Origin of the sequence: Brevibacterium sp. Mu109, assembly GCF_900169375.1 — a bacterium.
Taxonomy (GTDB): domain Bacteria; phylum Actinomycetota; class Actinomycetes; order Actinomycetales; family Brevibacteriaceae; genus Brevibacterium; species Brevibacterium yomogidense_A.
The window spans coordinates 57150-142761 of the sequence record NZ_FXZF01000007.1 but is presented as its reverse complement, the minus strand read 5'-3'; the positions used below and the strand labels follow the sequence as shown (position 1 = coordinate 142761).

General features: G+C 68.8%; 69 protein-coding genes, 2 tRNA genes and 1 pseudogene (1 of these 72 running past the window's edge). 46 read left to right on the top strand and 26 right to left on the bottom strand.

Going from position 1 to position 85612, the window contains the following annotated elements; all coding sequences use genetic code 11:
* From BSP109_RS06170 to BSP109_RS06160, 3 genes are all read right to left on the bottom strand, one after another.
* Positions 1-571: transposase family protein (locus tag BSP109_RS06170; protein ID WP_180959626.1), on the bottom strand; the 571-nt coding region annotated here is incomplete at its 3' end.
* Positions 572-663: 92 nt separating this feature from the next.
* Positions 664-1482, bottom strand: a complete 819-nt coding sequence (locus tag BSP109_RS06165) for a hypothetical protein (protein ID WP_146001090.1) — start codon at positions 1480-1482, stop codon at positions 664-666.
* Positions 1483-1770: 288 nt separating this feature from the next.
* Positions 1771-2022: a Smr/MutS family protein gene (locus BSP109_RS06160; protein ID WP_087008525.1), complete on the bottom strand. Its 252-nt coding sequence runs from the start codon at positions 2020-2022 to the stop codon at positions 1771-1773.
* 170 nt (positions 2023-2192) lie between these two features.
* Between BSP109_RS06160 and BSP109_RS17675 the strand changes: the two genes are divergently transcribed.
* The 8 genes and pseudogenes from BSP109_RS17675 to BSP109_RS06130 all read left to right on the top strand — a co-directional run bounded on the left by BSP109_RS17675 (position 2193) and on the right by BSP109_RS06130 (position 10940).
* Complete coding sequence (locus BSP109_RS17675; protein ID WP_257944582.1) at positions 2193-3431, top strand: bifunctional UDP-sugar hydrolase/5'-nucleotidase; 1239 nt, start codon at positions 2193-2195, stop codon at positions 3429-3431.
* Positions 3432-3464: 33 nt separating this feature from the next.
* Positions 3465-3827, top strand: a pseudogene (locus BSP109_RS17670) (5'-nucleotidase C-terminal domain-containing protein); the annotation flags it as partial.
* 9 nt (positions 3828-3836) lie between these two features.
* Positions 3837-4304, top strand: coding sequence for a PT domain-containing protein (locus BSP109_RS17665; protein ID WP_257944583.1), 468 nt, complete (start codon positions 3837-3839; stop codon positions 4302-4304).
* Positions 4305-4340: 36 nt separating this feature from the next.
* The gene (locus tag BSP109_RS06150; RefSeq protein WP_101599731.1) at positions 4341-5441 is read left to right on the top strand and encodes a diacylglycerol kinase family protein; all 1101 of its coding nucleotides are present in this window, start codon (positions 4341-4343) and stop codon (positions 5439-5441) included.
* A gap of 138 nt (positions 5442-5579) precedes the next feature.
* On the top strand, positions 5580-6785 hold the full coding sequence (locus BSP109_RS06145; RefSeq protein ID WP_257944581.1) for a Fic family protein: 1206 nt from the start codon (positions 5580-5582) through the stop codon (positions 6783-6785).
* 50 nt (positions 6786-6835) lie between these two features.
* Positions 6836-9046, top strand: a complete 2211-nt coding sequence (locus BSP109_RS06140) for an AAA family ATPase (RefSeq protein WP_101599730.1) — start codon at positions 6836-6838, stop codon at positions 9044-9046.
* Positions 9047-9054: 8 nt separating this feature from the next.
* A complete protein-coding gene (locus tag BSP109_RS06135; protein WP_101599729.1) occupies positions 9055-10203 on the top strand; it encodes an NAD(P)-binding domain-containing protein in 1149 nt (382 codons plus the stop codon).
* 248 nt (positions 10204-10451) lie between these two features.
* The gene (locus BSP109_RS06130; RefSeq protein ID WP_101599728.1) at positions 10452-10940 is read left to right on the top strand and encodes a hypothetical protein; all 489 of its coding nucleotides are present in this window, start codon (positions 10452-10454) and stop codon (positions 10938-10940) included.
* Between the two features lie 25 nt (positions 10941-10965).
* On the opposite strand, the gene BSP109_RS06125 is transcribed toward BSP109_RS06130, so the two are convergent.
* Positions 10966-11967 (bottom strand): hypothetical protein, encoded by a 1002-nt coding sequence (locus BSP109_RS06125; RefSeq protein ID WP_146001089.1) that lies wholly within the window; start codon positions 11965-11967, stop codon positions 10966-10968.
* 450 nt (positions 11968-12417) lie between these two features.
* On the opposite strand from BSP109_RS06125, the gene BSP109_RS06120 reads away from it, so the two are divergent.
* From BSP109_RS06120 to BSP109_RS06110, 3 genes are all read left to right on the top strand, one after another.
* Positions 12418-12921 carry a lipopolysaccharide assembly LapA domain-containing protein gene (locus tag BSP109_RS06120; RefSeq protein ID WP_101599726.1) on the top strand — a complete coding sequence of 168 codons (504 nt, stop codon included), beginning with the start codon at positions 12418-12420 and terminating at the stop codon, positions 12919-12921.
* Positions 12922-13064: 143 nt separating this feature from the next.
* On the top strand, positions 13065-13838 hold the full coding sequence (zupT, locus tag BSP109_RS06115; protein ID WP_087008542.1) for a zinc transporter ZupT: 774 nt from the start codon (positions 13065-13067) through the stop codon (positions 13836-13838).
* A 122-nt stretch (positions 13839-13960) separates the two neighbouring features.
* Positions 13961-15637, top strand: a complete 1677-nt coding sequence (locus tag BSP109_RS06110) for an FAD-binding dehydrogenase (RefSeq protein WP_101599725.1) — start codon at positions 13961-13963, stop codon at positions 15635-15637.
* A 146-nt stretch (positions 15638-15783) separates the two neighbouring features.
* Here the strand turns inward: BSP109_RS06110 and BSP109_RS06105 are convergent, their stop codons facing one another.
* Entirely contained in the window at positions 15784-18000 is a 2217-nt protein-coding gene (locus BSP109_RS06105) for an NADP-dependent isocitrate dehydrogenase (RefSeq protein ID WP_087008546.1), read from the bottom strand.
* A gap of 517 nt (positions 18001-18517) precedes the next feature.
* Between BSP109_RS06105 and BSP109_RS06095 the strand changes: the two genes are divergently transcribed.
* From BSP109_RS06095 to BSP109_RS06080, 4 genes are all read left to right on the top strand, one after another.
* A complete protein-coding gene (locus BSP109_RS06095; protein ID WP_087008548.1) occupies positions 18518-19147 on the top strand; it encodes a thymidine kinase in 630 nt (209 codons plus the stop codon).
* A 173-nt stretch (positions 19148-19320) separates the two neighbouring features.
* Positions 19321-20097 (top strand): alpha/beta fold hydrolase, encoded by a 777-nt coding sequence (locus tag BSP109_RS06090; RefSeq protein WP_087008550.1) that lies wholly within the window; start codon positions 19321-19323, stop codon positions 20095-20097.
* 334 nt (positions 20098-20431) lie between these two features.
* A complete protein-coding gene (locus BSP109_RS06085) occupies positions 20432-22198 on the top strand; it encodes a DASS family sodium-coupled anion symporter (protein ID WP_257944580.1) in 1767 nt (588 codons plus the stop codon).
* A gap of 147 nt (positions 22199-22345) precedes the next feature.
* Positions 22346-23491 carry an NADH:flavin oxidoreductase/NADH oxidase gene (locus tag BSP109_RS06080; protein ID WP_087008553.1) on the top strand — a complete coding sequence of 382 codons (1146 nt, stop codon included), beginning with the start codon at positions 22346-22348 and terminating at the stop codon, positions 23489-23491.
* Positions 23492-23611: 120 nt separating this feature from the next.
* Here the strand turns inward: BSP109_RS06080 and BSP109_RS17660 are convergent, their stop codons facing one another.
* A complete protein-coding gene (locus BSP109_RS17660; RefSeq protein WP_257944579.1) occupies positions 23612-24103 on the bottom strand; it encodes a multidrug efflux SMR transporter in 492 nt (163 codons plus the stop codon).
* 1 nt (position 24104) lies between these two features.
* Positions 24105-24440, bottom strand: a complete 336-nt coding sequence (locus BSP109_RS06070; RefSeq protein WP_101599723.1) for a multidrug efflux SMR transporter — start codon at positions 24438-24440, stop codon at positions 24105-24107.
* Between the two features lie 107 nt (positions 24441-24547).
* Here BSP109_RS06070 and BSP109_RS06065 point away from each other — a divergent pair, with 107 nt between their 5' ends.
* A complete protein-coding gene (locus BSP109_RS06065; protein WP_087008555.1) occupies positions 24548-25192 on the top strand; it encodes an MBL fold metallo-hydrolase in 645 nt (214 codons plus the stop codon).
* Between the two features lie 33 nt (positions 25193-25225).
* Here the strand turns inward: BSP109_RS06065 and BSP109_RS06060 are convergent, their stop codons facing one another.
* Positions 25226-25885, bottom strand: coding sequence for a hypothetical protein (locus BSP109_RS06060; protein ID WP_101599722.1), 660 nt, complete (start codon positions 25883-25885; stop codon positions 25226-25228).
* A 213-nt stretch (positions 25886-26098) separates the two neighbouring features.
* Here BSP109_RS06060 and BSP109_RS06055 point away from each other — a divergent pair, with 213 nt between their 5' ends.
* From BSP109_RS06055 to BSP109_RS06025, 7 genes are all read left to right on the top strand, one after another.
* The gene (locus BSP109_RS06055; RefSeq protein WP_101599721.1) at positions 26099-27943 is read left to right on the top strand and encodes an ABC transporter family substrate-binding protein; all 1845 of its coding nucleotides are present in this window, start codon (positions 26099-26101) and stop codon (positions 27941-27943) included.
* 128 nt (positions 27944-28071) lie between these two features.
* The gene (locus BSP109_RS06050; protein ID WP_101599720.1) at positions 28072-29613 is read left to right on the top strand and encodes an ABC transporter permease; all 1542 of its coding nucleotides are present in this window, start codon (positions 28072-28074) and stop codon (positions 29611-29613) included.
* A 98-nt stretch (positions 29614-29711) separates the two neighbouring features.
* Positions 29712-30857 (top strand): ABC transporter permease, encoded by a 1146-nt coding sequence (locus BSP109_RS06045; protein WP_101599719.1) that lies wholly within the window; start codon positions 29712-29714, stop codon positions 30855-30857.
* A complete protein-coding gene (locus BSP109_RS06040; RefSeq protein ID WP_101599718.1) occupies positions 30857-32650 on the top strand; it encodes an ABC transporter ATP-binding protein in 1794 nt (597 codons plus the stop codon). Before BSP109_RS06045 ends, BSP109_RS06040 begins: the two co-directional genes overlap by 1 nt.
* A 143-nt stretch (positions 32651-32793) precedes the next feature.
* Entirely contained in the window at positions 32794-34704 is a 1911-nt protein-coding gene (gene typA, locus BSP109_RS06035) for a translational GTPase TypA (RefSeq protein ID WP_101599717.1), read from the top strand.
* 19 nt (positions 34705-34723) lie between these two features.
* Positions 34724-36298: a PIG-L family deacetylase gene (locus BSP109_RS06030; protein WP_101599716.1), complete on the top strand. Its 1575-nt coding sequence runs from the start codon at positions 34724-34726 to the stop codon at positions 36296-36298.
* Positions 36299-36427: 129 nt separating this feature from the next.
* Entirely contained in the window at positions 36428-38143 is a 1716-nt protein-coding gene (locus BSP109_RS06025; RefSeq protein WP_101599715.1) for a VanW family protein, read from the top strand.
* A 2-nt stretch (positions 38144-38145) separates the two neighbouring features.
* Here BSP109_RS06025 and BSP109_RS06020 read toward each other — a convergent pair whose 3' ends face one another.
* Positions 38146-39195, bottom strand: a complete 1050-nt coding sequence (locus BSP109_RS06020; RefSeq protein ID WP_101599714.1) for a GNAT family N-acetyltransferase — start codon at positions 39193-39195, stop codon at positions 38146-38148.
* A 111-nt stretch (positions 39196-39306) separates the two neighbouring features.
* Between BSP109_RS06020 and fdxA the strand changes: the two genes are divergently transcribed.
* The 3 genes from fdxA to BSP109_RS06005 all read left to right on the top strand — a co-directional run bounded on the left by fdxA (position 39307) and on the right by BSP109_RS06005 (position 42201).
* Positions 39307-39630 carry a ferredoxin gene (gene fdxA, locus BSP109_RS06015; RefSeq protein WP_087008710.1) on the top strand — a complete coding sequence of 108 codons (324 nt, stop codon included), beginning with the start codon at positions 39307-39309 and terminating at the stop codon, positions 39628-39630.
* A gap of 10 nt (positions 39631-39640) precedes the next feature.
* Positions 39641-40774: a succinyldiaminopimelate transaminase gene (gene dapC, locus BSP109_RS06010; protein WP_101599713.1), complete on the top strand. Its 1134-nt coding sequence runs from the start codon at positions 39641-39643 to the stop codon at positions 40772-40774.
* 140 nt (positions 40775-40914) lie between these two features.
* Positions 40915-42201 (top strand): citrate synthase, encoded by a 1287-nt coding sequence (locus tag BSP109_RS06005; RefSeq protein WP_101599712.1) that lies wholly within the window; start codon positions 40915-40917, stop codon positions 42199-42201.
* 240 nt (positions 42202-42441) lie between these two features.
* On the opposite strand, the gene BSP109_RS06000 is transcribed toward BSP109_RS06005, so the two are convergent.
* On the bottom strand, positions 42442-43764 hold the full coding sequence (locus BSP109_RS06000; protein WP_257944578.1) for a DUF418 domain-containing protein: 1323 nt from the start codon (positions 43762-43764) through the stop codon (positions 42442-42444).
* 228 nt (positions 43765-43992) lie between these two features.
* Positions 43993-44937, bottom strand: a complete 945-nt coding sequence (gene dapD, locus BSP109_RS05995) for a 2,3,4,5-tetrahydropyridine-2,6-dicarboxylate N-succinyltransferase (RefSeq protein WP_087008577.1) — start codon at positions 44935-44937, stop codon at positions 43993-43995.
* Positions 44938-44981: 44 nt separating this feature from the next.
* On the opposite strand from dapD, the gene dapE reads away from it, so the two are divergent.
* The 6 genes from dapE (at position 44982) to BSP109_RS05965 (ending at position 49931) form a co-directional block, all read left to right on the top strand.
* Complete coding sequence (gene dapE / locus BSP109_RS05990) at positions 44982-46163, top strand: succinyl-diaminopimelate desuccinylase (protein WP_101599711.1); 1182 nt, start codon at positions 44982-44984, stop codon at positions 46161-46163.
* Positions 46160-46951, top strand: a complete 792-nt coding sequence (locus BSP109_RS05985) for a TIGR00730 family Rossman fold protein (RefSeq protein ID WP_101599710.1) — start codon at positions 46160-46162, stop codon at positions 46949-46951. The genes dapE and BSP109_RS05985 overlap by 4 nt, the downstream gene beginning before the upstream one ends.
* Positions 46948-47880, top strand: coding sequence for a dihydropteroate synthase (folP, locus tag BSP109_RS05980; RefSeq protein WP_101599709.1), 933 nt, complete (start codon positions 46948-46950; stop codon positions 47878-47880). The genes BSP109_RS05985 and folP overlap by 4 nt, the downstream gene beginning before the upstream one ends.
* Positions 47881-47921: 41 nt before the next feature.
* Complete coding sequence (locus BSP109_RS05975; protein ID WP_087008585.1) at positions 47922-48425, top strand: DivIVA domain-containing protein; 504 nt, start codon at positions 47922-47924, stop codon at positions 48423-48425.
* Complete coding sequence (locus BSP109_RS05970) at positions 48422-49672, top strand: hypothetical protein (protein ID WP_257944577.1); 1251 nt, start codon at positions 48422-48424, stop codon at positions 49670-49672. The genes BSP109_RS05975 and BSP109_RS05970 overlap by 4 nt, the downstream gene beginning before the upstream one ends.
* A gap of 88 nt (positions 49673-49760) precedes the next feature.
* On the top strand, positions 49761-49931 hold the full coding sequence (locus BSP109_RS05965; RefSeq protein ID WP_087008589.1) for a DUF3117 domain-containing protein: 171 nt from the start codon (positions 49761-49763) through the stop codon (positions 49929-49931).
* A 152-nt stretch (positions 49932-50083) separates the two neighbouring features.
* On the opposite strand, the gene BSP109_RS05960 is transcribed toward BSP109_RS05965, so the two are convergent.
* Both BSP109_RS05960 and BSP109_RS17250 read right to left on the bottom strand, forming a co-directional pair.
* The gene (locus BSP109_RS05960; protein WP_257944576.1) at positions 50084-50749 is read right to left on the bottom strand and encodes an O-methyltransferase; all 666 of its coding nucleotides are present in this window, start codon (positions 50747-50749) and stop codon (positions 50084-50086) included.
* 66 nt (positions 50750-50815) lie between these two features.
* Entirely contained in the window at positions 50816-51175 is a 360-nt protein-coding gene (locus BSP109_RS17250) for an MGMT family protein (protein ID WP_180959625.1), read from the bottom strand.
* 148 nt (positions 51176-51323) lie between these two features.
* On the opposite strand from BSP109_RS17250, the gene BSP109_RS05950 reads away from it, so the two are divergent.
* Positions 51324-51872, top strand: coding sequence for a twin-arginine translocase TatA/TatE family subunit (locus BSP109_RS05950; protein WP_101599707.1), 549 nt, complete (start codon positions 51324-51326; stop codon positions 51870-51872).
* 83 nt (positions 51873-51955) lie between these two features.
* Here BSP109_RS05950 and BSP109_RS05945 read toward each other — a convergent pair whose 3' ends face one another.
* The 5 genes from BSP109_RS05945 to BSP109_RS05925 are packed head-to-tail and all read right to left on the bottom strand — an operon-like array spanning position 51956 to position 57867.
* Positions 51956-53113, bottom strand: a complete 1158-nt coding sequence (locus BSP109_RS05945) for an Mrp/NBP35 family ATP-binding protein (RefSeq protein ID WP_101599706.1) — start codon at positions 53111-53113, stop codon at positions 51956-51958.
* On the bottom strand, positions 53110-53754 hold the full coding sequence (locus BSP109_RS05940) for a DUF1003 domain-containing protein (RefSeq protein ID WP_101599705.1): 645 nt from the start codon (positions 53752-53754) through the stop codon (positions 53110-53112). The genes BSP109_RS05945 and BSP109_RS05940 overlap by 4 nt, the downstream gene beginning before the upstream one ends.
* The gene (locus BSP109_RS05935) at positions 53741-55033 is read right to left on the bottom strand and encodes a magnesium transporter MgtE N-terminal domain-containing protein (RefSeq protein ID WP_101599704.1); all 1293 of its coding nucleotides are present in this window, start codon (positions 55031-55033) and stop codon (positions 53741-53743) included. Before BSP109_RS05935 ends, BSP109_RS05940 begins: the two co-directional genes overlap by 14 nt.
* A 24-nt stretch (positions 55034-55057) precedes the next feature.
* Positions 55058-56347: a P1 family peptidase gene (locus tag BSP109_RS05930; protein ID WP_101599703.1), complete on the bottom strand. Its 1290-nt coding sequence runs from the start codon at positions 56345-56347 to the stop codon at positions 55058-55060.
* Entirely contained in the window at positions 56344-57867 is a 1524-nt protein-coding gene (locus BSP109_RS05925) for an aminopeptidase P family protein (protein ID WP_101599702.1), read from the bottom strand. The genes BSP109_RS05930 and BSP109_RS05925 overlap by 4 nt, the downstream gene beginning before the upstream one ends.
* Before the next feature lie 144 nt (positions 57868-58011).
* On the opposite strand from BSP109_RS05925, the gene BSP109_RS05920 reads away from it, so the two are divergent.
* A complete protein-coding gene (locus BSP109_RS05920; protein ID WP_101599701.1) occupies positions 58012-58860 on the top strand; it encodes a PHP domain-containing protein in 849 nt (282 codons plus the stop codon).
* Positions 58861-58980: 120 nt separating this feature from the next.
* Here BSP109_RS05920 and BSP109_RS05915 read toward each other — a convergent pair whose 3' ends face one another.
* The 3 genes from BSP109_RS05915 to BSP109_RS05905 form a co-directional block, all read right to left on the bottom strand.
* Positions 58981-60540, bottom strand: a complete 1560-nt coding sequence (locus tag BSP109_RS05915; RefSeq protein ID WP_101599700.1) for a DEAD/DEAH box helicase — start codon at positions 60538-60540, stop codon at positions 58981-58983.
* 355 nt (positions 60541-60895) lie between these two features.
* Positions 60896-61120 (bottom strand): DUF3107 domain-containing protein, encoded by a 225-nt coding sequence (locus tag BSP109_RS05910; RefSeq protein ID WP_101599699.1) that lies wholly within the window; start codon positions 61118-61120, stop codon positions 60896-60898.
* Between the two features lie 41 nt (positions 61121-61161).
* Entirely contained in the window at positions 61162-61818 is a 657-nt protein-coding gene (locus BSP109_RS05905; protein WP_179207181.1) for a TetR/AcrR family transcriptional regulator, read from the bottom strand.
* A 73-nt stretch (positions 61819-61891) separates the two neighbouring features.
* Between BSP109_RS05905 and BSP109_RS05900 the strand changes: the two genes are divergently transcribed.
* Both BSP109_RS05900 and BSP109_RS05895 read left to right on the top strand, forming a co-directional pair.
* Positions 61892-65290, top strand: a complete 3399-nt coding sequence (locus BSP109_RS05900) for a UrvD/REP family ATP-dependent DNA helicase (RefSeq protein WP_179207182.1) — start codon at positions 61892-61894, stop codon at positions 65288-65290.
* Positions 65287-68949 carry an ATP-dependent DNA helicase gene (locus tag BSP109_RS05895; RefSeq protein ID WP_143275884.1) on the top strand — a complete coding sequence of 1221 codons (3663 nt, stop codon included), beginning with the start codon at positions 65287-65289 and terminating at the stop codon, positions 68947-68949. Before BSP109_RS05900 ends, BSP109_RS05895 begins: the two co-directional genes overlap by 4 nt.
* Here the strand turns inward: BSP109_RS05895 and BSP109_RS05890 are convergent.
* Entirely contained in the window at positions 68934-70199 is a 1266-nt protein-coding gene (locus BSP109_RS05890; protein ID WP_101599697.1) for a phosphotransferase, read from the bottom strand. The two genes, BSP109_RS05895 and BSP109_RS05890, sit on opposite strands and share 16 nt — an antisense overlap.
* Before the next feature lie 95 nt (positions 70200-70294).
* Between BSP109_RS05890 and nudC the strand changes: the two genes are divergently transcribed.
* On the top strand, positions 70295-71287 hold the full coding sequence (gene nudC, locus BSP109_RS05885; RefSeq protein ID WP_257944575.1) for an NAD(+) diphosphatase: 993 nt from the start codon (positions 70295-70297) through the stop codon (positions 71285-71287).
* Positions 71251-73338 carry an ATP-dependent helicase gene (locus tag BSP109_RS05880; RefSeq protein WP_257944574.1) on the top strand — a complete coding sequence of 696 codons (2088 nt, stop codon included), beginning with the start codon at positions 71251-71253 and terminating at the stop codon, positions 73336-73338. Before nudC ends, BSP109_RS05880 begins: the two co-directional genes overlap by 37 nt.
* Here BSP109_RS05880 and BSP109_RS05875 read toward each other — a convergent pair.
* Complete coding sequence (locus BSP109_RS05875) at positions 73277-74203, bottom strand: hypothetical protein (protein ID WP_101599696.1); 927 nt, start codon at positions 74201-74203, stop codon at positions 73277-73279. The two genes, BSP109_RS05880 and BSP109_RS05875, sit on opposite strands and share 62 nt — an antisense overlap.
* 522 nt (positions 74204-74725) lie before the next feature.
* On the opposite strand from BSP109_RS05875, the gene BSP109_RS05870 reads away from it, so the two are divergent.
* Positions 74726-75271 (top strand): M48 family metallopeptidase, encoded by a 546-nt coding sequence (locus BSP109_RS05870; protein ID WP_257944573.1) that lies wholly within the window; start codon positions 74726-74728, stop codon positions 75269-75271.
* Between the two features lies 1 nt (position 75272).
* Here the strand turns inward: BSP109_RS05870 and BSP109_RS05865 are convergent, their stop codons facing one another.
* Positions 75273-75869, bottom strand: coding sequence for an NUDIX domain-containing protein (locus BSP109_RS05865; protein WP_101599695.1), 597 nt, complete (start codon positions 75867-75869; stop codon positions 75273-75275).
* A gap of 61 nt (positions 75870-75930) precedes the next feature.
* Positions 75931-77289 (bottom strand): zinc-dependent metalloprotease, encoded by a 1359-nt coding sequence (locus BSP109_RS05860; RefSeq protein ID WP_087008626.1) that lies wholly within the window; start codon positions 77287-77289, stop codon positions 75931-75933.
* A gap of 199 nt (positions 77290-77488) precedes the next feature.
* On the opposite strand from BSP109_RS05860, the gene BSP109_RS05855 reads away from it, so the two are divergent.
* The 7 genes from BSP109_RS05855 to BSP109_RS05830 all read left to right on the top strand — a co-directional run bounded on the left by BSP109_RS05855 (position 77489) and on the right by BSP109_RS05830 (position 85560).
* Positions 77489-78655, top strand: a complete 1167-nt coding sequence (locus BSP109_RS05855) for a PDZ domain-containing protein (RefSeq protein WP_257944572.1) — start codon at positions 77489-77491, stop codon at positions 78653-78655.
* A gap of 91 nt (positions 78656-78746) precedes the next feature.
* Positions 78747-81800, top strand: coding sequence for a UPF0182 family protein (locus BSP109_RS05850; RefSeq protein ID WP_101599694.1), 3054 nt, complete (start codon positions 78747-78749; stop codon positions 81798-81800).
* Positions 81801-81958: 158 nt separating this feature from the next.
* Positions 81959-82032, top strand: a tRNA-Met gene (locus BSP109_RS05845).
* Between the two features lie 166 nt (positions 82033-82198).
* Positions 82199-82693, top strand: a complete 495-nt coding sequence (locus BSP109_RS17475; RefSeq protein WP_219618502.1) for a hypothetical protein — start codon at positions 82199-82201, stop codon at positions 82691-82693.
* Positions 82642-84627, top strand: coding sequence for an ABC transporter permease (locus BSP109_RS05840; RefSeq protein WP_219618501.1), 1986 nt, complete (start codon positions 82642-82644; stop codon positions 84625-84627). The genes BSP109_RS17475 and BSP109_RS05840 overlap by 52 nt, the downstream gene beginning before the upstream one ends.
* A 7-nt stretch (positions 84628-84634) precedes the next feature.
* Entirely contained in the window at positions 84635-85396 is a 762-nt protein-coding gene (locus tag BSP109_RS05835; protein ID WP_101599693.1) for an ABC transporter ATP-binding protein, read from the top strand.
* A 93-nt stretch (positions 85397-85489) separates the two neighbouring features.
* Positions 85490-85560 (top strand) — tRNA-Cys (locus tag BSP109_RS05830).
* Positions 85561-85566: 6 nt separating this feature from the next.
* Here BSP109_RS05830 and BSP109_RS05825 read toward each other — a convergent pair.
* Positions 85567-85612: the final stretch of a hypothetical protein gene (locus BSP109_RS05825; RefSeq protein WP_101599692.1), read on the bottom strand. It continues 383 nt past the right edge of the window; the window shows 46 of its 429 coding nt (coding positions 384-429); its start codon lies off the right edge, out of view; it ends in the stop codon at positions 85567-85569.

Here is an 85612-nt window from a genome sequence, read left to right as displayed (position 1 = left end):
TCGTCATCCACGGCTCGAACCGTCTCCAAGCGCCCTCGTCGGTGCGGAACCAGCGCACTGACCGGTAGCGGTGCTCATCGACCCCCAGACGCCTGACCCGCACGTCGTCGACGTCAGGCAGGACCACTGCGGCGGCGCTGAGGGCGGCCTGGACCAGCCACCACGAGACGCCGTGGGCCCGGGCCACCTCGGAGGCTGCACGGCCGGAACGGATCACGGCAGAGACGACCTGGTCCCGCAGTCGGGTCGTCGAGCGTGCGTATCGCGGGATCTGCTCGGTGGCCTCGGCGAACGTGCCCCGGGCACAGGCCGGCTCCAGACAGAACCAGCGCCGCTTGGCCCACACCACCACCGCTGCGCCAGCGACGGGAACGTCCCGGACCTGCTGTGACCGGCGGGAATGGACCTTCGTCGCCAGCACGCCGCAGGACGGACAGCCCGGCGGGACGGTCGAGGCGATCACCACCCGCCGGCCCCCGTCGGGCAGGTCGACGGCATCGATGACGCGGTAATTGGGCAAGTTGAAGATCGTGCTCGCAGCATCACGCTGCGAACCAGTACTCTCGTGCACAGGCTCGTGGTCCTCTGAGATTCGGATGTCTTGACAACACCCATCACAGCAGGACCACGAGCCGTTCTACGTCAACGACGCGACGCTCCCCATCACCACGAACCGGGAAGAGCCGCTATAGCGGACCCGATGCCGATCTTCAGATTCCATTGAAGCTGGAGGAGCGCTCGCCGAGCAACTGCTGCTGCCGACGACAAATCCGGAACCGGGGTGGCCCTCGCATGGATCGAGAGCTCGACATCGCTTGCAGTCTCGACGGCGCTGACGTGCGACGCGACGATCTCGGGCCATTCGGCTTCGATCTGCCTCACGAGAGACCATCCGACCCTTCTCGCAATGCTCGAATAGTCGACGACTGGATTTGCTGAGGGAAGATGGAAGACCGTTTTGAAACAGATACTGTGAGACGGCTGGTCGTCGCCGGAGGGCCCGGAGGCTTCGGGGGCATGAGACCGAACGCTCTTCATCGACACGGGGACTCGCAAGGCCCGCGAGTGATGAACGGTCTTCTCCCTGTGCTCGTTCATCTCGCCGAAGAACAGCATGTAGAGCTTATCCGCGATCATCGCAGTGAGCTGCTCTGAGAACAGCCCAGCACTGCTTCCCGATGACGTGGAGTTCACGAAGTGCACGAAGGCGAAAGCAGTGCCGTGATACACGAGTGGAACAACTGTGCGCTGGTACTTCACAGACCGATCGCCCGTGAGAGCGGCATAGGCGGAGGACTGCTTCCGCCAGTTCTCCAGTGCAGTGGAGAAGCCGGGTGCGGCGGGGGTGGAGAGCGGAGTGAAGTCCTGCCTCCAGTCGTCGTGAGTGGGGCGGCTCGGGGCGAAGAGCAGATGGCCGTGGATATCCTCGATATACACCGAGCAGGTCAGGGCGCACGCGAGATACTCGAGTGTCGCCGTCATCACTCGATGTCGTGGAGTCCGCAAGTCCGCCTGCAGCCGCTCGACATCGATCGCGGTGCGCCCGGGCGATTGATGCAGTGAGAACTCGGTTTCCTTCGGTTCCCGGCCCCAGTGCGCTGCAGGGTCCGACGGTGGCCGCGCGCGATTGGTGCTCATGACTTCGAGCGTAACTGCCGAGCGAACGCCGTTGATACGGCCTCACACTCGAACTGGCTGGTGCTTCGATTTCGCGCGAGATACGAGGACCCGGTCCCCGGGAAGCTGGCCGTCAGCGGAGGGTCGGGTGGCTCAGTGCTTGAAGTGGACGAAGAGCCGACCGTGGTTCTTGCTGTCCTTCTCGACCCGGTGATAGCGCGCCTTGACGTCCTTGCGATCGAGATACCGCAGCACCCGCTTCTTCAGCTGTCCGCTGCCCTTGCCGGGGATGATCTCGACAGTCTTCGTCTTAGTGCGTTCCGCTTCGTCGAGGATGTCGCTCAGGGCTCGATCGATGTCAGTGCCCTTGTTGAAGATGTCGTGCAGGTCGAGCTTGAGCTTCATCTCTCCAGCGTAGACGGAGCTCCATGGGTGGGCGGGATGAGCGCGATTCACCCGATCGTCGTCCTCTGGCCATGCCATATGTCCGTGGCTGGGAATAGAGTGGACGGCGGCAGTGAGAACACTCAGCATCGGTGCTGAGTCTGAGCATCGATGCACTCGAGGAGATCCGTATGATTCGTCCGACCGTCCCCGCCGCGCTGGCAGCCGCAGCACTCGTGGTGGGGCCCGCGGCCTCGGCCACGGCGATGCCTGCACCGCAGGCTCTGTCCATGTCAGTCCTCGCGACGAGCGATGTCCACGGCCACGCCCTCAACTGGGACTACTTCACCGACTCGCCCTACCCGGCGGGTGAGGAGCTGGGCCTGGACCGGGCGAAGACCGTCGTCGACGGCATCCGTGCGGAGAAGGGCGAGGAGTCGGTCCTGCTGGTCGACAACGGCGACTCCATCCAGGGCAACCCGCTCACGTCCTACTTCTCGTCGACCGAACCGGTCACGGAGTCCGGCCTGGACCACCCGATGGCCGTGGCGAGCAATCTCATGGGCTACGACGCGCAGGTCACGGGCAACCACGAGTACAACTACGGTCTCGACATGCTCGACTACTACGAGCAGCAGACGGACTTCCCGGTGCTCGCCGCGAACGCTCTGGAGACGGCCACCGGCGAACCGCACAACGACCCCACGACGATGATCGAGCGGACCATCGACGGCGAGACCGTGCAGGTGGGCATCGTCGGACTCACCAACCCGGGCTCGCGCATCTGGGACAAGAAGCACCTCGAGGGCACGATCGAGTTCGAGGACATGGTCACCTCCGCGCAGACCTATGCGCCGCAGCTCAAGGAGCAGGGTGCGGACGTCGTCATCGCGCTCGCCCACACCGGCAAGGATCCGGCCGGCCAGCAGTGGGACGCGTCCCAGCTGCAGGAGAACATCGCGACCTCGATCGCGACGGAGGTGCCGGACATCGACGTCGTCGTCGCGGGCCACTCCCACCAGGATCAGCCCGAGGAGGTCGTCACGCAGTCGGACGGCACGCAGGCGCTCATCACCCAGCCGAACTACTGGGCCCGCTCGGTGTCCGAGGTCGAGCTCAACCTCGTGCCGGACGAGGACGGCGACGGATTCACGATCGACTGGGACGACGCCGCGCCATCGGTGACGCCGCACTACCTGCAGGGTGATGTCGCGGAGAGCCAGGAGATGGCCGATGCGATGTCGAGCTACCACGAGGAGACGGTCGACTACGTCAACCAGACGATCGCGAAGGCGTCGGAGACGATGAGCGCGAAGACCTCGCGCTACGAGGACACTGCGATCCTCGACTTCATCGGTCACGTCATGACGGAGAAGACGGAGGAGGGCCTGGCCGGCACCGACTACGAGGACCTGCCCGTGCTCGCCTAGACCTCGCCCTTCAGCCGCGACGCCGTCTTCAGCGAAGGTGACGTGACGGTCCGCGATGTGGCCGCGCTCTACGTCTTCGACAACACACTGTCCGGGGTGACGGTGAACGGGGCGGAGCTCAAGGACTACCTCGAGTACGCCGCCAGGTTCTACGATCAGGTCGACGAGGGAGCGGACTTCGATCCCGAGGAGATCTCCAACCGCTACGACGAAGCCGACGGCCGGGACATCCCCGACTATGCCTACGACGCGCTGACCGGAGTCGACTACGACATCAACATCTCGAAGCCGCTGGGCGAGCGCATCGAGAACATCCGCATGGCCGACGGCACGGAGGTCGCCGAGGACGACGAGTTCGTCCTGGCGATCAACAACTACCGCCAGTCCGGCGGCAGCGGCTACCCGGTGGACGGCCTCGATGAGGTCTACAACGAGCAGGTCGCGATCCGCGAGGCGCTCATCGACTGGGCGGTCGAGAAGCAGGTCATCGATCCGGATGATTTCCACCAGGAGAACTGGCTGCTCACCAGCGAGTCGATCGACCGCTCCGAGCCGGAGCCCACGGACGACCCGACGGACGGGCCGTCGGACGACCCGTCGGATGACCCGTCCGGCGAACCCACGGACCAGCCCTCTGATCAGCCGAGCGACGACCCCTCTGATCGGCCGGAAGACGGTGACGACGGCGATGACGGTCGTGATGACGACGGTCGTGATGATGACGGTCGCGAGGATGAGGGACGCGAGGATGACCGCGACGACGACAGCCGCCTGCCGCGGACCGGTGCGGAGTTCGTCGGTGCGATCGGCGCGGCCATCGCGCTCGCGGGCCTCGGCACCGCTGCGGTGATCGCAAGCCGCAGGCGTCGCTGAGCGTCGTTCACGACGGGCTTCGCTAGGCTCCGGCGCATGAGCGTCGAGGTTATCGTCAATCCCGTGCACCCGGAGGGCCTGCAGGCGTGTGAGCGCGTGCAGGCCCTCTGCGCACGCGCGGATGTGCCAGTGCGTGTGCGTCCGACGTCGATCGCCCGCCCGCACGGAGATCCCGGTCCCGAGGCCGCACTCACCGTGGTCATCGGCGGCGACGGCACGCTGCGCGAGGTCGCAGGCGCGGTAGTGGCGGCCCCGGGCTGGCGCGGCGCGCTGCTGCCCGTGCCGACGGGAACAGCGGATCTCTTCGCATTGAACGTCGGCATCCGGCGGACTGCTGACGGACTGAGAGTCCTGGAGGATGTGCTGGGGGGCGAGGTCACCTCTCGCTCCGTCATCCACTGCGACCTCGGGTGGGCGACGCTCGAGCGTGCAGGGGGAGGGGCCTCGGCAGGTGGTACGGCCTCGGTAGGAGGCAGGACCTCGGCGGAGCAGCCGTTCCTCGTGACCGCGGGGATCGGCCACAGCGGAGGCGCGCTCCTGCGCACGCCCGGATGGGCGAAGGACGTGGGCGGAGCCGCAGGCTACGGTGTCGGCGCGCTGACCCGGCTGACGGCGAGTCCGCTCCCAGTGACCGTCAGCGCGGGGGAGGGAGCGGACCGAGTGGACCGGGACCTCGGCGTGTGGGCCGTGGAGTTCGGGAACATCTCGCACATCCCGTACGGGATCACGGTGTTCCCCCACGGGGGAGTGCGCACAGGAGAACTCGCGGGTCTTCTCGTCGTGCCGAGCTCCGGCCGTGAGGAGTCTTCGGCGGGCGCATGGTCCTCTGTGGGCGCAAGGCCCTCTACGGGCACGAAGCCTTGTGTCCGAACGGGGTCGGTTGCACGGACTGTCTTGGGTGCTCGGTCGGTCCCTGCTGCTCGGACCGTCCCGTCGTGGGGTCGGATCTTCCAGGCGGGGATCTGTGGCGGGCACGAACGAGTCGACGACCTCGACCTCATGAGTGTCACGAGTGCGCGGGTGCGAAGCATCCGCCCTCTGCCGGTGCACCTGGACGGAGAGGCAGCGGGGCTGGTCACGTCGCTGCAGGTGCGAGTCGCACCGGAGGCCCTACCGGTCGTCGTTCCCAACAGGTGACGACGACGGGGCCTCATGCACTGAGGTTCCGATTCCACTGCTGGCAGCAGATTGCGAGGGTTCCCGCACGGCGACGATGTGATGGCACCTGCGCTCGCTACCAACACTTTCAAGAGAAAGTGTTGGCATGATTGCCTCATGGCAACACTGAGTACCGATGGAGGGACCCCGATCCCGATCGACCCGGTGCGCAGGCAGACCGGCGACTACTCCTCGGCGGTCACCGCGCCGATCGCCGCACACGACATTGTGATGGCTGCGGCCGACCTCGCCGATGTTGAGGACGCTACGAGAGCCCTCGTCGAGTTCGATGCTCATGCACGGACCGCGCTGGTCGGTGACGGAGGAGATCGCGGCGTCGCGATCGGGCCGATGTCAGCGATCCTGCTGCGCACGGAGAGTGCGTCGAGCTCGCAGATCGAGCAGCTGACGACGAGTGCGACGCAACTCGCTCTGGCTGAGCTCGATGAGACGAACGGGGCCAATGCGGAGACCGTACTCGGCAATGTGCGGGCGATGGAGGCCGCGCTGCGCCTGGCGGACGAGCTCAGTATCGATTCGGTCCTGGCGATGCATCGGGAGCTGCTGCGCCACCAGTACCTGCTGGCGGATGAGGCTGGGACGTTCCGCACAGAGCAGGTCTGGATCGGCCCCGGTGAGGCCGGTCCGCGCACTGCCCAGTTCGTCCCTCCTCACCACAGCCGGGTGGCAGACGGACTCGCCGATGTCGTCGCTTTCGCTCAGCGCGATGATCTGCCGGTGCTCGTGCAAGTCGCGATCGCTCACGCGCAGTTCGAAATCATCCATCCGTTCGTCGACGGCAATGGCCGTACAGGTCGTGCGCTTGCGCAGTCGATGATCCGGAACAAGGCGCTCCTCGTCAGTGCGACGGTGCCGATCTCCGCTGGGCTCCTCGTCGACACCGAGCGTTATTTCACAGCGCTTGACGAGTTCCGCGCCGGCGATGCAGGGCCGATCGTTCGTCGGTTCGCCGGTGCCGCGCGGATCGCTGCGACGACGGGAACAAGACTCGTCGATGACCTCGTCGGCGTGTTCACTGACTCCTGGGAGCGGCTGCAGGGGATCAGAGCACACGCGACTGCGCGTCGGCTCATCCCACACTTCATCGCGCAACCCGTCGTCAATGCGAAGCACGTCCAGACCGCGCTGGGAGTCGGCGAGATGGCGACGCTGCGTGCTCTGGACACACTGAGTGACCGAGGAGTGCTCCGTGAGCGGACCGGACGGTCGCGCGGCCGCGTGTGGGAGCATCCTGGCGTCATCGGAGTGCTCGACGAATACGCAGAGACGATCCGCCGCATGGGTCGGGGAGCCGGTCGGTGAGCTGATCGAGCCGGCTGAGGGTTCGTGTCCGTGGAAGTACGCTTTGCAGTATGAGCGAGTCATCGAGCGCGCGTGGCATGGGCGAGTCTCTGCACGTGAGCGACAACGCTGCGGTCGGCCAGTCGGGATCCAGACTGAGCGAACCCTCCGCCTCCTGGGGGCAGCTCATCGTGAGCCATCTGGAGGGCTCCCGTTCCGGCCGGGAACCCGGTGAGCGCGTTGCGTCTGGAGAGAGCCTTGCCTCTGGCGAGAGCCTCGCTCCACGTGAGAGCTCCACAGCACGCGAGAGCCCAGCCCATCGCACGAGCCTCGCGTCTGGATCCAGCCTCGAACTCGTCGGTTCGACGTACCCGGCGTGGCACTGGGCTGATGTGGACGCGGCGCTGGATTGGCTCGACGAGGATCAGATTCTGTTCGGAGTGGGCCCCGCTGTCCGCGGCCTGGCCGAACTCCTCCGGAGTGCTCCCGACGATGATCGAGCGGGTCGCGACGGGTACTTGAACGATCGCCACGGCGACGGATCGGGCCGAGTCGACTTCCAACTGGGACCAGTGCACCGATCAGCGTTCCCCGTAGGGCCGGACGAGGTGCGCTTCGTCGCGACGAACGGACTGCGCCTGATCCGGGTCGACAGGGTGCCGGTCGTCGTCTTCGCACGTGACTTCCGCGGCGACTCCCATGGCGATTCCCGAGGTGACACGGGTGTGCGGGTCGAAGTGCTGGCCGCAGACCTGCCGGCCGCCCGTTCTGCGCTCGAGAAGATCGATGCGGCGGTCTGGGCGGTCTCATCACTGCGCGGTCGAGTCGTCAGCTTCCGCACGGCGACCTCCGGCCTCTACACGGTGCAGAGTCCCTCCACGCTGCAGAGTCCCTCCACGCAGCACAGCCCCTCCGCACTGCCCAGGCCACCCGCGCTTCCCCACCCCGTGATCGACTTCGTCGAACGCCCCGGCCTCACCGCCGATGACGTCGTCCTGCCTGCCGGCCGCCTGACACGAGTCGAATCGATCGTGCTCGGAATGACGCAGAACGCTGCCGGCCTGCGGGCGGCCGGCCAGCACCTGTCGCGGAGTGTCCTCCTCCACGGCCCCGCCGGCTCCGGCAAGACCCACACGGTTCGCTACCTCCTCTCGCAGTCACCGGAGACCACCGCGTTCATCCTGCCGGGCACGTTCCTGAGCAGCCTGCGCGCAGGAGACTCGCCCACGGACGCCACGTACGTGGACGCCACGCACGCGGACAGCATGCACGGGGCCGCCAGGCGTGAGGACGGTGCGGCGGGCTTCATCCGTCAGGTGCTGGCGACCGCTCGGCAGCTCACCCCCGCGATCGTCGTGCTCGAGGACGTGGACCTGATCGACGCCGGCCACGCCGCAGACGATGCCGACCGTTCCGGCCTCGCACACGTCCTGGATGCGCTCGACGAGCTGCGCGACGACGAGGATGCGGACATCGCCGTCATCCTCACGACCCGCGACGCCGCGGCGATCCAGCAGGCGCTCGCCCGCCGTCCCCGCGTCATCGACCTGGCACTCGAGGTGCCTCAGCCCGATGTCGGTGAGCGCGAGCGGCTGCTCGCACGATCGGCTCGGGCGCTGCCGGTCACCGCCGCAGGTCTGCGGACCGCCGCCGAGGCCGCTGTCGCCACCCCCGGATCCTTCCCTCGGCACGCGGTCCGGTCAGCCGTGCTCGGCGCACTGTCGCAGGGTGCGGAGGTCGATGACGCACGACTCCTCTCAGCTGTCCGTGCGCTCATGGCGGAGCGCTATGAGCTGCGCACTGCGTCACCCGAGGCGACTGGGGACGACCGCGGGCCGACCGCGACGGAACCCCACGAATCGAGTGAGCCCAGTGAGTGGCCGTGGCCTGATGGAACTGTCGCGGAAGTCAGAGGAGCGGGCGATGTCCTCGCCGTCCTCCGTGCGCGAGAGGGCCAGCGGGATTCCTTCGGTGCGGACGGCGCGTTCCGCAGCGGCCATCACGAAGCCAACCCGGGCGGCGACGGCGGTCTCGGAGGCGACCACGGCCTCGGCGGCGGTGTTGGTTCTGCCGACCACGGCCTCGGCGGGGGTGCTGGTTTCGATGACGGCGGCCTCGGCGGCGGCCGTGGGTTCGACGACGATGATCCTGGCGAGGGTGACGGCCTTGATGGTGGGGACGGCCTCGACCACGGGGGTCGTGACGTCGAGGTGATCGACGACCTGGATGATGGGCTGTCGGGGGAGGACCTTCTGGATCTCGACCTGGATGATGAGGACTGAGCGCGCACATGGCGAAGCTGGATGCGGGAGCAGACGTGGGTGTGGACGTCGTGGTCATCGGGATGGGGCAGGCGGGGCTGTCTGCGGCGTATCACCTGCAGCGGCGTGGATTCGAGCTGGGCGAACGGATGCTGCTGCTCGACGCGAACCCGGGAACGGGGGGTGCGTGGCAGCATCGCTGGCCCAGCCTCACGCTGAAGACCGCGAACCGGGTGAACGACCTGCCGGGATGGGGACTCGAGGACGCGATCGAGGTGGACGAGGAGGTCCCCGCCGCGCAGACGGTTCCGGAGTACTACCGCGCGTACGAGGAACGGTTCGGGCTGCAGGTGATCCGACCGGTCACCGTGGACCGGGTGGAACAGCCCGGGGGAGTCGGATCTGACTTCATGGTGACCGTCAGCGGTGCGGGCGTCGGCGCCACTGCTCGCACGATCCGGGCCCGCGCGATCGTCAACGCCACGGGCACATGGGACAGGCCGCGCATCCCGTACTACCCGGGGATCGGGACGTTCGCCGGCAGGCAGCTGCACACGCGCGACTACACGCGGTCGGAGGACTTCGCCGGAGAGCGGGTGCTGGTGGTCGGGGCGGGGATCTCCGCTGTGCAGCATCTGGCGGAACTCGCGCCGGTCGCGCAGACGTCGTGGGTCACGCGGACGCGGCCGGACATCAGGAACGCGGAGTTCACGCCGGAGGTCGGGGCGGACGTGGTGGCGCGCGTGGACGAGCGGGTGCGCCAGGGACTGCCCCCGGCGTCCGTCGTGTCGAACACGGGCCTGCCGATCACTGCGGTCGAGACCGGTTCGCTGCCGCAGTGCCATCCGATGTTCGACCGGCTCGATGAGGGCGGCGCCGTGTGGGATGCACTGTCGCTGCGCTCGTGGGGGAGCGCGCCGGAAGGCCGGCGGATCGACGTCGACGTGATCCTCTGGGCGACGGGGTTCCTGCACCGGCTCGATCACCTGGCTCCGCTGGGCCTGCGGACGGAGGGCGGGGGCCTGCTGGTCGACGGTCGCGCCACCACGCGTGCTGTCCGGAACCACGGAGTGCACCTGCCGGGCTATGGCCCCAGCGCGTCGACGATCGGTGCGAATCGGGCAGGACGGTGGGTGGCGCGCGAGCTGGAGGAGTATCTGGACGCGCAGGACAGGTGAGGGCGGGGGCGCTCGCCTGCCCGCAGCTCCTCCGAACCTGGTCTGTACCTGCCTCGTACCTAGCCCACCAACTCCGTACGTACCTCGTACCTAGCCCATACCAACTCCGTACCAACTCCGTTCCTACCAACTTTCATCAGGTCGCACAGGAAAGAAGTTGTGCGGTCTGATGAAAGTCTGTGTCTCGCGTTTCGTCCGGCGGAGGACGCACGGCACATCGTCGGTATGTTGCTGTTATGAGGGTCGCGATGAGCATGTGGGCTGCCGGGCTGGCGCATGTCCTTCTGTACCTGCTGCCGTCCGTCCTGGTGTGGAACGTCCGAGTCATGGACCTGCGGTACTGGGGGATGGACATCCTCGTGCCGACCGTCGTCGCGGGGCTCGTCATCGCCGCGCACAGGTCTCGTGTCTCTCATCCCATCGCGCAGGCCGCGGTCGCACTGTGCGTGCTGGCGATCATGCAGTCGGTCATGAGCTTCCTCAGCGTCACGGTGCAGGGCGGGCTCGAAGCCGCAGCCACGTTCTCGCTGTGGGACGCGACTGCCTATCTCATCCTGGCCGGCATTCCGAGTGCGGTGGCGTTCATCCTGGTGCTCGCGGTGGCTGAGATCGATCGTCTCCTCATGACGAGGCGTGTGCGACGGGTGTCGGCTCGACACGATGTGGTGTCTCGACGCGATGCAGTGTCTCCACACGATGCCGTGTTTCGACACGATGCAGTGTGCAGTCGGCCATGAGGGATCAGCAGTTCGCAGCCGATCCTCAACAGGCGATGTGCGCCTCGCGGAGGAGCATTCGCAGTCGTGAGACATCCCAGAGGTCTGCCCACACCAGTCTCACGACGCGATAGCCCATCCGGCGGAGGGCATCCTCACGCTTCTTCTCCCGGAACAGCGGATTGTCTGCGCCGGCTGTCCCAACTGAGTGGTAGCCGGAGTACTTGATCGCCCCGTCGACCTCGATGACGACAGGCGTGCTGTCGGCGGCCACAACGAGGAAATCGACCCGCCCGATGACGGAGTCCTCGCTGTCACGGATGACGATCTGCTGGCGAATGTCCTCGATGCCCAGCTCGTTCATCCTGTGGAGGGCGATGGATTCGCTGACGCTCTCAGACGATCCAGTGGCGCTGTCGAGCGCGGCACGAGCACGGTTCACCCCGCGCAGCCCACTGCAATCGTTGATCGCTTCTGCCATCCGTTCGCGCATCCTCTGTCTGCCGTCGTGACCGTGGCGTCCTGCTGCATCGGCCAGCAGCCAGTCGCATGCGACGAGTCCATCCAGCGTGGTGCCGATGCGTGCAAGGTCGATCGCGGTGCGTGGTGCCGTCGTCACGGGCACTCCCTGCCACCGTGGAGTGCGCTGCGTGTCACCGAGCTCCGCCTGGCGCCTGACAACCCATCGCGAGGTGTACGTCCGGCGCACGTTCCACACCTCAACCCGGACGGGCGAACCCGGTGCGCCGAGGGTCAGACGAGCGTCGTACTCCCTTCCTGCCGCGTCCGTGCGGGTGCGCCTCGTGCGCTGGGGAGGAAATCCGCGTGAGAGCGGGATCCCGTGGATGATCGCCGCCGACGTCCCACCGATGACATCGTCCGGCTTGTAGAACCGATAGGCGTCGAGCACGCTCAGGTGCTCCAGCCTGCGGAGCTGCTCCGAGTCCGCGATGGACTTCTTCTGCGCGAGTGAGGAGCGGAGGTCCAGGACTGTCGGGTCGTCGATTGCTGTCTGGAAGTCCTCGTGCCGACCGCATCGTCGCGTCACGGTGAAGATTCCGCGGCTCAGACGAGTGAGGCAGCACGATCGGGCCGCGTCGACGGTTGCGCGGGGTATGCCTGCGGACGCGCACTCGCGTGCTGTGATGACGTTGTACATGTGCGGCATCGTGCCTCGATCACGAGCGCAGGGCAGCCACCCGCGATGACCTGTGGACTGGCGGCGGCTGTTCACAGGCACGACGTGCGCGAGGCGGGGCGCAGTGTTCCGGCCACGACGCGCGCACTGTCACCGATGTCCTGATGCAGAACTGTCACCGATGTATTGAGACATAACACCCGGCCTCACCATCCCGGCCTCACCTCCCGGCCTCACCTCCCGGCCTCACCTCCCGGCCTCACTTCACCACCCACCAGCTTTCATCAGGTCGCATAGGAAACAAGTTGTGCGGCCTGATGAAAGGCTGTGGCTGGTGGTCCGCGGCGGTACGCTGGTCGTATGACGACGAACCCCGATCCGCGCGAAGCTCAGACGACTGGGACCGAAAGCACCGGGAACCTGAGCGACAGCCTCCCGGCTGAACTCCTCGAACCCGACGCAGGTCAGTCCGTGGGAGGTGCGCACCCCGACTCCGCGCCCGCTCCGGCCGATGCGACAGCCCCCGCTGCGGCACCAGCGCCCACTCAGCAGGCCCCCGCCCGCACCGGCGAGTCGAAGGCCGGCCGCGCACAGGCAGAAGAGTCGAAGGGAGGCATGTCCGGTGGTGTCTGGGTGTCGCTGATCCTCGGCGCCGTCATCACCGTGCTGCTGCTGGTCTTCATCATCCAGAACAACACGGCGGCGCAGTTCCAGTACTTCGGGTGGAACTTCTCGCTCCCGCTGGGCGTCGCGATGCTCCTCGCCGCGATCGCGGGCGTGCTGGTCGCAGGAATCGTCGGCAGCGTGCGCATCTTCGTCCTCAGCCGCAGGCTCAAGAAGGTGCAGAAGGCGATCGGCGGCTGACCGCTCGCTCGTCAGACTCCGGGCCGTCCGCACATGCGGGCGGCCCGTCGTCGTCCACGGAGGTCGCCCTTCAGCGCTGACATTCGCTCACCTGCGCAACGATTGACTTGTGAACGATCGCTGAGGAGCGATATCTCTGGGGAGTGGCTCCTCTCATCGCGCTCTCGCTCAGCATCATCGCTGGTCTGGCGACCGGTCTGGGCGGCCTCATCGCGGTGTTCGGCGGAGGCATGTCGAAGCGCTTCCTCGCCGCTGCGCTCGGCTTCGCCGCCGGGGTGATGGTCTGCATCTCGCTCGTCGAGCTCATCCCCGACGCCGCGATTGATCTCCGCGCCGCAGGGGTGACCCCGTGGATGGCCCTGGTCGCCGCCCTCATCGGCGCTGTCGTGGTCCTGCTCTTCTCCGCAGCCGCACGATTCCGCAATCGCGCCGAGCTTCCCGCCAGCACAGACGCTCTCCAGAAGCGGGCCCTGCTGCGGACCGGAGTGCTCACCGCGATCGTCATCACCGTGCACAACTTCCCCGAGGGATTCGCCACGTTCCTCACCGCACTGCACGACCCGTACCTCGCTCTGCCCGTCGTCGCGGCGATCGCACTGCACAACGTGCCGGAGGGCATCGCCGTCGCCGTGCCGATCCACCACGCCACCGGATCACGGAAGCGCGCTCTGTGGGCGAGCGTCGGGTCGGGACTCGCGGAGCCTGCGGGCGCGGTGATCGGCTGGTTGCTGCTGGCACCGCTGCTCACCCCTGTCGTCCTCGCCGCAGTGCTCGCAGGCGTCGCCGGTGTCATGATCACGATCAGCGTCGCGGAGCTCCTGCCCGCAGCGATCGCGCAGAAGGAGAAGCGCACGGTCATCGCGGGCATCGCCTCCGGGGTGGTCGTCATGTGGGTGAGCCTCCAGCTCCTCACCTGACCTCACCACCCCACCTCACCCCCGCGCGAACGACCGCCGCACCACCCACCTCCTTGTTACGCTCGTCACATCATCGGCCAGGCTCCGCAGCGGGCGGCCCTTCCCCCACCCGGAGGTGTGACATGTCATCGGACGTCCTCGTCATCGGTGCCGGCCTGTCCGGCCTGGTCGCAGCGACGGAGGCCTGCGACGCGGGCGCGACCGTCACGGTGGTCGACCAGGAATCGGAGGCGGACCTCGGCGGTCAGGCTTACTGGAGCTTCGGCGGCCTGTTCCTCATCGACTCTCCCGAGCAGCGGCGCATGGGCGTCCACGACTCACTCGACCTGGCTCGCCGCGACTGGTGGGGATCCGCCCAGTTCGAGGACCACGACCGCAACCCGCGTCTATGGGCAGACGCCTACCTCGAATTCGCAGCCGGACCGAAGCGCGAATGGCTCCACCGCATGGGCGTCCGCTTCTTCCCCATCGTGGGGTGGGCCGAACGCGGCGACGGGCGCGCGCACGGGCACGGCAATTCCGTGCCCCGCTTCCACATCACATGGGGGACCGGTCCCGGCGTGCTCGCGCCCTTCGTCGCCCGAGCGAAGGACCACATCCGCGCTGGCCGCATGCGCGTGCACTTCCGGCACCGGGTCACCGACCTGGTGGTGGAGGCCGGGCGGGTGACCAGGGCCTCGGGCGCGGTGCTGTCCGACGACGGCACCGCTCGCGGTGTCGCGAGTTCGCGGGAGGTGGTGGGCGATTTCTCGCTCCGAGCGGATGCCGTGATCGTCACGAGCGGTGGGATCGGAGCCAACCACGACATGGTGCGCGCGCAGTGGCCCGAGCGGCTGGGCCGCCCTCCCGCGCACATGCTCACGGGAGTGCCCGCGTTCGTCGACGGGTCGATGATGCCGGTCGCGCGGGCGGCTGGCGCGGAACTGCTGAATCCGGATCGGATGTGGCACTACGTCGAGGGGATCGGCAACTGGGATCCGGTCTGGCCGGGGCACGGCATCCGCATCCTGCCGGGGCCGTCGTCGCTGTGGATCGATGCGCTCGGCCGGCGGCTTCCCGATCCCGCGTTCCCCGGCTTCGACACGATGTCGACGCTGCGGCATCTGCGCTGCACGGGCCACGACCATTCGTGGTTCATCCTCAATCGACGGATCATCGAGAAGGAGTTCGCCCTGTCCGGATCCGAGCAGAATCCCGACCTCACCGGGAAGTCGGTGCGGCAGCTGGCCGGGCGGCTGGGATCCGGGGCACCGGAGCCGATCGAGGCCTTCCTGCGCCACGGCGAGGACTTCGTGCAGGCGGATTCCGTGGCGGAACTGGTGGCGCGCATGAACGCGGTGAGCGCGTCCGGTTCGGAGCTGGTCGATGGGGGATCCAGTACGGCGGTCTTGGACGCGGAGGACATCGCCGAACTCATCGCGGAGCGCGACGCCCAGGTCGACAACCCGTTCGCGAAGGACCGGCAGATCCAGGCCATCCATGCGGCGCGCGGGTACCTGGGTGACAGGATCATGCGCGCGGTGCCGCCGCACCGGCTGACCGATCCCGAGGCCGGCCCCCTCATCGCTGTGCGGCTGCGGGTGCTCACGCGGAAGACCCTGGGCGGGCTGCACACGGACCTGCAGGGGAGAGTGCTGGGAAGCGGCGCGGTGATCGAGGGGCTGTTCGCGGCGGGGGAGGCCGCTGGGTTCGGTGGCGGTGGGATGCACGGCCACAACGCGCTCGAGGGGACGTTCCTGGGCGGGTGCCTGTTCTCCGGGCGGGTGGCCGGACGCGCTGCTGCCGGGCTCGACGGGTGAGCGGCCAGGTGGGAACGACGAAGGCGGGGGTGCACGTGTCCGTTCACCCCCGCCTCGGCTATCGTCGGGTTCTGCCGCTCTCAGGTCGGCTGAACTCTCAGACCGGCTGACGCATCAGGCCGACTGACCATCAGGCCCTCAGGCCATCAGGCCAGCTGGTCGATGATCTCGTTGAGCGTCTTCGACGGGCGCATGACTGCGTCGGCCTTCTCGTTGGACGGGTTGTAGTACCCACCCAGGTCGACCTCGCTGCCCTGCACGGAGAGGAGTTCGCGCGCGATGGCGTCCTCGTTCTCGCGCAGCGCCTTGGCGATCGGTGCGATCGCGTCGGCCAGCGGCTGGTCGTCGGTCTGCTTCGCGAGCTCCTCGGCCCAGAAGAGCGTGAGGTAGAAGTGGCTGCCGCGGTTGTCGATCTCGTTCACCTTGCGCGACGGCGACTTGTTCTCCTCGAGGAAGGTCGCGGTCGCGTCATCCAGCGTCGAGGCGAGCACGCCCGCACGGTCGTTGCCCTCCTTGTTCTGGAAGTGGCGGAACGATTCCGCGATCGCGAAGAACTCGCCCATGGAATCCCAGCGGAGGTGGTTCTCCTCGACGAGCTGCTGGACGTGCTTCGGAGCGGAGCCGCCCGCGCCCGTCTCGAACAGTCCGCCGCCGGCGATCAGCGGCACGACGGACAGCATCTTCGCCGAGGTCCCCAGCTCGAGGATCGGGAAGAGGTCCGTGTTGTAGTCGCGCAGGACGTTGCCGGTCACGGAGATCGTGTCCTCGCCGCGGCGGATCCGCTCGACGGACAGCTTGGTGGCCTCGATCGGCGACATGATGCGGATGTCCAGGCCATCGGTGTCGTGGTCGGCCAGGTACTCCTTGACCTTCGCGATGAGCTGCGCGTCGTGTGCGCGGTTCTCGTCCAGCCAGAACACGGCAGGCGTTCCGGACAGGCGCGCACGCTCGACGGCGAGGCGGACCCAGTCGCGGATCGGGATGTCCTTCGTCTGGCAGGCGCGCCAGATGTCACCTGCGGAGACGGCGTGGCTCATGACGACCTCGCCCGCCCCGTTGACGACCTCGACGGTGCCGTCGGCGTCCAGGACGAACGTCTTGTCGTGCGAGCCGTACTCCTCCGCCTTCTGCGCCATGAGGCCGACGTTCGGGACGGAGCCCATCGTTGTCGGGTCGAAGGCGCCGTTGGCCCTGCAGTCCTCGATGACGGCCTGGAAGACGCCGGCGTAGGAGGAGTCCGGGATGACGGCGAGGGTGTCGTGGGTGGCGTCGTCCGCGCCCCACATCTTGCCACCCACGCGGATCATCGCGGGCATGGAGGCGTCGACGATCACGTCGCTGGGGACGTGGAGGTTCGTGATGCCCTTCGAGGAGTCGACCATCGCGAGCGCCGGGCCCTCGTCGATGCCCTTGTCGATCGCGGCCTTCACACCGGCGGCCGTGTCGCCGTCCAGTGCGTCGAGGCCGGACAGGATGGCGCCGAGGCCGTCGTCGGCGGACAGACCGGCGGCGGCGAGCTGCTCACCGTAGGTCGCGAAGACCTCGGGCAGGAAGGCGCGCACGACGTAGCCGAACAGGACCGGGTCGGACACCTTCATCATGGTGGCCTTGAGGTGCACGGAGAAGAGGACTCCGGTCTTCTTGGCCTCTGCGATCTGCTCCTTGAGGAACGCGTCCAGGGCGGCGGCGTTCATGAACGTGCCGTCGACGACCTCGCCGGCGAGCACGGGGAACGACTTGAGCTCGCGTGCCTCGCCGTCGGCAGGCGTGAAGCGGACGGTGAAGGTGTCCTCTGCGGGGGAGACGACCGACTTCTCGTTCGACGCGAAGTCGTCCGAGCTCATCGTCGCGACCGAGGTCTTCGAATCGTTCGCCCACTCGCCCATCGAGTGCGGGTACTTCTTCGCGAACTGCTTGATCGCCTTGGGCGCGCGGCGGTCCGAGTTGCCCTCGCGCAGCACCGGGTTGACGGCGGAGCCCTTCACCGCGTCAAAGCGGCTGCGGACGTCCTTCTCCTCATCGGTCTGCGGATCCTCCGGGTAGTCCGGGAGGTCGAAGCCCTGCGACTGGAGCTCTGCGACTGCCGCCTTGAGCTGCGGGACGGAGGCGGAGATGTTCGGCAGCTTGATGATGTTTGCGCCGGGGGTCTTCGCCAGATCGCCCAGCTCCTTCAGCGCATCATCCTTGCGCTGGGAGTCGGTGAGCCGCTCCGGGAACTGCGAGAGGATGCGGCCGGCCAGCGAGATATCGCGGGTCTCGACCTCGACTCCTGCTGTGCGGGCGAACGCTTCGACGATCGGCTTCAGCGAATACGTGGCCAGCAGCGGAGCCTCGTCCGTGCGCGTGTACATGATCTTTGCCATGAAAGAGCATCTCCGTTTTTCGGTCGGGGTTTTATCGTCCCGAGTCTATCGGTACCCCTGCGGACTGGCATCGGCTGTCCACGTGCACCCCGCCACACCGGGCGAGGAGGCCTTCGCGGTCATCGGGCGGGGAGGTCATCGCGGGCACCGTGCCGGGCGACCGTACTGCTGCCGCGAGCCTGCTGCCGTGAACCTGTAGCCGCGAGCCACCACCATTCATCAGGCCGCACAACTTCTTTCCTATGCGGTCTGATGAAAGTTGGTAGGTGTGGAAGGGCTGGTAGTTGTGGAGGGGCTGGTAGGTGTGGAGAGGCTGGTGGGTGTGGAGGGGCTGGTGGGTGTGGAGGGGCTGTGGCGAGGCGCTACTATTCCGGTGTCCCGGTCCGCGGTCGTCCACGAGGGCGGTCGCTGCGCCGGGAGGTACGCGCGGTCGGGCCACCGATGCCGCTGATGCCGTAGATGCCGTAGATGCCGAAGACGTATGTGATTCCGCGGGTGAAACGAGGGCCGGAGCCGGATGGCGAAGCTGTACTTCCGATACGGGGCGATGAACTCCGGCAAGTCGACCGCTCTGCTGCAGGCGGCGTTCAACTACGAGGAGCGCGGTCAGCGAGTGCTGCTGGCGAAGCCGCTGATCGACACGAAGGGCGATGACCTCATCGTGTCCCGCCTGGGCGTCTCGCGCAGAGTGGACTTCCTCATCGAGCCGGACGACGACGTCGAACAGCTCTTCAAGGACGCGGTGGAGCGCGTCGACCATGACGCGCTCATCGAGACGCTCGACGATCCGGGCCTGCCGGTGAGCTGCCTGCTCATCGATGAGGCGCAGTTCCTCGACCCGGCGCAGGTCGACGGCCTCATGCGCGTCGCCGTGGACTTCCGCGTCCCGGTCATGGCCTACGGGATCCGCACCGACTTCCGCACGCGGGCGTTCCCCGGCTCCGGTCGCCTGCTGGAGACCGCGCACACGCTCGAGGAGCTCAAGACGATCTGCCGCTGCGGCAGCAAGGCGATGTTCAACGGACGCAAGATCGACGGCCGCTTCGTCTTCGCAGGCGATCAGGTCGCCATCGACGGACAGGACGTGACATACGAGTCCCTGTGCCCCGCGTGCTATCTGCGGGAGTCCGGCGGACGCCTCCGCTGACGGGGCGGGCCTCGGCCTCGGCCCCGGTCACGGCGTCAGTCCCGGTCACGGTGTCTGCCCCGGCCACCATCCCCGTCGCACATGATCCGCAGAACGACCGCGCGCACCACTGCCGCAGTCCGTCGCGCCTGGATAGGGTGGGAGCGACCCGTATCCGTTGGAAGGGACCGCTCATGCCCACTCTCGCTCACACCCTCATCAACGACGCCGATCCCACCGCGCCCCTCCTGATCCTCGGACCCTCGCTCGGCACGCACGGCTCGCAGTGGGCGGGCGTGGCCTACCGCCTCGCGGACGACTACCGCGTCGTGACCGTCGACCTCCCCGGCCACGGCCAGAGCCAGCGCATGCCGAACGTGACCATCGACGACCTCGCCGATGAGATTGTCGCCATCGCGGATTCATACGGCGCGAAGACCTTCGGCTTCGCAGGGGTGTCGATCTCCGGCGCGATCGCCCTCACCCTGGCCCTGCGCGCCCCCGACCGTCTGCGCGGAGTCGCCGCGCTGTGCACCGGAGCCTTCTTCGGGGGAGCAGAGCGCTGGGATGAGAGGATCCGCGAGGTGCGCGAGGCCGGAAGTCTCCGCCCGCTCGTCCCGGACACGGCCGGTCGCTGGTTCGCCGCGGGCTTCCTCGATGAGGACGACTCGTCGGGCCCCATCGTCCTCGAACAGCTCGCGCAGACGGATCCGGAGGGGTACATCGACTGCTGCGGTGCGCTGGCCCGCTACGACATCCGCTCCCGAGTCGGCGAGATCACCACCCCGGTGCTCTTCCTCGCCGGTTCCCAGGACCCGGGGAACACGCCCGAGGCGATGCGCGAGCTCCACGAGCAGGTCGACGGCTCCCGCTTCGCGGTCGTGCCGGATTCTGCACACCTGCCGCTCGTGGAGCACCCGGATCTCGTCTCCGACCACCTGATGGAGTTCTTCGCGTCCTCCGACGACTGACGCCGGTCCTGCGGGCCGCTTTCGTTCTGACACTCGACCTGACACCCGCTGCGGCCCGCACTTGACCTGACACCCACTGCGGGCCGCCGCACCTGACCCTCGCAGCTGACCCCCGCAGCCGACCCCCGCAGCGAGCCCCCGCGGCTGACTCTCGCCGCTGACCGTCCATGCTGATCCGACCCTCGCAGTCTGCCCCCGGATTGCGTAGGCTGACCGCCGCACACCCCGCGCCCCGGGCCGGCGATCAGCCTTGGTCTGTCTCGCCGGCAACGGGGCCTCGTCCGACGGCACGACGGCGCGATGGCAAGACGCCAAGACGGCAAGGAGACCGACGATGGCTGGCACACAACGGCGGCCCGACCCCACAACCCGCACTGCGGCCAGTTCCGGCAGGCCCCGGTACACGGCAGGCAGCGCGGACGGTCGGATCATCTCGCCCGGCTTCAAAGAACCGGGGCTCCCGAAGAGGACGATGACGATCCGCTGGGCCGGGTTCGCCGCCGGCCTCGTCGCCGCTCTCCTCATGTTCACCGTGCTGCCGGGGTCCATGGCTCCCGAGGCGAAGGTCACCGCCGCCACCGCCGCACTCATGGGCATCTGGTGGATGACCGAGGCGATCCCCATTCCCGCCACCGCTCTCGTCCCGCTGGTGGTCTTCCCGATCTTCAACGGCGTCGACCTGTCCGAGGTGGGCGGCAGCTACGGCGCGGACACGATCTTCCTCTTCATGGGCGGGTTCCTCATCGCGCTGTCCATGCAGAAGTGGAACCTCCACCGCCGGATCGCGCTGTTCGTCCTGCGCGTGATGGGCGATCGCACGAACCTCATGATCGCCGGGTTCATGATCTCCACCGGCTTCCTCTCCATGTGGGTGTCGAACACGGCGACCGCTGTGCTCATGCTCCCGATCGGCCTGTCCGTGCTGCTGCTCGTCAACGAGACGATGGAGCGCTCCGGCGACGTGGGCTCTCTTGCGGCGGAGGGGGAGACGGCGGCAGACGGCTCGAAGGCGAAGTCCGGCGCAGACGCTGGGAGCACAGACGCTGGGACCGCAAGCACCGGGACCGCAGACACAGACACCGCAGCCTCTGACACCGCAGACACCGGAACCGCCGAACCCGACAACAGCTCGGGATCCTCGATCAAGAGCTCGGTCCTCCAGTCGAAGTTCGGCACGTCGCTCATGCTCGCGATCGCCTACTCCGCGTCGATCGGGTCGCTCGGCACGATCATCGGCACTCCGCCCAACACGTTCCTCGTCGGCTACCTCCAGGACAACCACGGCATCTCGATCGGCTTCGGCCAGTGGATGCTCGTGGGCGTGCCCATCGCCGTAGTCATGATGATCGTCGCGTGGTTCCTCCTCACACAGGTGTTCTTCCGCCCGGAGGTCAAGCGGATCCCCGGTGGCCGGAAACTCGTCGAGGACGAGCTCGCGAAGCTGGGTCCCATGTCCAGGCCCGAATGGATGGTCCTCACCGTCTTCGTGCTCGCCGCGCTGTCGTGGATCCTCATCCCCACGATCTTCGACCCGGCGCCCATCTCCGATGCGGGCATCGCGATGACGGTCGGGCTTCTCCTGTTCATCCTCCCGGCGGGAGCCGAGCGGGGCGTGCGCCTGCTCGACTGGGACACAGCCGTCGACATGCCGTGGGGCGTCCTCCTGCTGTTCGGCGGCGGACTCGCGCTGTCGGGCCAGTTCACCAGCTCGGGTCTCACCGAATCGATCGGCAACGCGGTGGAGGGCTTCTCCGGCATCCCGATCATCGTCCTCGTCGCTGTGCTGGCGTTCGCGATCCTCTTCCTCACGGAGATCACGTCCAACACCGCGACCGCGGCCACGTTCATCCCGGTCGTCGGCGGCGTGGCGCTGGGCATCGGCGCGGACCCGCTGATCCTGACGGTTCCGGTCGCGCTCGCAGCCACCTGCGCGTTCATGCTGCCGGTCGCCACCCCGCCCAACGCCGTGGCGTTCGGATCCGGCTACGTGACCATCGGACAGATGGTGAAGGGTGGGTTCTGGATCAACATGATCTCCCTCGTCGTCATCACTCTGGCCACAATGACGCTCGCAGTCGCGGTCTTCGGCATCGTGTACTGAGCCGTCCGCCTGACGGTCACCCCGTGCCTCGCGCCCCGGGCGGTGGGTACGGTGACGGGGGCGCTCGGACGCCCGCGGCTTCCGCACCGGCCACGGCACATCGAGCGCTCCCGTCACGTATCCGCCGACCCCTGGAGCTCCCGTCCCATGACACAGTCGACTGCCGTTCCGGCTCCGTCCGCGGGCTCCGTGCCCCGCCTGTTCGAGCCCATCACCCTGCGCAGCCTCACGGTGAAGAACCGAGTCTGGCTGCCGCCGATGTGCCAGTACTCGTGTTTCGCGGGCGACGGCGTCCCCACCGACTGGCACCTCGTGCACCTGGGCGCTCGCGCGCAGGGCGGGTTCGGCCTCGTCATCGCGGAGGCGTCCGCAGTGGATCCCGACGGCCGGATCTCCCCGAACGACGCGGGCATCTGGAACGACGAGCAGGCCGAGGCATGGCAGCGCGTCGTCGACTTCGTCCACTCGCAGGACGCTGCCATCGCGATCCAGCTGGCCCACGCCGGCCGCAAGGCCAGCACGCACCCCAACTTCTACGGCGGCCCCAAGGGCGTCATCGCCCAGGCCGACGGCGGCTGGCAGCCGATCGCACCCAGCGCTGAGCAGTACCCGGGCCTCGCGACCCCCACAGAGATGACGACTGACGACATCGCCGAGGTCGTCGACGCCTTCGCAGCCGGCGCCCGCCGAGCCGTGGCCGCCGGCTTCGACGCCGTGGAGCTCCACGGGGCGCACGGCTACCTCCTCCACTCGTTCCTGTCGCCGCTCTCGAACCACCGTACGGACGAGTACGGAGGCGACTTCGAGGGCCGCACCCGCCTGGTGCGCGAGGTTTACGCCGCCGTCCGCGAAGCGGTGGGGGAGGACATGCCCGTCTTCGTCCGGCTGTCCGCCTCGGAATGGCCGGAGGACGACTGGGAGGACCAGGGCTTCGACGTCGAGCAGGCCGCCGAGCTGTCCGCGTTGCTCACCGCCGAGGGCTGCGACCTCATCGACGTCTCATCGTCCGGCAACGTGCCGGCGAACATCCCGGTGGGGCCCGGATACCAGGTGCCGCTGGCCGGTGAGATCGCCGCGACGGGCGCCACCACGGGAGCAGTCGGACTTCTGACCGAGGCGACCCAGGCGGAGCAGGTGCTGGTGTCCGGTGACGCGGACGTCGTCTTCATCGGCCGAGCCGCACTGCGGGACCCCGCGTGGCCGCAGCGCGCCGCGTTCGATCTGGGCATGGACTGGCGCGAGGCTCCCTACCCCGCCCAGTACACACGAGGCGCCTTCCGCGCGAGCCACTGAGGCGCACTGGTGGTCGCCCTGGCGGCGTCGCGCCGGGGCGGGCTGCGCCAGCCGTCCATCCGCTCGCATCGAGTGAGTGCAACCTGGTCCACCCGAGCGCTGGAATGGACCAGGTTGTACTCACTCGCCGAGGCCTCGGCGGGATCCGGGGTCAGGGTCCCCTCGGGTCGGGCCGCGCTTGGTTGCGTCTTCCGACGAGAAGGCGGCTGGTGCGCCGGAACCGTCTGCCGCCGAGGCCCCGGCCGGTGAGCCGGAACTGTCCGTCGCCGAACCCTCCGCCGCCGAGGCCCCGGTTGGGTCGGTGCCCTTCCCCCGACTCAGCTCCAGGCCGATGACCCCAACAATGATGAGCGCGAGGAAGGCGATCTTGGCCGGGCCGAACGGTTCGCCCTCGATCCCCGACCAGATCGCGGTGACGGAGGCTCCGACCCCCACCCAGATGGCGTAGGCGGTCCCCATGGGGATGACCTTCATCGCCCGCTGCAGGCCCCAGACGGAACCGGTCAGTCCCAGCAGGAAGACGATCGCATTGACGGGGTCGAGAATGTCCGACAGGGCGTGCGCCCAGACGGCTTCCAGCGAGCCGGACAGGATGAGCAGGATCCAATGCATGTCAGCTCACCGCCTGGAGGCCGACGACCCCGGTCAGCAGGATCGCAGCGAAGACCGCGCGGATCCAGGTGAGCGACTCCTCGCGGCGGTGGATCGCGAAGGCGAGAGTCGTGATGGCGCCGATCCCCACCCACACGGCGTAGCCGGTGCCCACCGGGATGGTGCCCAGTGCGAGGGCGAGGCCGCCCATGGAGATGGTCGTCCCCACGAGGAACAGGACGATGCGTCTGCGCATCCGCAGGTGGCCGGCGGCGAGCGCGTAGGCCCACATGGTCTCGAACGCGCCGGAGCAGATCAGCACGGCCCACGCGAGGGCGGGCGGAAGGACAAGGGACACGAGTTTCCTCCTGCGGCCGTCTTGTCGCGAGTGCGGGTACGGCTCCCTCGTCCGCCGGCGGGGTCCTCCGCCTGCACAGGACGGTAGCAAACGCCTAGGGTGATGGCATGGACATCTCGACGCGCGAATTCTCAGGGTTCACCATCCGATCCATCTCCGTCTCGGAGATGCAGAATAACGTCTACCTGGTCACCGCTGAGGGAGCCGACTCCCATGTGCTGGTCGACGCCGCGGATGACCTCCCCGCGATCCAGGAGCTCATCAGCGCTGCCGGCGGGGGAGAGGTCGACGCGATCCTCACGACGCACCGGCACTGGGACCACGTCCGCGCGCTCAAGGACGCCGCCCAGACACTCACGGAGCGCACGATCGCGGGCGTCGACGACGCAGAGGCGATCACGGAGGAATCAGGCGCTCCCATCGCAGAGACGGTGGCGAACGAGGACGTCCTGGTCGTGGGCGGGCTGTCCTTCGCCTGCGTCGCGCTGCGCGGCCACACTCCCGGCTCCATCGCGTTCGTCCTCTCGGATGAGGACGGTCAGGACGTGATCCTCTCCGGCGACTCGCTCTTCCCCGGCGGTCCCGGCAAGACCTGGTCGGACGAGGACTTCGACTCCCTCATGGACGACCTCGAGGAGCGCGTCTTCGGCCGCTTCGCCGACGAGGCGCAGGTGCTGCCCGGCCACGGTGACGGGACCACCCTGGGTGCGGAGCGCCCCCACCTCGCGGAATGGCGCGCTCGCCGCTGGTGAGGCGAGCCGGCTGGACTCACGCCGCCCCGCCGCTCACAGCGCCGCGCTGAACCCCAGACCCCACAGCGCCCACACGGCGGTGAGCGCGCAGAGGGCGATCGGCAGGGCGCGGACCTCCGTGATGACCTCCCCGCTGCCACCGGTCCCCGCTGGGGAGTCGGCCTGGAGCCAGACCCGCTGGGCTGCTTCGAGACGTTCGATCTCCGAGGGCGTGTGCTCCTCGACGACGCCGCGCGACAGTCCTTCGCGACGTGCGCGTCGGCCGGAGTTCGGCAGCGCCCACACGCCGATCTTCTTGCCCGAGTCGGTCTCGAGGGTGACGCCCAGACGGCGGTCGATGTCCACGATGCGTGCGAAGGGCACGTCGTAGGTCCGCACGATGTTGATGACGAGCACCCCGTCGGGCCGCAGGGTCGCACGTGGCCTGAGGTAGCAGGTCCACGCCAGGACGGCGATGAACGCCGGCAGGCCCAGCATGCTCACAGCGGCCGTCGCGGGAACCTGCAGGACGATGAGTATCGCGACCACCGCCGCAGCCCCGATCGCGACCCAGCCGATGGTCGCGGCACTGCTCGTCCGCAGATCGAGACTGCCATCCCGACCGCTCTCGCGACCTGTCTGACCTGGGGTTCCACTGCCGCGTCCGGGTGGTGAGGACTCCTGTCCCGAAGTGTGATCGTCGTCATGCTCCATGCGCCCGAGTGTATGTCCATACACGTGTAGTTACGAATGAGTAACGATGGTCTGTGAGCCGCCTCTCAGTGTGTGCTGTGACACATCAGAGTCTTAGAGTTCTATCAATTCATGCCCTGTGCATGAATCGCTCAAGCGAGTGTGAGGAGGGGCCGCAAGGCCCCTTCGAGCCGCTCGGGCGATGACGAACCCACATGACGATCGGGAGACGAAGTGAACAAGCGCTACTTGGGCATCGGTGCCGGCCTCGCAGCTGCGGCCATGGTGCTGTCCGGCTGCACACCCCCTGGCGGCAGCGACGGCGGCGACGGCGGAGGAGAAGGCGGCGGCGAAGGCAGCTCGGTCCTCAACGTCGGCTGGAACGAATCGTTCCGGTCGATGAACACGGAGACCACGAACGGCAACGCCGTGTCCAACTCGATCGTCACCTACCTGATGAACGAGAACTTCAAGTACTACGACGACAACCTCGAGCTGCAGGACGGCAACCTCGGCACCGTGGAGAAGGTCTCCGACGATCCGCTCGAGGTGAAGTACACCTTCGCGGACGACGCGACATGGTCAGACGGCACACCCGTGGATGCGGCGGACATCGTGCTGCACTGGGCCGCGAAGTCGCAGAAGTACAACACGGAGTCCGAGGAGGACGTCGCCGAGGAGCGCGATGACGAGGGTGAGGTCACCGAACAGGACGAGGGCAACGTCTTCTTCGACTCCGCCAGCCCCGGCGCCGCACTGATCGAGGAGTTCCCGGAGATCTCCGAGGACGGCAAGTCGGTCACCTTCGCGTACTCCAGGCCCTTCGCGGACTGGGAGATCGAGCTCGGCCTCGGCGCGGACGGCATCGGCCTGCCGGCGCACATCGTCGCGAAGAAGGCTCTGGGCGAAGAGGATCCGGAGGCCGCGAAGCAGGCCGTGCTGGATGCCTTCGAGAACGAGGATGCCGACGCACTGTCGAAGATCGCGAACACATGGAACACGGGCTTCAACTTCACATCGATGCCCGAAGACACGGATCTCCTCGTCCACAACGGCCCGTACAAGATGACGGACTTCGCGGAGGGCCAGCACCTCACGCTCGAGGCGGATGAGAACTACACCGGTCCGACTGAGGTGGGCGTCGATCAGGTGACCTACCGCATCAACGGCGATCCGATGGCCGCCGTGCAGGCTGTGGAGAACGGTGAGATGGACCTCATCCAGCCCCAGTCGACCGCTGACGTGCTGTCCGCGGCGGAGGAGCTCGAGGGCGTCACGGTCGAGACGGAGGACGGCGCGACCTACGAGCACGTCGACCTGATGTTCGACAACGGCGGTCCCTTCGACCCCGAGTCGTACGGCGGGGATGAGGAGACGGCCAAGCTGGTCCGCCAGGCGTTCCTCAAGACGATCCCGCGCGAGCAGATCCTCGACACCCTCATCACCCCCCTCAACAGTGAGGCGCAGATCCGCAACTCGTACACGATGGTCGCGGGGTCGCCCATGTATGACGGCATCGTCGAGGCCAACGGAATGGCGGAGGCGTTCCCCGGAGCGGACGTCGAGGGCGCGGCTGAGCTGCTCGAGGAGGCAGGCGTCGATTCCCCGACCGTGCGATTCCTGTACGACGACACGAACTCGCGCCGTGAACAGCAGTTCACTCTCATCCAGGAGCAGGCTGAGGAAGCCGGCTTCGAGATCGTCAACGAGGGCGACGTGAACTGGGGATCCCGCATGGGCGACGGGACGTACGACGCCTCGCTGTTCGGCTGGCAGTCGACGTCCACGGGCGTCACCGAATCGGATGCGAACTTCCGGACCGGTCAGCAGAACAACTTCGGCGGCTTCTCGAACGAGGAGGTCGACGGGCTCTACGACGAGCTGCAGACCGAGACGGATCCGGCGAAGCAGGAGGAGATCCTCGCCGAGGTCGAGACGATCCTGGTCGACGAGGCCTTCGGTGTGACGCTGTTCCAGCACCCGGAGCTGACCATCTACAGCGACCGTGTGCAGAACGTCTCCAGCACGACTGTCTCGCCCACGATGTTCTGGAACTACTGGGACTGGCAGGTCAGCTGAGCGCCTGACGGGTCCGCCCGTCGGCTTCTCGGAATGACCGAAACCCCGTGGAATCCTCCGGTGGCGGGGGCGCTGCGATCCAGCGCTCCCGCCATCGGAGTGCCCACCGAAGAGAACCGTGAAGCGAAATGATCAGATTCCTCCTCAGGCGGACTCTTTCGACCGCGCTCGTCCTGCTGGTCGTCACCTTCGTCCTCTACCTGCTCCTCGACTACACCCTCGACTACTTCTTCGATCTGCGGCAGAGCACGGCGCCGAACATCGGCCAGCTGTACGAATCACGGGCGCAGCTGCTGAACCTCGACACACCGGCGGTGGTGAGGTACTTCCAGTGGCTGGCGGGAGCGTCCGGATGCCTCGTCGGCATGTGCGACCTCGGTACCGCGTGGTATTTGGGCCAGGACGTCACCAGCCAGCTGCCCGGCGCGATCGCCAACACCATCAAGCTGGTCACCGCGGCGACCGTCTTCGCCATCCTGATCGGCATCTTCATCGGACTGGTGTCCGCGATCCGGCAGTACTCCGGATTCGACTACTTCATCACCTTCCTCAGCTTCCTCATGTACTCGCTGCCCGTGTTCTGGGTGGCAGTGCTGCTGAAGCAGTACGGCGCCATCGAGTTCAACAACTTCCTGGGCGATCCGGTGGTGGGCTGGGGCACGATCATCACCTTGTCGGTGGTCTCCGGTCTCATCTGGATGGGTGCGCTGGGCGGTGACGGGAAGCGGCGGCTCTACGTGCTCATCGGCGCGACGGCGGTGACGTTCGCAGTCGTCTACTTCATCCTCGCCACCGGGTGGCTGAACAACCCGTCGCTCGGCATCGTCGGCGTCGGACTCACCGGCCTCGCGGCCGCCGTGGTCGTGACATATCTGTCCACCGGCCTCGCGAATCGACGGGCACTCTGGACGTCGCTCGGCGTCGCGGTGGTCGGCATCGGCCTGTACATGCCGCTCCAGAACCTGTTCTGGTACGTCGAGATGTCCTGGCTGTGGATGCTCCTCCTGCTGGCCGTCGCCATCGGCATCGGCCTTGCAGTGGGCCTCGCGTTCCGCGGGCGGGACCCGTGGGTGTCAGCACGCACCGGAGCATTCGTCGCCGTCGTCATGAGCTTCTTCGTCTTCGTCGACCGGATGTTCCAGGGGTGGGGCGACTACAACCGGGAGCCGGCGATCAACGGTCGCCCCATCGCGACGATCGGCGCGCAGACGCCGAACCTGTCCGGTGACTTCTGGATGACCAACCTCGACTCGTTCACCCACCTCCTGCTGCCGTCGATCGCACTCATCCTCATCTCCATCGCGTCCTACACGCGGTACACGCGCGGTTCGATGCTCGAGGTGCTGGGCCAGGACTACATCCGCACGGCCCGCGCCAAGGGACTGCCGGAGCGGACGGTCGTGATGCGGCACGCGCTGCGCAACGCCTTGCTCCCCCTGGCCTCCGTGGTCCCCGTCGACATCATCACGATGATCGGCGGCGCGGTCATCACGGAGACGATCTTCGGATGGGCCGGGATGGGCAAGCTCTTCATCGACTCGATGAATCGCAATGAGCTCGACCCGATCATGGCCTACATCGTCATCACCGGACTGCTGGCAGTCGTGGCGAACCTCGTCGCAGACTTCCTCTATGCAGTCCTCGACCCACGGATTCGGGTGAATGCCTGATGAGCACCACACCTCCCACATCAGTCCCGGATCGTCCGGGAGACCAGCCGTCGCCAGGACAGCCCTCAACAGGCCAGTCGTCGACGGACCAGGCGCCGATGTCGATCGAGAGCCGTGAGACCGAGGGGCTGAGTCAGGGCGCGATCGTCCGGCGCAAGTTCTTCGGCCACAAGGGTGCGATGGCGGGCATGATCGTGCTCGCCGCGATCGCCGTCTTCGCGTACTCCGCGCAGGGCTTCGGCCCGATCCCGGGCTGGTGGATCCACAACCACACCAGCTCCGGACCGATCGTGAACCCCGCCGGAGCTCCGACCTGGTCGCTCGCCGATCCGTTCGCGTTCGGCCAGCACCCGTTCGGCCAGGACACCATCGGCCGTGACAATTTCGCCCGCGTCATGAAGGGCGTCCAGATATCCCTCATGGTCATGGTGATCATCGGCGTCGTCGCCCTGGTGCTCGGCACCGTGATCGGTGCCCTCGCCGGCTACTACCGCGGCAGGGTCGACGCCTTCCTCATGCGGGTCACGGACGGATTCATCATCCTGCCGACCATCGTCGTCGGATCGATCCTCGGCAAGCTCGTGAGCGGTCCGAACTTCTCCCTGTTCGGCCTGTCGTCGGCCACCTACATGGCACCGGCGCTGGCCGTCGTCCTGGGCGCGATCCTCTGGACCAGCCTCGCGCGCCTGGTCCGCGGCGAGTTCCTCGCACTGCGCGAACGCGAGTTCGTCGATTCGGCCCGCGTCGCCGGCGCCGGCGACTTCCGGATCATCACCAAGCACATGCTGCCCAACACGATGGGCGTCATCATCGTGAACACCACGCTGCTCATGAGCCAGGCGATCGTGCTCGAGGCGGCACTGAGCTTCCTCGGATTCGGCATCCGCGCACCGCAGGTGTCCCTGGGCCAGCTCATCAACGAGTACCAGTCGGCCTTCGCCTCGCGTCCCTGGCTGTTCTGGTGGGCGGGCCTCTTCATCATCCTCATCGCGCTGTGCGTGAACTTCATCGGCGACGGACTGCGCGACGCGTTCGATCCGCGCATGAAGACCGTGCCGTCGCTGCGGAAGATGAATCGTGCCGAACGTCGCGCAGGTCGCGGCGGCACCCAGCAGAAGACCGCTGCGCAGTCGACCACCACTGCGACGGCGCCGAGGCCGGACACGGACGCGCGTGCGTCCGGACCGGACTCGGGAGACACAGGGGACGAACCGGGCAGCACAGGAAAGGGGGCGAGCCACTGATGGCGACACAGCGTGAGACGCAGCAGGAGGAACCGCTGCAGAAGGACGTGATCCTCTCCGTGCGCGATCTGGGGGTGCGCTTCTGGGTCAACGACGAATGGATGACCGCTGCGGAGGGCCTCACGTACGACGTGCGCAAGGGCGAGGTCCTGGCGATCGTGGGCGAGTCCGGTTCGGGCAAGTCGCAGTCGTCGATGTCGCTCATGGGACTGGTGCCGAAGAACGGCAGGGCGAGCGGTTCCGCGCAGCTCGACGGGCGCGAGCTCATCGGCATGCGCGAGGACCAGATGCAGAAGGTCCGGGGCAACGACATCTCCGTGATCTTCCAGGAGCCGATGACTGCCCTCAACCCCGTCTACACGGCCGGGTTCCAGATTTCCGAGACCCTGCGCGTGCACAACGTCATGGGCCCGCGCGAGGCGAAGGCGGAGGCCCTGCGACTCCTGCGCCTGGTCGAGATGCCGGACCCGGAGGAGCGCTACGACTCGTTCCCGCACCAGCTGTCCGGCGGCCAGCGGCAGCGCGTCATGATCGCACAGGCGCTCGCGTGCGAACCGCGCCTGCTCATCGCAGACGAGCCGACCACCGCGCTGGACGTCACGGTCCAGGCGGAGATCCTCAAGCTCATGCGGGACCTGCGGGAGAAGGTCGACGCCGGCATCATCCTCATCACGCACGATATGGGCGTGGTCGCGGACATGGCCGACCGCATCCTCGTCATGAAGCAGGGTCGGGTCGTCGAGGAGGGCACCGCCACCCAGATCTTCACCGACCCGCAGCACGACTACACGAAGCAGCTGCTGGCGGCCGTGCCGCACCTGGGGTCGCGCTCCGAGGAGCGGGCCTTCGGTTCCGGCGCGGACAACCTGGAGTACGTCGACGACCTCGCAGCGATCCCGCTCGATTCGAATGATACGTACGAGCATCCGGGCGGTCGGATACAGATCGACAATGCCGCGCTGAAGCTGGCGGGAGCGACGGTCGAGTACCCATCCGTCGGCCGGAAGAAGGCCTTCCAGGCGGCCAAGCGGATCGACCTGCAGATCGCTCCGGGCGAGGTGGTGGGCCTCGTGGGGGAGTCGGGCTCCGGCAAGACGACGATCGGCCGCGCGGCAGTGGGGCTCATCCCCGTCGTCGAGGGCTCGCTGACCGTCGGCGGTGTGGAGATCGCGGGCAAGACCAACAAGCAGCTGCGCGACGTCCGCAAGACCGTGGGGTTCGTGTTCCAGGACCCCGGCTCGTCGCTCAACCCGCGCCTGCCGGTGGGGGAGTCGATCGGCGAGCCGATGTTCCTCCACGAGGGTCTCAAGGGCCCTGCCCTCAGCAGCAGGGTCGAGGAGCTGCTGGACTCGGTGGAGCTGCCGAGCTCGATGCGCAACCGGTACCCGCACGAGTTCTCCGGCGGACAGCGACAGCGGATCGGCATCGCCCGCGCACTCGCGCTCAAGCCGCGCCTGCTCATCGCGGATGAGCCGACCTCGGCACTGGACGTATCCGTTCAGGACAAGGTACTCGCGCTCTTCAGGAACCTGCAGGAGGAGTACGGGTTCGCGTGCCTGTTCATCAGCCACGACCTCGCGGTCGTGGAGATGGTCGCGAGCCGCATCGCCGTCATGCGGCACGGCCACCTGCTCGAGGTCGGACCGTCGGCCGATGTCGTGGCGGCACCGCGCCATCCGTACACCCAGAGGCTGCTGGCCGCCGTCCCCGTGCCGGACCCGGCCGAGCAGCGCCGTCGGCGCGAGGCGCGTGACGCGCTGCTCGTCTCCGGTTCGGAGGACCTCGCCGGCTGAGGAGGAAAGCACCGACGAACGTGCTCGTGAGCGCCTCAGCGCCGCCTGTTCCACGCCCCGCGGGGCACCGCAGGCGGGGTTGGGGCGCTCTGGCGCATATAATCGTCTTCGGCGCCCCCGCCAACGAACTCGAAAGCGAGCTTATGACGCTACACTCCTCCCGCCGTTCCGACCGCCGCAACGTCGCCATCGTCGCGCACGTCGACCACGGCAAGACGACTCTGGTCAACGCGATGCTCACTCAGGCCGGCGTGTTCGGCGATCACGGTGACGTCGTCGACCGCGTCATGGACTCCGGCGATCTGGAGAAGGAGAAGGGGATCACGATCCTCGCGAAGAACACCTCCATCTCCTACGCCGGCCCGTCGACGGACGAACCGATCATCATCAACGTCATCGACACCCCCGGCCACGCCGACTTCGGCGGCGAGGTGGAGCGCGGACTGTCGATGGTCGACGGTGTCGTCCTGCTCGTCGATTCCTCCGAGGGCCCCCTCCCGCAGACCCGCTTCGTGCTCCGCAAGGCGCTGGCGGCCCAGAAGCCGGTGATCCTCGTCGTCAACAAGACGGATCGCCCCGACGCCCGCATCGAGTACGTGCTCGACGAGGCGCAGGACCTGCTGCTGGGACTGGCCTCCGACCTCGCGGAAGAGGTCGAGGACTTCGACGCGGACGTCGTCCTCGACGTGCCGGTCGTCTACGCCGCCGCGAAGGCGGGACGGGCCTCGCTCGAACGCCCCGCGGACGGCTCCGTCCCGGACAGCGAGGACCTCGAGCCCCTCTTCAAGACGATCCTCGAGCACATCCCCGCTCCGGCGTACAACGACGACGGCGTGCTCCAGGCACACGTCACGAACCTCGACGCGTCCCCGTTCCTGGGCCGCCTCGCCCTGCTGCGCATCTACGGCGGCACCCTGCACAAGGGCCAGCAGGTCGCCTGGGTGCACTCGGACGGGCAGACCACCACCGCCAAGGTCTCGGAGCTGCTGGAGACCAAGGGGCTGGAGCGCGTTCCGGCGACCCAGGCCTCGGCGGGCGACATCGTCGCGATCGCCGGCATCCCGGAGATCAGCATCGGCGACACGATCACGGACATCGACGATCCCCGCCCCATGCCGGGCATCACGATCGACGACCCGGCGATCTCGATGACGATCGGCATCAACACCTCCCCGCTCGCCGGCCGTGAGAAGGGCACGAAGGTCACCGCCCGTCAGGTGAAGGACCGCCTGGACCAGGAGCTGGTCGGCAACGTCTCGCTGCAGGTGCTGCCCACGGAGCGCCCCGACTCGTGGGAGGTCCAGGGCCGCGGCGAGCTCGCGCTGGCGATCCTCGTCGAGCAGATGCGCCGCGAGGGCTTCGAGCTCACCGTCGGCAAGCCGCAGGTCGTCACCCGCATGGTCGACGGCAAGGTGCATGAGCCGATGGAGCACATGACCATCGACGTGCCGGAAGAGCACCTGGGCGCCGTCACGCAGCTCATGGCCTCCCGCAAGGGCTCCATGGAGACGATGGCGAACCACGGCACCGGCTGGGTCCGGATGGAGTTCAAGGTGCCGGCGCGCGGCCTCATCGGCTTCCGCACGCGCTTCCTCACGGAGACGCGCGGCACCGGCATCGCGAACTCGCTGTCCGCGGGCACGGCGCCCTGGGCGGGCTCGATCGAGTTCCGCACCGCCGGATCGCTCGTGGCCGACCGCGCGGGCGTCGTCACGCCGTTCGCGATGATCAACCTGCAGGAGCGGGGCTCGTTCTTCGTCCAGCCCACCTCCGAGGTGTACGAGGGCCAGATCGTCGGGGAGAACTCCCGCTCCGACGACATGGACGTGAACATCACGAAGGAGAAGAAGCTCACGAACATGCGTGCCGCTTCGTCCGACACGTTCGAGAACCTCGTCCCGCCGCGCACCCTCACACTGGAGGAGAGCCTCGAGTTCGCCAACCAGGACGAGTGCGTCGAGGTCACCCCGGGCACGGTGCGCATCCGCAAGGTCATCCTGGACCAGAAGGAACGCCAGAAGTCCCAGTCGCGCATGCGCAAGAACGATTCCTGAGGAGACGTCCGACAACCCGATGGAAGCCACTGTCCTCTTCGTCCATGCCCATCCCGATGACGAATCGATCGCGACCGGGGGGACGCTAGCCCACCTGGTGCGCGCGGGCGCCCGGGTCGTCGTCCTCACGGCGACCCGGGGCGAGGGCGGCGAGGTGATCGGCGAGCAGCTCGCCCACCTCGCCGGCGACAGGCAGGGCCTGGCCGCTCATCGCGAAGGCGAGCTCGCCGCCGCGATGCGGGCCGTCGGGGTCACGGACCATCGCTTCCTCGGCAGCACCGATCCCGAGGCGCGGGCCGGCTTCCCGGCCCGCCGCTTCGAGGATTCCGGCATGGTCTGGGGCGAGGACGGGCACGCCCACGCCCCGGCCACCATGCCGGACGCGGCACTCTGCGCCGCGGACCCGGACGACGTGGCCCGCCGGATCGCCGCCGTCGTCGCGGAGCTGGATCCCCACCTCGTGATCACCTACGGCGCGGAGGGCGGCTACGGCCACCCCGACCATCGCCGCTGCCACGACGCGAGCGTGAAGGCCCTGCGGCTGGGCGGCGAGGAGCGATCCGTGCGGACCCGCCTGCTCACGCTCGCGAACCCGCCCGAGGCCGTCGCCCGCACCTTCGATGCGCAGGCGCCCGGCTTCGACCTGACCGGTTTCGCACCCGCCGAGGCCCCCTCCACCATCGCGGACGACGTCCCCGTCGCCGTGGCCCAGGACGTCGAGGACGACCTGGGCGCCAAAGCGATGGCGATGGCCGCGCACGCCACCCAGGTCACCGTCGCGGGCGAGTTCTTCGCACTGTCGAACGGGATCGGCCAGCGGATCGGGACGACCGAATACTTCGCGCTGTCCGACTTCGGCCGCAGCGCGGATGCACCCGCACGCGCCCTGCCGGACGGCACCGTCGAGGATGTGCTCCTCCTGGCTCCCGAACGGCCCGCCGGTCACTCCGGATCGGGCATGGCCGTCGGGGGACCTGCCGGTGAGGACGGCGGCTACGGCTGGGGGAGCGCGGCAGCGGCCTCGGGTGCGGCGGCCGCAGGAGTCGGGACGGCTGCAGGGGCCGGGACAGTCGCGGCAGCGGCCGATGCCGGATCTGCGGGAGTCGGGACGGCCTCGGCGGGGGCATCCGGTGTCCCTGTGCAGGGGGAGAGGCGACGGGATCGTCGGCGCAGCGCGGACGCGAGCTGGCCCGCGACGCTGGGCGGCTGCCTCCACGCGCTGATCGTGGGACTCGTCGTCGGCGTCCTGGGATCCTTCCAGCACCTCAACGCGTTCGTCGTCACGATCGCGGGCGCACCCGTCATCGTGCCGTGGGGGCTGGCGCTCGCGCTGCTGCTCACGATCCTCGCGCTGTGGCACGTGTCCGCGCTCTATCGCAGCACGATCGTCACGGTGGTGCTCGCCGCGGTCGTCTCCGCACTCGCGTTCGCCTTCGCCCAGCCGCAGCTGTGGCCCGGTGAGGACCTCATCGTGACCGGATCGCTGCGATCCCTCGTGTGGCTGTTCGCGCCGATGGTGCTGGCGGCCGTCATCGTGTTCCTGGTCCCGTCGCGGGCGGCGCAGAAGGCGGAGCAGAAGACGTCGCAGTCATAACCTTCGCGTTGCATTGTGGGTGCGGACTGTGGTCGGGAGCCGGTGGTGTCCGTAGCCTGTAGTACATTTCCTCGTGATCCTGGACGGACCTGATTCCGTCGTACCACCGGGAAGGGCAGGGTGCGTCGTATGGCAGAAGTGAGCACGAAGGACCGGAAGAAGCCGTGGACACTCATCATCGTGTCCGCGGTCGTCTTCGTGCTCGCAGCGGCCTACGTCGTGGTCGCCGCGATCCAGTCCACATCGACCCCGTCCGGGGCGACCTCGATGGGGGTCGACATCGGCGGGATGTCCCGTGAGGATGCCGCGGCGACACTGACCGATGGCGTCGGGGGTCGGCTCGCGGAGCCCGTCGGCGTGGTCGCCGGGGAATCGACCGCGGAGTTCGACCCGGAGGACGCCGGGCTGGGCGTCGACATCGAGGCGACGGTCGATTCTGCCGTCGGCTTCTCCCTGGACCCCCGTGTCATGTGGCACCGGGCGTTCGGCGAGGAGGACATCGATCCGGTCCTCACGATCGAGGATGCGGCACTCGCCCCCATCGTCGAGGAGACCGCGGCGGATCTGTCGCAGAAGCCCGTCGACGCGCAGCTCGGATACGACGAGGACGGTGCCGCCGTCGTGACGGAGGGCGAGAACGGCACCGTCGTGGAAGCCAGCGTGCTGCGGTCCGCGATCGAGGACCAGTGGCTGCGCAGCGACGACGGCGTGATCGTCGATCCTGCGGACAAGGAGCCGCGCATCACGACCGATGACGCGAAGCAGGTGCGCACCGACCTCGCGGAGCCCGCGGTGTCGGACGACGTCACCGTGAGCGCTGAGGAGCCGGAGGGTGATACCCACGACCTCACGGTGTCCCCGGAGACGATCGCTCAGACGCTCACATTCGACGGTGAGGACGGCACTCTGCGGCCGGTCTTCGACTCTGAGGCCCTGCGTGAGGCGGTCTTCGACGAGAACCCGGACGTGGGGGCCTCCCCGAAGGACGCGAGCTTCGAGGTGGACGGTGATGACCTGACGGTCGTCCCCGCGGAATCCGGGCTGAGCGTCGATGAGGAGGAGTTCGTCGACGTCATCACCACGGCGATGACGGAGGAGACGGCTGAGGACCGCACGGGCTCGATCGACATGGAGGAGGTCGAACCGGAGTTCACGACCGAGGATGCGGAGGACGCGGACTTCTCCGACACGGTGTCGGACTTCTCCACGTCGTACTCGTCGGAGCCTGCGAGGGACACGAACCTGCGGGTCTCCACAGAGGCGGTGAGCGGCACCGTGGTGCTGCCGGGAGAGCAGTTCTCCCTCAACGAGACACTGGGGCAGCGCACCGCCGCGAACGGGTACGAGCAGGCGGGCGTCATCTCCGAGGGGCAGATGACGAAGGACTTCGGCGGTGGGATCTCACAGGTGTCGACCACCCTGTTCAACGCGGCGTTCTTCGCGGGCTTCGACCTCGATGAGCATCAGGCGCACTCCCGGTACATCGACCGCTACCCGGAGGGTCGGGAGACGACGCTCGACTGGTCCTCGATCGACCTGAAGTTCACCAATAACTCGGACACTCCGGTGATCCTCGACATGGGCCTGTCCGACGGCGAGGTCCACGCCCGCGTGCTCGGCGAGAAGACGGTGGATGTCGAAGCAGATGCCTCCGGACGCTTCGCCCAGACCTCGCCCGGCACCGTGCGGGAATCGGGATCCGACTGCACCCCGCAGTCGCCGAAGCCGGGCTGGTCGATCACCATCTATCGGACGATCAAGGACGCCGCCAGCGGGTCCGTCGTCTCCGAGGACGACTTCACGACGACGTATCGGCCCGTCAACCGGGTGATCTGCGAGGGCTGAGCTCAGCGGCGGGCGAACCAGGCGCGCTGCGCGACTGCCGCCCCCAGCGATTCGAAGAGTGCGATGGAGGCGGTGTTGTCCGACTCGACCTCCGCCAGGAACGATCGCACTCCACGACCGGCCGCCGTCGCGATGGCGGCGCGGACGATCGCGCGACCGGCACCTCGGCGGCGGAGCGCGGGCTGCGTGACGAGGTTCGTCACGACGGCCCAGCGGCTGACCTCGACGAGCCGGCAGGCGCTCACGGGGGAGCGGGAGCCGTCGGGGTGGTGCGCCCAGGCCGTGAGGAACTGCACCTGCTCGGCGGAGGTCAGCAGGCGGCGGAACGCCTCGTGTCCCTCATGGTCAGCGGGGTAGCCGAGTGCGGCGAGATAGTCCGCTGACGGTGAGTCCGAGACCTCGATGGTGAGGCCCGGCAGAGCGACGTCGGCGGCCCGCGTGGCGCCGGCCGCGGCCTCGCGCGTCGCTCCGGTGAGCAGGAGGGTCGGCGGCATGGCCTCGTAGCCGCGCTCCCGCAGCAGCGGCCCCAGTTCTGCGCACGCGGGAGTCAGCGCGGAGGAGGCGTCGGCCGAATAGATCTGGACCATGGGGCGGGCGTCGCGCGACGTGTACCAGTTCTCCACGGCGTCCAGGGCCTGCGCGGCGGGCATCCCCGGATCGTCCAGCGGCAGCGTCGAGTTCGCCCTCTTCGACGGGGCCGCGGGCTCGGAGCGCAGCAGCCAGCCGGTCTGCACGAAGTCCGTGGCCCCCTCGGCTTCCGCACGGACGTTGTCGCTGTGCAGCCACGTGCTCTCCGGCGGCAACCATGCGGCCGCGGAGATCCGGCGGAGGTCCACCGCGGACACGACCTCGTGGGGCAGACCGGTGCGCACGGGCGCAGGCGGGACCTCGTGCGCCAGCAGGATCGCGTCCCGCTGGACCACCGTGGAGCCGCGCTTCGTCCGCACCGTGACGGTGTCGTCCGTCACATCCTCGACGGTCCCCAGTGCATCCGTCGCGCTCTCGCCGTCGCGATACCGGAGGACGACGCGGATACCGGGGCGCAGCTGCATGTGTGACCTCTGCTTCGTTCGGGCGGTCGGGGCGACCGGGGGCGGGACCTTCCCACTCTAAGGGGAGTACCCTGGAGGCGGAGTTGATCCTCAGCCCTAGGAGAAATGACAGTGACGTACGTCATCGCGCAGCCGTGTGTGGACCTCAAGGACAAGGCGTGCATTGACGAATGCCCGGTGGACTGCATCTATGAGGGCGAACGCAGCCTCTACATCCACCCGGACGAATGTGTGGACTGCGGCGCGTGCGAACCGGTCTGCCCGGTCGAAGCGATCTACTACGAGGACGATGTCCCCGAGGAATGGGCGGAGTACTACAACGCCAACGTCGACTTCTTCGACGACCTCGGCTCGCCGGGCGGTGCCGCGAAGCTCGGCAACACCGGCACGGACCACCCGCTGATCGCCGCGCTGCCCCCGCAGTCGCACGACTGAGCCCGCAGACATGACCGCTGACTTCGGCTCATTCGGCCTTGCCCTGCCCGGTTACCCGTGGGACAGCCTCACGCCCTACCGGGAGACCGCTGCCACGCACCCCGGCGGCGTCTGCGATCTGTCGATCGGGACGCCGGTGGATCCCACCCCGGAGGTCGTGCGTCGAGCACTCGCCGATGCCGCTGACTGGCCCGGGTACCCGACCACCGTCGGCACCGATGCGCTGCGTGAGTCGATCGCCTCGTGGTACCTCCGCGTGTTCGCCGCGACCGTGGACCCGGCCACCGAGGTCCTGCCGCTGGTCGGGTCGAAGGAGGCCGTCGCCTGGCTGCCCACCCTGCTGGGCCTGCGCGGTCTCGGACTGGCGGTGGCGCATCCCGCTGCCGCCTACCCGACGTACGCGATGGGTGCGACGCTCGCCCAGGTCGACTCCCGGGTGCTCGATGTCGATGATGTCCTGGCAGGCGCCTCGCTGGACGGCGTGGGCCTGCTCTGGATCAATTCGCCCGGCAATCCGACCGGCAGGGTGCTCGATGCGGACAAGCTGCGAGCGGTCGTGTCGATCGCGCGCGACGCGGGCGTGATCGTGGCCTCCGACGAGTGCTACGCCCGACTCGGATGGGAGGGCGCGGACACCGCCCCCGGCATCCTCGATCCCCGTGTCGTCGGCGACGATCACACCGGTGTGCTCTCCGTGTACTCGCTGTCCAAGCAGTCGAACCTCGCGGGGTACCGTGCGGCGTTCCTCGCGGGCGACGCGGATCTGGTGGCGAACCTCACGACGTCCCGCAAGCATGCGGGGATGATCGTGCCCGGTCCCGTGCAGGCCGCGATGATCGCAGCGCTGGACGACGAGGACCACGTGACGGCGCAGAAGGAGCTCTACCGCGCCCGGCGCGACGTGCTGCGTCCGGCGGTCGAGGCGTTCGGTGCCCGGATCGACCATTCGGAGGCCGGGCTCTACCTCTGGGTGACGCGCGATGAGGACTGCTGGGAGACGATCGGCGCACTGGCCGATCTGGGGATCATCGCGGGTCCCGGTGCCTTCTACGGCGATGCCGGCGCCCGTCACGTGCGGATCGCGCTCACAGCCTCGGACGAGGCGATCCAGGCGGCCGCAGCCCGGCTGTGCGACGCCGCCTGAGCGCGTTTTCAGCCCCCTCGCGGGCGTATTGTACATGGTGAGATAGGGATTTCATCTGCCGTACACAGTTCGGCTAGTCTGCATGGGACTTTGAAAGCACTCACAGCCACCGCTGAACTCTGAAGACGAGAGGTGCCCGCATGACGAAGGATGCAGTGCTTCGCACTGGCGACCACGAGCTGGAACTCGACCTCGTCGAATCCGCTGAGGGGAACGAGGGCCTCCGCATCGGCAACCTCCTCAAGGAGACCGGGCAGGTCACGTATGATCCGGGCTTCGCGAACACGGCTTCGCTGTCGTCGGCCATCACCTACATCGACGGTGACGAGGGAATCCTCCGCTACCGCGGGTACGACATCGCGGAGCTGACGGAGAAGTCCACGTTCGTCGAGGTGTCCTATCTGCTGATCTACGGTGAGCTGCCCACGCCGCAGCAGCTGGCGGAGTTCGACGGGCGTCTGCGCGAGCACACGCTCCTGCACGAAGACATGCGCCGCTTCTTCCAGGCCTTCCCGTACGACGCGCATCCCATGCCGATGGTGTCGTCCGCGATCGCCGCGATGTCGACGTTCTACCAGGACAGCCTCTCGATCACCGATGAGGCGCAGATCGACATCTCCACTGCACGCCTGCTGGCGAAGATGCCGACGATCGCAGCGTTCGCCCACCGCCACGCGGAGGGTGTCCCGGTCGTGTTCCCGGACAACAGCCTGGGGCTCGTGGAGAACTTCCTCCGCGTGAACTTCGGGTTCCCGTCCGAGAAGTACGAGGTCGATCCGCTCGCCCTCAAGGCGCTGGATCAGCTGTTCATCCTGCACGCGGACCACGAGCAGAACTGCTCGACGTCCACGGTCCGCCTGGTCGGTTCGTCGCAGGCGAACATGTACCAGTCGATCTCCGCAGGGATCCACGCCCTCGCCGGTCCGCTGCACGGCGGCGCGAACTCCGCGGTGCTGGAGATGCTGGAGGAGATCCAGGCATCGGACGACGGGCCGAAGAAGTTCATGGAGCGGGTGAAGAACAAGGAGGACGGAGTCCGTCTCATGGGCTTCGGTCACCGCGTCTACAAGAACTACGACCCGCGTGCCACGATCATCAAGAAGACGGCCGACGAGGTGCTGGAGAAGCTGGGCGGCAACGACGAGATGCTGCAGCTGGCGAAGGACCTCGAGGAGATCGCGCTCGCGGACGACTACTTCGTCGAGCGCAAGCTCTACCCGAACGTCGACTTCTACACGGGCCTCATCTACAAGGCCCTGGGCTTCCCGACGAACATGTTCACCGTGCTGTTCGCCGTGGGCCGTCTGCCCGGCTGGATCGCGCAGTGGCGCGAGGGCGTGAAGGATGCGGAGACGAGGATCGGCCGCCCGCGCCAGATCTACACCGGTGCACCGCAGCGTCTCTACACCCCGGCAGAGGACCGCTGAAGCGGAGGCCTCTTCGTCGCTGAGCCTCTGAGCCACCGAGCCTCTGAAACCTCACATGAGGCATCCCCTCGAGTGAGTGCAAACCGGCCCCTTCCATGCGTGGATGGGGCCGGTTTGCACTCACTCGTCGTCGTTGGGAGTGTTCAGTGGGCCGCCGGGATGCGGCTGGGGTCGAGGCGCCGGGCCGACACGCCCTGACCCTCACCTCGGTCCCCTTCCTCACCTCGGTGAGCACCGCCTTCACCTCGCCGGGTCGTCCCTGCCGTAGGTGAGGCGGCGCAGCAGGACCTCGGCGGGGCCGCGCCTGTTCTGCGCGTCGAGAACGATGGCGAGCACGAGCGACAGGACCCACACCGCGACCGCGATCGCGAACGCACCGGTCGTGCCGATGTGCTGCCCGAGCCCGAATCCCCATGCGGTCAGCAGCGGAGCGAAGACGACGGACTGCAGCAGGTAGAAGCTCAGCGAGCGGCGTCCGATGCCCGCGACGGCGCGTCCGATCACCCCGGGCGCAGAGCCGATCCGCAGGGCGAGCAGACCGAACAGCGCCGCATAGCCGATGCCGCCTGCCACACCCGTGACCGCGTTCACTCCGCTGAAGGCCCACGCGATCATCTCCGGCAGCGGGAGGACTCCCGCAAACACGAGCGCATCCGGCAGCGCGCCCACCGCACCGATGAGGATGCCCCACACCGCGATCCGCGCAAGTGTCCTTCTGTGGTCGGCGGGTGCCTCGAGCAGTCCGCGCCGAGCCGCGAGCCAGCCCAGCACGATCGCCAGCGGGAACGTGAGCATGAGCAGCGTGGCAGGTGTCGAGACGAGCCACATGCCGCCCCGTGCCAGGGCCGCAAGGACATAGTTGGACTGACCGGAGAACGCATCCGTCAGAGATCCGCTCTGCGCCGCCATGGACGCTGTGATCTCGTCCTTCACCTCCGGCGGCAGGAGCAGCATGATCGCGGCCATCGCGCCTGCCAGCAGTGCGAACAGTGCGAGCAGACCCGCGAAGACCCACGACACGATCTTCAGCGTCCGATCGGTGCGCCTGAAGAAGATCCCGCCGAGCACCAGCCCCGCGAGCCCGTACGCGCCCAGCACGTCCCCGTTGAAGAGCAGGAGCGCGTGCACGAAGCCGAACACGATCAGCCAGATGTGCCGGCGTACGAGCATCCGTCCGATCGACTGGGCCGGGATCCCTCGCCCTGCACGCGACCGTGCGAACTGGACCATCCCGTAGCCGAACAGGAACGCGAACATCGGATAGATCCGACCGTCCACGAAGATGAGCGACAGCGTCGCGAGCACCGTGTCGACCGGGCCTCCGTCGGTCGGGTGCGCGGAGGACAGCCCCGTCGGGTGGCCCCACAGGTGCCACGACACGTTCGCGATCGCGATGAGCAGCAGCATGAACCCGCGGGCGATGTCCGGCGCGAGCGCCCGCGGCAGCGGAGCGGATCCGGCCTGAGCCTCGGGGTGCTGGTGCTGGTGCTGGTGCGGGTGCTGTGCCTGACCCTCAGGGTTCCGGTGCGGGGGAGGAGGAATGGGCGGCGGGGCGGTGCTCATGGCTCTCGCAGACGTATGGAGGATGCGGATGATGGGACACGTCCGAGGACGTCGCCGCAGGAGGACCCCGGACAGAGGAGAAGGTGGGTCCGTGACGGACCCATCTTCTCATTCACCGGTTGCCGACGAGCCTCACCCTCAACCCAGACTGAGCTGTCAACCCGGGCCGAGCCGTCAGCCCAGACTGAACACTCACCCCAGACCTAACCCTCACCCCAACCCGAACCCTCAGTGCAGGTCGGGGTTGAGCTCGATGCCCTTGTCCGTGCGAGCGTGGGCTTCGACGCCGCCGCTGCGGCCGTTGCGGCGCAGCAGCACGCCGTTCGAACCGGACAGCTCGATCGCCTTCACGACGCGGTCCTCGGCCACGATCGACACGGGGGTGCCGGCGGTGACGTAGAGGCCCGCCTCGACGATGCAGTTGTCGCCCAGGGAGATGCCGATGCCGGAGTTCGCCCCCAGCAGGGTCCCCGCGCCGACCGTGATCTTGAGCGCGTTGCCGCCGGACAGCGTGCCCATGATGGAGGCGCCGCCGCCCACGTCCGTCCCGTCGCCCACGACGACGCCCTGCGAGATGCGTCCCTCGATCATCGCGCTGCCCAGCGTGCCCGCGTTGAAGTTCACGAAGCCCTCGTGCATCACGACGGTGCCCTCGGCCAGGTGCGCACCCAGGCGCACGCGGTCCGCGTCGCCGATCCGCACACCGGACGGCACGACGAAGTCGGTCATGCGGGGGAACTTGTCCACGCCGTACACGGCGACCTGACCGTACTTCGCGGTGAGCTTCGCCCGCACGAGGTCGAAGCCCTCGACCGCGCACGCACCGGCGGACGTCCAGACCACGTTGTTGAGCGAGCCGAACAGGCCGTCGAGGTTCTGCGTGTTCGGCGCGACCAGGCGGTGCGAGAGCGCGTGGAGGCGCAGGTAGCCGTCAGCGGCATCCGCCGGCGGGACGTCCAGGTCGATGACCGTCGTGACGACGTCCGCGGTGGTCCCGCGCAGGTCATCGGCACCGGCGAGCGATTCTAAGACGGCGGAGTCGAACGCGGCCTTCGCCGCCGCCTCGGCGTCGTCCGGGGTGTCCCGGAGGACGGGGGCGGGGTACCAGACGGAGAGGACGGTGCTGTCGTGTGCTGTGCGCAGGCCCACGCCTGCTGCGAATCGTGCTGTCATGAGGCCCAGCCTACCGGTCTCGGACCCGGCGGTAGGCTGACGGCATGACCCCTCCCGCCCCCAGCGCAGCCCGTGACTCCGCTGCCCTCTGCGCAGCCCTCGACGACCCCGTCGAGCTCACCGCGCGCCTCTGCGACATCCCCTCCGTCTCCGGCGACGAGGCCCGGATCGCAGACGCCGTCGAAGCCGTCCTGCGGGAGATCTCCGCAGGTGACCGAACGTCCCTGGAGATCGTGCGCAACGGCGACGCCCTCATCGCGCGCACCACCCTGGGCCTGGATGAGCGCGTCCTGGTCGCGGGCCACCTCGACACCGTCCCCATCGAGGACAACCTGCCGACGGACCGCCGCGTCCTCGACGGGCAGGACGTCGTCTGGGGCCGCGGAGCGTGTGACATGAAGGCAGGCGTGGCCATGCAGCTCGCCGTCGCCCGCGCACTGCGCGCACCCGCCCGCGACGTCACGTGGGTGTTCTACGACCACGAAGAGGTCGACGCCTCCCTCAACGGTCTGGGTCGCCTCGCCGCCGACCACCCGGACCTGCTCGCCGCCGACCTCGCGATCCTCGGCGAACCGTCCAACGCGGGCATCGAGGGCGGCTGCAACGGCACGATCCGCGTCGAGGTGAGGACCACCGGTGTGCGCGCCCACTCCGCCCGCGCCTTCATGGGTGAGAACGCGATCCACGCCGCAGCACCCATCCTCGCGACGCTGGCCGACTACGAGGAGCGCACCGTCACCGTCGACGGCCTCGACTACCGCGAATCCATGTCCGCCGTGGGCATCAGCGGGGGAGTCGCGGGCAACGTCGTGCCGGATGCCTGCACCGTGCTCGTGAACCACCGCTTCGCGCCGTCGACCTCCGGTGCCGAGGCGGAAGCCCACCTCCGCGAGCTCTTCGCCGGCTTCGACGTCACCGTCGTCGACCTCTCCGAGGGCGCGCGCCCCGGTCTGGACAAGCCCACCGCGCAGGCGTTCGCGGATGCCGTCGGCGCTCCGGTCGCCCCGAAGCTCGGGTGGACGGACGTCGCCCGCTTCAGTGCGCTGGGGGTGCCCGCGCTGAACTTCGGGCCGGGCAACCCGCTGTTCGCCCACCGTGCGGACGAACACGTCCCCGCCGCCGAGGTCCTGGCCGCCTCCTCCGCACTCCTCACCTTCCTCGAGCCGGCCGCCGGGGCCCCCGCGTGGGCGCAGGACGGCACCGAACAGGACGAGGACGCGCGATGAGCCGTCGCCGCGTGAAGGGCCCCGTCATGCTCCGCGGTTCGCAGATCCCGTCGTGGACTGCGGATCAGCGGCTGCTGGATCGCGATGGGAGCTCCGACTGGGCCCACAGCGACCCGTGGCGGGTCCTGCGCATCCAGGCGGAGTTCGTCGAGGGCTTCGGCACCCTGGCAGAGCTGGGCCCGGCCGTCTCCCTCTTCGGCTCCGCCCGGCTGCGGGAGGGGACGGAGGAGTACGCGCTGGCCATCGACATCGCGCGCGGCATCGTCGAGACCGGCTGCGCGGTCATCACCGGGGGCGGCCCCGGCATCATGGAGGCCGGCAACAGGGGAGCGGTCGATGCGGACGGCGTCTCCGTGGGCCTCGGCATCGAGCTGCCCTTCGAACCGGGGCTGAATGAGTCCGTGAACCTGGGCATCGAGTTCCGGTACTTCTTCGTGCGCAAGACGATGTTCGTGAAGTACGCGCGCGGCTTCGTCGTCCTGCCCGGCGGCTTCGGCACCCTCGACGAGCTCTTCGAGGCGCTCACACTGGTCCAGACCGGCACGATCACGCGGTTCCCGATCGTGCTGGTGGGCACGGAGTTCTGGGGCGGACTCGTCGATTGGATGCGCACCACGCTGGTGGCGCGCGGCGTCATCGCCCCGACGGACATGGACCTCTTCCAGCTGGTCGACACCGCGGACGAGGCCCTGGCCGCACTGGCCCCGGGACTTCCCCGCGCCCCAGACGCAGCCGCAGCGGCGCCCACAGGGGAGGACACACGCGCCGACGGAACCGGCACTGCATGAGACACGACGACGCGCGCGCGGCCCGCGGCGGTCCGGGAGCCTCTGCGGTGCCTGACGGGCTCCTGCGGATCGGCGGCCTCACAGCCGGGCCGGGTCGACCCGCGGTCATGGCGGTCATCAACCGATCCGTCGACTCCTTCTACACGGCCGCCCCCACGACCGAGGCCGCCGTCCGCGCCGCTGTCGACGCACACGCCGCGGGTGCCGGGATCGTCGACATCGGGGGAGTGCGCGCCGGCCGCGGGCCCCACGTGAGCGTCGAGGAGGAGCTCGGACGCATCTGCCCGGTCATCGAGGCGATCCACGACGAGATCCCGGAACTGGTCATCTCCGCGGACACCTACAGGGCACCCGTGGCCCGGGCCGCGGTCGCGATCGGAGCCGACATCGTCAACGACACCTGGGCAGGTGCGGACCCGGACCTGCCACTGGTCGCCGCCGAGGCGGGGGCCGGCCTCGTCTGCTCGCACACGGGGGGACTGGACCCGCGGACTGATGCCCACCGCAGCCGCTACGGCCTGCTGCCCGAGGACGTCGTCGACGACGCGCTGAGCGGCGTCCTCACACTGGCGGAGCGCGCCCGGTCCGTGGGCGTCCCGCCGGAGCGGATCCTGCTGGACCCCACCCCGGACTTCGGGAAGAACACGCGGCACTCGCTGATGGTGCTCAAGCACATCCGGGACTTCGCCGACCACGGCATGCCAGTGCTCCTCGCGATCTCCCGGAAGGACTTCATCGGCGAGTCCGTGGACGCGGGCCCGCCCGAGCAGCGCCTGCCCGCCACCCTCGCAGCCACGGCGTACGCGGTGGAGCACGGAGTCGCCGTGATCCGCGCCCACGATGCCGCGGCCACGGTGCAGGTGGTCGACATGGTCGGCGCGATCCTCGGGACGACGCAGCCGCGGCGCAGCGTCCGCGGACTGCGGTGAGGCTGTGCGGCTCGCGTTCGCCCCTGTGAGACGATGGAGGCATGCCGATGTGGATCATCCTCGGAGTGTGCGCAGCCGTCTTCGTCCTCGTCATCGCCTTCGCTGGAGCGAGAGGCGCATTCGACGGTGGGATGAGCGACGAGGAAGCCGATGTGCCGCCGGCGCAGCGGCTCACGGACGACGCAGGAGCTGACGACATCGCAGCCCTCCGCTTCACCCCGACGCTCTGGGGATATCGCCCCGCAGAGGTCGACGACGCGCTCTCCCGGCTCAAGGCCCGCATCACCGTTCAGGACGCGCGACTGGCGGCACTGGGCCAGCCCGTGGCCGGGCAGCAGCCCGCACAGCTTCTGACTGCACAGGACCAGCCAGCACAGCAGCCAGCAGCACAGGATCAGCCTGCACAGCCACGGTCTGCGCAGCATCAGTCCGCACAGCACCAGCCAGCACCGGGCACAGCCCCGACGGACCGCGGCACGGATCCATCGACGGAACGGTTTCGACCGCCAGGTTCCGGCACGGCAACCTTCTCCCACGATCAGTGAGGGCGGCCTCGGGCACGGATCCCCGGACCTACGACGCGGCACCTCGGCTGCTGCCGGGCGTCTTCGACCGCGGTCGGCTGATCCGTGCTGGCCAGATGATGCTCCTCCTGCCGTTCTGGCTTCAGGCGCTCTCCGTCTACCTGGTGTCCCGGATCGTGTCGCTGGGGATCATGGCCATGGTCGTGCGCACCCAGCCCGATTCGCCGTGGACCACCGGTGCGACGACCTCTCTCAACGACTTCCTGAACTTCTGGGACGGCGGCTGGTACGAGACGATCGCGGTCGAGGGCTACCCCGATGTCCTGCCGGTCTATGCGACCGGCGAGATCGCACAGAACCAGTGGGCGTTCTACCCGCTCTTCCCCATGATGGTCCGCGACATCACACTGGTCACGGGGGCGGAGTTCGCCGTCGTCGCCCCGGTCCTGTCGACCGTGTTCGGCGCTGTCGCCGCCATCGTGATCCTCGAGCTGTTCCGCACGGTCACGACCCACGGCCGAGCGCTCACGGGCCTGGCGTTCGTCCTGTTCTTCCCGGCCTCGCCGATCCTCAGCACCGCGTACGCGGAAGCGCTCACGCTGATGCTGCAGGCACTCGTGCTGCTCCTGGTGGTCCGCCGCAGATACCTGTGGGCGATCGTCCCGGTGTTCCTCATGGATCTGTCGCGGCCGATCGGCGTCGCATTCGCGTTCTTCATGCTCATCCACCTCATCAGCCGGTTCCGCCGCCGCCACGACGATCCGTATCCGATCTCCGAGGTCGTCGCGTCGTGGACGCTGGGCGTCCTGTCGTGCGTCGCCGCACTCGCCCATCCGCTGCACGCGTGGATCCGCACCGGGTCGATGACCGCGTATACGGACACGGAGGCCTCCTGGCACACGGGGGAGACGCACTTCGTCACCCAGTGGGTGACCGCCGGGGAGCGGTGGCTGGGGCCCCTCAGCCTGCCGACGCTGCTCGTGCTCGCGCTGTCGCTCATCGCGCTCATCGTGTCGCCGGCGGGACGGACGATGGGGAGGACCCTCCAGCAGTTCTGCTTCGGGTACGGCCTCTACATCCTCATCTTCTTCACGCCGCAGACATCCACGCTGCGTCTGTTCCTGCCCCTCTTCCCGCTGGCCCTGGCGCTCGCCGCCTCACGGTCGTGGGCGGTGCGGGGCATCGTCCTGGTCGCGTTCACCCTCTTCCAGATCATCTGGGTCGGATGGCTGTGGCACTTCACCCCGCCGGGGGATCTGCCGCCGTGACTCGCTCACATGACGGTGCTGCACCCAATCGGTCCGCGAATGGTGGATAATCGTCTGAGACTACTTTTCGACGCGAAGGGATGCTCCCATGGCAGCACAGAAGCCCCGCACGGGCGACGGACCTCTTGAGGTGACGAAGGAGGGACGCAGCATGGTGCTGCGACTGCCCGTCGAAGGAGGCGGACGTCTCGTCATCGAGATCAGCCGCGACGAGGCGCAGGACCTGCACGACACCCTTGCGGAGGCGATCGGGAACTGACCCGACCTCAGCGCTTCACGGCCCTCTGACGCAGCAATGCGGACAGGGGGCCGCTGTCTTCGCCGGAGGCCTGCCTCGAGCGCTGCCGGAAGGCCTCGAGCTTTACCGAACGATCGCGCTGAGCCAGCGTCGGCAGCGCTGCAGGACCAGCCTCAGAGCCGCCGGAGGACGAGCATCCCGTCGTCGATCGGCAGCAGCAGCCGGGTGAGGTCACTGCGCTCCTGCAGGTCGTTCAGCAGCTGTCTGATCTCGCGCACCTGGGGTGAGCGGACCGCGGGGTCGGCGACGGACCCGCCCAGCATCGCCTGGTCGAGGACGAGGACGCCCCCGGGCTCCAGCCTCTCCAGCGCGAGCGGGACCAGCCGGGGCGCCTGACCCGCCTCCGCATCGATGTGGACCAGGTCGTAGGTGCCCTGGGCCAGTCGCGAGAGGACCTCGTCCGGCCGGCCCGTCATCATCCGGACGCGATGCCCCGCGAGGTTCGCGTGCACGATGAGCTCCCGGGCCACCGCCTGCGCCTCCGCATCGGTGTCGATCGAGGTGAGGATCCCGGACCTCGGCATGCCGCGCAGCAGCGCGAGGGTCGCGGTGCCCGTGCCGGTGCCGACCTCGATCGCCGCGGACGGGTTCAGGAGCCCGGTGAGGAACGTGAGCGTCGCACTCGACGTGGGCGGGAGCGGACGACGCCGGTAGTCCTGGGCGATCGTGCGGGCGGCGTCATCCACGACGTCCGTGCCGTTGTACTGCTCCGCCATGCGTGCGCTGGCGGCCCAATCGCGGGACATCGGGTCTCCTCTCCGCTGGGTGTCGTCGGTCATCGTCGACGTGTGCGGCGGCCCTCCCGGCAACGGGCTCACGGACGTCGGGCGTACAGAGGTCTCAGTCTAAGCCGGGCTGTCCTCGGATTCTGCAGAAGGCAGATCTGCGAGCGCGTCGCGGACGCACTGGTCGAAGGCGACGGGGTCCACGCCCGCACGGGTCATATCGATGCGCTGGTCGGGTGTGAGCGGCATGCCCTCCTCCTGCCAGAGAGGCAGGGCGCGGGCCGTGAGGGGTGCGGGGAGCGCCCCGCGGACATTCGGCACCCGCCACCAGGTGACGGTCGACCCGATCGAGCTGAGCACCCTCGCGACGAACCGGGGAGACGCTCCCACGACGCGGCCGATCTCCCCGTACGCGGCGGCCCGACCGGAGGGGATGCATTCGACGGCGCGCAGCACCCGCTCGACTCCCAGTTCGTCCATGAGCGCGATCGTCTCACAGTCGGATCCAGACGTGACGGAGGATGGCCGGGGCCGCGGAGGGAGACTGGGCGATGGAGGATGAGGAGCGTGACGGACGGCGCGTGACGCGATGGCCGTGGGAGTGCTCCGCGTTGGTAGGATCGGGCCCATGTTCGGCATCAACGGCTTCGAGATGGTCATCCTCGTCCTTGTTGCCCTCTTCGTCATCGGACCCCAGCGTCTGCCCGAGTACGCGGCCAAGCTCCGTGACGTCGTCAGGAGCTTCCGGCGGATGGCCGAGGGGGCGAAGGAGACCGTCAAGAAGGACTTCGGTGCCGACCTCGACGAATACGACTGGCGCTCCCTGGATCCCCGACAGTACGACCCGCGCCGCATCGTGCGCGAAGCGCTGGCGGAGGAGGACCGCGCGATCCGTGAGGAGCAGTTCCGGGCAGGCCGTGACACGGGAAGTCCGGCGGCCGGCAGCACGACAGGTGCACGGTCCAGCACGCACAGCACGGTCGGATCCTCGGCCGGCGGACCGTCGACCGGCCCATCCAGGGCCTCGGGCGGTTCCGGTGCCCCAGACCGGTCGGATGCGGCCACCAGTGCGGCGGAGGCCGCTGCCACGAGACTCACCCCGATGGAGCGCCACCGCGACCAGGTGGGCCAGCGCCAGGACGGGCAGGGCGCCCCGTTCGACCCGGAAGCGACCTGATCCAGTCCTAGCTGGCCAGCACCGGCTGCCCCTATCTGCTCCGGTCTGCCCAGTCTCCTCAGCCGACAGGCCGACCGAGCCCCTCAGTCGACCGGGCTGAGCCCCAGGCTCTTGCCGGCCAGGGACTGCGACCGCACGCGCAGCCGCGATGCGACGTCCCGCAGGGCCGCTGGTCCCGGTTCGTCGGGGTGGCTCAGGACTGCGGGCAGGCCCGCGTCCGCTCCCTCGCGCACCGTCGGGTCCAGTGGGATCTGCCCCAGCAGGGGGACGTGTGCCTGGCCGCCGGCCTCCGCGAGCCTGGCCGCGAGCGCATCGGCGACCTGACGTCCGCCGCCCTCGCCGAAGATCGGGTTGTGGCTGCCGTCCGGCATGACCATCCAGGACATGTTCTCGATGACGCCGGCGATCGACTGGCCCGTGCTGGTCGCGAGTGCCCCCGCCCGCTCGGCCACCTGCGCGGCGGCCTGCTGGGGGGTCGTGACGATGAGGAGCTCCGATTCCGGCAGCAGCTGGCCGACGGAGATCGCGACATCGCCCGTGCCCGGCGGCAGATCGAGCAGCAGGACGTCGAGGTCGCCCCAGAAGACATCCGTGAGGAACTGCTCGAGCGCGCGGTGGAGCATGGGACCGCGCCACACGACCGCCTGCCCGGGGTTCACGAACATGCCGATGCTCATGACGGCCACACCGTGTCCCGGCTGCGGGAGGATCATGTCCTCGAGCTTCGTCGGCTTGCCCGTCACCCCCATCATGGGCGGGATCGAGAAGCCGTAGATGTCCGCGTCGAGGATCCCGACCTGCAGACCGGTCGCGGACAGCTGCGCGGCGAGATTCGCCGTCACCGATGACTTGCCCACCCCGCCCTTGCCGGACGCGACGGCGATGACCCGTGTGTGGTTGCCGGGCTGGGTGAAGGGGTTGACCCGGCCCTCACCGCTGCGCAGCCGGTCCCGCAGGGCTCCGCGCTGCTCCGGCGTCATGACGCCCAGTTCGACGTCGACGTCCGCCACGCCCTCGACCTTCGCCGCAGCCTTCCGCACGTCCTCGCTGATCGTGCCCTTCATCGGGCAGCCGGCGATCGTGAGGAGCACCTTCACGCGTGCGGTGCCCGAGGAGTCGACCGAGGCGGACTCGACCATGTCCAGGTCGACGATCGGGCGGCGCAGCTCCGGATCGATGACGGTGCTCAGCGCCTTCCACAGGGGATCCTGGCGCTTAGTTTCGCGGGTGTGGTCAGTCATCTGTCGGTCACGTCTTCCTTCCCGAGGTCGTCGGCCCCGAGGTCGTCGTCGCGGCTGCTCTGTCCGGCGCCGCTGACGTCGCGGCTGCTCGCGCCGCTGCTGCTCGCATCGCTGCTGTTCGCATCGCTGCCGTTCGCGCCGTCAGCGCGCTCCTCCGCGCGGGCCTCTTCCATCTCCTCCATGAGGGAACGCAGCTCGGACCGGATGAAGTCCCGGGTCGCGACATCGCGCATCGCGATCCGCAGGCTCGCCACCTCACGCGCGAGGAACTCCGTGTCCGCGAGGTTCCTCTCCGCCCGCTGGCGATCCGCCTCGAACTCGACGCGGTCGCGGTCGGCGGACCGGTTGTCCGCCAGCAGCAGCAGGGGAGCGGCGTACGACGCCTGCAGCGACAGGATCAGGGTGAGCAGCGTGAAGTTCAGGTTGCGCGGGTCGAACTGCATGTCTTCGGGCGCCATGGAGTTCCAGGCCAGCCACGCCGCACAGATGAGCGTCATCCACACGAGGAACATCGGGGTGCCCATGTAGCGGGCGATGCCCTCGGCCACGCGCCCGAACGTGTCCGGCGGCATGCCGACCTGGGGCAGGCGCCTGCGCGAGCTGCGGGGCGTGTCGAGTCCGGGGCGATCAGTTCGTGCCATCGGCGGTGTCCCCCTTGGGCTCGTCGCGCTGTTCGCGCCAGTCTTCGGGCAGCAGTGCATCGAGCACGTCATCGACGGTCACGACGCCCACGAGGTGGTCGTCCTCGTCCGTGATCGGCACGGAGACGAGGTTGTACGCGGCGAGCAGTGCCGCGACCTCGCCGGTGGGGGCGCTGGGAGGCAGCGGTTCGACCTCCGTGTCGAGCAGTGCGCCCACGGATTCGTGGGGCGGATGCCGGAGCATCTCCTGGATGTGCACGAGTCCCAGGTACTTCCCCGTCGGGGGCTCCAGCGGCTGCCTGCACACGAACACCGCCGCAGCCAGTGCCGCCGGCAGCTCCGACTTCCTCACGTGGGCCAGCGCCTCGGCGATCGACGCCTCCGGCGACAGGATGACCGGCTCCGTCGTCATGAGGCCGCCGGCCGTGTCGTCGTCGTAGGCGAGCAGGGTGCGCACGTCCTCGGCCTCATCGGAGTCCATCGCCTGGAGCAGCCGCTCGGCCTGCTCGTCCGGCAGCTCGCCCAGGAGGTCCGCCGCGTCATCGGGCTGCATCGTCTCCAGCAGGAGGGCCGACCGCTCCAGGCCCACGCCGTCGAGCACCTCGATCGCCTCGTCCTCCGGCAGCTCCTCCAGCACGTCCGCCAGCCGTTCGTCGGAGAGCTCGCGCACCACGTCCATCCGTCGCCGCAGATCCAGTTCGCGGAGCACGTCGGCGAGGTCGGCGGGCTTCGTCTCCTGATACGCCGCGATGAGCTGGGTCGCGTGCTGCTCGTCCGACGGATCGACCGGGAACTCGACGTCCGTCCAGTCGACCTGCATCGTCTCCCCGCGGCGCCGCAGCGCGTCGAGCGGGGTGCGTTGCTCCTTCTGGCGGCGCACGAAGAGCCGGGACACCTCCCAGTCGCGGTTGCGCTGCTGCTCGATGCCGATGTCCTCGATGATGACCGACGACTGGTCCGAACGCAGGATGAGCCGCTGATCGAGCAGGTCGCCCATCACGAGCGTCTCCGATGCGCGCTTGACGAACCGTCGCATGTTCACCAGGCCCGTCGTGATGACGGCCCCGACGTCGATGCTGGTCACCCGACCGATGGGGACGAAGACGCGTCGACGTCCGGGCACCTCGACGACGAAGCCGATGACCTTGGGCTGCTGGCGCAGCGTGGACCGGTAGACGACGACCGCGTCGCGCACCTTGCCCACCAGATCGCCCAGCGGGTCGAGGACGTTCGTCCCCGCCAGCCGTGCGATGAAGATCCGTTCCGTCCCGACGCTCATGGCTTCATCGTACGTGTTCGCAGGTCAGGTGCCGGTGGTGCGCAGGGCCTCCCAGGCGGTCGCCAGGTCCGGGGCCAGCTCGCGCAGTGCGGCGGGTCGGGGAGCCTGCGGCGCGTGCTCAGTCGCGTCGGCAGTGGGGACCTCGGATCCGGTCCCGTTCTCCTCCTCGTGCTCAGCGGTGCCCGCCACCGCGCTCCGCAGATGGGGGCGTGCAGTGAGTGCGGCATCGACGATGGCCAGGGACAGTGCGTCCGCGGCGGCGCAGTTGAGCCCCACGATCGAGGTCGCATCGATGTGCGCATCCGCGCCGCCGGTCGCCATCGCGAAGACGGTGTCCCCGTCGAACAGGGTGTGCGAGGGATGGACCGCACGGGCGAGGCCGGCCTGCGCCGACTGCGCCAGCCGGGTCGTCTGCGCGGCATCGAGCCGCGCATCGGTGACGATGGCCGCGATCGTCGTGTTCCGCTGGGGCACGACCGCGTCCGCGGCTGTCGCATCGAGCGTGAGCGCCTGGTCGATCCAGTCCGACGGCACGTCCGGCAGCTGCGCACCGGTCCGGGCGAGCACGCCAGCGGCGTGGAGCCTGCCGGAGGGCTCGATGACGTCGCCCATCGGATTCGCGACGACGATCGCCGCCACGAGGTGCCCCGAGGGCGTCCGCAGGCAGACGGACCCCAGCCCGCCGCGCAGCAGGCCCCGACCGATGAACGCGCCGGTCCCGCCGCCCACGCTGCCCCGGACCGGGGCCTCGGCGACGGCGGCCCTCCGCATGATCCCGATCCCGCCTCGACTGCCGTCGGCAGCGACAGGTGCGGGACCGTCCTCCGTGGCCCCGACCGGGCACGCGCTGCGGTAGGCGGCCAGCCCCATGTCCGCATCCGGGTGCAGCAGGGTCCCGTTCCCGCGGCCGAGGTCGTAGACGGCTGCCGCGGGCACGATCGGCACGTACGACCCGGGGAGCATGGGAGCGGGGAACCCGCGGCCGTCGGCTGCGAGCCCCTGCTGGACGCCGAGGACGGAGGCCAGGCCCCACGCGCTGCCGCCGGTGAGGACGACGGCGTCCGCGCCGGGGGAGTGGGTGCCGGGTGCCAGCACGTCGGTCTCGTGACCGGCCGGCCCCCCGCCGCGCACGTCGACGCCTGTCACGGTGCCCGGGGGCGGGACGATCACGGTCGTTCCGCTGAGCCAGCCGTCATCGGTGCGCTGCGCGCCTCCCACCCGGACGCCCGGAACCGTCACGACGGATCCGTCCGGGACGAGGCGGCCGAAGGGCTCGCGGAACGGCGCGGACAGGGCAGCGGCGGAGGCGGTCATCGGTCGCTGCGGCCCGGGGCCAGCGCCTGGACCCAGGCCTCGACCTCGGTGCGCGTCCGGGGGAAGCCCGCGGACAGGTTCTCCACACCGGTCTCCGTCACGACCACGTCGTCCTCGATGCGGATCCCGATGCCGCGGAACTCCTCCGGCACGAGCAGGTCGGCCTCCTTGAAGTAGAGGCCGGGCTCGATCGTGAAGACCATGCCCGGTTCGATCCGTGCACCCAGGTACATCTCGCGACGGGCCTGCGCGCAGTCGTGCACGTCGAGCCCCAGGTGATGGCTGGTGCCGTGGACCATCCAGCGCCGGTGGTGCTGGCCGGATGCGCTGAGCGACTCGTCGACGCTGACCGGCAGCAGGCCGAAGTCGTGCAGGCGCTGCGCGATGACCTCCATGGCGGCGGTGTGGATGTCCGAGAACTGGACGAGGCGGTCGACGTGCTGGCCGGCCTTCGCGAATGCCGCGTCCGCAGCCTCGAGCACGGCGTCGTAGATCTTCGCCTGGACCTCCGTGAAGCGCCCGTCGACCGGCAGCGTGCGGGTGATGTCCGCGGTGTAGAGGGAGTCGGCCTCCGCCCCCGCGTCCAGCAGCACCAGATCGCCGGATCGCACGACGCCGTCGTTGCGGATCCAGTGGAGGGTGCAGGCGTGATCGCCGGATGCCGCGATCGTGTCGTAGCCGACCCCGTAGCCGTCCAGGCGGGCGGCCGATTCGAAGCTGGTCTCGATGACGCGCTCACCGCGCGGATGGTCGATGGCGGCCGGCAGTGAGGCGACGGCGCGGTCGAAGCCCCTGCGCGTGATGTCGATCGCGTGGCGCAGCTGGTCGATCTCGTGCTCGTCCTTGACCAGGCGCAGCTCGGAGAGGAACTCGAGGAGCTCGTCATCGCCGGATTCGGCGGCCTCCTGGTCCGCGCCCACCTGGTCGCGTGCCTGGGCGAGGGTCTGCTCGACGGTGGTGTCGGCGCCGCGCAGCAGGCGGACGGACACAGAACCCAGATCCTTCGTCACGGCGTCGAGGGCAGTGGAGGAATCAGCCGTCGCGATCCCGGTGCGGACACCCATCGTGTCCAGGTCGTCGCGTGCGCCCACCCAGTACTCGCCGTAGCGGGCGTCGGAGAAGAACTCCTCCGTGTCCGCACCCGCGCGGGGACGGAACCAGAGGGTGACATCGTGGCCCTCGTCGCCTGCGGGTTCGAAGACGAGCAGCGCGTCCGGCTCCGAATCCGCCTCCAGTCCGGTGAGGTGGATGAACGCGGAGTGCGCGCGGTACCGGTAGTCGGTGTCGTTCGAGCGGACCGTGAGCGGACCGGCCGGCACGACGATGCGCTCGCCGGGGAACCGCTGCGACACGGCCTCCCGGCGTGGGGGCGTCCACGCGGCCGCGGGCAGCGGCGCGACGCCCTCCAGCGGAGCGCTGTCCCAGCCGGAGGCGACGAAGTCCCGGAAGGCCGTCGAAGCGGGCCGCTGGGAACGATTGTTGACGCGGTCGGACATGTCCTCGGAAGAATCGGCACTCATGGGTCCATCCTAACGACGGACGCGCACGGAGACGGGTCGGGAGACGGGTCCGGGCCGGTCCTGGGCCGGGTCAGGGCCAGGCCAGGGCCGGGTCACGAGCCGGGTCGGCGGTGATTCCGCGGACGGGGTCTCTACGATGGGGTCATGCGCGCTGACCTCCACACCCACACCCGCTTCTCCGACGGGACGCAGAGCCCCACCGAGCTCGTCGCGGAAGCCTCGAGTGTCGGACTGGACGTGCTCGGCCTCACCGATCACGACACGACGGCCGGCTGGAGCGAAGCGGTGCCCGCGGCGGATGAGCACGGGGTCGGCCTGCTGCGCGGCATGGAGGTCTCCTGCCGCTGGGAGGGCATCAGCGTGCACATCCTCTGCTACCTCCATGATCCTGCGGGTGCGGAGATCACCGCAGCGATCGATCAGGCGCGCGACGACCGTGTCGTCCGCAGCCGGATCATGGTCGATCGCCTCTCACAGGACTTCGCGATCACCTGGGAGGACGTCCTCGAGCTCGCAGGCGCGGACGCGACGATCGGTCGCCCCCACATCGCAGACGCCCTGGTGCGCTCCGGTGTCGTCGCCGACCGCACGGAGGCCTTCGGCCGGCTGCTGGCCGGCAGCGGTCCCTACTACGTCGCGCTCCCGGTCATCTCGCCGGTCGAGGCGATCGGCATGATCCACGACGCGGGCGGTGCAGCGGTGTTCGCCCACCCGCTGGCGTCGGCGCGCGGACGCGTCGTCCCGGGCTCCGGGCTGCGCGAGATCATCGCCGCGGGGCTCGACGGACTGGAGATCGACCATCGCGACAACCCGCCCGAGGGCCGCGCACGTCTGCGGGCACTGGCCGCGCAGCACGGACTGCTCACGACGGGATCGAGCGACTATCACGGGACGGGCAAGCCCAACCGGCTGGGAGAGAACATCACGGCCCACGACCAGGTCGCGGCTCTCGTGGAGCGCACGAGCGGCACGGAGCCGATCGGACTCAGGTGAGAGGGCCCGTTGAGTGCGGATGACTGAGTGACGCACTGATCCCGACCTCCTTCCGCTCCCAGCGAAGGTGCGGGTGAACGGCGGAGGTCGGGATCAGTGGGTGCCAGTCGACTGCGGGTGTCAGTCCTGTGTGGACACCGGCGCGGGCTGCTCGCTGCGGCCGGAACCGCCGCGACGGCGACGGCGCCGACGGCGGGTGCCGTTCGAGCCCTCGCCGGCCTCGGCGGTGGGTGCAGTCGCGGACGCTGACGCCTGTGCGGGAGCCTCGGCGTCCTGACCGCCGCGCGTGCGCCTGCGCGACCGGCCGCCGGACGAATCCCCGTCGCTGCGGCGACGGCCGGAGTCGCGCTCGCCCGCACCTCGGCGGTTCGAATCGCGGCCGTCCGATCCACGGCCTCCGCGGCCTTCCGAGCGGCGCGAGTCGCCGGCATCCTCGCCCGCGCTGGGCTTGCGCCGTGTCAGACGACCCTTCGTGCCCGCGGGGATGTCGAGGTCCTCGAAGAAGTGCGGCGAGGTCGAGTACGTTTCGGCAGGGCTCTCGAGACCGAGGTTCAGTGCACGGCTGATGAGGCTCCAGCGGGGCACGTCGTCCCAGTCGACGAACGTGACCGCGATGCCGGTGCGTCCCGCGCGTCCCGTACGGCCGACGCGGTGGACGTAGATCTTCTCGTCCTCGGGGCACTGGTAGTTGATGACGTGCGTGATGTCGTCGATGTCGATGCCGCGGGCGGCGACGTCGGTGGCCACCAGGACGTTGATGCGGCCCTCGCGGAACGCCGCGAGCGCCTTCTCGCGCATCTGCTGGTTGAGATCGCCGTGCAGCGCCCGCGCCTCGAAGCCGCGGTCGCGCAGCTCCTCGCCCAGGCGATCGGCCGTGCGCTTCGTGCGGGCGAAGACGATCGTCTTCCCCCGGCCCTCCGCCTGCAGCAGACGCGCGACCATCTCGGACTTGTCCATCGCGTGCGCGCGGTAGGCGAACTGGCGCGTGGTCGCATTCAGCTGCGATTCGTCGGACGGGTCATGGGCGCGGATGTGCGTGGGCCGCGACATGTACCGGCGTGCCAGTGCGATGACGGCTCCGGGCATCGTCGCGGAGAAGAGCATGGTCTGGCGGACCGCCGGAAGTGCTGCGACGATGCGCTCGACGTCCGGCAGGAAGCCGAGGTCCAGCATCTCGTCCGCCTCGTCGAAGACGGCCGTGCGGATGCTGTCGAGCCGCAGGACGCGGCGACCGTAGAGGTCGAGGAGACGGCCCGGTGTGCCGACGACGACGTCGACTCCATTGGCCAGCGCCTCGATCTGCGGTTCGAAGGCCTTGCCGCCGAAGATGGTGATGACCTCGAGGCCCGGGCGCTTCCGGCTGGCGACGACGAGGTCGCCGGCCACCTGGGTGGCGAGCTCACGGGTGGGGACGACGACGATCGCCTGCGGGGCGCGACCCTGGGGTTCGGGAGCGCCGTCCTCGCCGGGCGCCTTCGTGCGCTGGAGCAGCGGGAGGCCGAAGCCCAGCGTCTTGCCGGTTCCGGTCTTGGCCTGGCCGATGATGTCCGCGCCGCTCAGGGCGACGGGCAGGGTCATGGCCTGGATGGGGAAGGGGTGGTCGATGCCTGCGTCTGACAGGGCCTCGACGATGGGGGCTGACACGCCGAAATCGGCGAATGTCTGCTGGGTGTCGGTCACTGGTTCTCCTCACGGCGCTCCGTGCGGAGCACCTCCGGTACATGTGCGCCTCCGGCGGGTCTGAGCCGTTGTCCGGCTCCAGACGCACCGCGGGGCGGAACCGCTTCGCCGCGCACATCCGCATGATGGATGTGCATTCCGCGAGCGGAGGGCAGCGGGTCCGGCGCACCGTGTCGATGCGGCGACATGTGCACATCGGCTGGCAGGCGAACTCTCGCCGTCAGACAGTGTGGGCGACCACACGGATCGCTCATGTGCGATCGCGGCGGACATGCCGTTCGGGCCGCTGGGCTGCCCGGTATCGATGATACACGCAGGCGGCCCAACGACCCGATGAGGAGAACGGCGCGGTGGGTCAGGCGACGCCGAATCCCACGCGGCGCGCCTTCTCTTCTCCGACCTCGATGTATGCGAGCGCGTCGCTCGGGACGATGACCCGGCGGCCCTTGTCATCGTCGAAGGTGAGCGGTCCGCCGTCTGCCAGAGCCTTGTTCACCGCTGCGGTGACGTCATCGCGGGACTGGTCCGACTCGAGGACGATCTCGCGGTTGGTCTGGCGCATGCCGATCTTGATCTCCACTGTGCACTCCTGGTGGCGAGTTGGGTTGGTTCCCACCCAGCCTAGTCGTGCGACGGCCCGTCTGCCGGGCGGTCAGCTGAGGGCTGATTCCCGTCCGGTTCCTCACCCGCGTAGGGGAGTCCCCCGAAGCCGGTCCACAGCACGTCGCTGATGACCTCTGCGATGTTGTCGCGGTTGAGGTCGGGGTCCTCGGAGAGCGCGACGGCCGCCCCCTCGCCCATCTGCATGGCGGATCTGCCGACGACCAGCGCCTCGTTCCATGAGAGTTCAGTGCTGCGCTGCACGATGTCGCCGATCATGTGGGACATCTTCAGCCGTATCGACTGCACCACGCGCAGTGCCTGCGGCTCGTAGGAATCGGCGCGGAAGAGGACGGAGAACTCGTGGGGATGATCGTCGACGAAGGCGAACAGGGCCCGCACGGTGGCCTGTATCCGGTGCTTGTTCGACCCCGGTAGCTCGATCGCCGCTGAGAGCCGCTCCGCGAGCGAATCCGCTGCCTGGTGGAGAACGACGAGGTAGAGGTCGAGCTTCGATTCGAAGTGCTGGTAGAGCACGGGCTTCGAGACATCCGCGGCCTCGGCCGTCTCATCCATCGATGCGGCGTTGTAGCCGCGTGCCGCGAAGGTCTCCATCGCAGTCGCGACCAGCTGCCGCCGGCGCTCAGCACGGGGGAGTCGTCGGGTCGCTGGTGACATGCGGGACATTCTATGTGAGGCCGGTCGCTCGCAGAACGGGAGGTGTGTCCGTGCCGCGTGGTCCAATGGGGTCATGCGCGCATCACAGGGACCCGATGAGCAGGGCGAGGCCGTGACCGGACCCCGGACGACCGGCGCTGACACGCCCGGCACGGACAAGACCGGCACTGACAGGACCGACACGGATGGAGCCGGCACATCTCGCCGCGACCATGAGTCTGCGGGCGGGAGCGTCACCGCGCACGTCGCCCGGTCAGTGGCCGAAGCGCTGGCAGCGGGTCAGTCGGCCGGCGTCGTCGGCGTTCCCGGATCGGGCCTCACTCGGACACTCGTGGAAGCCCACGCGCGGCTGCACGACGAGCACGGCCTCGCTCCTGACGACGTCCTGGTCCTCACGCCCAACCGGGCGCATGCGGACGCGCTGCGCGACAGGCTCACCGCGGGTGCGCAGGCTGTGCGCACGGGCGGTGCGGGAGCACGGAGCGTCCAGTCGTACGCATTCGGCATCGTGGCCGCGGACAGCGCCGTCAGGCTGGGGGAGCCGATGCGGTTCCTGTCCGGTGCGGACCAGGACGCGGTGCTCGCGTCGCTGCTGGACGGCTACGCGGAGGGCCGTTCCCCCGATCCCGGCTGGCCGGACGGGTTCACCCGCGAGATGACCGGGACCGTCTCCTTCCGTGACCAGCTGCGCGATGCGCTGGACCGCGTCCTGGAGCGCGGGATCGGACCCGCAGACATCGATGCGGCCGCACGACGGCGGGATCGCACGGAGTGGGGGGCCCTCGCACGGATCCTCCAGGACTATCGCGACGTCACCCGCGCCTTCAGCGGGTACGGCGGAATCGACACCTCGAGCGTCATCGCGACCGCCGTGGCGATCCTCGCCGATGAGCGCGATGCGGGCACCACCGCAGGGGGCCTCTGGTCGTTCTCCGGCGAATCGGTTCCGCGCTGCGTGCTCCTCGACGCGGCGCAGGACGTGCCGGATGCTGTGCACGACCTGCTGCAGGGGCTGCGCGCACTGGGCTGCGGTGTCGCGGTCTTCGGCAGCCCGGACTCCTCGACCCAGGGGTTCCGCGGTGCAGGGGGAGGACTGCTCAGCGCGTGGGCCGCCACGGTCCGCGCTGAGAACGCCGGCGAGGGGTTCTTCGCACTGCCCGCACGTGCGGACTCCACTCGCGGTTCCGGTGCGGTCCGCGATCTCTGCGTATCGCTCTCCCGGCGCATCTCCGCACACCTTCCGCTGGGCCACGTCCCTCCGCCGGGACCACTCGACACCCAGCCCGGGCACTCCACCGTCAGGGTCCTCGAGCACCGGTCGGCGGCCGAACGCACTCGGCACGCGGCCTCGATCATCCGCGCGTGGCATCACGATGACGGTGTGCCCTTCTCCGACGTCGCAGTCGTCGCCCGCACAGGAGGAACAGCGGTCGCCCTGCGAGCAGAGCTCGGAGCGCTGGGACTGCCCGTCGGATCGACGGACCTGCCGCTGTCCGCGGACCCCGCCACCCTCCCGCTCCTGGAACTCCTCACTGCAGACCTGGACGAGTCCGCGGCGCGCTCTGCGCTGCTGGGGCGACTGCTCAGCGGTGTCTACGGCAACATCGACGCGCTCGCACTGCGAGGTCTGCAGCGACAGGCGGTGCGGGCGATGGCGGGCCGCGACGACCAGACGGCGGACGATCCTCTGCTCAGCTGGATCGACGCAGCAGACGACGACGAGCTCCCGCCGCCGCTGGCCCGGGCGGCGAAGCTGCTGGAGCTGGGGGCCGGACTGCGGGGCACCGGTCCGCACGAAGCCCTCTGGGCACTGTGGGAGGCGACGGGAGTCGCAGAGGTCTGGCGCACTGCGGTCCTCAACGATCCGCGCTCGCCCCTGCGCGAACGACTCGATGCGGTCGTGCGCCTCTTCGCCCTGGCGACGAAGACAGAGGACACGATGGGTCTGGGTGCCTCGGCGTTCGCGGTGCGCGTCCTCGATCAGGTGTACGCCCAGGACTCGATCGGGCGCCGCGACTCCCTCGACCTCCTGACCGTCGATTCGCCGGCGGGAACCGCCCACCGGTCCTACTCGCGGGTCATCGTCGTCGACGTGGACGAAGGAGGGTGGCCCAACCCGCGCATCCGCAGGAACGCCTTCCATCCGGACGATCTCATCGAGGAGCTCGCGGATCCGGATGCGGCGTCCGTGGTCGACGCACCGGGCGAGGACGTGCGACGCAGGCGCATGAAGACGATCCGCGACGAGGCGAGCCTCTTCCTCTCCGCGGCCAGCAGGGCCCGCGACGAGCTCGTCGTGTGCGCGTTGGATGACGGGGAGACGAGCCCCAGCGCTCTCCACCACCTCTGCCGGGAGTTCGTCACCGACGCGGCGACCGGGGCGGATGACGATACGGCGGCAGAGCTGCTCTCCGACGGGTCGGCCGACTGGCTGGGATCCGACCTTCCGCCGCGACTGCGCGACGTGGTGGGCCTCGCCCGCCAGCAGATGCTGCTCGCCGATGAGCCGGACGAATGGGCACGCCTGGTCGCCGCACTCGGGGAGGCGGGGCTGCGCGAAGCGGACCCGCAGACCTGGAGCACGTGGTTCACCGTGTCATCGGATGCGCCTGCGCGCAGTCCGGAGGAGCCCGTGCGCATCCGTCCCTCGCAGGTCGAGCGCTTCGCCACGTGTCCGCTCCAGTGGTTCCTCGTGGAGAACGGCGGGACCAGCATGGACACGACCGCGGCGGCTCTGGGCACAGTCATCCACGGGATCGCTGAGAAGTTCGCAGAACCGGACCGGGCGGCGATGCTGCAGGAGTACGAGGAGACCTTCGACGAGCAGCAGATCCCCTCCGAATGGGAGCGGGAGCGGCAGCGGGAGGACGTCGAGGGGATGATCGACGTCCTCTGCGACTACCTCGCGCTGAGCCGCGACGAACTCACCGCCCTGACGGCGGCAGGCAAGAGCACCGCGGTCCTCAGGGAGGTCGCCGTCACCGCCTCGGCGCGGGAGGGCGCGATCGGCGCGCCCTGGACCGTGACGGGTCGGATCGACCGTCTCGAGGTGCTGGGCGACAGCGCACGCGTCGTCGACTTCAAGACGGGGAAGACCGTGCCGACGGCCTCGGGGATCCTCGAGGACCCCCAGCTGCTCGTCTACCAGTACGCGGTCGGTGAGGGGGCGGTCCTGGTCGACGGCGCCATCGACCCAGCGGTGTCGTCCCTGCCGTCGGCGGGAGCGCAGATCGTCGGCCTGCGTGGTTCGGCCACCAGGGTGCGGGGAGTTCCCCGGTACCTGCGCCAGCAGCCTGCGATGGAGGCCGGCGACGATGCGCACACGACGGCAGGGGACCTGATCGGCCGCGCCGCAGAGGGCATGCGAGCCGCCTCCTTCACCGCGGTGACCGGCCCGCACTGCACCTTCTGCCCCGTCAGGACGTCGTGCCCGGCCATCGCGACCACAGCACCGGAGGGAATCGACCAGTGACACAGGAGCAGAGTCCGGGATCCCCGGTCCACCAGTACTCAGCGCGGGCACTCGCCCAGCTGCTGGAGGTCGATCCGCCCACGGACGAGCAGTGCCTCATCATCGAGTCCCCCCACGATGAGTCCGCCGCGGTGATCGCCGGAGCGGGATCGGGCAAGACCGCGGTCATCTCGCTGCGCGTCGTGTGGCTCGTGGCGAACGGCCTCGTGCCAGCAGAACGCATCCTCGGACTCACGTTCACGCGGAAGGCGGTGGGTGAGCTCAACCACCGCGTGCGCGACTACCTCGCCCGCTACCGCCGGGCGATCCGGAAGCCGGGAGCGGACGGCGCCCGCGGCACCGCAGCAGCCGCAGACCACGGGTCCTCCCAGGGGGCCGCCGCGGCCGGGGCGCAGGTCGAGACCCTCCCGGGACTCGACCTGCCGACCGTCTCGACGTACAACTCGTATGCCGCTGCGCTGGTGGGCGACCATGGGATGGGCATCGGCCTGGAGGGCGATGAGGGCGTGATCGATGCAGCCGCGCGGCAGGAGCTCATCGATGGGGTCCTCGACGCGGCCACGCGCGACGACGTGCTGGGGAACCCTCGCTCGTCGATGAGTACGTGGGTCTCCGGACTGCTGTCGGAGATGGGCGATCACCTGGTTGACTTCGCCGCGATCGATGCGCATCTGGACGCCTGCCTCGACGCCCTGTGCACCTCCGATTACCTGCGGGGACTCGCGGACAAGATGTCGCGCAAGAGATCCGGCATCTACCGGGACAAGGCTGCGAAGGCCGAGTTCGTCCAGGAGGCCACGGGTCTCGCGGACGAGTATGACGCGGCGGACCGCGGCGATCGAGCAGAGATCCGCACGCGGATGCGTGCCGTCCTCGAAGCCCACGACGACAATCCTGTCCCGAAGCTGCAGGCGAAGAAGCGACTCGTCGAGCTGGCACGGAGGTACGCCGCGGCCAAGCAGGACACCGGCGGCCTGGAGTTCTCCGACCAGGTGGCGCTCGCCCACCGGATCATGACGGACAGCCCGCAGTCCCTCGCCGCGGAGCAGTCGCGCTGGGACATCGTCCTGCTGGACGAGTTCCAGGACACGTCGTATGCGCAGTTCCTCATGCTCCAGCAGATCTTCGGTCGACACACGGTCATGGCCGTCGGGGATCCCCGGCAGGCGATCTACGGGTGGCGCGGTGCCAGCGCGGACAACATCGAGTCGTTCCCGGGCGCGTTCCGCGGTCCGCACGACCGCCCCGCCCAGAAGTACGGCCTCACGATCTCGTGGCGCAACGACGCGGCCATCCTCACGGCGGCGAACAGGATCGCCGCCGGACTCCCGACGCGTGACGAGCGGGTGGGTCTGCAGCCCCGGCCGGGTGCGGGTGACGGAGCAGTCGAGGTCTCGCTCACGCACAGTGCGCTGACGGACCCGGACCGTCCGGACGAGCCCACGCAGCTGCAGGAGCTCGTGGCCTGGATCCTGCGAGTGCGCGAGCAGCTCTTCGCACGGCACGAGGAGCGCGAAGCCGCTCGCCGTGAAGCCGCGGCAGAGGCAGGACTGCGACCGGAAAGGGCCGCTCCGCTGCCCACCTTCGCTGTCCTGTGCCGCGCGCGGTCGGGATTCGGCGCGATCGCCGCGGCGCTGCAGGCCGAAGACCTGCCTGTCGACGTCGTCGGATCGCGCGGGCTCCTGGACGATCCGTTCGTCGCGGACGCACTCGCGGTCCTCGAAGCACTGGTCGACCCGGATGCGGGCGATGTCCTCATGCGGCTCCTGTCGGGCCGGACGATCCGGCTCGGCGCCGCGGATCTCACCGCGTTCTCCTCCTTCGTCCGCGCCTGTGCGGTGGAGGTCCCTGACCCGGCTGAGCACGACGGGTCCCGTCTGGAGCGGGTGAGCGCCGTCGAGGGCCTCGACGAACTCCTCAACGTCGACCCGGACGGACCGAACGCGACGTCCGACCAGGTACGCGGCATCCGGTCCCTCACAGCAGAGGGACGTCGACGGCTCATGAGCCTGGCGCGGACGCTGCGGAGGCTGCGCCACAGTGACCTCGCGCTGCCGGGTCTGGTGCGCGCGGTCATCCGTGAAGCGGGAATCGACACCGAGGTCGCCGCGCTGGCTCCCGACTACGCAGACCTCCACACACGTGCGCTGGACGGTTTCCTCTCACTGGTGTCGCGCTTCGCGGGCGAGCAGCCGGCGGGCGGGCCCTCCGACTTCCTCCGCTGGGCCCGTGTCCTCGAGGAGGCCGACGAACTCGACGATGTGCCCGTCGACCCGGTGCCCGGCGCCATCACGATCATGACGGTGCACGCGTCCAAGGGGCTCGAGTTCGACGCGGTGGCCGTGCCCTTCATGCATGACGAGGGGCTGCCGAGCAAGCGCAAGCCCAGCGACGGATGGCTGTCGCAGGGCGGGCTTCCCTATGCGCTGCGCGGTGACCGTGCGGGGCTGCCGTCCTTCGATCTGCGGACCATGGATCTGCAGGGCCCGAACGACCTGGACGCGCGGCTCACGGGCGGCGGTCCTCTCGAGACCCAGCTCGATGACCACCATCACGCCGCGGAGCGCCGGCTCGCCTACGTCGCGCTCACGCGGGCACGCGCCCACCTCTTCGTCTCCGCGTCTCGATTCACCCTCACGCGGAAGCGGCCCGTCGATGCGCGGCCGTTCCTCGACGAGGTCGCGCAGGAGCTGGCGGTGGACCTGCCGGAGCTGCCCGAAGCGGACGAACTCGACGTGAGTCGCGGGGAGGAGGCCCTCTGGCCGACCCGGGATCCCGCCGAGGTCGTCGCACGACGCGCGGAGCTGCTCCGAGTGGTCAGCGCGGCGGCGGGGGAGCGGCCCACCCTCGACGACGTCGCGGAATCCGCTGCGGATCCCCTCGTGCGTGCACTCGCGCGCCGGGCGACCCAGCTGATGGCCGATGCGGAGGGCGGGAACGAGGAGAGGATCCTGCCGGCGCGCGTGTCCACGACCGCACTGGTCGGCCTGCGGGCCGACGAGGACGAGTGGTGGAAGGGCATGCGACGCCCCATGCCCGAACCTCCCAGCACGAGTGCGGACCTCGGCACGGCGTTCCACGCCTGGGTCGAACAGCACTTCGGTCAGGCCGCACTGCTCGAGATCGAACCGGAGTCCTCCGCGGTCCGCGCGATCCCCGCTCTGCGGGAGCGGCTCGAGACTCTGCGGGAGACCTTCCTCGCGTCACCGTATGCGGACAGGGCACCGGAGGCCGTCGAGCTGTCCTTCGAGCTGGTGCTCTCCAAGCACAGCGGCGGGCACGGCGGCGGGCACAGCAGCTCGCACAGCGGACCATCGGGCGATCAGGACGTGGAGCCCGACGGGGGCAGGCGTCCGTCCGCACTCCACGTCCCCGGCAAGATCGACGCCGTGTTCCGCGAGGACGACGGTGGCCTGCTGGTGGTCGACTGGAAGACGGGCAGGCTGCCGCGGGACCCCGCACGCCTCGACGCGATGGCCGTGCAGCTGGCGATGTACCGGCTGGCACTCCTGCGCATGCCGAGGTTCTCGGACGTCCCCCGCGTCGACGCGGAGTTCTACTTCGTGGGATCCGACGAGAGCTGGCGGCCGCAGTCACTGCCGGAGGAGGACGAGATCGTCACATGGATGATCGGGACGGAACGTCACCCGTCCCGCTGATCAGGGTCGCGGATGCTCCGGAGGTGCAGCTCCGACGTGTCCAGGCGCTCGGTGGAGATGCCGTCCTCGTCCACGCCGGCCTCGATGCGCGCACTGGGCAGGAACGTCTCCGTCGCAGGAGTGTCCTCAACTGTCTGAGTGCCCTCAGCAGAAGGTGCGTCATCCGTCGTAGGCGCGTCCTCAGCTGCGGTTGCGTCTTCAGCCACGGCTGCGTCGTCCGCAGCAGACGCGTCCTCATCGGCAGGCGCGTCATCCGCAGCCGCAGAGGGGGCCTCGGCGGCGGCCTCCGCAGTGGTCGGCTCCGGACCGCCGTCGGCGAGTGCAGAGGGTGCCTGCTCATGCGAGCCGTCCGCATCGCCGGTGACGTCCGCGAGCGCCTCGAGGAGCTGGGCGGCGTCCTCGATCGCATCGTCGTCCTGTGCGGCGACGGCGGCCAGCAGCCATTCGAGCACGGTGATCTCCGAGTGGAAGCCGACCCGGCGGCGCAGCCCCGGATCGTCCGCACCGCGGCGGGATCTGTACGTGCGGAAGAACCTCTCGAAGTCCTCCGGGCTCAGCATGGAGGACACGGCGGCGAGGTCTGCGGCGGGATCGCCCACACGCAGGCGGGCGAGGTCGCTCATTCCGACGACCGTCTGCTCGTCCACCCAGAGTGCGTCGGGTCCCACATTCCCGTGGATCGGCACGGGGAGGAAGCGCCAGGCGGAGACGTTCTCCAGCGTCGTCTCCCAGCGGCTCAGGAGCGTCGACGGGACGCGACCGGTCGACGCGGCGGAATCGAGGTCGGCGAGCAGCCGCTCACGGGTCTCAGCCGACTCCTCGACGACGAGTCCGGCGTCCGCAATGGGACCCGGGTCGGCGGAGTGGATCGCCGCGATCGCGTTCGCGAGCGATTCGACGAGCTGCGGCCGCTCCTCGAACATCGACGTCGCCAGCGGCAGGCCCGGCATGGGGGAGGAGACCATCACCGTGACCGTGCCCTCCCGCTCCACCAGCGCGCCGTCGACGGTGCGCGATGCGACGACATGCGGGATCGTCGGGGCCGATTCCGGCAGCAGCGGCTGCAGGACCGCGGAGGCGACCCTCTCGGCCTGTGAAGCGGCCTCGCGCTCAGGGTTCGCGATGGACGCGACGTACTCCCGCTCTCCGTCCGAGACGAGCACGCGGTCCGCATCGGAACCGACGAGGCGCGTCCAGGAGCTCGGTTCGTATGCGTCGAGCATCGTGGCGACGACGGCTGTGATCCTCATCCCTGCGGTGTCCACGTCCCCCAACTTACCCGGTGCCGGCCCGCGTGAGGCTGACGGGAGCGGGTGTGTCCGCGCTCTTCGGTATCGTGACGCGTATGAAGCCACTGCCCATGCTGCCCCCCGCAAGCCTGTCGAGGACCGCCGTCAACCGGAACCACCGCCTGCGGTCAGCGGGCATCGATGCGGTGTGGCAGACGGGCCGCGCGCACGCCGTCGTCGGGCACCGGGGCAGTGTCCTCGTGTCGCGGGGCGGCCTGCACCTGCTGACCCGGGAGCAGGTGCCCGACGAGGCGCTGCTGTTCTACCTGGGCACGGACGGCGACGGCCGTCACTTCGTGGGGGCGGGCCTCCTGGACGACGGTCGCAGCGCGGTCGATGCGATGCTCAGCGCGGACCAGGCCCGGGACGCGGAGCCGTGGCTGACCGACCCGCTCAGCGGCGTCCACTCGACCGAACCCGTGTGGGCGAACCTGCGGGACGTGGGCGAAGCCCTGGACGACCGGGACGTGGCGCTCGCGACGTCGCTCATCGCCCTGAGCAACTGGCACATGACGCACACCCATTCGCCGCGCAGCGGCACGCCGACGGACATGGAGCAGTCCGGGTGGGTGCGCAGGGACCCGGACGCGGGCAGCGAGCACTTCCCCCGCACGGACCCGGCCGTGATCATGGCCGTCGTGCACACAGATGCCGCAGGAGAAGAGCACCTCCTGCTGGGCTCCAACGCGATGTGGCCCGCTGATCGCTTCTCCCTGCTGGCGGGCTTCGTCGAACCGGGGGAGACCCTGGAATCGGCCGTCATCCGCGAAGTCGAGGAGGAGGCGGGCATCGCCGTCCACTCGCCCCGCTACGTCGGCTCCCAGCCGTGGCCCTTCCCCGCCTCGCTCATGCTCGGCTTCACCGCAGAGGCGGATTCGCTGACGGCCGCACCGGACGACGACGAGATCACAGCGCTGCGCTGGTTCACCCGCCCCCAGCTGCGCGCCGCGATGGAATCGGGTGAGGTGACGGTCCCCACGGCGGTGTCGATCGCAGGACAGATCCTCTATGGATGGCGCGACGGAGAAACGGCGCCGACGCCGCGATGACGGCCGACCACATCCTGCTCTCCGGACTCGATCCGGAGCAGCGCGAGGTCGCTGAGCACACGGGCGGGCCGCTGATGGTGCTCGCCGGGGCGGGGACGGGCAAGACCCGCGCCATCACCCACCGCATCGCGTACCAGGCGGCGATCGGGGCATCGGATCCGCGCCAGGTCCTCGCACTCACCTTCACGACGAAGGCGGCGGGCGAGATGCGATCGCGGCTGCGGTCCCTGGGCGTCCCCGGCGTGCAGGCGCGGACCTTCCACTCCGCCGCGCTGCGGCAGCTGCGCTACTTCTGGCCGCGGATGTCCGATGGGCCGTTCCCCGATCTCCTCCCGCAGAAGTCCACTGTCGTCGGACACGCCATGCAGACGGTGGGCATCTCCCCGGAGCGTGAGACGGTCCGCGACGTCGCGGCAGAGATCGAGCACGCCGCGGTCAGCCTGCTGGGCGTCGACGACTACGCGGAGAGGGCGGGGAGCCGTTCGCTCCCGGAAGGCGTGGACATCGACGCGATGACGCGCATCATGCACCGCTACTCCGAGCTGAAGACGGAGCGCAGGGTGCTCGACTTCGAGGACGTCCTGCTCGTCCTGGCGGGAGCCCTGGGAACGTACGAGGACGTCGCCGCCCAGGTGCACAGCCAGTACCGCAGCTTCGTCGTCGACGAGTTCCAGGACGTGAGCCCGCTCCAGTACGACCTCCTCATGCGGTGGTTGGGCAGGCGGGAGTCGCTGTGCGTCGTGGGCGATCCCGCTCAGACGATCTACACCTTCGCCGGGGCGACGGACCGCTACCTGCGCCGTCTGCCCGTGGAGTTCCCCGGAGCGCGCGAGGTCCGACTGGTCCGGAACTACCGTTCGGCGGAACCGATCGTCGGCATGGCGAACTCCGTCCTGCGCCGGACCGGCCGCTCGCCGATCCAGCTGATCGGCACCGGGCGGACGGGCCCGCATCCGACCTTCACGGAGTTCTCCGACGACGGAGCAGAGGCGGAGGCCGTCGCCTCGCGGATCGCCGGTGAGATCGAGTCGGGACGCCGTGCATCGGACATCGCGATCCTCTTCCGCACGAACTCGCAGTCGCGGGCCTTCGAGGAGGCGCTGTCGTCACGCGGCGTCTCCTACCTCCTGCGGGGCGGGGAGCGGTTCTTCGCCCGCCGCGAGGTGAAGGAGGCGATCGCCGTGATGCGCGCGGCCTCGAACCGCGGGGGGACGGACCGTCTGGACGTGCAGGTGAAGGAGATCCTGTCCTCGGTCGGGTGGTCTCCGACGGCCCCGCAGGGGCAGGGGTCCGTCCGGGAGCGCTGGGAATCCCTGTCCGCGCTCGTCACGCTGGCAGAGGACAGCCAGGCGGAGTCGGAGCTGCCCGTCCCGCTCGCCGCCTTCATCGCAGACCTGGAGGACCGTGCGGACCACCAGTTCGCGCCCACCATCGAAGGGGTGACGCTCGCCTCCGTCCACGCGGCGAAGGGCCTCGAATGGGAGAGCGTGCACCTGGTCGGCGTTTCCGAGGGGCTCATGCCGATCGGCTACGCCGACACGGCTGACGCGATCGACGAGGAGCGGCGCCTCTTCTACGTCGCTGTGACCCGTGCGCGGACCGCGCTGTCGGTCAGCTGGTCGAAGGGGCGCCGCGGCGGTGCCGGCGTCGGCAGGAGGCCGTCACGGTTCGTCGGCGAGGTGCAGGCGGGCAAGCCCGCGCGTCCGGATGCGCCCGCGCGGAAGGCGCCCGTGTCGGCACCCGTGCGCTGCCGGGTGTGCGGCACGCTGCTCACGACCCGCGCGGACAAGAACCGCGGACGCTGCGCACAGTGTCCGGCCGCCGTCGACGAACACGTCCTCGAAGCGCTCATCCACTGGCGCGGGGCGAAGTCCGCGGAACTGCGGATGCCGGTGTTCCTGGTCCTCAGCATGCCGACGGTGCGGGAGATCGCGGAGCGCGTGCCGGAGACCCTCGACGATCTGGGGCGCGTCAGCGGAGTGGGCCCGATCAAGCTCGAGCAGTTCGGACACGAGCTTCTCGGACTGGTCCGGGAGCACCGTTCGGGCTGAGCGGGATCCTGCAGTCGCAGTCCGGATGGAACGCAGCAGCCTCCTGCGTGCGCCGTCCCGTGCGCGCATCGATGCGCACGACGGGTCCGAACTCCGCGAGGCCCACGGTCGCAGCCCTCAGCATCCGTGCCGTCTCCGTCGCGGCCGCGCGCAGCAGCAGGGGGTCGATGAGCGCGTGCCGTGACCGTGCCGCGAGCTGCCGCCAGCCCGCGAACCACCCCTCGTCCTCGTCCCGGGAATGCAGCACGGTGCACGTCGCGCACGGGGTGAGACCGGGGCGTATCGGCACGAGGTCCGCGCGCTGGTCGCCGACCCGCACGATCAGGTGGTCCGCGTCCTCCGCGAAGAGTCGCGACGAATCCCCGATGTTCGCCGTGAGCCGACTGATGAGCACCGTCATCCGATGTTCGGCGCCGGCTTCGATCGCCTGGTCTGCGGATTCGACGACGAGCGTGTCGAATCCGGCCTCTGCGAGAGCCTCGGACACGATCCCGGGGTCATGTCCGAACACGATCACAGAGCGGCTCCTGATCGCACTCGCGGCGGCCACGGGACCCACTCCGTGGAGCGCCGCGTAGGACTCCGCGAAATCGCGGACGACGGAACCGCCCGAGGCCGCCTCCGGGGGAGTGAGGACCCCCGCCTCCGTGAGGAGGTCGAGGAGCGACAGTGCGCGCGTGCGGCTCAGGCGTGCGCGGTCCGCGGCATCCAGGTAGTCGGCGGAATCGCATCCGCGGCACAGCAGGTCGATCAGTCCGAGGTCGTCCTCGGTCAGCCCATCGATGAGTACGGGGTCGTCGACGCCGAACTGGACGCTGGACGGGGTTCTGCGCACCAGCGGAACGCTTCGGTGGAACTGCAGCATGCGGGCCTCCTCGCGCTCACCCTAGGGAGTCGCGGGGCCCTGCGGAAGGGCGGAGGGAGGAATGTGGATAACCCTGTGGACACAAAGCACCGGAAGGTGGACACCACAGTGGGAACCGCCCTGACGGGGGTTCCTGCGATGCGCCTTCCGGTGCAATGCCCTCCAGCCTCTCGCGAAGCCCGTGAGCCTTCCCCTAGCCCACGAACCTCGGGTTTTCCGGAGGTATGACACACAAACCTAAGAGGCGCGCGCGACCCCGTCAACACGAGTATGCCCACATGCGGCGCGCAGCCTGTGGATAACGTGTTGACAACACGCGCAGCCATGTGAGGATCGCTGTGGACGACACGCAGGATGGTATGAGAGGTGCCGCGGTCTGGTGCGGTTCGCGCTGTGGACGTCGATCGGCGCTGAGATTTCTCGAAAGATTTTTCGTCCTCGTCGCGATCCGACCGTGGATCGAGACCCGTGATCCGGTGGAGCCGAGGACGCGTGTCCGTGGTCATGGCTACTGTGGCCGATATGGATGTGACAGAGGTGCTCGCGGCGATCGACGATGGCACGATCGTCGTGCGCCGCTCTGCGCGGCGGCGGAAGACGATCTCTCTGAAGCGGGAAGGTGAGAAATGGCTGCTCGCGGTGCCGCAGCGGTTCCAGCCGGAGCGCAATGTGGAATCGATCGCGGCGCTCATCGCGCGGATGGAGCGCCGGGCCGTCCGCGCGTCGCCCGGTGACGAAGAGCTCCTGGCCCGGGCACTCACACTCAACACCCGCTACTTCGATGACGGGATCGAACCGGTGTCGGTCGTGTGGGTGAGCAACCAGAACACGCGCTTCGCGTCGACGACGAGTGCACGTCGCACGATCCGAGTGTCCTCGCGGCTCTCGGCTGTTCCGGGATGGGTCCTCGACGCCGTCCTGGTGCACGAACTGGCGCACCTGCGACGACCGGACCATTCGCCCGCGTTCCACGCCCTCACAGCGCGATACCCGCACACCCAGAAGGCCGATGTGTTCCTCGAGGGGTTCAGCTACGGCGAAGGCGCGCAGAAGCGGGAGCAGGGCTGAATCAGGGCGTCCGCGCGTCTGTCTCCGTGCGCTGCAGGAGTGCACGCAGATCGGTGCGGAGATCCTCCGCGGTGCCCTGCGGCAGCTTATCCACGGGCCACCATGCGACGTCGCCGATTCCGGCGTCGGTCGTGACGAGCGGGTGGCTGTGGGGCGCACTGGCGGCGTAGAGGACGTCCAGGTGCGATGCGCAGGCCGCTGACCCCACGCTGAACGTCCGCACGGCAAGAGGCGCGGGGGACAGCCGCACCTGGTCCGACGCGGCATCGACGCCGGCCTCTTCCCGCAGTTCCCGCATCGCGGCGGCACGCAGGGAGGTGTCCGCGGCCTCGATGTGCCCGCCGAACTGCCTCCACTGACCGGATCGCAGGTGCAGGCCGAGTGCGATGAAACGCCGACCCGAGTCCGGTTCCCCTGACTCTTCGTCGATCCGCGACAGGAGTAGGCAGCTCGCCGTCACGTGGTGGGGTCCCGCGTCCTTGGCCAGGACGAGGGAGCCGTCCCGCAGCCCGGCCCGGGCCTCGGCCGCGAGTCGTCTCTCTTCCGGGGGGAGCGCGGACGACGACAGCGCAGCGGAACTCAGACCCGTGTCCAGCAACGACTGCCCGTCCGCGGCACCTGCGCGAGCGGCACCTGCGTGCGCGGCACCTGCGTCCGCGTCACTCAGTGCTGCCGCCCTGGTCGTCGGCTTCGCGCAGGATCCGCTCCAGCGCTTCGTCCAGCGACGAGTCGGACGCCCAGTCAGTGGTGCGGCGCTCCTCGTAGCCCAGCGGGTCATCGAGGTCCTCGGTGTTCGGGAGGACGTCCGGGTGGCGGAAGACGCCATCGCGCGCCTCTGCACCGGACTTCTGCTCGAGGAAGGTGAAGAGAGCGGCGGCGTCGCGCATACGGCGAGGGCGCAGCGAGAAGCCGATGTGCGCGGTGAAGGATGCCTCTGCCTCCGATTCGGACGCCGCACGGCTGCGTAGCGCCTCACGGATCGCGTCGCGGTCCTCGAGCGCCTCGCACGCGCTGTAGACCACGACGTCGGACCAGCCGGCGATGACGGAGAGCAGATTCTCCAGCGCTGTGAGCGCCTCCCGTTGGGACTCCGTGGTCTGCGGAGCGAGGAGGCCGGACCGCAGCTCCTCGCTCATCCGCTGCATCTCCGACGGATCGCCGCTCGAGGCGGCGTCCTGGATGCGGCTGAGGTCGACTTCCACGCCGGCCGCGTACTTCGCGAGTGCGGTCTCCACGTGCCCGCTGAGCCACGGGTTCTTCGCGAACAGCCACAGGTGCGCGAGTTCGCGCGCCGCGAGCCAGATGCGCAGCTGGGACGGATCCACATCCATCTCCGCCGCGGCACCGGGGAGGTTCGCCTCGACGAGCACGGGGGAGTGGCCGAACAGCGGCAGACCGAACTCCGTGCCGCTCAGGACCGCTCCGGACAGAGCGGCGACGGCCTCGCCGATCTGCATGGCGAACATCGACTGGCCCATCGACGTGATCATCTGGCCGGCTCCGGACATCAGCTGCGCCATCTCCGGCGGCATCTGTTCCGTCAGTCCCTCGACCATCGACTCCGACATGTTCCGGCGGACGGGATCCGCGAGTCGGTACCACTCGTCGAGCGAGCCCTTGGCCCACGCCGCGCGGTTGAGCGCCTGCGGCTCCGACACATCGGCGGATGGATCCGTCACTCGCTCCAGCCACAGTTCGGCCAGGCGGAACGCATCGGTGGTGTTCTTCGCCAGGTCGGCGGTGATCGCCGGGTCAGGGGTGGGGACGTTCTGGTCGATGACGCGCTGGGTGGCGGCACGCGGGTCGCCGCCGGACAGCATGCCCTGGAGCTGGCCCATCATCCCCTGGAGCATCGCCGGGTCGAACGGCATACCGCCCTGTCCGCCGGCACCGAAGGGGGATCCCTGCGCACCCTGACCGCCCGGTCCGAACACCATGCCGAACATCTGCTCGAACGGGTTCTGGCCGCCGTCGCCGCTGTCGTCGTCCGGTGTCCGATCGTCGTTCTTGTCGCTCATGGCAGTCCCTGTCCGTCGTTCGTAGAAATGCTGTGCTCACCCTAACGTTCCCACCCTGTCGGATCCTTCCCGGAACGGCGCTTGCGCACGGTGTTCCCAGTCGGCTCCGCGCAGTCGCGGAGGGGCGGTGCCCGATTTCAGCGGGGCGGGTCACTCCACTACACTGATCTGGACGCAGAAGACTCTGGAGGTCCTTCACGTGAGCGCATCTCCGCCCGCACCGGGGCCGGTTCCCGCCGACGACGCAGTCGGCGGAGCATCGTCCCCAGCGGCAGCCGGAGACTCTCCGCGGAAGGGGATCCGCTTCTTCGCGTCACCGGGAATCTCCGGTCTCCTCCTCTACGCGCTCGTGTTCGTCCTAGCGCTCACGCCGGTGCCCTATCTTCTCCAGACGCCGGGCCCCGTCGTCAACACCCTCGAGCCCTATGAGGGCGTCGACCTGGTCTCGATCTCCGGCACCCAGACGTACGAGGCCGAAGGTACGCTCGACATGCTCACGGTGGCGGTGTCGGGAGGACCCGGCCGCGACATCTTCACGGCCCAGGCATTCTTCTCCCTGCTCAACGGTGTGGAGACGGTCGTGCCGTCGGAGGCGTACTACCCGCTCGACACGACCCGCGACCAGGTGTCGGACCAGAACAGCGCGGACATGATGTCGTCGCAGGATCAGGCGACCGCCGCTGCGCTGGGAGAACTGGACATCGACTACGACTCCGTGATCGGTGTGAGCCAGATCGTCCGCGGATCGCCGGCCGAGGGCGTCCTGCAGCCCGGCGACCACGTCCTCGCCGTCGACGGCGAGGACGTCGACGGGTCCGACGACGGGATGAGCGCCGTGCGCGAGGCCGTCGTCGCCGCGGACGGCGAGGTCCAGCTGACGATCGAGCGCGACGGGCAGACCGACGAGGTCGCCGTCGAGCCCGCCGAACCGATCGAATCGGACGGCCAGCAGTCGATCGGGGTCGTCATGTCCCCGGCGTACAGCTTCCCCTTCGACGTCGACTTCGCCGTCGAGGGGATCGGCGGCCCGTCCGCCGGCACCATCTTCGCCCTCACGATCATCGACATGCTCACGGAGGGCGATCTCACCGGCGACCAGGCCATCGCGGGGACGGGCGCGATCGATGCGTCCGGCACCGTGTCCCCCATCGGTGGGGCGCGGCAGAAGGTAGCCGCGGCCTCGGCCTCGGGCGCGGATTACTTCCTCGCCCCCGCAGGCAACTGCACAGAGGTCCTCGGCGCGCACGGCGTCGACGACACGACCGTCGTGCGCATCGACGACCTGAGCGCTGCGCATCAGGCGGTCACCGACATCGCAGAGGGCAGCACAGACACGCTGCCGACGTGCACGGACCCCGAATCGTGATCGCACAGAGGCCACGACCCGGATCCTCCGCACGGACAACCACGGACCGACTGAACACCACCAGTCGGCTGACAGAAACGAAAGGGCGAGTGTGAGCTTCTCAGCCAGACCCCCGCACCCGCAGGCACCTGCGAGCACCGGAAGCAGACGACCGTCACCGCTGCTCCTCACGATCATCGCGGTGCTTGCACTCGTCGCGCTGTTCGTGGCGTTCGCACAGGTCTACACGGAGGTGCTGTGGTTCCAGCAGCTCGACCGCTTCGACGTCTTCGCGACGGAATGGGTCGCGAAGGGCGTGCTCTTCGCGATCGGCTTCGTCCTCATAGCGGTGCCGCTCTGGTTCATGCTCTTCTTCGCCCACCGGTCACGGCCGACGACCGCGCCCTCGAATCCGCGGGAGGAGAACCTCGACCGCTATCGCGAGGCGGTGGAGCCGCTGCGTCGGACGCTCACCTACGCGATCCCCGCAGTGATCGGTCTGCTGGGCGGCGTCGCGCTGAGCGCATCATGGCAGGACGCGCTCATGCTGCTGAACTCGGTGCCGTTCGGAGTGTCGGATCCGCAGTTCCAGCAGGATGTGGGCCTCTACGTGTTCACGCTGCCGATGGTCAACATCCTCGTGGACTACCTGGGCATGATCGCTCTGCTCGCCTTCATCGCGAGCATCGTCGCCCACTACCTGTTCGGGGGTGTGCGGCCGCGTGAGACGCGCGGGTTCGACATCACGAAGAGCGCACGCATCCAGCTTGCGACCGTCCTCGCGGTGCTGATCCTGATCCAGGCCCTGCGCCTGTTCCTGTGGCGGTTCTCCCGGCTCACGGACGATTCCGGTCTGGTCACCGGCGCGACCTACACGGACGTGAACGCGGCCCTCCCGGCCATGCTCATCGTGTCGATCGCCGCCCTCCTCGTCGCGGCCCTCGTCTTCTCCACGGCGTACTTCAAGACGTTCCGGCTCACGGCGATTTCGCTGGGCATGCTGCTGGTGCTGGGCGGCGTCGCCGTCGTCGGCTTCCCCGCGACCATGCAGCAGTTCCAGGTCAACCCGTCGCAGCAGAGCCTCGAGTCGGAGTACATCCAGCGCCACCTGGAGGCGACCCGCAGCGCGTACGGAATCGACGACGTGGAGGTCATCCCGTACACGCCGTCGACGCAGGGCGAGTCCGGTGCCCTCCGTCAGGACGCGGCGACCGCGGCGAGCGTGCGACTGCTCGACCCCAACCTGGTGTCCGACACCTTCCGTCAGCTGCAGCAGACCCGTTCGTACTACGCGTTCCCCGAGCAGCTGGACGTGGACCGCTACGACATCGACGGCAAGAGCGAGGACACCGTCATCGCTCTGCGCGAGCTGAACCCGGACGCGCAGTCCGACAGCACGTGGGTCAACCAGGCGACGGTCTACACGCACGGCATCGGAGCGGTGGCAGCCTACGGCAGCCGTCGGGGAGCCGACGGGGAACCGGCGTTCTTCGAGGCGGGGATCCCGCCCAGCGGCGTGCTCTCGGAGCAGAGCGAGTACGAACCGCGCGTCTACTTCGGTGAGCGCTCCACCCAGTACTCGATCGTGGGTGCGCCGGAAGGTGCGGACCCGGTCGAGCTCGACTACCCGGCCGATGAGGAAGAGGGCTCCGGGCAGGTGAACTACACGTTCTCCGGTGACGGTGGGCCCAGCGTCGGCAACTTCTTCAACCGACTGCTGTACGCGATCAAGTTCCAGGACGAGCAGATCGTGCTGGCCGACACGGTCAACGACGAATCGCAGATCCTCTACGACCGCACTCCGCGCGAGCGCGTGCAGAAGCTCGCTCCGTTCCTCGAGGTCGACGGCGATCCGTACCCGGCCGTCGTCGATGGTCGGATCAAGTGGATCCTCGACGGATACACGACGTCGGATCAGTACCCGTACTCGCGCCCGTCCGTCCTGCAGGAGGCCACGACGGACTCCACGACGGCGAACACCGGCGCGGTCGTGGCGCTGCCGGACCAGCAGGCGAACTACATCCGCAACTCCGTGAAGATCACGGTCGACGCGTATGACGGTTCCGTGGACATGTACGAATGGGACGACGAGGATCCGGTCCTCGATGCATGGATGAGCGTCTTCCCGGACCTCATCAAGCCGGCGTCGGAGATCTCCTCCGACCTCATGAGCCACATCCGCTACCCGGAGGACCTCTTCAAGGTCCAGCGCTCACTGCTCACGCAGTACCACGTGTCGAATGCGAGTGAGTACTACTCAGGTCAGGACTTCTGGACCCTTCCCGTGGATCCCACGACGGACCAGGAACAGGGCCTGGTGCAGCCTCCGTACTTCCTGACGCTGGAGATGCCGGGTCAGGAGCAGCCCGCCTTCTCGCTGACGTCGTCGTTCATCCCGCGTCCCACCCAGGGACAGACGCGCAACAACCTCACCGGCTTCCTCGCTGCGAATGCGGATGCGGGCGATGCCGAGGGTGAGGTGAGCGACGAGTACGGCAAGCTGCGTCTGCTCCAGCTGCCGAGGAACACCACGTTCCCCGGTCCCGGCCAGGCGCAGAACAACTTCAACACCGAGCCGGAGATCCAGACGAGCCTCAACCTGCTCCGCCAGGGTGAGTCCCGCGTGGAGAACGGCAACCTGCTGACGCTGCCGGTGGCGGACGGTCTGCTCTACGTCCAGCCCGTCTACGTCCGGTCGGCGGGGGAGACCTCGTACCCGGTGCTGCAGCGTGTGCTCGTGGCCTTCGGCGAGCAGATCGGCTTCGCGCCGACGCTCGACGAGGCGCTCGATCAGGTGTTCGGCGGTGACTCCGGTGCGGAGGCCGGTGACTCGGACGCTGCCGGCGAGACGGAGTCCGGTGAGGCCGGCGGTCCGTCTGAGGGCGGCGAGGGCGATGGCGGCGGGGAGCAGCCCGCAGGCGTCGACGAGGCCCTTGATCGGGCACGCACTGCCATGCAGGAGGCGGACGAGGCGCTGACAGACGGCGACTTCGCCGCCTACGGCGAGGCCCAGGAGCGTCTGCGTGAGGCGCTCGAGGACGCGATCGACGCGGAGGGCGGAGACGCCGCCGCCGATGACGCGGCCGCAGACGGTGCACCGACGGAGTCGGCACCGGCAGAGGAGGCGCCCGCTGCGGACGAGGCGGGGTCGGCCGGCGAGGGCTGATGCCCGCGTTCGGACTGTCCTGCGGGTGAGGAGCCCGCACACTGTGGTCCCGGGCCCGTGATCCATCATCACGGGCCCGGGACCAGCGCATATGTGTCACGCATCACCCGCTGTCGATTTGGTGGTCACCCGGGGTTCACGTAGAGTAGTCATTGCAACGCGGGGTGGAGCAGTTCGGTAGCTCGCCGGGCTCATAACCCGGAGGTCGAGGGTTCAAATCCCTCCCCCGCCACAGAAGAGGAAGAACCCCCAGCCACAGGCTGGGGGTTCTTTCGCATTCCGGTTTTCCTCCGCCGGTACGGCGGATCTCCCCAGCGTCCGACGGCATGCTCGCGGACTAGTTTCAGTGGTATGAACTGGACAGCTCCCACCTTCGCATCGGAACGGTGTGATGCGTGATGTCCGCGAGGAGCTCCCTCTCCGTCCGCTGGGCACTGGGCGATCTGCGCGGCAACGTCGGGACCAGCGCAGCCCTCGTCCTCATCCTCAGCGCACTGCTCATGGCCACCGGTGCGATGGTCATGGAGCGCCTGCTCGGCTCCATCGACTCGCTCTTCGAACAGTCACAGCCCCCGCACTTCCTGCAGATGCACAAGGGCGACTACGACACTGGCGCTCTGGAACGATTCGCAACTGACCATCCCGAGATCGACGCGTGGCTGGTCGAGGAGATGCTCGGCTACGACTCCGCCGCCCTGTACTGGCACCGGCCCTCCACCGGTGAGTCGGGGGACCTGTCGGCCAGCGCGACCGACATCTGTTCGCCACGCAGAACACGGAGTTCGACTTCCTGCTGGACGCCGCCGGCAGCGCACCGGAACCGGCGTCCGGGGAGATCTACGTGCCGGTCGAGTACCAGCAGTCCTACGACCTGCAGCGGCATGATGTGCTGAGGATCGCGACCGGTACGGAACCCGTCGAACTGGAGATCGCAGGCTTCATCCGCGATGCCCAGATGGCCTCGTCGATGTCCTCGGCCACCCGGTTCCTCGTCGCACCGGAGGATTTCTCCGTGCTGAAGACCTCCGGCGGCAATGCTCCAGAGATCATCGTCGAGTATCTGCTGGACGACCCTGCTGCCGCGAACGATCTCCAGCGCGCCTACGAATCCGCCGAGGGGGTGCCGCAGAACGGGCAGGCGGTGACGTACTCGATGATCCGCCTGTTCAACGCGCTCGGCGATGGCATGGTGGCCGTGGCACTGATGTTCGTCAGCGTCGTCCTCATCGCGATCGCCCTCCTCAGCCTGCGCTTCGTCATCCGCGGCAGTCTGGAAGACCAGGTCCGTCCGATCGGGACGATGAAGGCTCTGGGGATCCCCTCCCGCACGATCGTTTCCCTGCAGCTCAGCAAGTACAGCGTGATGACGATCGCCGCGTGCGTGATCGGCGGACTGCTGGCGATACCACTCGCGCGGCTGCTCACTGGGGGCATCCAGGCCCACTATGCCCAAGCACCTGCCGGATTGATGACCGTCCTCGCACCTGTCCTTTCGCTGGTACTCGTCTATCTGCTCGTCATCGCGATCTGCACGGGGGTCCTGCGCGCGGTGCGAAGGATTGATGTCGTCGGCGCACTGGTGCATGGCAGCACGCGGTCCGAGGCGCAGGCAGTGCGCAGGGCCCGTCGCCGATCCGCGCATGTGCGCAGGATCGGGCTGGCCGGATTTCGTGGGGGACGGCGCGCTCTCACCCGTCGGCTGGCTGTGATCGATCTGCAGGCTGAGGCAGGTCAATGGGTGCTCATCCTTCTCGTCCTCATGCTCGCGACGCTGCTCGGCACACTGCCGCTGAGTCTTCTCAACACCTTCGAGAACCCTCGCTTCGTCACTTATATGGGCGCGCCCCAGGCTGATGTGCGTGTGGACCTGCAGCACTCCGACACGGTCGCAGACGATTACCGCGACGTGCTGGCGGATGCCGAGGCTGACCCGCGCCTGACTGATGTCCGCAGCTTCGCCATGGAGCTCTACGAGACCCCTGGAGCAGAGGGATGGCAGCTGCTGCGCATCGAGGTGGGCGACTACTCCGACGGCGGCATCGACTACCTGCAGGGAGACGCACCGCGACCGGGGCAGATCGCGTTGTCGATGCTGAATGCAGAGGAGCACCAGGCGGAGCTCGGCGACGAGATCACGATCCGTCCAGTGGGTTCCGCCGGAGCGGGCTCCGCCGGACGAGAAGAGACCCTGAGAGTCAGTGGCATCTACCAGGACGTCACGAGCGGGGGCTATACCGCCAAGATGGCCGACGAAGTCCGCCCCGGCGCTGCTGCGTACGTCGTCTACGCAGAGTCAGCCGGGGATGCCGATCCCGCTGCGGCTGCTGAAGACTACAGCCGTCGATACCCCGGCGCCTCTGCTTTCGCAATGGAGGACTGTATGCGCCAGACGATGTCCTATCTGACCGACGCACTGCGCAGCGCCGCGATCCTGGCCGTCGTGTTCGGACTCGGTGTCGTCGCCCTCATCACGGCGCTGTTCGTCCGACTGCGCATGACACGCAACCGGCAGTCGATGGGCACACTGGCCGCGCTCGGCTTCGCACCCGACCAGATCGGCTCGCAGGTCCGATTCCAGACACTCATCACCGTCGCCCTGGGGACTGTGCTCGGTGTCGTGCTCACCGCGACCGGCGGCGAGGCGATGGTCGGAGTACTGCTCTCACTGTCCGGTCTGGGCATCGCGGAGGTGTCCTTCCTCCCGAATCCGTGGCTGGTCTATCTGGCCGTTCCGCTGGCACTCATCGCCACCGGGTATCTGAGTGCGGTGGTGCTGACGGCCCGGCTGCGCCGAGCGCCCATGGCACTGTGGATCAACGAGGAGTAGGAGCACCATGTCACCGATCGCTCTGCACGCACGACGACTGAGCAGGACCTATCGGACAACCTCCCCGCCGGTGCACGTGCTGGATGGGATCGACCTGGAGGTGCGAGACGGTGAGTTCATCGTCATCATGGGTGCCTCAGGTTCGGGTAAGTCGACCCTGCTGTACTGCCTCAGCGGCATGGACCGCCCCACGGGCGGATCGGTGGAGCTGGCAGGTACGGACCTGACAGTACTCACGGCGAAGGAGATGAGCCGGATCCGGCTGACCCGGATGGGCTTCGTCTTCCAACAGGCGCACTTCCTGGCGAATCTCTCCATTCGCGACAACGTCCTGCTCCCGGCTCTCAACGCCTCACCGAACGATCCGGACGGTGCCAGCTCCCGAGTCGACATGCTCCTGGAGAGGTTCGGCATCGCCGAGCTCGCCGGCCGCAGAATCACACAGGTGTCCGGCGGGCAGATCCAGCGCGCCTCGATCTGCCGGGCGCTGGTGTGCAGCCCTGAGATCCTGTTCGCCGACGAGCCTACGGGCGCACTCAACACCAGCATGACCACCGATGTGATGGATGCGCTGACCCAGGTCCATGCCGACGGCACCACGCTGGTGATGGTCACTCATGAGCCTGCCTGTGCGGCTCGGGCTGAACGAGTGATCTACCTGCGTGACGGAACGGTGGTCGATGAGCTGCGCTTGGGCGCCTGGACCGCGGCCGAGGCGGTGCCCCGCGAGGATCGGCTGCTCGCCTGGCTCCGTGCGCGGGACTTCTGAGACCCGCTCCACGGAGGATCGGCGGCGGGGGACCGCCGTCGCCGCGCATTCACGAGGCGATACCATCAGATGACGAGGTCGTCATCGACTTCGGGTGGAGTGACCGAGTGGCCAGGTCGCAGCCTGCAACGCTGCGTACGCAGGTTCGAATCCTGCCTCCACCTCTCACGTCACTTCTTCTTGGCCCCGGAGCCGCCGACGCCGGCGATGAGTGCG

Bases quoted from the DNA above. Each gene is read 5' to 3' on its own strand.
- BSP109_RS06120 (WP_101599726.1), top strand. From the start codon at position 12,418: ATGACGACGAACCCCGATCCGCGCGAAGCTCAGACGACTGGGACCGAA.
- folP (WP_101599709.1), top strand. From the start codon at position 46,948: ATGAGACACGACGACGCGCGCGCGGCCCGCGGCGGTCCGGGAGCCTCT.
- BSP109_RS05930 (WP_101599703.1), bottom strand. From the start codon at position 56,347: ATGACCGCCTCCGCCGCTGCCCTGTCCGCGCCGTTCCGCGAGCCCTTC.
- BSP109_RS17475 (WP_219618502.1), top strand. From the start codon at position 82,199: ATGTCCGCGAGGAGCTCCCTCTCCGTCCGCTGGGCACTGGGCGATCTG.
- BSP109_RS06145 (WP_257944581.1), top strand. From the start codon at position 5,580: ATGGCAACACTGAGTACCGATGGAGGGACCCCGATCCCGATCGACCCG.
- BSP109_RS06095 (WP_087008548.1), top strand. From the start codon at position 18,518: ATGGCGAAGCTGTACTTCCGATACGGGGCGATGAACTCCGGCAAGTCG.
- BSP109_RS05975 (WP_087008585.1), top strand. From the start codon at position 47,922: ATGCCGATGTGGATCATCCTCGGAGTGTGCGCAGCCGTCTTCGTCCTC.
- BSP109_RS06165 (WP_146001090.1), bottom strand. From the start codon at position 1,482: ATGACGGCGACACTCGAGTATCTCGCGTGCGCCCTGACCTGCTCGGTG.
- BSP109_RS05835 (WP_101599693.1), top strand. From the start codon at position 84,635: ATGTCACCGATCGCTCTGCACGCACGACGACTGAGCAGGACCTATCGG.
- BSP109_RS05900 (WP_179207182.1), top strand. From the start codon at position 61,892: ATGCGCGCATCACAGGGACCCGATGAGCAGGGCGAGGCCGTGACCGGA.
- BSP109_RS17675 (WP_257944582.1), top strand. From the start codon at position 2,193: ATGATTCGTCCGACCGTCCCCGCCGCGCTGGCAGCCGCAGCACTCGTG.
- BSP109_RS06050 (WP_101599720.1), top strand. From the start codon at position 28,072: ATGATCAGATTCCTCCTCAGGCGGACTCTTTCGACCGCGCTCGTCCTG.
- dapE (WP_101599711.1), top strand. From the start codon at position 44,982: ATGACCCCTCCCGCCCCCAGCGCAGCCCGTGACTCCGCTGCCCTCTGC.
- BSP109_RS06135 (WP_101599729.1), top strand. From the start codon at position 9,055: ATGGCGAAGCTGGATGCGGGAGCAGACGTGGGTGTGGACGTCGTGGTC.
- nudC (WP_257944575.1), top strand. From the start codon at position 70,295: ATGAAGCCACTGCCCATGCTGCCCCCCGCAAGCCTGTCGAGGACCGCC.
- BSP109_RS05945 (WP_101599706.1), bottom strand. From the start codon at position 53,113: ATGACTGACCACACCCGCGAAACTAAGCGCCAGGATCCCCTGTGGAAG.
- BSP109_RS06090 (WP_087008550.1), top strand. From the start codon at position 19,321: ATGCCCACTCTCGCTCACACCCTCATCAACGACGCCGATCCCACCGCG.
- typA (WP_101599717.1), top strand. From the start codon at position 32,794: ATGACGCTACACTCCTCCCGCCGTTCCGACCGCCGCAACGTCGCCATC.
- BSP109_RS06065 (WP_087008555.1), top strand. From the start codon at position 24,548: ATGGACATCTCGACGCGCGAATTCTCAGGGTTCACCATCCGATCCATC.
- BSP109_RS06150 (WP_101599731.1), top strand. From the start codon at position 4,341: ATGAGCGTCGAGGTTATCGTCAATCCCGTGCACCCGGAGGGCCTGCAG.
- BSP109_RS06045 (WP_101599719.1), top strand. From the start codon at position 29,712: ATGTCGATCGAGAGCCGTGAGACCGAGGGGCTGAGTCAGGGCGCGATC.
- BSP109_RS05940 (WP_101599705.1), bottom strand. From the start codon at position 53,754: ATGGCACGAACTGATCGCCCCGGACTCGACACGCCCCGCAGCTCGCGC.
- BSP109_RS05950 (WP_101599707.1), top strand. From the start codon at position 51,324: ATGTTCGGCATCAACGGCTTCGAGATGGTCATCCTCGTCCTTGTTGCC.
- BSP109_RS06040 (WP_101599718.1), top strand. From the start codon at position 30,857: ATGGCGACACAGCGTGAGACGCAGCAGGAGGAACCGCTGCAGAAGGAC.
- BSP109_RS06005 (WP_101599712.1), top strand. From the start codon at position 40,915: ATGACGAAGGATGCAGTGCTTCGCACTGGCGACCACGAGCTGGAACTC.
- BSP109_RS17660 (WP_257944579.1), bottom strand. From the start codon at position 24,103: ATGCATTGGATCCTGCTCATCCTGTCCGGCTCGCTGGAAGCCGTCTGG.
- BSP109_RS05960 (WP_257944576.1), bottom strand. From the start codon at position 50,749: ATGACCGACGACACCCAGCGGAGAGGAGACCCGATGTCCCGCGATTGG.
- BSP109_RS06000 (WP_257944578.1), bottom strand. From the start codon at position 43,764: ATGAGCACCGCCCCGCCGCCCATTCCTCCTCCCCCGCACCGGAACCCT.
- BSP109_RS05860 (WP_087008626.1), bottom strand. From the start codon at position 77,289: ATGAGCGACAAGAACGACGATCGGACACCGGACGACGACAGCGGCGAC.
- BSP109_RS05920 (WP_101599701.1), top strand. From the start codon at position 58,012: ATGCGCGCTGACCTCCACACCCACACCCGCTTCTCCGACGGGACGCAG.
- BSP109_RS05880 (WP_257944574.1), top strand. From the start codon at position 71,251: ATGGCGCGACGGAGAAACGGCGCCGACGCCGCGATGACGGCCGACCAC.
- BSP109_RS05905 (WP_179207181.1), bottom strand. From the start codon at position 61,818: ATGTCACCAGCGACCCGACGACTCCCCCGTGCTGAGCGCCGGCGGCAG.
- BSP109_RS06085 (WP_257944580.1), top strand. From the start codon at position 20,432: ATGGCTGGCACACAACGGCGGCCCGACCCCACAACCCGCACTGCGGCC.
- BSP109_RS06130 (WP_101599728.1), top strand. From the start codon at position 10,452: ATGAGCATGTGGGCTGCCGGGCTGGCGCATGTCCTTCTGTACCTGCTG.
- BSP109_RS06140 (WP_101599730.1), top strand. From the start codon at position 6,836: ATGAGCGAGTCATCGAGCGCGCGTGGCATGGGCGAGTCTCTGCACGTG.
- dapD (WP_087008577.1), bottom strand. From the start codon at position 44,937: ATGACAGCACGATTCGCAGCAGGCGTGGGCCTGCGCACAGCACACGAC.
- BSP109_RS06160 (WP_087008525.1), bottom strand. From the start codon at position 2,022: ATGAAGCTCAAGCTCGACCTGCACGACATCTTCAACAAGGGCACTGAC.
- BSP109_RS05870 (WP_257944573.1), top strand. From the start codon at position 74,726: ATGGATGTGACAGAGGTGCTCGCGGCGATCGACGATGGCACGATCGTC.
- BSP109_RS06060 (WP_101599722.1), bottom strand. From the start codon at position 25,885: ATGGAGCATGACGACGATCACACTTCGGGACAGGAGTCCTCACCACCC.
- BSP109_RS06020 (WP_101599714.1), bottom strand. From the start codon at position 39,195: ATGCAGCTGCGCCCCGGTATCCGCGTCGTCCTCCGGTATCGCGACGGC.
- BSP109_RS05935 (WP_101599704.1), bottom strand. From the start codon at position 55,033: ATGAGCGTCGGGACGGAACGGATCTTCATCGCACGGCTGGCGGGGACG.
- BSP109_RS05985 (WP_101599710.1), top strand. From the start codon at position 46,160: ATGAGCCGTCGCCGCGTGAAGGGCCCCGTCATGCTCCGCGGTTCGCAG.
- BSP109_RS06110 (WP_101599725.1), top strand. From the start codon at position 13,961: ATGTCATCGGACGTCCTCGTCATCGGTGCCGGCCTGTCCGGCCTGGTC.
- BSP109_RS05965 (WP_087008589.1), top strand. From the start codon at position 49,761: ATGGCAGCACAGAAGCCCCGCACGGGCGACGGACCTCTTGAGGTGACG.
- BSP109_RS05925 (WP_101599702.1), bottom strand. From the start codon at position 57,867: ATGAGTGCCGATTCTTCCGAGGACATGTCCGACCGCGTCAACAATCGT.
- BSP109_RS05890 (WP_101599697.1), bottom strand. From the start codon at position 70,199: ATGAGGATCACAGCCGTCGTCGCCACGATGCTCGACGCATACGAACCG.
- BSP109_RS06025 (WP_101599715.1), top strand. From the start codon at position 36,428: ATGGCAGAAGTGAGCACGAAGGACCGGAAGAAGCCGTGGACACTCATC.
- BSP109_RS06080 (WP_087008553.1), top strand. From the start codon at position 22,346: ATGACACAGTCGACTGCCGTTCCGGCTCCGTCCGCGGGCTCCGTGCCC.
- dapC (WP_101599713.1), top strand. From the start codon at position 39,641: ATGACCGCTGACTTCGGCTCATTCGGCCTTGCCCTGCCCGGTTACCCG.
- BSP109_RS17250 (WP_180959625.1), bottom strand. From the start codon at position 51,175: ATGGACGAACTGGGAGTCGAGCGGGTGCTGCGCGCCGTCGAATGCATC.
- BSP109_RS06105 (WP_087008546.1), bottom strand. From the start codon at position 18,000: ATGGCAAAGATCATGTACACGCGCACGGACGAGGCTCCGCTGCTGGCC.
- BSP109_RS05875 (WP_101599696.1), bottom strand. From the start codon at position 74,203: ATGCTGCAGTTCCACCGAAGCGTTCCGCTGGTGCGCAGAACCCCGTCC.
- BSP109_RS06030 (WP_101599716.1), top strand. From the start codon at position 34,724: ATGGAAGCCACTGTCCTCTTCGTCCATGCCCATCCCGATGACGAATCG.